Origin of the sequence: Hymenobacter mellowenesis, assembly GCF_030581005.1 — a bacterium.
GTDB lineage: Bacteria > Bacteroidota > Bacteroidia > Cytophagales > Hymenobacteraceae > Hymenobacter > Hymenobacter mellowenesis.
Genome location: NZ_JAUQSX010000002.1, coordinates 57,672 through 173,014, shown reverse-complemented (window position 1 = coordinate 173,014; position 115,343 = coordinate 57,672). Strand labels below are relative to the sequence as shown.

At 62.6% G+C, this 115,343-nt stretch carries 75 protein-coding genes and 1 tRNA gene (2 of these 76 cut by a window edge); 38 read left to right on the top strand and 38 right to left on the bottom strand.

Going from position 1 to position 115,343, the window contains the following annotated elements; all coding sequences use genetic code 11:
- Positions 1–344, bottom strand: the beginning of a protein-coding gene (locus Q5H92_RS04725; protein ID WP_305010342.1) for an enolase C-terminal domain-like protein. 664 nt of this gene lie to the left of the window's left edge; the window shows 344 of its 1,008 coding nt (coding positions 1–344); the start codon lies at positions 342–344; its stop codon lies off the left edge, out of view.
- A gap of 234 nt (positions 345–578) precedes the next feature.
- On the opposite strand from Q5H92_RS04725, the gene Q5H92_RS04720 reads away from it, so the two are divergent.
- The 4 genes from Q5H92_RS04720 (at position 579) to Q5H92_RS04705 (ending at position 5,912) form a co-directional block, all read left to right on the top strand.
- On the top strand, positions 579–1,982 hold the full coding sequence (locus Q5H92_RS04720) for a dicarboxylate/amino acid:cation symporter (RefSeq protein ID WP_305010341.1): 1,404 nt from the start codon (positions 579–581) through the stop codon (positions 1,980–1,982).
- A gap of 195 nt (positions 1,983–2,177) precedes the next feature.
- Positions 2,178–2,837 carry a hypothetical protein gene (locus tag Q5H92_RS04715; protein WP_305010340.1) on the top strand — a complete coding sequence of 220 codons (660 nt, stop codon included), beginning with the start codon at positions 2,178–2,180 and terminating at the stop codon, positions 2,835–2,837.
- 99 nt (positions 2,838–2,936) lie between these two features.
- Positions 2,937–3,470, top strand: coding sequence for a hypothetical protein (locus tag Q5H92_RS04710; RefSeq protein WP_305010339.1), 534 nt, complete (start codon positions 2,937–2,939; stop codon positions 3,468–3,470).
- 78 nt (positions 3,471–3,548) lie between these two features.
- The gene (locus tag Q5H92_RS04705) at positions 3,549–5,912 is read left to right on the top strand and encodes a GAF domain-containing protein (protein ID WP_305010338.1); all 2,364 of its coding nucleotides are present in this window, start codon (positions 3,549–3,551) and stop codon (positions 5,910–5,912) included.
- A gap of 33 nt (positions 5,913–5,945) precedes the next feature.
- Here Q5H92_RS04705 and Q5H92_RS04700 read toward each other — a convergent pair whose 3' ends face one another.
- On the bottom strand, positions 5,946–6,623 hold the full coding sequence (locus tag Q5H92_RS04700; RefSeq protein ID WP_305010337.1) for a phosphatase PAP2 family protein: 678 nt from the start codon (positions 6,621–6,623) through the stop codon (positions 5,946–5,948).
- An 82-nt stretch (positions 6,624–6,705) separates the two neighbouring features.
- Positions 6,706–6,787, bottom strand: a tRNA-Leu gene (locus tag Q5H92_RS04695).
- Between the two features lie 192 nt (positions 6,788–6,979).
- Here Q5H92_RS04695 and Q5H92_RS04690 point away from each other — a divergent pair.
- The 13 genes from Q5H92_RS04690 to Q5H92_RS04630 all read left to right on the top strand — a co-directional run bounded on the left by Q5H92_RS04690 (position 6,980) and on the right by Q5H92_RS04630 (position 22,409).
- Positions 6,980–7,687, top strand: coding sequence for a class I SAM-dependent methyltransferase (locus Q5H92_RS04690; protein WP_305010336.1), 708 nt, complete (start codon positions 6,980–6,982; stop codon positions 7,685–7,687).
- Between the two features lie 157 nt (positions 7,688–7,844).
- Positions 7,845–9,710 (top strand): M61 family metallopeptidase, encoded by a 1,866-nt coding sequence (locus Q5H92_RS04685; protein ID WP_305010335.1) that lies wholly within the window; start codon positions 7,845–7,847, stop codon positions 9,708–9,710.
- A 212-nt stretch (positions 9,711–9,922) separates the two neighbouring features.
- Positions 9,923–10,612 carry a hypothetical protein gene (locus Q5H92_RS04680; protein ID WP_305010334.1) on the top strand — a complete coding sequence of 230 codons (690 nt, stop codon included), beginning with the start codon at positions 9,923–9,925 and terminating at the stop codon, positions 10,610–10,612.
- Positions 10,613–10,633: 21 nt separating this feature from the next.
- Positions 10,634–11,632, top strand: coding sequence for a PspA/IM30 family protein (locus Q5H92_RS04675; protein ID WP_305010333.1), 999 nt, complete (start codon positions 10,634–10,636; stop codon positions 11,630–11,632).
- Positions 11,633–11,731: 99 nt separating this feature from the next.
- Entirely contained in the window at positions 11,732–13,510 is a 1,779-nt protein-coding gene (locus Q5H92_RS04670; protein WP_305010332.1) for an OmpA family protein, read from the top strand.
- Positions 13,511–13,659: 149 nt separating this feature from the next.
- Positions 13,660–14,439, top strand: a complete 780-nt coding sequence (locus Q5H92_RS04665) for an ABC transporter permease (RefSeq protein WP_305010331.1) — start codon at positions 13,660–13,662, stop codon at positions 14,437–14,439.
- Positions 14,439–15,263 (top strand): ATP-binding cassette domain-containing protein, encoded by an 825-nt coding sequence (locus Q5H92_RS04660; RefSeq protein ID WP_305010330.1) that lies wholly within the window; start codon positions 14,439–14,441, stop codon positions 15,261–15,263. Before Q5H92_RS04665 ends, Q5H92_RS04660 begins: the two co-directional genes overlap by 1 nt.
- A gap of 85 nt (positions 15,264–15,348) precedes the next feature.
- Positions 15,349–16,395 (top strand): MBL fold metallo-hydrolase, encoded by a 1,047-nt coding sequence (locus Q5H92_RS04655; RefSeq protein WP_305010329.1) that lies wholly within the window; start codon positions 15,349–15,351, stop codon positions 16,393–16,395.
- Positions 16,396–16,507: 112 nt separating this feature from the next.
- Positions 16,508–18,010: a sodium:solute symporter gene (locus Q5H92_RS04650; protein ID WP_305010328.1), complete on the top strand. Its 1,503-nt coding sequence runs from the start codon at positions 16,508–16,510 to the stop codon at positions 18,008–18,010.
- 79 nt (positions 18,011–18,089) lie between these two features.
- Positions 18,090–18,593, top strand: a complete 504-nt coding sequence (locus Q5H92_RS04645) for an energy transducer TonB (RefSeq protein ID WP_305010327.1) — start codon at positions 18,090–18,092, stop codon at positions 18,591–18,593.
- 230 nt (positions 18,594–18,823) lie between these two features.
- Positions 18,824–20,674: an ABC transporter ATP-binding protein gene (locus Q5H92_RS04640; RefSeq protein WP_305010326.1), complete on the top strand. Its 1,851-nt coding sequence runs from the start codon at positions 18,824–18,826 to the stop codon at positions 20,672–20,674.
- Between the two features lie 154 nt (positions 20,675–20,828).
- Positions 20,829–21,407 carry an ExbD/TolR family protein gene (locus Q5H92_RS04635; protein WP_305010325.1) on the top strand — a complete coding sequence of 193 codons (579 nt, stop codon included), beginning with the start codon at positions 20,829–20,831 and terminating at the stop codon, positions 21,405–21,407.
- Positions 21,408–21,518: 111 nt separating this feature from the next.
- A complete protein-coding gene (locus Q5H92_RS04630; RefSeq protein ID WP_305010324.1) occupies positions 21,519–22,409 on the top strand; it encodes a DUF2911 domain-containing protein in 891 nt (296 codons plus the stop codon).
- Between the two features lie 212 nt (positions 22,410–22,621).
- On the opposite strand, the gene Q5H92_RS04625 is transcribed toward Q5H92_RS04630, so the two are convergent.
- From Q5H92_RS04625 to Q5H92_RS04600, 6 genes are all read right to left on the bottom strand, one after another.
- Positions 22,622–24,559 carry a CocE/NonD family hydrolase gene (locus Q5H92_RS04625; RefSeq protein ID WP_305010323.1) on the bottom strand — a complete coding sequence of 646 codons (1,938 nt, stop codon included), beginning with the start codon at positions 24,557–24,559 and terminating at the stop codon, positions 22,622–22,624.
- A gap of 229 nt (positions 24,560–24,788) precedes the next feature.
- Positions 24,789–25,676, bottom strand: coding sequence for a glycerophosphodiester phosphodiesterase (locus Q5H92_RS04620; protein WP_305010322.1), 888 nt, complete (start codon positions 25,674–25,676; stop codon positions 24,789–24,791).
- A 162-nt stretch (positions 25,677–25,838) separates the two neighbouring features.
- Positions 25,839–26,483 carry a phosphatase PAP2 family protein gene (locus tag Q5H92_RS04615; protein ID WP_305010321.1) on the bottom strand — a complete coding sequence of 215 codons (645 nt, stop codon included), beginning with the start codon at positions 26,481–26,483 and terminating at the stop codon, positions 25,839–25,841.
- Positions 26,484–26,564: 81 nt separating this feature from the next.
- Entirely contained in the window at positions 26,565–27,941 is a 1,377-nt protein-coding gene (locus tag Q5H92_RS04610) for an aspartate kinase (protein ID WP_305010320.1), read from the bottom strand.
- Between the two features lie 237 nt (positions 27,942–28,178).
- Positions 28,179–30,797: a PIG-L family deacetylase gene (locus tag Q5H92_RS04605; RefSeq protein ID WP_305010319.1), complete on the bottom strand. Its 2,619-nt coding sequence runs from the start codon at positions 30,795–30,797 to the stop codon at positions 28,179–28,181.
- Between the two features lie 91 nt (positions 30,798–30,888).
- A complete protein-coding gene (locus Q5H92_RS04600; protein WP_305010318.1) occupies positions 30,889–31,680 on the bottom strand; it encodes a DUF3667 domain-containing protein in 792 nt (263 codons plus the stop codon).
- A 190-nt stretch (positions 31,681–31,870) separates the two neighbouring features.
- On the opposite strand from Q5H92_RS04600, the gene Q5H92_RS04595 reads away from it, so the two are divergent.
- Positions 31,871–33,601 carry a S8 family peptidase gene (locus tag Q5H92_RS04595; protein WP_305010317.1) on the top strand — a complete coding sequence of 577 codons (1,731 nt, stop codon included), beginning with the start codon at positions 31,871–31,873 and terminating at the stop codon, positions 33,599–33,601.
- A gap of 224 nt (positions 33,602–33,825) precedes the next feature.
- Here the strand turns inward: Q5H92_RS04595 and Q5H92_RS04590 are convergent, their stop codons facing one another.
- On the bottom strand, positions 33,826–34,635 hold the full coding sequence (locus tag Q5H92_RS04590) for an SDR family oxidoreductase (RefSeq protein WP_305010316.1): 810 nt from the start codon (positions 34,633–34,635) through the stop codon (positions 33,826–33,828).
- Positions 34,636–34,924: 289 nt separating this feature from the next.
- On the opposite strand from Q5H92_RS04590, the gene Q5H92_RS04585 reads away from it, so the two are divergent.
- From Q5H92_RS04585 to Q5H92_RS04565, 5 genes are all read left to right on the top strand, one after another.
- Complete coding sequence (locus tag Q5H92_RS04585) at positions 34,925–37,186, top strand: GEVED domain-containing protein (protein ID WP_305010315.1); 2,262 nt, start codon at positions 34,925–34,927, stop codon at positions 37,184–37,186.
- 101 nt (positions 37,187–37,287) lie between these two features.
- The gene (locus tag Q5H92_RS04580; RefSeq protein WP_305010314.1) at positions 37,288–43,839 is read left to right on the top strand and encodes a T9SS type B sorting domain-containing protein; all 6,552 of its coding nucleotides are present in this window, start codon (positions 37,288–37,290) and stop codon (positions 43,837–43,839) included.
- 187 nt (positions 43,840–44,026) lie between these two features.
- Positions 44,027–46,036, top strand: coding sequence for a WG repeat-containing protein (locus Q5H92_RS04575; RefSeq protein ID WP_305010313.1), 2,010 nt, complete (start codon positions 44,027–44,029; stop codon positions 46,034–46,036).
- A 67-nt stretch (positions 46,037–46,103) separates the two neighbouring features.
- On the top strand, positions 46,104–47,531 hold the full coding sequence (gene rlmD, locus Q5H92_RS04570) for a 23S rRNA (uracil(1939)-C(5))-methyltransferase RlmD (protein ID WP_305010312.1): 1,428 nt from the start codon (positions 46,104–46,106) through the stop codon (positions 47,529–47,531).
- A 181-nt stretch (positions 47,532–47,712) separates the two neighbouring features.
- Positions 47,713–48,087, top strand: coding sequence for a hypothetical protein (locus tag Q5H92_RS04565; protein ID WP_305010311.1), 375 nt, complete (start codon positions 47,713–47,715; stop codon positions 48,085–48,087).
- 86 nt (positions 48,088–48,173) lie between these two features.
- On the opposite strand, the gene Q5H92_RS04560 is transcribed toward Q5H92_RS04565, so the two are convergent.
- From Q5H92_RS04560 to Q5H92_RS04540, 5 genes are all read right to left on the bottom strand, one after another.
- The gene (locus Q5H92_RS04560; protein WP_305010310.1) at positions 48,174–49,211 is read right to left on the bottom strand and encodes an LLM class flavin-dependent oxidoreductase; all 1,038 of its coding nucleotides are present in this window, start codon (positions 49,209–49,211) and stop codon (positions 48,174–48,176) included.
- 243 nt (positions 49,212–49,454) lie between these two features.
- The gene (locus Q5H92_RS04555) at positions 49,455–49,910 is read right to left on the bottom strand and encodes a YybH family protein (RefSeq protein ID WP_305010309.1); all 456 of its coding nucleotides are present in this window, start codon (positions 49,908–49,910) and stop codon (positions 49,455–49,457) included.
- Positions 49,911–50,022: 112 nt separating this feature from the next.
- Positions 50,023–50,529: a YMGG-like glycine zipper-containing protein gene (locus Q5H92_RS04550; RefSeq protein ID WP_305010308.1), complete on the bottom strand. Its 507-nt coding sequence runs from the start codon at positions 50,527–50,529 to the stop codon at positions 50,023–50,025.
- A 142-nt stretch (positions 50,530–50,671) separates the two neighbouring features.
- The gene (gene thiL, locus Q5H92_RS04545) at positions 50,672–51,700 is read right to left on the bottom strand and encodes a thiamine-phosphate kinase (RefSeq protein ID WP_305010307.1); all 1,029 of its coding nucleotides are present in this window, start codon (positions 51,698–51,700) and stop codon (positions 50,672–50,674) included.
- A gap of 167 nt (positions 51,701–51,867) precedes the next feature.
- Positions 51,868–53,037, bottom strand: a complete 1,170-nt coding sequence (locus Q5H92_RS04540) for a T9SS type A sorting domain-containing protein (protein ID WP_305010306.1) — start codon at positions 53,035–53,037, stop codon at positions 51,868–51,870.
- 192 nt (positions 53,038–53,229) lie between these two features.
- On the opposite strand from Q5H92_RS04540, the gene Q5H92_RS04535 reads away from it, so the two are divergent.
- The 3 genes from Q5H92_RS04535 (at position 53,230) to Q5H92_RS04525 (ending at position 54,878) form a co-directional block, all read left to right on the top strand.
- A complete protein-coding gene (locus tag Q5H92_RS04535) occupies positions 53,230–53,811 on the top strand; it encodes a TetR/AcrR family transcriptional regulator (protein WP_305010305.1) in 582 nt (193 codons plus the stop codon).
- A 183-nt stretch (positions 53,812–53,994) separates the two neighbouring features.
- Positions 53,995–54,615: a hypothetical protein gene (locus Q5H92_RS04530; RefSeq protein WP_305010304.1), complete on the top strand. Its 621-nt coding sequence runs from the start codon at positions 53,995–53,997 to the stop codon at positions 54,613–54,615.
- Positions 54,616–54,707: 92 nt separating this feature from the next.
- Complete coding sequence (locus Q5H92_RS04525) at positions 54,708–54,878, top strand: hypothetical protein (protein WP_305010303.1); 171 nt, start codon at positions 54,708–54,710, stop codon at positions 54,876–54,878.
- Between the two features lie 142 nt (positions 54,879–55,020).
- Here the strand turns inward: Q5H92_RS04525 and Q5H92_RS04520 are convergent, their stop codons facing one another.
- Both Q5H92_RS04520 and Q5H92_RS04515 read right to left on the bottom strand, forming a co-directional pair.
- Entirely contained in the window at positions 55,021–56,760 is a 1,740-nt protein-coding gene (locus tag Q5H92_RS04520) for a M3 family oligoendopeptidase (protein ID WP_305010302.1), read from the bottom strand.
- A gap of 282 nt (positions 56,761–57,042) precedes the next feature.
- On the bottom strand, positions 57,043–58,143 hold the full coding sequence (locus Q5H92_RS04515; protein ID WP_305010301.1) for a ferredoxin--NADP reductase: 1,101 nt from the start codon (positions 58,141–58,143) through the stop codon (positions 57,043–57,045).
- Positions 58,144–58,319: 176 nt separating this feature from the next.
- Here Q5H92_RS04515 and Q5H92_RS04510 point away from each other — a divergent pair, with 176 nt between their 5' ends.
- On the top strand, positions 58,320–59,006 hold the full coding sequence (locus Q5H92_RS04510; RefSeq protein ID WP_305010300.1) for a peptidoglycan DD-metalloendopeptidase family protein: 687 nt from the start codon (positions 58,320–58,322) through the stop codon (positions 59,004–59,006).
- Positions 59,007–59,196: 190 nt separating this feature from the next.
- On the opposite strand, the gene Q5H92_RS04505 is transcribed toward Q5H92_RS04510, so the two are convergent.
- Positions 59,197–60,420, bottom strand: coding sequence for an ABC transporter permease (locus Q5H92_RS04505; RefSeq protein ID WP_305010299.1), 1,224 nt, complete (start codon positions 60,418–60,420; stop codon positions 59,197–59,199).
- 110 nt (positions 60,421–60,530) lie between these two features.
- On the opposite strand from Q5H92_RS04505, the gene Q5H92_RS04500 reads away from it, so the two are divergent.
- From Q5H92_RS04500 to Q5H92_RS04490, 3 genes are all read left to right on the top strand, one after another.
- Positions 60,531–61,754, top strand: coding sequence for an exo-beta-N-acetylmuramidase NamZ family protein (locus Q5H92_RS04500; protein ID WP_305010298.1), 1,224 nt, complete (start codon positions 60,531–60,533; stop codon positions 61,752–61,754).
- Positions 61,755–61,921: 167 nt separating this feature from the next.
- Positions 61,922–62,857 carry a methionyl-tRNA formyltransferase gene (gene fmt / locus Q5H92_RS04495; RefSeq protein WP_305010297.1) on the top strand — a complete coding sequence of 312 codons (936 nt, stop codon included), beginning with the start codon at positions 61,922–61,924 and terminating at the stop codon, positions 62,855–62,857.
- Between the two features lie 91 nt (positions 62,858–62,948).
- On the top strand, positions 62,949–63,437 hold the full coding sequence (locus tag Q5H92_RS04490; protein ID WP_305010296.1) for a dihydrofolate reductase: 489 nt from the start codon (positions 62,949–62,951) through the stop codon (positions 63,435–63,437).
- 92 nt (positions 63,438–63,529) lie between these two features.
- Here Q5H92_RS04490 and porU2 read toward each other — a convergent pair whose 3' ends face one another.
- Both porU2 and Q5H92_RS04480 read right to left on the bottom strand, forming a co-directional pair.
- Positions 63,530–68,752 carry a putative type IX secretion system sortase PorU2 gene (porU2, locus tag Q5H92_RS04485; RefSeq protein ID WP_305010295.1) on the bottom strand — a complete coding sequence of 1,741 codons (5,223 nt, stop codon included), beginning with the start codon at positions 68,750–68,752 and terminating at the stop codon, positions 63,530–63,532.
- 75 nt (positions 68,753–68,827) lie between these two features.
- Positions 68,828–69,958 carry a putative type IX sorting system protein PorV2 gene (locus Q5H92_RS04480; RefSeq protein ID WP_305010294.1) on the bottom strand — a complete coding sequence of 377 codons (1,131 nt, stop codon included), beginning with the start codon at positions 69,956–69,958 and terminating at the stop codon, positions 68,828–68,830.
- Between the two features lie 374 nt (positions 69,959–70,332).
- Between Q5H92_RS04480 and Q5H92_RS04475 the strand changes: the two genes are divergently transcribed.
- The gene (locus Q5H92_RS04475; RefSeq protein WP_305010293.1) at positions 70,333–70,680 is read left to right on the top strand and encodes a PadR family transcriptional regulator; all 348 of its coding nucleotides are present in this window, start codon (positions 70,333–70,335) and stop codon (positions 70,678–70,680) included.
- 60 nt (positions 70,681–70,740) lie between these two features.
- The gene (locus Q5H92_RS04470) at positions 70,741–73,464 is read left to right on the top strand and encodes a PspC domain-containing protein (RefSeq protein ID WP_305010292.1); all 2,724 of its coding nucleotides are present in this window, start codon (positions 70,741–70,743) and stop codon (positions 73,462–73,464) included.
- Positions 73,465–73,659: 195 nt separating this feature from the next.
- Here Q5H92_RS04470 and Q5H92_RS04465 read toward each other — a convergent pair whose 3' ends face one another.
- Complete coding sequence (locus Q5H92_RS04465) at positions 73,660–75,099, bottom strand: CCA tRNA nucleotidyltransferase (RefSeq protein ID WP_305010291.1); 1,440 nt, start codon at positions 75,097–75,099, stop codon at positions 73,660–73,662.
- A gap of 220 nt (positions 75,100–75,319) precedes the next feature.
- On the opposite strand from Q5H92_RS04465, the gene Q5H92_RS04460 reads away from it, so the two are divergent.
- On the top strand, positions 75,320–76,873 hold the full coding sequence (locus Q5H92_RS04460) for a carboxypeptidase-like regulatory domain-containing protein (RefSeq protein WP_305010290.1): 1,554 nt from the start codon (positions 75,320–75,322) through the stop codon (positions 76,871–76,873).
- Between the two features lie 5 nt (positions 76,874–76,878).
- Here the strand turns inward: Q5H92_RS04460 and Q5H92_RS04455 are convergent, their stop codons facing one another.
- Positions 76,879–77,451 (bottom strand): L-threonylcarbamoyladenylate synthase, encoded by a 573-nt coding sequence (locus Q5H92_RS04455; RefSeq protein WP_305010289.1) that lies wholly within the window; start codon positions 77,449–77,451, stop codon positions 76,879–76,881.
- A gap of 89 nt (positions 77,452–77,540) precedes the next feature.
- Positions 77,541–77,942: a methylmalonyl-CoA epimerase gene (gene mce / locus Q5H92_RS04450; protein ID WP_305010288.1), complete on the bottom strand. Its 402-nt coding sequence runs from the start codon at positions 77,940–77,942 to the stop codon at positions 77,541–77,543.
- Positions 77,943–78,162: 220 nt separating this feature from the next.
- On the opposite strand from mce, the gene Q5H92_RS04445 reads away from it, so the two are divergent.
- The 4 genes from Q5H92_RS04445 to Q5H92_RS04430 all read left to right on the top strand — a co-directional run bounded on the left by Q5H92_RS04445 (position 78,163) and on the right by Q5H92_RS04430 (position 80,846).
- A complete protein-coding gene (locus tag Q5H92_RS04445; protein WP_305010287.1) occupies positions 78,163–79,377 on the top strand; it encodes an IscS subfamily cysteine desulfurase in 1,215 nt (404 codons plus the stop codon).
- 117 nt (positions 79,378–79,494) lie between these two features.
- Positions 79,495–79,905 carry a Fe-S cluster assembly scaffold IscU gene (iscU, locus tag Q5H92_RS04440; RefSeq protein WP_190923982.1) on the top strand — a complete coding sequence of 137 codons (411 nt, stop codon included), beginning with the start codon at positions 79,495–79,497 and terminating at the stop codon, positions 79,903–79,905.
- A gap of 98 nt (positions 79,906–80,003) precedes the next feature.
- On the top strand, positions 80,004–80,396 hold the full coding sequence (locus Q5H92_RS04435) for a hypothetical protein (protein ID WP_305010286.1): 393 nt from the start codon (positions 80,004–80,006) through the stop codon (positions 80,394–80,396).
- 123 nt (positions 80,397–80,519) lie between these two features.
- Entirely contained in the window at positions 80,520–80,846 is a 327-nt protein-coding gene (locus Q5H92_RS04430) for a HesB/IscA family protein (protein WP_241934475.1), read from the top strand.
- Between the two features lie 279 nt (positions 80,847–81,125).
- Here the strand turns inward: Q5H92_RS04430 and Q5H92_RS04425 are convergent, their stop codons facing one another.
- The 5 genes from Q5H92_RS04425 to Q5H92_RS04405 all read right to left on the bottom strand — a co-directional run bounded on the left by Q5H92_RS04425 (position 81,126) and on the right by Q5H92_RS04405 (position 94,316).
- Positions 81,126–85,781 (bottom strand): choice-of-anchor D domain-containing protein, encoded by a 4,656-nt coding sequence (locus tag Q5H92_RS04425; RefSeq protein ID WP_305010285.1) that lies wholly within the window; start codon positions 85,779–85,781, stop codon positions 81,126–81,128.
- A gap of 804 nt (positions 85,782–86,585) precedes the next feature.
- Positions 86,586–90,101 (bottom strand): T9SS type A sorting domain-containing protein, encoded by a 3,516-nt coding sequence (locus Q5H92_RS04420; RefSeq protein WP_305010284.1) that lies wholly within the window; start codon positions 90,099–90,101, stop codon positions 86,586–86,588.
- A gap of 684 nt (positions 90,102–90,785) precedes the next feature.
- A complete protein-coding gene (locus tag Q5H92_RS04415; protein ID WP_305010283.1) occupies positions 90,786–92,069 on the bottom strand; it encodes a glycosyltransferase family 4 protein in 1,284 nt (427 codons plus the stop codon).
- A gap of 240 nt (positions 92,070–92,309) precedes the next feature.
- A complete protein-coding gene (locus Q5H92_RS04410; RefSeq protein WP_305010282.1) occupies positions 92,310–93,062 on the bottom strand; it encodes a LytR/AlgR family response regulator transcription factor in 753 nt (250 codons plus the stop codon).
- 129 nt (positions 93,063–93,191) lie between these two features.
- On the bottom strand, positions 93,192–94,316 hold the full coding sequence (locus Q5H92_RS04405) for a sensor histidine kinase (protein ID WP_305010281.1): 1,125 nt from the start codon (positions 94,314–94,316) through the stop codon (positions 93,192–93,194).
- Positions 94,317–94,618: 302 nt separating this feature from the next.
- Between Q5H92_RS04405 and pulA the strand changes: the two genes are divergently transcribed.
- Entirely contained in the window at positions 94,619–96,619 is a 2,001-nt protein-coding gene (gene pulA / locus Q5H92_RS04400) for a type I pullulanase (protein WP_305010280.1), read from the top strand.
- A 22-nt stretch (positions 96,620–96,641) separates the two neighbouring features.
- On the opposite strand, the gene Q5H92_RS04395 is transcribed toward pulA, so the two are convergent.
- From Q5H92_RS04395 to Q5H92_RS04350, 10 genes are all read right to left on the bottom strand, one after another.
- The gene (locus Q5H92_RS04395; RefSeq protein WP_305010279.1) at positions 96,642–98,327 is read right to left on the bottom strand and encodes a glycoside hydrolase family 43 protein; all 1,686 of its coding nucleotides are present in this window, start codon (positions 98,325–98,327) and stop codon (positions 96,642–96,644) included.
- Positions 98,328–98,364: 37 nt separating this feature from the next.
- Entirely contained in the window at positions 98,365–100,965 is a 2,601-nt protein-coding gene (locus Q5H92_RS04390; protein ID WP_305010278.1) for a glycosyl hydrolase 115 family protein, read from the bottom strand.
- A gap of 207 nt (positions 100,966–101,172) precedes the next feature.
- Positions 101,173–102,249: an endo-1,4-beta-xylanase gene (locus Q5H92_RS04385; protein WP_369811115.1), complete on the bottom strand. Its 1,077-nt coding sequence runs from the start codon at positions 102,247–102,249 to the stop codon at positions 101,173–101,175.
- A gap of 465 nt (positions 102,250–102,714) precedes the next feature.
- Positions 102,715–104,046 (bottom strand): xylose isomerase, encoded by a 1,332-nt coding sequence (gene xylA, locus Q5H92_RS04380; RefSeq protein WP_305010277.1) that lies wholly within the window; start codon positions 104,044–104,046, stop codon positions 102,715–102,717.
- Between the two features lie 104 nt (positions 104,047–104,150).
- A complete protein-coding gene (locus Q5H92_RS04375; RefSeq protein ID WP_305010276.1) occupies positions 104,151–105,647 on the bottom strand; it encodes a xylulokinase in 1,497 nt (498 codons plus the stop codon).
- 133 nt (positions 105,648–105,780) lie between these two features.
- A complete protein-coding gene (locus tag Q5H92_RS04370) occupies positions 105,781–107,961 on the bottom strand; it encodes a glycoside hydrolase family 3 N-terminal domain-containing protein (RefSeq protein WP_305010275.1) in 2,181 nt (726 codons plus the stop codon).
- A gap of 130 nt (positions 107,962–108,091) precedes the next feature.
- On the bottom strand, positions 108,092–110,035 hold the full coding sequence (locus Q5H92_RS04365; protein ID WP_369811114.1) for a sialate O-acetylesterase: 1,944 nt from the start codon (positions 110,033–110,035) through the stop codon (positions 108,092–108,094).
- A gap of 171 nt (positions 110,036–110,206) precedes the next feature.
- Positions 110,207–111,832 (bottom strand): GH35 family beta-galactosidase, encoded by a 1,626-nt coding sequence (locus tag Q5H92_RS04360; RefSeq protein WP_305010273.1) that lies wholly within the window; start codon positions 111,830–111,832, stop codon positions 110,207–110,209.
- Between the two features lie 176 nt (positions 111,833–112,008).
- Positions 112,009–113,778: a RagB/SusD family nutrient uptake outer membrane protein gene (locus tag Q5H92_RS04355; RefSeq protein ID WP_305010272.1), complete on the bottom strand. Its 1,770-nt coding sequence runs from the start codon at positions 113,776–113,778 to the stop codon at positions 112,009–112,011.
- A 145-nt stretch (positions 113,779–113,923) separates the two neighbouring features.
- On the bottom strand, positions 113,924–115,343 hold the final stretch of the coding sequence (locus Q5H92_RS04350) for a SusC/RagA family TonB-linked outer membrane protein (protein WP_305010271.1). Its footprint extends 1,658 nt past the window's final position; the window shows 1,420 of its 3,078 coding nt (coding positions 1,659–3,078); its start codon lies beyond the right edge, outside the window; its stop codon occupies positions 113,924–113,926.

Below are 115,343 nucleotides of genomic sequence, written 5' to 3'. Positions count from 1 at the left end.
CATTGCCACACCGGCTGGCCGGCCTGCGCGGCCAGCCACTGCACCAGCGCCGACTCCAGCGCGAAGCTGAGGGCGTGCGCCACGGGCCGGGCTGCCAGCAGGGCATCGAGGCCGGCCAGGGTAGCCACGTCGGAGAGGCCGTGGGCTTGCAGGGCGGCAAACTGCTGGCTCAGCAGTTCCGGGGTTTCGTTATAGCGTACGTTGGGCGCGGCTTCGCCCAGGCCGGTGTGTCCGTGGCCGGCCGCCTGCAAAAGCAGGTTGGTTTTGCTGGAAGAAGCGTTGCGCGATATTTTCCACACGAAGCGCAGGGGCAGCGAATGGGCAGTAAGGGTCCAGGTGGGCATGGAGGAGAAAGCGAGGCCGCGGAATGGGGCGCCGAAGATGCAGCGAAAACACCACAGCTACGCACCGCTCACGAAAAAGGCCACTTGCGCCGGGTTTTTAAGGGCTGTCTTTGGGTAGAAGGCCGGTTATTTCATCCCCTGGGCGCCGGGCAATTGCGGCCACAATCGTGCTGCTGGCTGGATAATGCCGTTCTTTAGGGCCTCATTCCCCCACCCTGCCCTTTTTCCAAAAGCATGGCAAAATCCCGTTTACTCCCCATTGCCCTGGTATTCCTGCTGCTGGCCGGCCTGCTTACCGCGCTCAACGCTAATCACATAGTAGCCCTGCCCGAGCCGGCGCTGCTGGCCGCGCGCTGGCTGGCGCTGCTGGCGCTGGCGGCGGCCGTGTACCCCCGCCGCTCCCTCACGCTCTGGATTGTGCTGGCCATGCTGGTCGGCATCGAGCTGGGCCACGATGCGCCCGAGGTAGCACTCAACCTTAAGGTACTGAGCGACGCTTTCTTACGGCTGGTTAAAACCATCATCGCGCCGCTGGTTTTTGGTACGCTGGTGGTTGGCATTGCCGGCCACGCCAACCTCAAGCAGGTGGGCCGCATGGGCCTGAAGGCGCTGGTGTACTTCGAAATCGTCACCACGTTCGCCCTGTTCATCGGCCTGGCAGCCATCAACCTCACCAAAGCCGGCGTGGGCATCAGCCAGGCCGGCATCAAGGAAGAAGCCATTACCGCGGCCGCGCCCCAGACGGTGGCCGAAATCATCCTGCACATCTTCCCCGAAAACATTGCCAAGTCGGTGGCCGAGGGGCAGGTGCTGCAGGTGGTTATTTTCGCTATTCTGTTCGCCATCGGCCTGGCGCTCACGCCCGAACGGCCCCGCCGCGTGATGCTGGAGTTCTGCGAGAGCCTGTCGGAGGTCATGTTCAAGTTCACCAACGTGGTGATGTACTTCGCGCCGCTGGGCGTGGGCGGCGCCATGGCTTACACGGTGGCCAAGCTCGGCTTCGGGCCGCTGCTCAACGCCTTCCAGTTGCTGCTTACGCTCTACGGCGCGCTCATTGCCTTCATTCTGCTCATTTTGCTGCCCGTGGCGCTGCTCATGCGCATTCCGCTGCGCCGCTTCGTCGCGGCCGTGGCCGAGCCCATGAGCATTGCCTTCGCCACCACTTCCAGCGAAGCGGCCCTACCCCGCGCCATGGAAGCCATGGAAAGCATCGGGGTGCCGCGCCGCATTGTGGCCTTCGTGATGCCCACGGGCTACTCCTTCAACCTCGACGGCACGACGCTCTATCTATCACTGGCTTCGGTGTTTGTGGCCCAGGCGGCGGGCGTGCCGCTGTCGTTTGGCGACCAGATGCTGCTCGTCTTCACCCTCATGCTCACCAGCAAGGGCGTGGCGGGCGTGCCGCGCGCTTCGCTCGTTATTCTGCTGGCCACACTGCCGTCGTTCAACCTGCCGCCGTGGCCGGTGTTCATCATCCTCGGCATTGATGCGCTGATGGACATGGCCCGCACCGCCGTGAACGTGCTGGGCAACTGCCTGGCCTCGGCCGTGGTGGCCCGCTGGGAAGGTGAATTTGTGGACGATTACGTGGGACCCGACCCCACAGCCGTGGCCGAACAGCCCGAATTGGCGCATTGATTTGAGTCAATCTGGCCGGCTTTTTTCGTTCCGGTCAGGGACTTTTTCGCGCCATTCGCCGAATTTTGAACACCTTGCCGACTGAAACCGTTAATTTAGCTACTACTTAAAGCGCTTAGTGCTACTTCCACCCGGCTTTATTGCACTTTTCAGCTTTCGCCTTTCCCTTTTTCCGCTTCCTGATTCATTAGTGCTATGAAATTGACTCGTCGACTCGTGCTGCTGGCCCTTGCGCCGGCCATATTAGCAGCCCCTGCTTGTGTGTCGGTAAAAAACCAGATGCGCAGCACGCCCACGGCCTCCATCGCCAAGCGTCTGCCGGCCCTGGAAATTCTGGCCGACCAGGGTCCACTCGCGATGAACGACGGTGCCCTTCCCGAAGACCCGCTGAAGTTGTTCCAGCAAGAGTGCCACATCAACCTGACGGAGCCCACCGATTCGGCCACTTTCGGCTACGCCAAGCTGGTGGTGAAAAAAGTGAAAACCCTGCGCACCGGCCGCGCCGTGCAGGGCCTGCAGGTACTCACGTTCATGATTCCGGCCGTGCTGGGCATTCCGCTCGAATGGTATAAGACCACGCTGCAGGCCGAAGTGCAGGTGAGCGACGCCGCCGGCAACCTGCTGGGCTCCTATGCCGGCACCGGCACGTCGGAAGTGAAAGTGGCCATGTACCACGGCTATTCCCAAACCACCGCCCCGCGCCTGGCCGACATCATTGCCCTGCGCGGCGCCATGGCCCAGATTCGGCCCCAGCTCGATACGGCCACGGCCCGCCTGCGGCCCCTGCTCCTGGCCGGCGGCGCCGTAGACAACCCCACCCTGCCGTCGTCGTCCGTCGTGACTGGCAGCCGCTAAGCGGCCCGGCTCGCAGCCGCCGCCTTTTAACATCAACCCGGCCTGGCCCGAGGTGTGCTCCCCGTCGGAGAGTGCCTCGGGCCTTACCTTTGAGGTGCTATGGCTCTTTCGCACTCCCTTCGTCTTTCTGCCTTTGCCCTGCTCAGCACCGCGCTCTGGGGCGGCTGCTGCGCCAATAATGAGTGCGAGGCCGAAGACCCGCTGGCCGATGCCGTGAAGCTGCGCTTCTCGTCCCGATACGCGGTGAACGACCTCGATACGCTGACCATTTTGCGCTACCCGAAGGACACTACCGGCATCGTCCGCCCCGAAACGGTGACGCTGGTGCGCGGCGCGGCGCCGGTCGGGGGCGACTCCATTCTCATCAACAACAACACCCCGTTTGCGCGCGTCGCCAACGCGAACCTGGCCAATTACCTCTACGTGGTGCAGTACCTGGCCCACCCCGGCGGCATAAACAAGGGCGTGCCTACTACGGCTTTCGTCATCAATGGCATCCGCATTCAGGGCCGCTTGGTGGCCGACGGGTGTTGCACTACCTACATTAACACCACCAAAACGGTGGCTTACGATAGCAGTGGGGTAACAAAGTCTGTCAACTTAAAGGAAAAGCCCTACCTGCTAATTCCCTAATGGCCGTGCCAGAGACTTGGCACGTATAGCTTTTGCCGCGCTGCAACGATTGGGCGAATGGCGGTGTTTCTTGTCCCTATGGCTGTCGATTCTCCTCTGTCCCTGGCCCTGGCGGTGCCCGATTCGCGCACCAACGCCGCCCCCACCTCGTTTCCGTTCCGCTCCACGCTCAGCCTGGAGCCGCTAATTGCCTACTGGAAAAAGCGGGAGGAATCGACCAACGCCGGCGTGCGGCTGTTGGCCGAAGCCATTGGCCAGCAGGTGGCGCAGGCCCCCTGGAGCCGCGGCCCCCTGGCCGATGCCTCGGTGCTGGAATGCAACTGCGACTTTGTGGAGACGCTGATGCTGGCCGTGTTTCCGCCGGCCTCGTTTGCTTCCGACATCAGCGGCGTGATTGGGCCGTTTCAGCGGTACTGCTTCTACTCCACCAAGTTGTTTGAAGAGGTGATGCTGAACAAGGACCGCATCATTAAGCAGCCGCTGAACATTGACATGGTGGCCATGGAGCGCCAGATGGGCCTGATGGCTTACCACTTGGTGCTGAACCGGGTGTACGGGGCCGAGATTCCGCCGCTGGGCACCATTGTCTTCACCGTGCCCGACTACAAAATTGGTTTGTACCGCCACTACGGCGTCGATTTCAACTCCGATTTCATCACGGTGAAAGTGGTGGGCGAGCCGCCCGTGCTCACGCCCGAGCAGCTGGAAATGCTGGTACACAACCGCCACCGACCCGAGCTGTGGCGCGAACTGCTGCCGCCCGAGCACTTCGAGCTGGAGGGCTTTAACCTGCTGCATCTGGTGGACATCACCGAGCAGGAAATTCTCTCCGAGTTGAAATACGACCTGCTGGAACGCGACGTGCTGCAAATCCCGGCCCGCTTCGAGCAGATTCAGGAGAAGCTGCGGGTGCTGTTTGCCCAGCCCTCGCTGCAGCTAGGTATTGCCGCCTATGATGAGAAAAAACGGGCCTTTGTGGATTTTGGGCACAAAATCAACCACAGCTTTCTCACCAAGCAGGTACAGAGCAACACCGCCGACGGTAGCTTCCGGCAGATATACGACCGGCTGCTGCGCGAGCGGGAGCCGCTGGTGCTGAAGGACGTGGCCACGGCCGACATTCCGGAAGACCTGCGCCAGCAGATTGTGGGCCTGGGCATTAATTCGGCCATCCTGGCCTTGCTGCCCTACGGCAACGACACGGTGGGCCTGCTGGAGCTGGGCACGCCGCAGGCCGACACGCTCGACGAATTCGACATGGACAAGGTGGCGCAGTTTGTGCCGCTGTTTGCGGTGGCGGTGAAGCGCAACGCCGAGGACTTGCAAGCCCGGGTGCAATCGGTTATCCGCGAGAAGTTTACGGCCATCCACCCCACCATGGAATGGCGGTTTATGGACGCGGCCCGCAACCTGCTCAGCAAGCTCGACGCCGGCAACCGCACGGCCGAGATGGAAGCCATTGTGTTTGAAGACGTGTACCCGCTGCACGGCTCCTGCGACATCCGCAGCAGCAGCACGGTGCGCAACGAAGCCATTCAGGGCGACCTCATTGAGCACCTCACGTTGGCCAACAAAGTCCTGAAAAAAGCCTCCGAATTTCAGGAGTTGCCAATTCTGGACGAGCTGAAGTTCTACGTCACCAAGAACCTGAAGCGCCTGCACGACGGCATGCTGACCGGCGACGAAGCCAATATTTACGACTCGCTGAAGCGTGAGGTGGAGCCGCTGTTTGAGTATTTGGCGGCGCACACGCCCGAGCTGCGCCCCATTATCACCAAATACTGGAGCAATATTGACCCCAAGCTGGGCATTCTTTACAAGCGGCGGCAGGATTTTGAGACGAGCGTGACCACGCTCAACGACGCGGTGAGCGACTACCTCGACGAGGAAGAGGAGAAGGCCCAGTTGATGTTTCCGCACTACTTCCAGCGCTACAAAACCGATGGCGTGGAGTTCAACATCTACGTGGGGAGCACGCTGGTGGAAAACAAGCCGTTTGACCTGGTTTTCCTGAAGAACCTGCGCCTGTGGCAGCTGCTGACCATGGTGGAAATCACGCGCCGCACCGCCGCGCTGAAGGAAACGCTGCCCGTACCGCTCGACACGACCCAGCTTATCCTCATTCATGGCCAGCCGCTAAGCATCCGCTTCCGCCAGGATGAGCGGCAGTTCGACGTGGACGGCGCCTACAACATCCGCTACGAAATCATCAAGAAGCGCATCGACAAAGCCACCGTGCTGGGCACCGGCGAGCGCCTCACCCAGCCCGGTGTCATTGCCCTCGTCTACGCCCAAACCCGCGAAGCCGTGGAGTATTACGAATACATCGACTATCTGCAGGACCGCGGCCTGCTGGAGCCCGGCGTGGAGGAGTTGGAGCTGGAAGAATTGCAAGGCGTGAAAGGCCTGCTAGCACTACGCGTGCGGGTGCGCATTGTGTAGAGCAGCGAGGCTCGATACGACGTTCTTACATCATTATTGCGTTAGCACTGCCTTTTCCTCTTTCCAGAACAGTTTCAAACCGGCACGAAATGCCACCAGCCAGGCCGCGCCGCCGGCAAAGCCCGCCAGCACATCGGTAGCATAATGAGCGTGCAGGCACACCCGCGTGACCCCAATTAGCCCAGCCCACAACAGCAGCGGTGCCACCCAGCGGCGCTGCCGCAGATGCCGGGCCAGCAGCCAGGCCAGGCAGCCGTAGAACGTGAGCCCCAGCATGGCGTGGCCACTCGGAAAACTCATGCCGTAAGTATGCAGCAGGGTATTGACCGGACGGGGCCGGTGGAAATACAGTTTCAGGAGTTGGTTGAGCAGCACGCTGCCGGCCATAGCCAGCATCCATTCCCAAGCCTCGCGCGGATGGCCGAAGCGGCGCATGAGGAGCGGCCCAATGATGCTGGCCGGCAGCAGAAACGGCAGGGAGGCGAAAAACGTGACGAAATTGATGGGCCCGGCTGACCAAGTATTCGCTTTCTGCCAGGCATCGACGGTGGCAAAGGCCCACGTGTCGAGGGCTTGGGAATGGTGCACGAACACCACCCGCGCCATATAAAAAAACCCAGCAAACGCGGCCATGAACAAGGCCAGGCCCAACGCAACTTCGGCCGTAATCAGGCCGGCCAGCGTGAGTAAGCGGGAAGTAAGGCGATTCATGGGCCTAAGCTCCGGGGTGTGGTGAATGAGAAGAATACGTAAAACAGAAAAAGCCAGCCCTAGGGGCTGGCTTTTCTAAACGTGCGCTCGGAGAGACTCGAACTCTCACACCTTGCGGAACTGCCGCCTGAAGACAGCGCGTCTACCAATTTCGCCACAAGCGCAGTTGGGGCTAAAAAGCCGCGCTACCAGTGAAGGAGTGCGGCCTTTTGATGGTGCAAAGATATAGCTCCATTTCACCCCGGCGCAACTTTTACTCCTTTTTTTTCGGCTGGCGGCCCGGCTGGAGGGCACCGCCGATTGTTTCTCAGTTACTTGCTGCATGATATTTTTTTCATGGCCCGGCGTTTTTTCGCATGTTTGAGCCACTTAAGTCCTACCCGGAGCCCGTCGAGGCGGAAAACCCCACCGGTTTCGACCGCGTGGCGTGGTGCTATGATGCGCTGGCGAACCTGGTATTCGGGCCGGCCCAGCGCCAGGCGCAGCAATCGGCCCTGAACGGCCTGCCGGATACGACTTGTCCCCACCTGCTCATCTTGGGCGGGGGCACGGGCTGGGTGCTGACCGAAGTGCTGCGCCGCCGGCCCCACGCCACGGTGCTTTACCTCGAAGCCTCGCCCCGGATGCTGGCCCGCGCCCAGGCCCGCCTGCAGCGCGAATGGCCGCAAGCAGCCGGCCAGGTAGAATTCCGGCACGGCACCCAGGCGGCCCTTGAACCAGTGGAGCGGTTCGACGCCCTCATCACCTTCTTCGTGCTCGATTGCATTGCCGGACCTGAGCTGCCGGCGGCCCTGGCCCGGCTACGGGAGGCGCAGCGAGCGGGCGCGCCGTGGCTGCTGGCCGATTTCCGGCCCGCGCGGCGCGGCTGGCGGCGGTGGCTGCTGGCGGCTATGTACCTGTTTTTTCGGCTGACTACCGGCCTACGGGCGCGCACCCTAGCCAATTTGCGAGCGGAATTGGGCCACCTGGGCATGCAGCCGCAGCAGTCGTCCCTTTTTTTTGGCAAGGCAATGGAGGCCGTGGTCTTTGCGGAAACTCGGGCTGGCTCTGTCTCTGATATTTAATAGTTGGCCTGCATATCTTTAAAACATAATTTTATCATTATAAATCGGGTTCAACTACGCAGAATCTTAAATTCTATTGTAAATTTTCCGCAACTTTGTACCGGTGCAGCTGGCGTGTTGCCGGACCAATACCTTGTTTCGCTATCATTTCTATCTTATGAAAAACCTCGTCCCTATTCTACTGGCGCTGCTTGCCCTGGAGTCCCTTGATGCCACTGCGCAGTCGGCGGCGACCCCGGGGCCGGCGGTGCGCTACACCATGGCTTTCCCCAACGCGGTGCACCACGAGGCCAAGGTGACGGCTACTTTTTCGGGGCTGCCCGGCGGGCCGCTGCACGTGCGCATGGCCCGCAGCTCGCCGGGCCGCTACTCGGTGCACGATTTTTCAAAAAACGTGTACTACGTGGTGGCCACCGACGGTGCCAACCACCCGCTGCCGCTGAACCGGCCCGACCCTTACGGCTGGGACGTGACGCCGGCCGCCGACGGCACCGTCATTTTCAGCTACACCCTGTACGGCGACCAGACCGACGGCACCTACGTGGGCATCGACCAGCAGCACGCCCACCTCAACCTGCCGGCCGCGCTCTGCTACGCCACCGGCCTGGAAGACCGGGCGGCCGAAATCAAATTCGACCTGCCTGCCAACTGGAAAGTGGCCACGCAGCTGCGCTCCGGCGCTGATAAAATGGCGTATTCGGCGCCGAACTTTCAGTATTTGATGGATAGCCCGGTGTCCTTGGGGGCGCAGCAGTTGCGCAGCTGGCAAGAGGGCGACCAGACCATTGAGCTGTCGGTGCTTTACCAGGGTTCAAACAGTGAAATTGACGCCTATGCCAAGAAAGTGCAGAAGGTGGTGAAGGAGGAAAAGGCGATTTTTGGCGAGCTGCCGAAGTTTGACTTCGGGCGCTACACTTTCGTGGCCGACTACCTGAGCCAGGCCACCGGCGACGGCATGGAACACCGCAACTCGACCTCCGTCACCAGCTCGCGCACCCTCAAAGACGAGGACGCTACCCGCAACCTGGGCACGGTGGCGCACGAGTTTTTCCACGCCTGGAACGTGGAGCGCCTGCGCCCGCGCGACCTGGAACCGTTTGACTTCCAGCGGGCCAACATGAGCGACGCCCTGTGGTTTGCCGAAGGCTTCACGCAGTACTACGGCCGACTGAGCCTGCGCCGGGCCAAGCTGATTGAGGACGAAGAGTTTTTCGAGGATATCAGCGGCTGGGTGAACCAGCGCCAGAACGCCCCTGGCGCCCGCTACGCCTCGGCCATCGACATGAGCCGGCAGGCCGCTTTCATCGACGGCGCCGCCAGCAGCGCGCCCACCAACGCGGTGAACACCACCCTCTCCTACTACACGCAGGGCGCCGGCCTGGCGCTGGTGCTCGACATGCAGCTGCGTCAGTTCCACCGCTCGTCGCTCGACAAGTTCATGCAGGCCATGTGGCAGGAGTTTGGCTCGAAGCAGGAAAACTACGCGCCGGCTGCGCCCTACACGGTGAAGGATTTGCAGCGCGTGCTGGGCGAGGTGAGCAAGGACACGGTGTTTGCCGGGCGCTTTTTCCGGCAATACGTGTACGGCCGCGAGACGCCCCGCTTTAGCGAAAACCTGCTGGTGGCTGGCCTGGCCGTGATTCCGACCCGCGTGCTGGGCGCCGCCCTGCCCAACCAGGTGGAGTTCGACGAGGAAGGCCGCTGCATTGTGGCCTATAACACCACCATCGGCTCGGGCCTCTACAAGGCCGGCATCGACCGCGGCGACCAGCTGCTGGTGCTCGACGGCAAGGAGCTCAAAAGCCGCGGCGACCTCGACGGCGTGCTGCACAAGCACTCACCCAGCGACGTGGTGTTTGTGAAGGTGAAAACCCGCGGCGGCGTGGAGCGCACCACCCAGCTCATTCTGGCCGAAGACCCCAATGTGGGCGTGAAGCCGGTGGAATCGGTGGAGAAAATGGTGTACTCGCCGGCTCAGAAGGCGTTGCGCGAAGCGTGGCTGGCCAGCCAGGCGTCCAATTAAGCAGTCCTGAGTTTCAAAAGGCCCTGCCGAAAAGACTAGTGCGATGGCGCTGGTCGTTCGGCAGGGCCTTTTTTACGTCGGCTATAGCGCGGCGGAGTGGCTAATATATTTACCTTTGGCTGGGCCTCGTTGCTTTTAGCACGATGCCAGCTTATATCGTTTAATTTCACCCTTTCGCTTCGTCCTGCCACGCGTTTTATTCCTTTCTTTTTATGGAAATCTTCGAGAAGCTCACCCACGCCGCCAAAGAGTTTTTTATTGAGCCCGAGGAAGGGGCGCCGGCGGCGAATACCCCGCCCACCACGCAATTCGGGACCTCGCAACAGCCAACGGCGGCAGGTTCTACGCCGGCGCCTTTTACAGCGCCGGCCGTGACGCAGGCCGAACAACGCCACCTCGACCACATTGCGGGCCTGCTGGCCGGCGATGGCAAGGATTTCGGAGCCTACATGAAGATGGTGAAGAGCATGGCCGCGGCCGGTATGTCGGGCCCGTTGCTCTACCAAACGGCTTTCAACGCCTTCTCGGCGGTGAATGGCAGCACGGTGCCGGCGCTGCTGGCGTCGGCGTCGCAGTTTGAGCAGGCCCTGGCCACCGACCGCGACAAAGTGCTGAGCCGGCACCGCGAGAAAATGGGCGAGGTGACCGTGCCCGGTGCAGCGCCCAGCGCGGTAGTGCAGCTCACGGCCCAGGAAAAGAAGCTGGCCGCCGACCTCGCCGAACTCACCCGTCAGCTCCAGGCCAAGCAGCAACAGCTCCTTCAGACCCAGCAGCAGTTGGCCGAGGAGCGCCAGAAAACCCAGGCCGCCCTGGCCAGCTACGAACTGGCGAATTCCGCCGCGCTGTCGGAACTGCAAGCGCACCACAAGGCTGCGGAAGCCTTTTTGAACACTGCCAAGTAACAGAAACCTTTACCCTGTTTGATGAATACACCTTTACTGGGTCCGCCATCGCCATCCGACGGCCTTCCCTCCTGGCAAAAGCCTGAAAAAGTGGCCGCCTGGGTTTTTGTGGCCGTGTTGGCCGGCATGGGCGTGTACTATTGGGGCCAGATTCTGCCCTACTTGGTTGATATCGTTTTCGATACGGTGAAGCTGGGCATTGGCCTGGGGGTACTGTTCGTGCTGTTTTTGTTGGCGACGAATAAGCGCATTCAGGCCGGGCTGTGGTATCTGGGGCAGCGCATTTTTCGGACGGCCGCGGGCTTGTTTGTGAACACTGACCCCATCGGCATCATGGAGGACTACATCTCGAACACCGAGAAAGAAGCCCGCAATATGGAGGAGGAAGTGGGCCACATCGAAGGCGCCAGCCAGCTGGTGAAGCGCAAGATGGACGCCAACCGCACCCAGATGCAGGAATACCTGGCCTTGGCCGATTCGGCCGCCCGCCAGGGCGAGAAGGACATGGCCGGAAGCTACGCCAGCCGCGCCGCCCAGCTCGAAGACTACAACAAGCGCCTGCAGCCCATGGCTACCACCACGGCCAACGTGAGCGTGGTCATGCGCCAGATTCTGAAAGCTGCCCTGCGCCAGATTGACGGCTCCAAGTTTAAGGTCAACCTGCTCAAAGATGAGTACGAACTCGTCAAGCGCACCAGCTCGGGCATGCGGGCCGCGATGAACATTTTGCGCGGCGACCCGGACAAGAAGTACTTCTTCGACCTGGCCACCGACCGCGTAGCCCAGGACATGGCCCAGCAGCTGGGCCAGATTAAGCAGGCCATGCGCTACTCGCAGGAGTTCGTCAAGGAGATGGACATCCAGAACGGCGTCATGTCCGAAAAGGGCCAGGCCCTGCTCAGCAAGTACCAGAACGGCGACTTCAACGCCATTATGGATAACGAGGCTCCGGTGCGCCTCAGCAGCGCGGCGGCCACTACCAAAGCCTCTGACGACGCCTACGGCAAACTCCTTGACTAAGGGAATACGACAATGGGCTAAATGAACCCTCTCAGCCCCAGCTCACTTACTCACTTCTTACATTGCCCACGTTCAGCACATTTTCCACCTTTTTTCTAAATGACCACACGCGGTAAAGTTCTCATTGCCATTATCATCCTGGTAGGGCTGTATTTTGGCATCAACAAGCTCACCTCCAGCAACCTGCTTTTTAAGAAAGCGGCCACCGAGTCGGTGTTGCTCAACTCCATTGAGCTGCCCACGGCCACCGGCGGCAACGGCGTGAACACCGTGGTGCCGCTGGCCCCGCTGCCCGGCACCGCGCCCGCCGAAAAGGGCACGCCCGTAGTGTGGGAGGTGATGGCCTGGAACAGCCAGATGGCCGGCATGCTGGCCAACGGCGGCCCGCGCTCCACCACCGGCTCGGCCATGGCTGCCAACGGTTTGGATTTGCAGATTGTGCGCCAGGACGACGTATCGAAAATGCAGGCTGACCTGGTGAAAAACGCGGCGGACTTGCAGAGCAACCCCGCCACCCCGGGCCTGATTGTGAGCATCATGGGCGACGGCCTGCCCGGCTTCTCGGCCGTGCAAACGGAGCTGAAAAAGGCCGGCACCCAACTGCAAATCATTCCCTACTCGGTGGGCAAAAGCTTCGGTGAGGACAAGCTAATGGGCCCGAAAGAGTGGCTTGACAACCCCAAGCTGGCGCTGGGCAAAACCATTGCCTGCTACCTGCGCGACGGCGACCAGAACATCGCCCTGAAGTGGTGCGCCGACAACGGCCTGAAAGTGAACCCCGACGAAACCACCTACGACCCGCAGGCCGTTAACTTCATGTCGTCGAGTGACTTCTTGGTGGCCGCCGAGAAATACATCCTCGGCAAGCCCGAAAGCCGCGACAAGATTGTGGACGGCAAAAACACCGGCGTGAAAGTGGACGTGGTGGCCGACGCCGTGGCCACCTGGACGCCCGGCGACGTGAACATCGCCAAGCAAAAAGGCGGCTTAGTGAGCATTGTGAGCACCAAGGAGTACTCCAACCAGATGCCCAACATCATGGTGACCACCAAGCGCTGGTACGATGCCCACCAGAAAGAGGTGGAAGGCATTATGCTGGCCCATGCTGTGGCCGGCGACCAGGTGAAATCGCACCCCGAGGCCCTGAGCCGCGCCGCCGACATTTCGGCCGATGTGTATGGCGACAAGGACAAGAACGGTGCCTACTGGCTGAAATACTACAAAGGCGTGAGCGAGGCCGACCGCAACGGCGACGTGGTGGAGCTGGGCGGCAGCAAGGTGTTCAACTTCGCCGACAACCTCAACCTGTTTGGCCTGAACGAAGGCGGCACCAACATCTACGCCTCGGTGTACAAGGCCTTTGGCGACGTGCAGAGCAAGCTCTACCCCAAAGAGCTGCCCAGCTACGTGCCGCTGAACGACATGCTCGACCTGACGCTGCTGCGCAACATTCAGGAGCGCTACAAGGGTAAGACCGTGGCTCCGGCCGAAACCCAGAAGTTTGCCGCCGGCGATGAAATCCGCCGCAACGTGAGCAAGAGAGCCTGGAACATCGAGTTCAACAGCGGCCAGAGCACCTTCACCCCCGCCGCTGAGCGTGAGCTGAACCAGTTGTTTGATGACCTGGTGGTGGCCGGCAGCCTGAAAGTGGCCGTGCACGGCCACACCGACAATTCCGGCGACCCCAGCCGCAACCAGCAGCTCAGCGAGGACCGCGCCATGGCCGTGCGCCAGTGGCTGGAGCGCAAAAGCAGCAGCGCCTTCCCCGAAGGACGCATTCAGGTGTATGCCCACGGCGCCACCGAGCCCCTGGTGAGCAACAGCACGCCCGCAGGCAAAGCCAAGAACCGCCGGGTTGAAATTGTGCTGGGCAACTAAGCGCTATTTTCTTCTTCCAGAACGTCATGCTGAGCGGAGTCGAAGCATCTCTACCGCAGTAGTAAATCGAATTGCTACTGCGGTAGAGATGCTTCGACTCCGCTCAGCATGACGTTCTTGCTTTTCAATTTCCTCCTTTCCAATCCGCTATGTTAAAAGACTTATTCGTGCCCAATGCCAAGCCGCGGCCGGGCGTATTCCTCACCATGGTGGCCTGCCAGGTGGCTTTTCTGCTGCTGCTGTGGCTATTTTATCCGCTGCAGCTGTTTCCCACGCTGGGGGAAGTGGTGGCTTCTTTCAAAGATTTGGTGACCACGCAGGGCCTGATTCAGGAGCTGTGGGCCAGCCTGACCACCGCGTTGGGCGCCCTGGGCATTGCCACGGTGCTGGCGCTGCTCATCTCCTACCTCACGGCGCTGCCCTTTTTCCGGCCCATCGCCTACGCGGCCTCCAAAATGCGCTACCTCACCCTCACCGGCCTGACCTTTTTCATGGCCCTGATGGTGAGCTCGGGCCACCAGGTCAAGCTTTCGGTGCTCATCTTCGGGGCTACCGTGTACTTGGTCACGGGCATGACGAGCGTGATTCTCACGACCACCCAGGAGGAGATGGACCACGCCCGCACCTTGGGCATGAGCGAATGGCGCAGTTTCTACGAAGTGGTGGTGCTGGGCAAGCTCGACGAAATGCTCGAGGTCGTGCGCCAGAACTTCGCCATCATCTGGACCATGATTACGCTGGTCGAAACCCTCTACCAGTCCGAGGGCGGCATCGGCCTGTTGCTCTACAAGCAGAACCGCTATTTGCATCTGGCGGGGGTAGTGGCCATTCAGCTAATTATTCTGGCCACGGGCGCACTCCAGGATTACGTGTTTGAATTCCTGCGCCGCACTTTCTTTCCTTACTCCGAACTCAGAGCGGCCAAATAATGACAGATTTTTCTTACAAAGAGCCTATTCTGACACTGCGGGACATTTCCATGCAGTTCGGGGGCGAAGTCATCCTGCGCGACATCAGCCTGGATGTGCTCAACGTGGTGCGGCCGGGCCTGAGCCAGGGGCAAGTGGTGGGTTTTTACGGGCGCTCGGGCATCGGTAAATCGGTGCTGTGCCGCATTATTGCCGGGCTGCTGCCCCCCACCACCGGCACCGTGCTGGTGGCCGACCCGCCGCGCCCGGTGTGCCCCGGCGACGTGGGTTTCGTGCAGCAGCGCTACCCGTTGTTCGACCACCGCACCCTGCTCGACAACCTGCTGGTGGCGGCGGGCCGCAAGCACGCCCCGGCCGAAGCCAAGGCCCGCGCCGAGGACTTCCTCACCCGCTTCGACCTGGCTCCGCACCGGCGCAAGTACCCGGCCCAGCTCTCCGGCGGACAACGGCAGCGGGCGGCCATTGCCCAGCAGCTGCTCTGCTCCGAGCACCTCATCATCCTGGACGAGCCTTTTTCCGGCCTCGACATTGCCATGATTGACGAGGTAAAGAAAATCATCCTCGAAGTCACGACCCTGGATGAGTTGAACACCGTCGTCATCGTTTCGCACGATTTGGCCACCACCACGGCCCTCTCGGACACCCTGTGGCTGCTGGGCCCCGAGCGCGACGCCGCCGGGCAGTGCCTGGCGGGGGCCACCATCAGCAAGCAGCACCAGTACAACCTGGCCCAGATGGGCCTGGCCTGGCAGCCCGGCATTCAGGCCCGGCCGGAATTTGTGCAGCTCATTGAGCACCTGAAAGACGAAATTCGCAAAACATAGAGCTGCGTTGGCAATTAAAACAGCACGTCATGTCTCATCAAGCCCGACATGACGTGCTTTTACATTCCAAAGTAGCCAATCTGATATGCCCCCACGCATTTCCTACCTCCGCAACGAAGCGTTGCCCACCGTGCGGCCCGGCTACCCCGGCAACAAGCTATTCGGCAACGAATTTGCCAACGGCGAGGACCTGTTCGAGCCCAGCTTCGGGACGGTGCTGAAGTGGCAGCTGGCCACCAACCCGCAAAAGGCCGAAAAAAAAGCCGACACCTGGGCGCCCACCGTAGTGGACTGCACGGCCTTTCTAAAAAGCACCGATGACGGGCTGGTGTGGCTGGGGCATTCCACGTTTTTACTCCGCATCGAAGCCACTACCTTTCTCTTCGACCCAGTGTTGTTTTCATCATTGGGGCTGAGACGACGCCACCCGCTGCCCTGCCGTCCCGAGAACTTGACGGACATTGACTTCCTGCTTCTCAGCCACGGCCACCGCGACCACCTCGACGAGCAATCCGTGAAGCTGCTCGCGCAACAGAACCGCGCTATGCATGTATTAGCCCCACTCCGCATGGAGCCGTTGCTTCGTAAAATGGCTCCGTTCTACAGTGTACAGGAGGCAGGCTGGTGGCAGCAGTATCAGATTGATTGGAAAGGGCTGGGCTGGTCGGAACCCAACGACCCTCCTGTAGACGTTTATTTCCTCCCGGCCGCCCACTGGCACCGCCGCGGCCTAACTGATTTGAACCAAGTGCTGTGGGGCAGTTTTCTGATTCGCGCCCGCCAAGCCGACAAACTCATCTACTTCGCTGGCGACACGGCCTACGCCGACCATTTCGAGGCCATCGAAGCCCGCTTCGGCCCCATCGATATTGCTCTGATGCCCATCGGGGCCTACAAACCGGCTTACATGATGGCCAAAAGCCACGTCAACCCCCACGAAGCCGCTAAAGCCGCCAACGTGCTGCGCGCTGGCCACGTGGTGCCCATGCACTACGGCACCTTCGCCTTGGCCGACGAGCCCGCCTCCGAGCCCCTACGCCAGCTCACCGACGTAGCGGCCGGGGGCATGCTGCGCGGCGAGCTGCACGCCCCCGCCGTGGGCGAGGTGCTGCGCTGGCCGGAGTGGGAGTAGCGGTGAGGCGGTGAAATGGGGAGTGATGCAAAGCCCCCGGCAAAGCGGTACTTTTGCCCATTGGTAACGTGGCGATGACACTCACCATCTCACCATTTCACCACCTCACCTCATGTCGCCAACTTTAGTATTGAGCCTGGTTGCGGGCTATTTCGCCGTTCTAATCATCATTGCGGTGCTCACCTCGCGCGGGGCTACCAGCGAAAGCTTTTTCGTGGCCAACCGCAACGCGCCGTGGTACATGGTGGCGTTTGCCATGATTGGCACTTCGCTGTCGGGCGTTACGTTCATCTCGGTGCCAGGCAACGTGTACGGCAAAAGCTGGAGCTATCTGGCTGTGGCCCTTGGCTTTGTGGCGGGCTATGTGGTGATTGGCACGGTACTGATGCCGCTCTACTACCGGCTGCGGCTGGTGAGCATCTATTCGTATCTGGACCAGCGCTTTGGCTACTGGAGCTACAAGACGGGCGCGCTGTTTTTCCTGATTTCGCGCTCTTTGGGCTCGGCCCTGCGGCTGTACCTGGTAGCGGGCGTGCTACAGTTAGCAGTGTTCGATGCCATGGGCGTGCCGTTTGCCGTGACGGTGGTGGTCAGCATCCTGTTCATCTACCTCTACACTTTTAAGGGTGGGCTGAAAACCATTCTCTGGACCGACACTTTCCAAACGCTGGCCATGCTGAGCTGCGTGGCGCTGAGCATTTACTTCATGGCCGATGCGCTGAACTACTCCTTCAAGCAACTGGTGCAGTCGGTGCGCGAAAGCCCGATGTCGCAAATCTATTTCTCGGATGTACGCGACGATAAATTCTTCTGGAAGCAGTTCGCCTCGGGCATGTTCATCACCATCGTGATGACGGGCCTCGACCAGGACCTGATGCAGAAAAACCTGAGCTGCCGCAGCCTCGGCGAGGCCCAGAAGAACCTGTTCTGGTTCACACCCGTCATTGTGAGCGTCAATGTGCTATTCCTCACGCTGGGCGTGCTCATGTACCAGTACGCCGCCGCCCGCGGCATTAAGCTCACCGAGCTGCCGCAGCTGCTGAACCTGAAAGGCACGCTCGATACCGACAAGGTATTCCCCTTCCTGGCCACCACGCAGTTCTCGCTCACGGCCGGCATCATCTTCATTCTGGGCATCATCGCCGTCACCTACGCCTCGGCCGACTCGGCGCTGACTTCGCTCACCACCTCGTTCTGCGTTGATTTTCTCGACATTCAGAAGTACCCCGAGGCTCGGCAGACGCGCCTGCGCCAGCTCACGCACCTGGGCTGGTCGGTGGTGCTCATCGTCATCATCCTCATCTTCCGCGCCCTCAACGAGCAAAGCCTCATTGATGCCGTGTACAAGGCCGCCGGCTTCACTTACGGGCCGTTGCTGGGCCTGTTCGCCTTCGGCATCCTCACCCGGCGGCAGCTGCGCGACCGGTTGGTGCTGCCCACCTGCACGGCGGCCGTGCTGCTCACGCTGCTCATCGTGACGCACTCCGTGGAGTGGCTGAACGGTTACAAATTCGGCTTCGAAATCCTATTGCTCAACGGCGCGCTTGTCTATCTGGGCCTGCTGGCCATCTCGCGCCCAGCGGCCGTGAACCCCCTTCCGCAAACCGCGGTTTAAGCCAGTACGCAGAATTAAAGCAGCGAGTAGTAAGCGCTTCTTTGCATCTGACTACTTGCTACCAACTACTTCGTATTTCATGAATAAGACTATCCTTTCCGGACTGCTGGTGCTGGCCTCGGCTGCGGCTGCGCTGGCCCAAACGGCCCCCGCCGCCCCGCAACAGCCCATTATCCTCAAGGCCGATAACATGCAGGTGCAGGCCCACCCAGCCGCCAATCGCCCCGACCGCGCCCCGGTGTACCCGGGCGGGGAGCAGGCCCTGGGCCTGTTTTTTCTGGATAACATAAAATATCCCGAGGCCGCGCGCGTCAAACAGCTTAGCGGAATCGTGCTGGTAACGGCCACGGTGAATGCGGACGGCACGGTGAGCAACCCGGTGGTGGCGAAGTCGCTCTCGCCGGAGTGCGACGCCGAGGCCCTGCGCGTGGTGCCGCTGCTCACGGGCTGGCAACCGGCCATGCGGCGCGGGCGGCCGCTACCCGTGCTCATCCAGCTGCCGGTACCGTTTGGCGGTGCGGGCAACATGAAGATTGAAATGAATAACCGGCCCTCGCCCGCGTCGGGCCGGCGCGTGAAGTAGTGGGGCGGAGCGTGGTCAGTATTAGGAGCGTGGTCAGTATTAATAGCCCGTCATGCAGAGCGCAGCGAAGCATCTCGCTTGTGTTAGTAATTAGTTGAAGCACGCGAGATGCTTCGCTGCGCTCTGCATGACGGGCTGCCGGGCGATGCTCTCATTCCAGCCCTTCACCCGCGCCTCATGCCCGGCGGCGGAAATTGCCGCGTTATAATTAGTTGATTAGATAAGACCCGATGGCCCGTAGTGGACTCAATACCAGCGGCAACGACGCAACCGCCGACCTGCCCAAACCCAAAGTAAACAGAGAGTCGTTGCGGCGCGGCCTGCGGATTTTCCGCTACGTGCTGCCCTACCGCAGCAAATTCATTATCGGCATGGTGCTGCTGGTGCTCAGCAGCATCAGCACCATGTCGTTTCCGTGGATTGCGGGCAAGCTCGTGAACGCGGCCACCGACAAGCCGCTGGTGCTGCCCGGCGGGCTGGTGCTCGACATCAACCGCATTGCGCTGATGCTGTTCCTGGTGACGGTGTTGCAGGGCCTGTTTTCGTTCGGGCGCATCTGGTTTTTCACGCAGGTGAGCGAGTTTTCGGTGCGCGACATTCGGCAGGCGCTCTACGCCAAGTTTGTGCAGTTGCCCATTCCGTTTTTTGAAAAAAACCGCGTGGGCGCCATCACCTCGCGCATTACCAGCGACGTGGGCCAGATTCAGGACTCGTTTTCGCTCACCCTGGCCGAGCTGTTCCGGCAGGTGTTCACGCTCGTCGTCGGCATTGCCCTGATTATGTTCGTGTCGTGGCGGCTGTCGGCGTTTATGCTGCTCACCTTCCCGCCCATTGTGCTGGCGGCGGGCCTGTTTGGGCGCAAAATCCGCAACCTGTCGAAGACCGTGCAGCAGGAGTTGGCCCACACCAACACCATTGTGGAGGAAACCCTGCAAGCCATCAATTCGGTGAAGGCTTTCACCAATGAGCGGTTTGAAACCGCCCGCTACAACGCCTCGCTGGGCAAGGTGGTGCGAGCCGCCCTACAGAGCAATTTGTACCGCGGCGGCTTTGTGTCGTTTGTCATCATCGGCCTGTTTGGCGGCATCATCCTGGTGCTGTGGCGCGGCGCCACGCTGGTGCATGCCCCGCTGAGCGACCCCAACCACCTCGATATTGGCGATTTGGTAACGTTTATCATCCTCACCGCCTACATCGGGGCCTCGGTGGCGGGCCTGGGCGAGCTCTACGGCAAGGTGCAAACCACGCTGGGGGCCTCCGAGCGCATCCTCGAAATTCTGGACGAAGCCCCCGAGCCCACGCACATCGAGCCGGCCGTGGGGCTCACCCCGGCCCGCATTCAGGGCGATATCCGGTACGAGCACGTGGCCTTCCGCTACCCCACCCGGCCCGACGTGCCGGTGCTCAAGGACATTAATTTCCACATTTCGGCGGGCGAGAAAATTGCCCTCGTGGGCCCCAGTGGCGCCGGCAAAAGCACCATTGCGGGCCTGCTGATGCAGTTTTATCCGCTCAGCGGCGGCCGAATTATCGTGGACGGGCACGATGTGGACGCCTATGACCTGACGGCCCTGCGCCGCCACATCGGCATTGTGCCGCAGGAAACGCTGCTCTTCGGCGGCACCATCCGCGAGAACATTGCCTACGGCAAGCCCGGCGCCTCCGACGCCGAAATCATCGAAGCCGCCCAGCGCGCCAACGCTTGGCAGTTCATCCAGGCCTTCCCGGAGGCGCTCGATACGGTGGTGGGTGACCGGGGCATCAAGCTCTCGGGCGGGCAGCGCCAGCGCGTGGCCATCGCCCGCGCCATCCTGAAAAACCCCGCCATCCTGATTCTAGACGAAGCCACGTCTTCGCTCGATAGCGAAAGCGAAAAGCTAGTGCAAGGCGCCCTTGATGAGTTGATGCAGCACCGCACCAGCCTCATTATCGCGCACCGCCTTTCGACCATTCGCAAGGTTGATAAAATCCTGGTAATTGACGGCGGTCGCATCGTGGAAGCCGGGTCGCACGAGGAGCTGAGCGAGCGCGAAGGGGGGCTGTACGCGAATTTGCTGCGACTGCAGTTTGAATTGACGTAGGAGTTGGTTTTGAATACTTGACATGGCCCTTGCTTCGTTGAAATCAACGAAGCAAGGGCCATAATTATTTAAGCCAATGAGAAGGACAAGGATAAGCATTCAATCTAATAGAACCCGATGCATTACATTGCCAGATTTGATGCCATTTGTAAGTGTGCTCCTGCTGGTAAGCTTTATGTTCCTGCCTACTGGACGTTTTGAAAGTCCCAGTCATGGTGTAGTTAAAGACGCCCAATTGCCATTTAATAACGCAGTCTGCTGGCGCGATGGGACGGGCTCTAATCCAGTCATCAGCATTGACCATACGAATAATTTCTCTTTCGGAATTCAAGAGTTTGAACCTGGTAAACCAACGGCGGGCGCAATACGCGCTGCTGTTACCCAAAGAGTTTGTGCGAACCACGGCATTCAACTCAATAACCAGCAAAAAGCTCAAGCGAATAAGTTGGCTTGGCTTTCCGTTAATGCAGAAGCGCTTCCTGCATTACTCTGCCTAGGTTCACAGCAACAGCCTGAACCAACTCAATCAAGAAAATTGAATCTGCTTAGCGACAAGCAGTTGCAAGAATATGTTGCAGCAGCGAAAATCGAAACAGATTTGATTCTAAAAAGGCATATGTCCGTTTACATAAGAATAGATGCCAATGCCGGAGCAGGTAGAGTTATGCACCTGATAGACATCCTTCAAGACATTGGAATCAACCGTTTTGAGCTGATGGCTCAGGGAAGATAAATACTGCCCATTTCCTCATAATCCGAACCAGTAAAGCATTCAACCCGCGCCCCAAGCGCGGGTTTCGTATTTTTAGCCCCTCAACAAATCCCCCTCACTCTCTCCTTACTGATGAGCAAGCACTTCGCAAGTTTCTCCGTTGCCGTGGTAGCGGCTACTCTGCTGGCCGCGCCGGCCGCGCACGCCCAAATCCGCACGCCCGCCGCCAGTCCCCAAAGCACCATTACGCAGCGCGTGGGCCTGACGGATGTAACCATTGTGTACTCGCGGCCCAGCGCCAAGGGCCGCAGCATTTTCGGCAGCGACAACTCGCTGGTGCCCAATGGCAAGCGCTGGCGCACCGGCGCCAACGCCACCACCAGCATCAAATTTTCCGATGACGTGACCATCGAAGGCAAGAAGATTCCGGCCGGCGAATACGGCATCTACACCGTGCCGCGCCCCGGCGAGTGGACCGTGGTGCTGAATAAAAGCCTCAAGCAAGGCGCTGATGTGGACGGTTTCAAGGACGACCAGGACGTGGCCCGCTTCACCATCAAGCCCTACAAGGTGAGCAACAAGGTGGAAACCTTCACCATCGCCTTCACCGATCTGACGCCCGCCACGGCCAACGTGGACATGCAGTGGGAAAACACCGGCGCCAAATTCAAAATCACCGCCGATGTGGAAAGCAAGGTAATGGCCCAGATTGACGAGAAAGTCATCAAAGCCGCCACCCCCGCCCCGGCTGACCTGGCCGCCGCCGCCGTGTACTACTACGACAACAACAAGGACCTGAAGCAGGCCGTGACCTGGATGGAAAAGGCCAACGCCGCCGAGCCCACCAAGTACTGGAATCTGAACACGGAAGCAAAAATCCGCCTGAAAATGAAGGACTACGCCGGCGCCACCAAAGCCGCTGAAGCCTCGAAGAAAGCCGCCTTGGCCGCCACGCCGCCGAACGGTGAGTACGTGAAAATGAACGAGGAACTGATGGCGCAAGCCAAGAAGATGGGCAAGTAATTCAGCCCGAACGGCACGCCTGGGGAAACCTCACCCCCAGCCCCTATCCAAAAGAGAGGGGAGCCTGACGAATTTTATGAAAAAGCCCCGATTCCTGACGGAATCGGGGCTTTCTTTTTGGGATGTAGTCTGGCGTCCACCCCGCCGTGGCTCCCCTCTCCGCGGGAGAGGGGCTGGGGGTGAGGTTTCCCCGGGCGCGCCGCCAGTATTTGCTACGGCAACACCTTCACCGCCAGCTGCGAGGCATTGGCTGCCGAGTGATACAGCCGGTGCGTGGCGGCCTGGAAATCGGCCTCGTCAGCTTTGTAGATGTTATCCACATACTTCTGCGGGTTCCTATCTACCAGCGGGAACCAGGTGCTTTGCACCTGCACCATGAGGCGGTGGCCGGGCTGGAAGGTGTGCATGAGGTCCTGCACAGTGAAGGGCACGGCGGTGATTTGGCCGGGCGTGAAGGGCTCCGGTTTGGAGAAGCTGTTGCGGAAACGGGCGCGCATGACCTCGGAGCGCACCATTTGCTGGTAGCCGCCGAGGTGCACGCTGGGGTTGACGCGTGGGTTGTCGGGGGTATTGTCGGGGTACACGTCGATGATTTTCACCACCCAGTCGGCATCGGTGCCGGTGGTGGCCACTTGTAACAGCGCCTCGATGGGGCCGGCCAGGGTGAGCGGGGCGGTGAGGACGTCGGTTTGGTAGGTGAGCACGTCGGGGCGGCGGCTGGCGAAGCGCTGGTCGTCGGTCATGTACTCGCGGGTCATGCCCGTGGTGGTGGCTTCGGAGAAGGGCACGGGGTGAGCCGGGTCGCTTACAAACTGGTCGAATTCGGTGCCGCTGGTGGGCTTTTCGAAGCTGATTTTGCCGTTGGGCTGGAAATAAAGCATCTTATCCTGCGCGGCTTTGGGCGGCCAGGCGTCGAAGGTGCGCCACTGGTTGGTGCCGCTCTCAAACACGGTGGCTTCGGGCAGGTTGGCGGGCTTGCCGTCTTTCAGGTAGGCCTTGAAAAACGGGGCTTCGATGTCTTTCTGGTAATAGAGCGAGGGCGCCGCGCCGTAGGCCACGTTGCCCACGATTTCGCCCGGGCCGCGCGCCCAGCCGCCGTGCACCCAGGGGCCCATCACGAGGCTGTTGCGCAGGCCGGGATTCTGTTTTTCAATGGCGCTGTAGATGTGCAGAGCGCCGAATAAGTCCTCGGCGTCGTTGAAGCCGCCCACGGTGAGCACGGCCGTGCCAGGCTGCAGGTTTTTGAGGTGGGGGCGCAGGTCGCGGGCCTGCCAGAACTCGTCGTAGTTGGGGTGCTCTACCAGGTCGTTCCAGAAGCCCACCTGGCCCTTGTAGTAGCGGGCATCGGCGTTTTTCAGCGGGCCCATCTTCATAAAGAAATCGTAGCCGTCGGGCGTACCATGCTTGAAGGCGGGGTTGCCGGTGGGTGTGGGCTGCGGCCGGGGCAGGCCGAACGAGGCCAGGAAATTGAAGGCGTGGGGCAGGAAAAACGCACCGTTGTGGTGGAAATCGTCCCAAAACCAGTCGGCGATGGGCGCCTGGGGCGAGGCGGCTTTCAGGGCCGGGTGGCGGGCCAGCAGGCCGGTGGCGGTGTAGTAGCCGGGGTAGCTGATGCCCCACTGGCCCACGCGGCCGTTGTTTTTGGGGGCCTGCTTGTTCTTGAGCAGCCACTCGATGGTGTCGAAGGTGTCGGTGCCTTCGTCCACGTCGGTTTTGCTCTTATGCACCTCCTTTTCGGGGCGCACGTCGATGAAGGTGCCCTCGCTCATGTAGCGCCCGCGCACGTCCTGGTACACGAAAATGTAGCCCTCGTGCATCATCTCGGTGCTGGGGCCGAGGTTCAGCTTCATCCGGGCCGACTTATAGGGCCCGATTGCGTAGGGCGTGCGGTTCAGCATGATGGGGTAGCGCACCTTGTCGGCGTCATTGGGCGCGTACACGATGGTATAGAGCTTCACCCCATCACGCATCGGAACCTGAAACTCCGACTTTTTATAATGCTCCTTGATGTAGGAAGTATCGGCTATGATGGTGGCGTAGCGGGCCTTATCAACATCGGACCACACCGGGTACGGAGCTCCTACCTGCTGGGCCTGGGCGTGGGTTGCCGCGGCGCCAAGCACCACCGCAAACAGTAAAAGGGATTTCATGCTGCGTAAGATTTGAGTGGGAGAGTGGCGGTAAAGGTAGAAGTTCAAATTAATGCTTTGCAGCCGGACGGCCTGCTCTGGCTAAAAGGCCGTCATGCAGAGCGCAGCGAAGCATCTTTACTGCGTAAGTAAATCCTGTCGATTGAATTACTCACGCGGTAGAGATGCTTCGGCTGCGCTCAGCATGACGTTCTCTTTTTGTCCTACCTCCCACTCTATTCCCCCTTTCCTACTTCGGCCCCCGGCCCTGCATGATGAGCAGGCGCTTCACGTTATCGACCTCAATCTCATCGGGCTGAGTGGCGAGCACGCGGCGCAGGTCCTTGGGCGAGCGGCCGCCGAAGACGACTACCGTGAGGCCGGCGGCGTGTGCCTGCGCGCTTTGCTCGGGCGTCACGCGGTCGGCGTCGAGCACCACAGTATGGACTTTCTGCGTTTTGGCTACCTGCAGGCCGGTGGCGAACTCATCAGAGGCGATTTCGAGACCGATGCGCACGCCGGGCATGGCGGCGCGGGCCAGCCCGATGGTAGGGCCTTCCTGGGTGATGAAGAGGACGTTGGCGGGCGGCACGTGGTAGCGGGCCAGGCAGCGGGCAATCTGACGGACGAGCAGCGGGGTGCGGTCGTGCTGGTGGCCGGCGGGCAGGCACTGGTCGTCCTCGTGCAGGTCGAGGTGGATGTAGGGGAAACTGGGGCGGCGGTTGAGGCGGGCCAGCAGCGTGTCGAAGCTGATGGGGCGCTCCTTCTGGATGAGGTCGTAGGGGAAGCCGCCGCGGTAGCGGGCCTGCGTGATTTCGGCCGCCGTGCGCTGGCTGATGCAGCCCAAGGCGGTACTGCCGTCCTCCATTTTCTGGTCGTGGTAGAGCATCACCACGCTGTCGCGGCTCATTTGGAGGTCGATTTCGACGCCATCAGCCCCGCGCAGCAGGGCGCGCCGGATGCCGCGCCAGCTGCTCGGCGGCCGGTAATTGAAGGGGCTGATGGGGGTATAAAAGCCGGAGCCGGCGTGGCCCAGCACCACCAGTTTGGGATTGGCCACGGGCTTGGTGGCGGTGCAGCCGGCCAGGGCCAGCAGCATTATCAGCGCCAGCGAAGTGGCGAAGGGTAATTTTCTCATGCAAAAGCGAAAGCCTGGCGCGGGCCGGTTGGGGGCTGAACGGTATTGGGTAATTGGGGTTGTAGAGACGCGCCACTTCGCGTCTTCGGAACCGCACCGTTCGGGAAAAGCGGGCGCGTCCGAACAGTATCGTTCAACGGCAAGACGCGAAGTGGCGCGTCTTTACCCCCCCCTGATACCGCGCGGCTTATCCAGCAAGCTAAACAGGAAGGTGTAGGCCACCACCAGCCAAGCCGAAAACCACACGTCGGACGGATAGTGCGCGCCCATGACCAGCCGCCCCAGCATGATGATGCCGGGCAGCACCAGCAGCGGCACGCGCCAGCGCGGGAACGCCAGCGCCAGCGGCCAGAACAGGCTGAAATAAATAGCGGTATGCGTCGAAGGGAACGAGTCGTTGTGCGGGCCGACGGCCCAGAGCCCGGTGCCCGGGTATCCGCCACTGAATAGCACCTCCGGCCGCAGCCGATGCACGGTGCCCTTCAGCACGTTGGAGGTGCCCTGGCTGGCAATGTGGGTGAGCAGCACGATGAGCGCCAGCGTGCCCCAGCGGCGCTTCAGCACCCAGCGTCCCAGCACAAAAAGCCCCAAAAGTCCCATCCACAGCACTGGCAGACCCAATACATGGGTGTACATCGACGCCTCGTAAGCATTATCAGCCGCGGCGGTGTAGGCCGAAAAGAACGGCTCGGCCCAGCCGGTGTGGCGATGAATGAACAGGGTAATCGGCTGGTCGAGGAATAGGATGAGTAGCGCGCAGGCGGGCAGCGTGAGGGCCGTGAACAGGAGAAACTGGCGAAGCGTCATGGAGCGAATGTAGCGTGGACTCTGCGAGTCCGCGCAGGCATGGAACATTGGGTGCGCGGACTCGCAGAGTCCACGCTACGGCTAGCCCAGCTCCTGGTTCAGGGCCACGATGGCCGTTTGGTAGTCTTCGCGGCCCACGATGAACTGGATGTTCACCTTGCGCAAGGCGAAGCCCGCGCTGCGGATGTTGATGCCGGCATCGGCCAGGGCCTTGGCGGCGCGGGCCAGCAGGCCGGGCTCGTCGATGTTGGAGCCAATGAGGCAGACCAGGGCGGCGGTTTGCACGGTCACGTTCTCGTACTTGGCTTCGAGGGCGGCCATGAGCTGGGGCTTGAGGTCCTTCTCCCAAATGAGCAGCGTGATGCTGTTGGCGCTGGTGGCCTTGAAGATGTAGCTCACCCCGAGGTCGAAAAACACCTGCATCAGGTGCAGGTCGAACCCGGCGGCACCCACCATCAGCGGGTCGTGAATGTCGATGATGGTGACTTTGTCGGTGCCGGTGATGACTTCGATGTGCTTCTCCTTCGACACAAAATCGCGGGTGATGAGCGTACCGGGGTGGTCGGGCTCGAAGGTGTTTTTGATGCGCAGGTTGATGGCGTTTATCTCCAGCGGCTTCGAGGCCTTGGGGTGAATGGCCTCCATGCCCACGTCGGCCAGCTGGTCGGCCACGTCGTAGTTGGTGAAGCCGATGGGCCGCACCTGGTCCACGCCCACCAGGTTGGGGTCGGCCGAGCTGAGGTGGTATTCCTTGTGAATGATGGCCTCCTGCGGGTGCACGGCCACGGCAATCTTGCTGAACGTGACTTCGGAATAACCGCGGTCGAACTCGCGCATGATGCCCTCTGTGCCCTTGGTGTAGCCGGTGGCGATGCAGATGGTTTTCAGGAAATCGATGTCGGCAAAAGCCTGACGGATGCGCTCATCAATGGTCAGGGCCTGGGCTTCATCGAAGCCACTGAGGTCAACCAGCGTAGCGTGCAATCCTTTGCTTTGCAGAATATTAACCGAGTTGAAGGCCGAGTGCGCCTCCCCTATCGAAGCCAGGATTTCGCGGGCCGCCTGCAGGATATTGGCGCTGTTGACGTAGCCCGAGGCCAGCACGTTCACGAGGCTGTCGAGGTAGGTCTGGGCCTGGTCGATGCGGTGCTGAATGAAGGTATCGGCCACGGCCAGGTTCAATCCCAGCGGCTCGTAGTCCTTGTTCAGCTCCTTCAGCTTCTCCGCCACCAGCTGCAGCGCCGAGCGAAACTCCTGGTGCTGAGTGATGCGGTGGTAGACGCCGGGCTCGCCGGTTTTCTTGTTTTCGAGCAGCCAGTTGGTGACGTTGGCGTAGGCCGATACCACGAATACGCGGTTGTAGAGGGCCGCGCCTTCGCGCTTGTGGAAGATGATGTTGTCGAGGACGTCGGCGAAGGCGGTCATCGAGGTGCCGCCGATTTTTTCAACTGTGAGCACGGGTATGTAAAAAGGCCCGCAGGCCTGAAAAGGTAATCAGAAAACAAAAGAACGTCATGCCGAGCGCAGCCGAGGCATCTGGCGCGCGGCAGTTCCTCAAACGATTGGGGTAACTACCGCACGCCAGATGCCCCAGCTGCGCCCGGCAAGACGAGAAATGTAGCGTGGACTCTGCGAGTCCGCGCATCGGCGAACGTCCTGCAGTGCGCGGACTCGCAGAGTCCACGCTACAATCCATTACTGCGCCGGTTCCTTCCCGTAGGAAATCATGTTCGTGATAATGCGGTACGCGCCCGGCACGCCCGCCGGCAACTCACGAAACAGCGACAGGCCGGTGTATATGTAGTGGCCCTTGCCGTAGTCCGTGACCAAGATGGCGCTTTCCTTGGGCGTTTCGCCGGGGTCGCTGCTCGAAATAACGGTCTGGTATTTCGGGTCCCATTTCGAGGGGTAATAGAGGCCCTGCTCCTGCACCCAGCCTTTGAAATCGTCGGCGGTGATTTTGTTGGGGGCGGCCAGCAGCTGGTGCTTCGTGAGCGTCACGGGGGCGTCTTCCACGGTCACGCGGTCAGAGGAGAGCGTCATTGGGTAGGGGCCGATTTCGGGCAGCACGGTGCCGCGGTTCACCACGTATTGCACCACCACGTTGCCGCCCTGCTCGATGTATTTGAGGATTTCGGGCTGCTTGGTTTTCAGGGCATCGACGGTGTTGTAGGCGCGGATGCCCACGACCAGGGCGTCGAATTCCTTGAGGCGGGCGACGCTGAGGTCTTTGGGTTCGAGCAGGGTCACGTTGTAGCCGATTTGGCGCAGGGCGTCGGGCACTTCGTCGCCGGCGCCCATGAGGTAGGCCACGTTCTGGCCGCGCCGCTTCAGGTCGAGCTTCACCAGCGGGGCCACGGCTTCGGGGAAGAGGAACTGCGTGGGGATGTGCGGGTACTCAATTTTCTGGATGCCGCGGGCGTAGGCCTGGCCGGCCACGGTGGCGGTGGCGCGCAGCTCGGCGCGGCCGGGCGCGGCGCCGGCCAGGGGCTGCACCTGGAAGTTCACGGTTAGCTCCTCGTCTTTGGCGGCGAGGGCGAAGTCGGCGGTGGCGGGCGCGCACTTCCAGCCGGCGGGCAGGGCCAGGGCCAGGCGGCCGCTCACCCCGGCGCGCCCGGCCCGCAGCGTGACGGGCACGGTCTTGGGCTGGGCATCGGCGAAGACGTAGGAACGGGCGGGCGGCAGGTTCACCAGCACGGGCGGCACCACGGCCAGCGGCTGGTATAATTCGCCCAGCACGGGGTCGGTGTGCTTGTATTGGACGGGGACGGTGTAATCAATTGTCCCCTGCATTTCCTTCTCGCGTTTCTTGGCATCAGAAACGGTGTACCGATACCTGAAAGTGTAATGAGCAGTTAGCGCTGATTCATTCTCTGGTTTTCCTCGCAATAATTGTTCATCAACGCGATACATTCCTACTGTCTGTTTCTCTCGCAACCAGTAAGGCGCGGTTGAAGCTAAAGTGGTTGGAGCTGTGAAATTGAGTTTACTTCGGCCTGAACCAGTGTATTGGCTTCCTTTCAGTAAAGGAGGATAGTTGACCGTATCGCCACTGCTAGGAGTTAAATAGACTCGCTGTGGAAAAACATTCGATGAAGGCAATTGAAAGGCTTCAGTCGAAATTTCAACTTTCTCTCCCGGCGCTACAGAAGCGACAGAAGTGGTAGCTTCTAAGTGGAGGCCCAAACATGCGCGTAGTAACTCATCGGTCTGGTCAAATTTGCTTCTAAGCCAGAAATGCGTGTTTGTCACCATGTCAATTTCTCGCTGAAAAGAAGCTTCAGTTGGCTTCTCTTGGCTTTGGAATGACTTGTAAGTTTCTTTCATACATTCCTCAATCCCCTCCCGCACCTTCAGTAGCCCCGCCACGCTGGCGCTGGGGTTGCTCGGGTCATACTTGCGAATCACCTCCTCGATGAGCTTGCCCACGGCCGCGCCGCCGGGCACCCGGTTCCAGGTCTGGTCCACGCCTTCGAACAGGTCTTTGGTGGCTTTGTCGCCTTTCACGGGCTGGAAATACTCCAGCGCCTCGCCCCGCTGGGCGGCCGAGCCGAAGCCCTGGCTGCGGTGGTTGGAGCGGCTGCGGGCTGCGATTTCGCCGTAGCTCTGGCCTAGCAGGGGGTTGTAGCCGCCGGCATCGAGGCGGAGGTAGCCGTCCATGTTTTCGCCGGGCTTCACGAAGAAGCTGCCGGTGTTCCAGAGCAGGCGCTTGGGCTGCCAGGCTTGCACGTACTGGAGTTGTTCGGGGAAGCGCTTGGGGTCGCCGGCGGCGTCGAAGGCTTCGGCGGCGAGGATGGCGCTGGCCTGGTGATGGCCGTGGCCGGCGCGGGCATCGGGCGGGAAGCGGGTGATGAGCACGTCGGGCCGGCGCTGGCGGATGACCCACACCATGTCGGCGAGCACCTGCTCCTTGTCCCAGATGCGAAAGGTTTCGTCAGAGGTTTTGGAGAAGCCGAAGTCGTTGGCGCGGGTGAAGAACTGCCGGCCGCCGTCGAGGCGCCGGGCCGCGAGCAGCTCCTGCGTGCGAATCACGCCGAGGCCTTCGCGCAGTTCGGGGCCGATGAGGTTCTGGCCGCCGTCGCCGCGGGTGCAGCTCAGGTAGCTGGTTTCGAGCAGGCGCTCGTTGGCCATATAGGCGATGAGGCGGGTGTTTTCGTCGTCGGGGTGGGCGGCGAGGTACATCACCGAGCCGAGGACGTTGAGCTTCTTGAGGCCCAGCAGGATTTCGGAGGAGGTGTAGGTTTTGGGCGTTTGGGCCAGGGCCGTGAGGGGCAGCAGCAGCGCCGCCAGCAGCGGGCGTAAGGAACGAATCATGCGCAGGAAACCAGAATGAGGCCGTGAAGTTACCGGATGGCGCGGCTGCCCAGTCGGACCGCCTAAGGCGGCCCGACCGATTGGTCGCTCCTCACCCCTGATACACGTACAGGTTGAAGGCGGCGTAGTTGAGGGCGTAGTTGAGCAAGCCGGCGCCCAAGCCCACCAGCACCGCCCGGCCCAGCGCGCCCGGCCAGCCCAGCCCCAGCCCTTGCCGCCCGATGAGGGCCAGGTAGGTGATGATGATAAGCGCCTGCAGAATGGCCGTGCTCAGGCCGGCCTGCCGCACGTGCAGCAGCACGGCGGCGGGCAGCGCTACCAGCAAAATCAACTGAAACGCGCAGCCCATCACCACCTGCACCAGCACCGACTCGGCGTAGTTGAGGCCCCGGCTGCGGTACGCGGCCCAGGTCAGCAGGGCCTGCACCGGCAGCAGCGCCAGCCAATACACATTGAAAAATGCCCCAATGGCGTGGAAATAGTGCTCGACGCGCTGCACCTGCACGGCGCTGATGTGCTTGGTGCGTTCCATGTAGGCGGCCACGCCCTCGCCCACGCCATCGTAATAATGCAGCTTCACGCCGAGCAGGGTGGCAAAACCCACCACCAGCAGCAGGAACTGAAAGGGGTTGAAGTGGCGCTTGCGGCGGCCGGCCAGGTAGTCGGCCACCAGCCGGCCGGGCCGGAATAACACCTGCGGAACAAAGGCAAAAATCCCTTTGTCGGCGTGCGTGAAGACGTGCAACACCTCGTGCAGCACGTGGGCCGTGCTTAGGCGGTGGGCCGGCGCCTGCCCGCACTGCGGGCAGAAGCAGCCGGGCGGCGGCAGGGCGTGGCCGCAGTTCAGGCACGCAGTATCGGGGGCAGCGGGGGCGTCGGACATGGGCACAAATAAACGTGCTGCGCGCAGCCGGGCGCAACATCGGCCGCACCAGGCACGTCTTTAGGCCCAACGTAGCGCGTAGCAGCGCGAACTTTGTCGTTCGCGTACCAGCACGATGCCCAAACAGTTCTAACGGTGCGGAAACGCGAACCACCAGCACTACGACCGCAGCCTTCTCCTTATTAAGAATATGACTACAACCTTCCCTCGCGTTTCGCTGCCTCTGCTGCTGGCCGTCACGCTGTTTTCTTCCTGCGCCCGCCGGCCCCAGGCTTCTTCGCCGGCCGTATCGGCGGCGGTGAGTGCGCCCGTGGTGGCCCCCGCCGTGGCCAATGCCATTCCGCCCGAAACGCCAGCCCCGGCCAAACCCGCCCCCATCGGCGACCAGAGCGCCGCCCAGTGGTACCTCCAAGACCCCGAGCAGGACAAAGTACCCGGCGTGGGCGCCACCCGCACCTATAATGAGCTGCTGAAGTCGCTGCGGCCGACGCCCATCGTGGTAGCCGTTATCGACTCGGGCATCGACACGGCCCACGTCGATTTGAAGCCGATTTTGTGGACCAATGCCAAGGAAATTCCCGGCAACGGCATCGACGACGACAAAAATGGCTACATCGACGACGTACACGGCTGGAACTTCCTCGGCGGCCCCGACGGCCGCAACGTGAACGCCGAAACGCTAGAGATGACGCGCATTGTAGCGGCCGGCCGGACGCGCTTCAAGGGCAAAACCGCCGCTACGGTGAAGCCCACCGAAAAGGCCGATTACGCCCTCTACCAGAAAGCCGAAAAAGCCTACAAAGCGCGCCTAGCCGAAGAAACCCAGCGCAACCAGGACGTGGAAAGCATGGCCGGCCCCCTCACCCAGATGGTGGCGGCCATGAAGCAGGCCCTCGGCACCGAGAAGCTCGACACCACCGCCCTCAAAAACGCCAACACCGACGACCCCAACCTCAAGCGCGCCGCCGCCGGCATGCTGGACATGATGCGCCAGACCGGCGCCGCCGACGCCGACGCCCTGATAACCCAGCTCAACGAAGGCGCGAAGCAGGAGCGCAGCCTGCTCGACAATTCGCTCAATCTGAAGTTCAACCCGCGCGCCGACATCGTGAAGGACAACCCCGACGACCTCACCCAGCGCTACTATGGCAACAACGACCTCCACGGCCCCGACCCCATGCACGGCACCCACGTGTCGGGCATCATCGCGGCCGTGCGCGACAATAACCTGGGCGTGCAGGGCCTGGCCCCCGCCCCGGTCCGCATCATGATGGTGCGCGCCGTGCCCGACGGCGACGAGCGCGACAAGGACATCGCCAATGCCATCCGCTACGCCGTCGACAACGGCGCCAGCATCATTAACATGAGCTTCGGCAAGGAATTTTCGCCCCAGCGCCCGGCTGTGGAAGCCGCCTTCAAGTACGCCGCCGCCAAAAACGTGCTGCTGGTGCATGCCGCCGGCAACGAAAACAATAACCTCGACGTGACCGATAACTATCCGGCCTCGTTCTACATCAACAAAGGCGTGGTGCCCAACCTGCTCACCGTGGGCGCTTCCGGCCCGAAGGACAACGCCAACCTGCCCGCCGATTTCTCGAACTACAGCAAGAAGGCCGTCGATGTGTTCGCGCCCGGCGTGGGCATTTTCAGCACCCTGCCCGGCAGCACGTTTGGCAATGAAAGCGGCACCAGCATGGCCTCGCCCGTCACGGCCGGCGTGGCGGCAGTACTCAAGTCCTACTTCCCCAAGCTCACGGCCACCGATTTGAAGCGCATCATCATGCAGTCGGCCCAGGTGCACCACACCAAAGTGCAGGTGCCCGGCACCGAGAAGGAAGTTGATTTCTCCACCCTCTCCGTCACCGGCGGCGTGGTGGATATGTACGAGGCGGTGAAGCTGGCGCAGAAGGCGTCGCTGTAGTTGTCCGGGCGGGGCGCCTCACCCCCCGGCCCCCCTCTCCTTGGGGAGAGGGGGAGCCAGGCGACAGTTTAGATGATAAATCAAAAAAGCCTCCCGCACAATGCGGGAGGCTTTTTTGATTTATCAAGTCATTTGCCAATGGAGCCAGATGCGCGGCCGTAGCTCCTCCTCTCCCCAAGGAGAGGGGGTCGGGGGGTGAGGCGCCCGTCAGAACGAGTCGCCTTCTACCCCACGTCCACGCCCTTCTCCTCCTTCCGGAAATGATTCAGCACGAGCTTGTCGCTCAGGCCGGGCAGCCATTTGTTGAGGAAAACCACCAGCTTGCCCTGGCCCGTGAGCACCAGTGTGCGCTTGCGCTGCTGCACGGCCCGCAGGATTTCGTCGGCCACAGCTTCGCTGCTCATCATGGCGCCCTCGTCGCGCGGGCTCTCGCCCTGCGCCGAGCCGTCGGCGGCCAAGGCCGTATTGCGGATGTTGGAGGAGGTGAAGCCCGGCGCGGCCGTGAGCACGTTCACGCCCTGGTCGAGCAATTCGGTGCGCAGGGCTTCGAGAAAGCCGTTCATGGCAAACTTGGACGCTGAGTACCCTGTGCGGCCTGGCAAACCGCGGTAGCCTGCAATGCTGCTGATGCCCACCACTGTGCCCTTGCTTTTGAGCAGGTGTGGCAGGGCAAACTTGGTGCTGAAAACGGTGCCGAAGAAGTTGGTTTGCATGAGCTTCTTAATCACATCCAGTTCCGCGTCCTGAAAGCGGGCGCGCATGCTGATGCCGGCGTTGTTGAGCAGCACGTCGAGGCCACCGAAGCGGGCCACGGTTTCCTGCACGGCGCGCTCGGCGGCGGCTTCGTCGCCCACGTCGGCCCGCACCGTGAGGTGGGCAATGCCGGCGGCGGCCAGGGCCTGAGCGGTTTCAGCGAGTTTTTTTTCGTCGCGGCCCGTGATGGCCACCTGGTAGCCGGCCCGGCCAAAGGCCAGCGCGCAGGCCCGGCCAATGCCCGAAGTGCCGCCGGTGATGAGTACAGTAGGAGTAGGCATGGGGTGAAAAGAAGAGGGCTGGCGAAAGCCGTAAAAAGCGAAACAGGCAGGTTGCGCCCAAATTTACGGCCAGATGGTGCGATTTTTGCCCGGTGCTTTTTAAACCCTGCCTGCTGGCGGCAGTCAGGCAAGGAACCGGCGCCCGCCGGGAGGATAAAAAGGAGCTTTGGCCGAACCCGTTTGGGACATGGGCGAATAAAAACCGAAAATGGCCGATTCCGGCCTTGAGGTCGGCATTTTCTCCTTACATTTATCCATTGAATTCTATTGTTTTCCCACAAAATACCGTATGCTTCCACTCCTACGTTCTTGGTCCCGCATTGCTTCCGGCGTAGCGGCCGTTCTGTTAACGCTGGGCGTCTCGTCGGCCGCTGAGGCCCAGACCTGTCCCGTCACGGCGGCCTGCACCCCGGGCTCGGCCAGCATCGCCAACCCATCCATCTACGGCATGGCGATTCTGAACGTGACGGTGGGCACCACCGTGCTGGCCAACCGCACGGCGTACACGGCCGGCTACCACGACTACAGTTGCACGCAGAACGCGGCGCTGGTGGTGGGCCAGAGCTACCCCATCAGTGTGCGCACCACCTCGCCCGCCCAAAACGTGCGCGTGTGGATAGACTACAACAACGACGGCGCCTTCACCGGCAACAACGAGCTGGTGTTCAGCTCCGACAACGCCACCACGCATTCGGGCACTTTCGTGGTGCCGGCCACGGCCACGCTCACCTCGCGCCTGCGCATGCGCGTGGCCGCCGACTACGCCAACAGCCCGCTTCCGACCTCGTGCTCCACGCCGGTGTACTCGCAGGACGAGGACTACAGCGTGACGCTCTCGGCCAACACCAGCCCGCCGGTGGCCGCCTTCACCACCAGCGCCACCACCACCTGCACCGGCTGCATCCAGTTCACCGACGCCAGCCAGAACGTGCCCACGGCTTGGCTCTGGACGTTTGGCGACGGCACCACCAGCACCATTCAGAACCCCAACCACTGCTACACCACGGCCGGCACCTACGCCGTGACTTTGCGGGTGACCAACGCGGCCGGCAACAATACCACGGCTACCACCAGCATCACCTACAACACCCAGGTGCCCGTGGCGGCCTCCTGCACGCCCACTACGATTAACTACTTCGGCAACTACGGCATCACCCGCTTCCGGCTGGGCACCATCGACAACACTTCGGCCGATGGCAGCGCGGGCTACCAGGACTTCACCTGCACGCAGCGCGCCGAGCTGATGGTGGGTTTGAGCACCCAGATGATTATCACCACGGGCGGCACCAACGCGCACGACATCCGCGTGTACCTCGACGGCAACAACGACGGCTCGCTGACCAGCGGTGAGCAGATTTACGTGGCCCTGAACACGGTGAGCCCCACCACCACCATCACCCTGCCCGGCACCATCACCCTGAACCAGCCCCTGCGCCTGCGCGTGATTGCCGATGCCGTGGGCAACAGCACCGGTCCCTGCGCCAGCCAGGCCAGCGGCCAAGCCGAAGATTACACCATCATCGCGCGCCCCAACACGGCCCCGCCGCTGGTGAGCTTCACGAGCAACTACGTGGCCGGCAACTGCATCAACCCCGTGCAGTTCACCGACGGCACCCAGAACGCGCCCACTTCGTGGCTGTGGAATTTCGGTGATGGCACCACCAGCACCGCCCAGAACCCTTCGCACCAGTACACCGCGGCCGGCACCTACACCGTGAGCCTGACGGCCACCAACTCGAACGGCTCGGCCACCACCACGCGCCTCAACTACCTCACCATTCAGCTGCCGTGCTTCACCTACTGCGCCGCCAACGGCACCGGGGGCACGGGGCCCGGCGGTGTCCAGCAGCCCAGCCCCTTCAGCATCCAGACGGTGCTGGTGAGCAACGCGCAGCCGGGATATAACAACACGACGGGCAACTCCACGGGCGGCTACGGCAACTATACCACCACGCCCATTGCCATGGGCGCCAGCCGCACGGTCAACATCACGGTGACGACCAACCTGGCGGCGGCTCACCGCACGTCGATATGGGTAGACCAGAACCAGAACGGGATATTCGACAACGGCGAACTGCTGGTGAACGGCCTGACGACGGCCGGCCCCTCGTCGGCGACCTACACCACCTCCTTCGCGGTGACGAGCCCCACCGCTGGCCTCAGCGCCCGGATGCGAGTGATAGTGGTGGCCAATAACAACCAGCCCACCGCCTGCACCGTGAACCTGCTGAACGCCGAGGTGGAAGACTACCAGCTGGTGTTTGGCCCCTTGGCGGCTCGCGAGGCGCAAGCCCTGCCCAGCCTCAGCGTTTACCCCACCCCCACCCCCGACGGCCGGGTACACCTGCACCTGCCCGATGCCAGCGCCACCGGTGCCTACGCCGCCACTGTGCAAAACCTGCTGGGCGCCACCCTGCTCACCACCAGCCTGCGCCTCGGCCCCGCCGCCGATGCCGAGCTGGACCTGAGCCGCCTCGCCCCCGGCGTGTACATGTTGCAGCTGCGCAACGCCAAAGGCGAAACCGCCGTGCGCCGCGTGGTGCGCGAGTAGCCTGCTGCCGGTCGGCTTTTCCCATTTATCTGCTTCAACTAATCCGGCGGCCTGCGGGCCGCCGGGTTTTCGTTCCGCATTCCCTCCCTTTACCTTTTTATATGTTTAAAACCTTACCACGGCGTTTTTTTGGGTCGATTATGCTGCTGGCGCTGCTTGTGCTGGGCATGGCCCCGGCGCGCGCTACCCACTTGCTGGGCGGCGAAATGAGCTACCGCTACCTCGACGCCAACGGCACCACGGCGGCCCCGTTTCGCTACGAAATCACGGTCACCATCTACAGCAACGGCCTCTACACCAATGCCAACCCCAACGGCATTGCCCCGCCGCCCACCACCGCCCCGGTCACGGTTTATAACCGCACCACGGGCGCCGTGCTGCAGAACCTCAACATTCCGCGGGTGTTGCCCACACCCACCAACACGAACCTGCCGCCGCCCATCTCGCCGCCCGTGCCCACGGGCTGCGCCGTGCAGGGCCCCAGCCAGCCGTTCTACCTGTGCAAGTACACCCAGGTGGTGAGCTTGCCGGTATCGTTTGATGGCTACTACGCCGTGTACTCGGTAGGCGCGCGCAACGCCGGTATTACCAACCTGGCAAACTCGGGCAGCCAGAACCTCACCCTGTACGTGAGCATGGCCCCGCCGCTCATCTCCAACCGCTCGCCCGTTTTCTCGGACACGGCCGTGGCCATTGTTTGCCAGAACGATACCACCATCTCGCTCAACAACGCGGTGGATGCCGATGGCGACCGGCTGGCGTACTCTTTTGGCACGCCCTACAACGCGCTGACCAGTGTAGTCACTTCGCCGCCCACTTTTTCTACCACTCCGTACTTCAACAGCAGCTACAGCGCGGCCACTCCCTTCGGCACCGGCGCGGGCAATTTTGCGTTGCTCAACGCCAGCACCGGCGTGGCCAAATACGGCGCCACCACCAACGGCCTCTACGTGGTGGCGGTGGATGTGCAGGAATACCGCAACATCAACGGGCGCGAAGTGCTGATTGGCACTACCCGACGCGACTTGCAGCTGGTGGTTTCGACCTGTCCGGCCACGCCGCCGCCCGTGTTGCCCACCACCATTAATACGCCCCGCAACTACACCATCGAGGAAGGGCAGTCGCTGAGCATTCCGATTACGGCCACGCAGTCCAGCACCCCGGGGCACCCCCTGGTGCTCACGGCCAACAGCGTGTTGCTGGACGGCAGTGGTCCGTTCAATACCACCTTCAATAACAGCACGGGCACGGTGCAGGCCACCACGGGCACGGGCACGGCCACGGCCACCGGCACCGGCACGGTATCGGGCACCTTCGTGTACAACTCGGCCTGCGGCCAGGCCCGCGCCACGCCCTACGACATTGCCATCACGGTGCGCGACAACGGCTGCGGCGGCAAGCTGGCCTCCGACGTGTTCCGCATCACGGTAACCCGCGCGGCGGGCCCCAACGCCATCAACGGCCCGGCCACGGTGTGCGACCCGGCCGTGGTGCGCACCTACACCGCCGCCGGCCCCACGCCCACTTCCTACAGCTGGACCGTGCGGAACGGTACCATCAGCAGCGGCCAGGGCACCAATACGGTGAACGTGACCTGGAACAGCGCCAATACCACCGGTACGCTGGTGCTGCGCGGTATTTCCTCGCGCGGCTGCCCCACCGACTCGGTGGTGAAAAACGTGGACATTCGCCCGCTGCCCGCCCTGACGGTGGCGGCGGCGTCGCCCACCATTTGCCTGGGCGGCAGCACCACGCTCACCGTGACGGGCCAGGCGGGCCTGACCTACGTGTGGAGCGGCGGCGGCCTCAACTCGACCAGCACCACCGTGACCGTGAACCCCACGACCACCACCACCTACACCATCACGGGCACCGACGGCACCTGCACCATCTCGAACACCGTGACGGTGACCGTGACGCCTCCGCCCACCGCCGATGCCGGCGCCGACCGCAGCGTGTGCCCCGGCGTGGCCTCTACACCGCTCGGCGGCACGCCCATTGCGGGCGCAACCTATTCCTGGAGCCCGGCCACTGGCCTAAGCAGCACCACCGTGGCCAATCCCACCGTGACGCTGCCCAACACGACCAATGCTCCTATCGTCACGACCTACACGCTCACCGTATCTATCGGCAACAACTGCTCAAGCGTGGGCACGGTGCGCGTGACGGTGAACCCCGCCGCCACAGCCAATGCCGGCCCGGCCCTGAGCACCTGCTCGGGCGTGGCATCGGCGCCTATCGGCACAGCGGCCCTCACCGGCTATACCTACAGCTGGAGCCCCGCCACTGGCCTGAGCAGCGCCACTGCGGCCCAGCCGACAGTGACTTTGCCCAATACTACGGGCGCCCCCATCACCCAGACGTACACCGTAACGGCTACTACGGCCAACGGCTGCTCGGCTACTTCTACGGTGGTGGTGACCATCAACCCGGCCGCCGTGGCCACGCCCGGTCCGGCCATCAGCTTCTGCTCGGGCACGACCTCGGCCCCGCTGGGCGGTACGGCTACGCCGGTAGCCGGCACTACCTATAGCTGGAGCCCGACCACCGGCCTGAGCAACCCCAACATCCTGAACCCGGCGGTGACCGGCACCAACACCACCGGCTCGCCAATTAACACCGCTTACACCCTGACCGCCACCACGGCCAACGGCTGCTCGGCCACCGCCACGGTGGTGGTGACCATCAACCCGGCCGCCGTAGCGGATGCGGGCCAGGCGAAATCGACCTGCTCGAACGTGCCCGTGGCTATTGGCAACGGCACAGCCGTGGCCGGCACTACGTACGCCTGGACGCCCACCACGGGCCTAAGCAGCGCCTCGGTGCTCAACCCCACCGTGACCCTGCCCAACCTGACCAGCGCCAACATCACCCAGACTTACACGCTGACCGCTACCACCGCCAACGGTTGCGTGGCTACCAGCACGGTGGTCGTGACGGTGTTCCCGGCCGCAGTGGCAGCGCCCGGCCCGGCGGTGGCCTTCTGCTCGGGCGCCAGCGCTACGCTGGGCAGCGGCACGGCCGTAGCCGGCACCACTTACGCCTGGAGCCCGGCCACGGGCCTGAGCAGCGCTTCGGTGCTGAACCCGACCATTACGCTGACCAACACCACCGGCGCGCCCATCACTACCACTTATACCCTAACGGCAACGACGGCCAATGGCTGCTCGGCTACGGGCACAGTGGCCGTGACCGTGAATCAAGCCGCGGTGGCGGATGCGGGCCTGGCGAAATCAACCTGCTCGAACGTGCCCGTGGCCATTGGCAACGGCACGGCCGTGGCCGGTACCACCTACGCCTGGAGCCCCACCGCAGGCCTAAGCAGCACTTCGGTGCTGAACCCGACGGTGACCTTGCCCAACACTACCAGCGCTAACATCACCCAGACGTACACGCTGACTGCTACCACGACCCAAGGCTGCTCAGCCACCAGCACGGTGGTTGTTACTATATTCCCGGCTGCAGTTGCGGCGGCAGGTCCGGCAGTAGCCTTCTGCTCGGGCGCCAGCGCTACGCTGGGCAGCGGCACGGCCGTAGCCGGCACCACCTACGCCTGGAGCCCGGCCACGGGCCTGAGCAGCGCCTCGGTATTGAACCCGACCATTACGCTGACCAACACCACCGGCGCGCCCATCACCACCACCTACACCCTGACAGCTACCACCGCCAACGGCTGCACCGCCACCAGCACCGTGGCCGTGACTGTGAACCAGGCCGCCGTGGCGCAAGCCGGTACGGCTAAAACGACCTGCTCGAATGTGCCGACGACCATTGGCACGGGCACGGCTGTAGCCGGCACCACTTATGCCTGGACGCCCACCACGGGCCTGAGCAGTGCCTCGGTACTGACCCCGACCGTGACGCTGGCGAACACCACCGGCGCGCCCATCACCACGACTTACACCCTGACGGCCACCACGGCCCAGGGCTGCACCGCCACCAGCACGGTGGCCGTAACCGTGAACCCCGCCGCCGTAGCGCAGGCTGGTCTGGATAAGACGACCTGCTCGAACGTGCCGACGACCATCGGCACGGGCACGGCTGTAGCCGGCACCACCTATGCCTGGACGCCCGCCACGGGCCTGAGCAGCGCCTCGGTACTGACCCCGACCGTGACGCTGGCGAACACCACCGGCGCCAACATCACCCAGCAGTATATTCTGCTGGCGACGACAGCCAACGGCTGCTTCCAACGCGATACGGTGGTAGTAACCGTCAATCCCGCCGCCGTGGCGGTGGCCGGCGCCAACCAGACCACCTGCTCGAACACCGCCGTCACGCTGGGTGCGGCCCCGCTCACCGGCACTACCTATAGCTGGAGCCCGGCCACCGGCCTGAGTAGCGCCACCGTGGCCAACCCCACCTTCACGCTGGCCAACACGACCAACGCACCCATCGTCACGACCTTCACCCTGACCGCCACCACCGCCAACGGCTGCGTAGCCACCAGCACCGTGACCGTGACCGTGAACCCGGCCTCCATCTCTAACGCCGGCCCGGCCGTGGCCGTGTGCGATGGCAAGCGCGTGACGCTGGGTGCGGCCCCGCTCACCGGCTATACCTATAGCTGGAGCCCGGCCACCGACCTGAGCAGCGCCACCGTGGCCCAGCCCGTTCTCCTGGGTGTGAACACCGGCACTGCCCCCATCACCCGCACCTACACCCTGACGGCCACCACTGCCAGCGGCTGCGTGAGCACTGCCACGGTGGTGGTAACCATCAACCCACGCCCGGCGCCGGAGCCCATCGTAGGCCCAGCTTCGGTGTGCCCCACCGTCACGGGTATTGCCTACTCGGTGCCCACCCCGGCCGGCACGGCCTATACCTGGCTGGTGAACGGCGGCACCATTGCCTCCGGTCAGGGCACGCCCGCCATCACCGTGAACTGGGGCGTGGCCCAGACGGGCGGCTTCGTGAAGGTATTCCGCCTGAACGCTCAGGGCTGCTCTTCGGACACCACCACCCTGCCCATCATCATCAACCAGCGCCTGCAGACGGTGCGCCCCACCGGCCCCGGCGACGTGGTAGCCGTGGCGCCCGTGCCCCGCTCGGTGTGCCAGGCCGATGGCCCCTATACCTATACCAGCGGCTCGTTTGCCAACGGTTCGAGCTACTCCTGGCTGATTATCGGCGGCACGCAGGTGAGCACCTTCCAGAACACGGTGAGCGTGAACTGGGCGCCGGTTACCGTGCCCACCATTGGCAAGATTGTGGTGACGGAAACCAGCAACCCCACCGGCGGCGTCTGCCGCGGCGTGTCGGATACGCTGCGTGTGCTCATCAACCCCTCGCCGCTCACCACGCTGGCCATCACGGCGCCGGCGCGGGTGTGCCAGAGCAGCGGCCCGGTGATGTTTGCCCTGCCGGGCGGCTTCACGGGTTCGACCTACACCTTCCGCCTGAGCGGCACCGTGCTGGCCGGCACCGGCAACAGCCGCACGCTGGCTACCCTGCCCGCTCCCGGCGCCTACACCCTCACGGTGCAGGAAACGACGTCGGCCGGCTGCACGGGCCCGCTTTACACCACGCCGTTCACGGTGAACCCCATGCCGGCAACGCCCACCATCTCGGGCTCGGGCTTTGTGTGTAACGTGGCCACGCCCCAGCAGTACGCCATTGCCAACCCCACGGCTGGCGCCAGCTATCAGTGGACCATTGTGGGCGGCACCATCACCTCGACGCCGCTCACGGCCAGCACCGTTACAGTGCGCTTCAACGCCACCGGCCCGTACTCGGTGAGCGCCCAGGAAGTGAGCGCCAGCCCGGCCTCTTGCCCCAGCGTCGCGGCTACCCGCACCATCCTGTTCGATGCGCCGAATGTGGCCCTCACGCTGGGCTCGGTTGACATTGCTAGCAACAGCCGCATCATCCTGACCCTGAACGCCCCAAACAGCACCAACACCCCCAACCAAGTGCAAATCATGCGCCGCGTGGCGGGCAGTGGGGCCTTCGTTGCGGTAGGCCAGACGCCGGTTGCCTCGACCACCTACACCGATGCCAATAACGTGGACGCCAACGCCAACTCCTACGAGTACCGCCTCGACCTGACCAACGGTTGCGGCACACTGGTATCGAGCCAGGTGGTGCAGACGGTACGCCTCGTGACGACGCCGCTACCCGGCGCCGGTGGCCGCGACCAGGGCAACGTGTCGCTGACCTGGAACGCCTACGTGGGCTTCACGGTGAAGGAATACCGCATCTACCGCCGCGTCGATGGCGGTACTTCGACCCTGCTCAAGGCCGTACCGGCCGGCACGCTCACCACCATCGTATCGAACACCGACGCCAACAATTTGGCTTCGGGCGTGGGCTTCAAGCAGAACTTCCGCGTGGTGGCCGTGAGCACCGACGCCACAGAGCGCCTGTCGAACTCAAACGAAACGGCGGTTGACTTTGCCAACGACACGAAGGTGTACAACATCATCACGCCCAACCGCGATGGCCTGAACGATGTGCTGGTGATTGACAACATTGCCCTTTACCCCGGCAACACCTTCACCATCTTCAACCGCTGGGGCCGCGAGGTGTATACCACCACCAACTACCAGAACAACTGGGGTGGCGACGACAGCATTGCCCCCGGCCAGTACTTCTACCTGCTGAAACTGCCCAACGGCACCAGCATCAAGAACTGGTTCGAGGTGGTGAAGTAGACCACGCTGCCGTAATGCTAAAAAGGCCTCCCATGAATTGGGAGGCCTTTTTTTATACATGCAATAAGTGGAAGTATGGTGCAGTTGTAAAGCGGCAATCCAAGCGCTGGAAACCAATTATTGACCAGCGCCATCGGCAAGCTTTTTCACTTAACCGGCCATGATGATACCGCGTTTTTTCTGCCGAATGGTTGTTTTCTGCTGCCTCATTATCGGGGGTTGCGCGCCGCAATCCAGGGTAGTAAAGGAGGCGCCAAAACTGCTCACGCAGTTCCGGGAAAATGGCCGCTGGGGCTACCTCGATTCGACTGGCGTGGTGGCCTTGCAGCCGCGCTACTGGGGCAGCGGCCCGTTTGCCGAGGGGCTGGCCGCCGTGCGCGAAGGCGGCCTTTATGGCTACATCGACCAGCAGGGCCGCTACGCCCTGCCGCCGACTTATGAGTTTGCCACCGAATTTCGGGCCGGTCGGGCCATCGTGTGGCCCCACGACCAACCCCAACTGATTGACCGCACCGGCCGCGCCCTCACCACGGCCGGCACCTATCCGAGCCTGGAATGGGTGCTCGATGAACACGACCAACCCGTCGAGCTGATTGTCTCCAGCATTTTCAACGGCCAGGGCGTGCTCGACCTCAACGGGCGCCTGCTCATCGATACCGTGTACCACGACGTGCGCTACCTGGGCGCCAACCGGTTCCGGCTGGAGCGCGCCGCCCGGCTGCGCACCCGCAACAACCCGGACAGTCCGGCCGATACCACGACCACATTAGAATGGGGCGAAGCCAGCTTGGGGGTGGCCGACCGGCACGGCCACTTAGTGGTGCCTTTTGGGCGCTACGACGATATCAACGGCTATGCCGATGGCCGTGCGCTGGCCAGCCTGCCCGCCACCCGTCCCGATGAAGACTACTCCGATTCGCAGCTGCTCGATACGCTGGGCCACGTGCTGGCCACCATCCCAGGGCGGCATTACTTTCTCGGCGACAAGCTTTATCAGGACAACGTGGTGGTCATCAGCCGGCGGCCGGCGGGCCCGTTCGACATCAACTCCGACGATTTCCCCGCCGTGCTCGACCGCCAGGGCCGCCAGCTCTTCGCCGATTCTACATTAGAATCGCTCAGCCCCTACCACCACGGCCGGGCCTGGGCCGAAGCCAAAGCCGGTGGCTGGTACCTGGTCGACAAAGCCGGCCGACGCCTCCATCCAAAGCCCCTGGGCCAGCCCATCGGCCCCAACTTTGGCAACTTTGTAGCGCCCTATTTCAACCACGGCGTTGAAGCCGTTCGCCTCGATTCAACTCAGGTACTGCTTGTCGATTCAACCGGCCGGGCTACGGGCCCGGCCCGCCGCCTGCCCTTTGCTTACGATGACGTGCTGCGGGTCGGCAACCTGTTGTTTTTCAGCAAATCCACCGTCCAGCCCGGCAACCACTACGATACCCGCCACGGCTACTGGGACCTGACCACCGACCTGCTGGTGCCGCCCCGCTTCAACCGGGTGGCCGATACTTATTACCGGGGGTTGCTGCCGGTCGTCATCAACGGCCGCGATGCCTACCTCAACCGCGCCGGCCACCTGCTTTGGCAAGCGCCCCGGCCCCAGGCTGCCGGCGTGGTCCGCAACAGCGACATTATGAACCGGGCCACCTACGGCGTGTCGTCGCCCGACCTGCGGCAGTTTCGACGGGCGGGCGGCTGGGCAGTTTCGGGTAATATGCCCCGGCGCTTGCCCGGGGCCCCAGCCACCGCCGGCCAGTTGCGCGTGCGCGTGGCAACGGATGTGGTCGACACGCTTTTTAGGCGGCAATTTGCCGGGCACCGCCTCACCATCAGCAACGCCACGCCCGATACCATTCTATTCGATGGCCAGGACAGCATGATTGACCTCGTGCTACAGGCCCGCGACCTGACCGGCACCTGGCGCGACATTGAATATATGCCCCGCAGCTTCTGCGGCAACAGCTACCACACCCTGTTTCTGGCGCCGGGCCAGTACTGGCAAGTGGCCGTGCCGGCCTACGCGGGCAGCCAGCCCACGCAGCTCCGCGCCCGGCTCACGCCCCGCCGCTGGCCCCGCAGCGGGAAACCCCGCGTGTGGTACAGCAACGAGTTTGCGGGCCGCGTGAACCCGGCGCAGTTCTGGCGCCGCCCCGGCTACGCGTTTTCCAATGATATTATGAACCCCTACCTCGATTAGAAGCGCCCGCAGTGGGCGGCAGGCCCCGGCGGCCCGCGTACCTTTGCGGACTTATCGCCCGCTCGTTATGTCCCGCAAAATCCAGAAAGCCTCTAAAAACTTACCCGCCGATGCCCTCCACAACATCCTGATTCAGGACATGGTGGCCGAAGGCAAATGCCTGGTCCGCCTCGATAACCTCGTCATCTTCGTATCGCAGGTGGCCCCCGGCGACGTGGTGGACCTGCGCATCACCCGCGCCAAAAAGAACTTTCTGGAAGCCGTTCCTACGCATTTCCACACGTATTCGGAGCTGCGCACCACGCCGTTTTGCCAGCACTTTGGCGTGTGCGGCGGCTGCAAGTGGCAGCACCTGGGCTACGACTCGCAACTGCGCTTCAAGCAGCAGCAGGTCGTCGACCAACTCACGCGCATTGGCAAGGTGGAATTGCCCGAAATTCCGTTCATCCTCTCCTCGCCCCAGCGCACCTACTACCGCAACAAGCTCGAATACACCTTCTCGGACAACGGCTGGCTGACCCAGGAGCAAATCGACGACGACACCCAGACCTTCGACCGCAACGTGCTGGGCTTCCACACCCCCGCCCGCTTCGATAAGATTATCGACGTGCAGCACTGCCACCTCCAGGCCGAGCCCAGCAACGAAATCCGCCTCTTCGTGCGCGACTACGGCCGCGAGCACGGCCTGCAGTTTGGCAACATGGTGCGCCAAACCGGCAACCTGCGCAACCTCATCATCCGCACCGCCCAGAGCACTGGCGAAATCATGGTGATTCTGCAGTGCTACCGGCCCCACCCCAGCATCGAGCACCTGCTCGACGCCTTGCTGGTCAAGTTCCCCGGCATCACCTCCCTCAACTACGTTCTCAACGACAAGGGCAACGAAACCTTCCATGACCTCGACGTGGTGAACTACCACGGCAAGCCCTACATCGAGGAAGAGATGGAAGGCCTACGCTTCCGCATCGGCCCTAAGTCCTTCTACCAAACCAACTCCGAAGGCGCTCACCAGCTATACAAAGTAGCCCGCGACTTCGCCGACCTCAAAGGCGATGAACTCGTGTATGACCTCTACACCGGGGCCGGCACCATCGCCAGCTTCGTGGCCCACCAGGCCCGCAAAGTCATCGGCGTCGAGTACGTGGAGCAGGCCGTAGCCGACGCCCACGTCAACGCCGAAATCAACAACATCACCAACACCGAGTTCTACGCCGGCGACATGAAGGACATCCTCACCGCCGACTTCACCGCCCACCACGGCCGCCCCGACGTCCTCATCACCGACCCGCCCCGCGCCGGCATGCACCCCGACGTGGTGGCCCGCCTCCTGGAGCTGCGCGCCCCCCGCATCGTCTACATCAGCTGCAACCCCGCCACCCAGGCCCGCGACCTGGAGCTGCTCGATGCCGCGTATAAAGTCACCCGCGTGCAGCCGGTGGATATGTTCCCGCACACGCACCACGTGGAGAATGTGGTGGCGCTGGAGTTGAAGTAACGTCTGTCATGCAACCTAAAACTTTTTTTAAGTTTTGCTGGATAGTAGCAACACTGTTGCTCAGCGCATACATCTACACAATAGACAAGCATACAGGCGCGGGATTCGCAGTATTTGTGATTTTGCTTTCTGCTGGCCTATACTCAATTGTGACTGTATTTATTCGATTTAAGAAATAGTTATGGACTACTTCAACGACCCCGAACTCAACGGCAAATACCTCGGCACCATCACCAAGGATTTCGTGAAGGTATGCGACACGCTTGCCGAAGCCTCTTCCCAGATTCGCAAGGGCGACTTCAGCCAATACCCCATTTTCGTCTTTGCCAAGCAGGAAGTGCCCCTTGGTGGCCTCCTCGTTAACGCCGATGAGCTGAACCTGGAGTGGCACGTCTTCGCCAGCTACCTCGAGCTCTTCGTGCAACAAGGCATCATCGACGAAGGCGGCATTGAAGCCTTCAAAGCCACCTACAAGGACGCCGACGAGTTCTGCTGCCTCTTCGTGCTCGATGAGGAATTCACGAATTTTGTGTTCGTGCCCTACCCGGAGGATTAGGATAGGAGTTTCAGAAATAAAAAGAACGTCATGCTTCGCTTCGCTCAGCATGACGTTTTGGGTTTTGCTGCCGCGTCCCGGCCACCTTACCCCACCAGCTCCGCCTGGGGCTGCGGAATCCCCCGCAGCGCCTCCGCCAGCAGCTGATAGGAATACACCCGCGCCTCATGGCTGAAAACATTGGTCACGGCCATGATTTCATTCACCTGCGTCTCGTCCACAAATTCCTGCATTTTCTGCTGAATGGTGGCCTTGCTGCCAACAAAGGAGAAAGCCAGCATCTGCTCCACGGCGTACTGCTGGGCCGGTTCCCACAGCCCGGCCATCGACTCGACGGGCGGCTGTAGCGGCGCCGGCCGGCCCTTGATAACGCCCAGCATGAACTGCTTGAGCGACGTGGCCAGGTACTGTGCCTGGGCATCGGTGTCGGCGGCCACCACGTTCACGCAGGCAATGACATAGGGCGCAGCCAGCGCAGCCGACGGCCGGAAGTTCTGCCGGTAAATCTCCAGGGCCGGAAACAGTTGCCCCGGCGCGAAGTGGCTGGCAAACGCATACGGCAAGCCCAGCGCCGCCGCCAGATACGCACTGTCGGTGCTGGAGCCTAGCACGTAAATCGGCACTTCCAGCCCTTCGCCCGGAATGGCGCGCACCGTGGCCGTGCTATTCGCCGCCGAGAAATACGCCTGAAGCTGCTGAATATCGCGCGGAAAATCCTGCGCGCCGCCAAAGCGGCTGCCCTGGATGGCCTGGGCCGTCACCTGGTCTGAGCCCGGCGCGCGGCCCAGCCCCAAATCAATCCGACCGGGATAAAGCGAGGCTAGCGTGCCCATTTGTTCAGCCACCACCAGCGGCGCGTGGTTGGGCAGCATAATGCCGCCCGAGCCCACCCGCAGCGTACTGGTGCCGCCCGCAATGTAGCCAATGAGCACCACCGGGGCCGAGCTGGCCACGCTCACCATGTTGTGGTGCTCGGAAAGCCAGAAGCGGGTGTAGCCCAGCTTCTCCACCTGCTGGGCCAGGTCGAGGCTATGGCGAAAGGTATCGGCCGCCGTGGTACCGGCATTAATGGGGGCCAAATCCAGCACAGAATAGGCCAGCGGAGCAAACGAATCGGTTGTCATAAACGAAGAGTTGAGGGAAAGCCGCCAAGCAGGCCGGCGCGTTGCCGGGTGTGGCAAAGCGGCCGCGGTCGGGGCGGACAGGTATAACTTCTCCGGCTGCCAATTGATTTCTTTGCCCCTTCCGGCCCAGACAAACAAAGCCCCAACGAACACCCCCGACGCTGGTGAAGGTCTTGGAGCACTCGTTGGGGCTACAGGTTGCTACTGACACAGCAGTGGCGAACTCACACTCGTCCTTCCGGCTTAATTACGGCGTTGCACCGGCAAATCTTCCAACTGCGCGTAGCTCAGCTTCCAGGTGTTATCCGCAGCTTTCTTCCAGAGGAAAATGTAGTTGCCCTCGCCAAATCCGGCAGGCTCGCCAGGCGCGGCCGGGGCCACGTCGACGGAGAAGGTGCCGGCTTCGTAGGCCGTGTTGGCGTCCACGTTGCTGCTGCTCACGCTGGTTTTTAGGTTGCTGATGGTGGGCAGCGTGGCGCTCACCCACTTCTGGCTCACTTCGTCTTTGCCCTTCCAGTGGGCATTGCCCTGCACGAAAGCCACGTCGTCGGCCATCATGCCGGTGATTTTGCCGGAGTCGCGGCTGTTCCAGGCGCTGATAAAGTCCTGGTCGAGGGTTTGAACGTTGACGGCATCGCCGGCTTTCGAGCAGGAACTCAGCGCGACGGCCACAAACAAGCTGCAAAGGAGGGATTTCATAAATCCAGGGTGTTGGTTGAAAAGAAAGGTGGTGGGCAGCATCACCCACGGGCTAAAAGGAACAAACCCCAGGCGCAGGCGCCCGGGGTTTGTCGTTAACTCGATTTCGGGCTTACCAGCTTTTCCGACGAACTTCTTCCGTCGAATACGGCTTCGAAGCGTCGCCGTAGTGCGGGTTAGCGAGGTAGGTATTCGACACGCCCGGCTGGGCCATAGCGCCCGGCATGGCCGCCGTCGAAGCCGTGAGGCTGTTCACGGGCACGGCCGTGGGCTGGGTGCTCGTCGTCACCGTGGTCTGGCGGTTGCGGGCCAGGGCCAGCTCGCGGCGGTAGGCGGCTTCGCGGGCTGCTACGGCGCGTTGCTGGGCAGCGGCGCGTTGCTTCTTCTTGTTGTCGATGTGTTTGCCCACCCCGTAGCCGATGGCACCACCGGCCACGCCGCCCACCACGCCGCCCACGGCCCGGTTGCGCTTGTTGATGAGGGCACCGGCGGCGGCACCGCCCAGGCCGCCAATCACGGCGCCTTTAGCCTGCGGGCTCCACTGGGCCTTGGCCGGAGCCGAGCCGAATACGGTGCTGATAAGGATAATCAGGGTCAGAAAATACGGAAGCTTTTTCATGGCTTTACAAGGCTAAAATGGAAGAGAAATACGCCCGAATAAAGTGAGAAAGACAATTAGCGTGCCATTCCCGGCCCGGGCCATTCTGCGTCCCCTAACGGACGGGCTTACCACAAGGTTGGAATTCTATATAGAAAACGGCCTAGAAGCTTGTCCAGCCCTGGGCTTTCAGCGGCACCGGCTGGCCGGCTTTGGTAATCAGATTGGTCCCTTCCTCCTTGCCCGTGAGGTGGCCGAGGATGGTAATGTCGGGGTGGTTTTTGATTTTCTCGTGGTCCGTGACGGGAACCGTGAACAGCAGCTCGTAGTCCTCGCCGCCGTTGAGGGCGCAGGTGATGGGGTCGAGATTGAACTCGGCCGCGGCCTCCAGCGTGGGGTTGGCCAGGGGCAGGAATTCGCTGAACACCCGCGCGCCCGTGCCGCTGGCCGCGCACAGGTGCAGTACCTCGGAGGCCAGCCCGTCCGACACGTCAATCATGCTCGTGGGGTGCACGCCCAGCTCCCGCAACTCGTGCACGATGTCGAGCCGGGCCTCGGGACGGAGCTGGCGCTGCACCACGTACTCGTAGTTGGCCAGCTCGGGCTGGGTTTCGGGGTCGGCCATAAAGGCCTGCTTCTCGCGTTCCAGCACCTGCAGGCCCAAAAAAGCGCCGCCCAGGTCGCCGCTCACGCACAGCAAATCGGTGGGTTTGCCGCCGCTGCGCCGCACGGCCTTGCCAGTGGGCGCCTCGCCCAGCACCGTGATGGCCAGGGTGAGGCCGCCGCGGCTGGCCGTAGTGTCACCGCCTACCAAATCCACGTTATAAGCCTCGCAGGCCAGGCGCAGGCCGGCGTACAGCTCCTCTACGGCTTCCACCGTGAAGCGCGGTCCCACCGAGAGGGCCACCACCAGCTGCGTGGGCAGCGCATTCATGGCCGCCACGTCCGACACGTTTACGGCCACGGCCTTGTAGCCCAAATGCCGCAAGGGGCAGAACGAGAGGTCGAAATGAATGCCTTCAACCAGTAAGTCGGTGGTCATCACCAGCTCGGTACCGGCCGTGGGCCGGATGATGGCCGCGTCGTCGCCAATACCCAGCACCGAGCCGGGCTGACGCAATGTGAGGCCGGCCTGCAGACGGTTGATGAGGGCAAATTCGCCGATGGCGTTGAGGGGCGTGAGTTCGGACATGGTTTTAGTTATCAATTGCTCGTTGTCAGTTGTCCGCGTTGAGTCGTGTAATCGGCTAAAGAACCTGACAACTAACAACGGGCAACTGACAACCAAAACACAAAAGTACGCCCACAAAAAAAGGAGAGAATTGCTTCTCTCCTTTTTCAGCTCGAAACCGGGGCGGGTTATTGCACCACCAGCTCTTTGTAAATTTTGGTCTGGCCGTCGGCGCTCCAAATCTGCACGAAGTACAGGCCGGGCTTCAGGCTCGAAACGTCAAGCGTGAGCTTTTCCTGGCCGGCTCCTTTGGCCTGGGCGCCGATGCGCTGGCCGAGGTTGTTCATCACCGTGATGCTGCCCACTTTGGCATCCTTAATCTCGACCGTGGCGGTGCCGTGGGCCGGGTTGGGGTATATGCTGATGTTGGCGTTGAATTTCTCCAGCGTGCCCGAAATCGTGGTCTGGTACGTACCGTAGGGGCCGGCGTAATCGTTGTGCTGGCCCAGTTGGTCGTAGAGCTGGCCACCGGGGTTGGCAACGCCCCCGGGCGGCTGCGAGTAGCTGTAAGTCACCCACTCATCGGCAATGTTGTAGCCGCTCGAATAATTGTAAGAGGTGGAAGGAGGCGTGACGGTGTAAACCGTAGGAACGGTACTCTGTACCCCCCTCGATACCGAAGCCCGGCGCGTCAGCGACTGGTTTTCCGATACCACGTTCGGAATATAGGTAGTGCCCGGGTAAGGAGAGTCGAGCGGGTTGGTACCGCGCCAGTTGCCCGAAGAGGTGGTAGCGGCACCGGTGAAGTCCTGCGGCAGCTGGCCTATCACGCCGATGAGGTCGACGATAATTCCGTTGCCCACGCCGGCCGTGCCGCTGGGGTAGCGCACTAGGGCCATGGCGTCGTTGCCGTTGAAATAAACCGTGCCGCCGCCGATGATAACCGTGGGGCCCGACACGGGCGCGTGGCCCACGCTGAACTGGTTGGCCGCGTTGCGAATCACGGGCAGCGTGGCCTCGCCGCTGGCCAGCACGAAGGTGGTGCGCGTGTTCATCGTGTTGGGCTGGTTCGTGTTGGCCGTGCCAAAGCCCTTCACCAAACGCTCTTCTTCGGTGGGCGTGGCGCTGCCGTTGGCGTAGCGGCGCACCGAGTATGCGTTGAGGCTAACGGTGCTGGTGGTGGGGTTGTAAATCTCAATGGCCCGCTCGCTGCCCGTGGAGGTGGTGGCACCACCGTAACTAACACCGTTCTGGTGAGCGCCTTCGTCGTATTCAGAGAAAAAAAGCTCGGTGCCCTGGGCATGAGCGGCTCCCGACAGCAACAGGGCCGCCGACAACACTAAGTAATGCTTGTTCATAATAAAAGTGGGTTAAAAAGGACAGTGCAACGGCAAAGATACGGCTTAGCTTCAGGATAGTTGATGAAGCCCGCCGGATTTAACCTTGCCATAAACTTCGGCCCGGCCCGTTGGGGCGCGGTGGGGGCACCGGCCCGGTCGCGCAGCCGTTTGCTAACGGGCGTTAGCCGGCTTATCTTTACCCTTCCGCCTATGTCGACCACCGCCCCCCTCCGCCCCCGCAAAGCCCAGATTGACCGCACCGCCACGGCCTTGTTCCGGGCCCGGGGCTTTGCCGCCACCAGCATGCGCGAGCTGGCCACGGCGCTGGGACTGGAGGCCGGCAGCCTCTATTCGCACATCAAATCGAAGGAGGAAATCCTGCACCGCGTGTGCTTCGGGCTGGCCGACAGCTTCTTCGCCGGCTTTGCGGCGGCCACGCAGGAGGCCGCGCCCGTGGCCGCGCAGCTGCGCCAGGCCATTGTGGCCCACGTGCGGGTGCTGACGCACGACAGCGCGGCCTCGGCCGTTTTCCTGCACGAGTGGCGGCACCTGAGCGAGCCGGCCCGCAGCGAGTTTCTGGCCCTGCGCGACCGGTACGAGGGCGCCTTCCGGGCGCTGATTGCGCGGGGCGTGGCCGCTGGCGAGCTGCACACCCCCGACCCGGCCTTTGCCGCCCTCACCCTGCTGGCCAGCCTCAATTGGCTGCCCAACTGGTACCGGCCCGAGGGCAAGCTCAGCCCCGACGAAATAGCCCACCGCCTGGCCGAGCAGCTCCTGAGCGGCCTGGTGTAGGCGGCCAGCGCGCCCAATCGTCTGGCGTAGCGGTGCCCGACCCGTACAATAGCCGGGGGCACTTGCCGTTGAACTTGCCGTTGAAGGGCATTCGTGGTTTACCCAACTTTTTTTTGAGGGCCGGCCGGCACCGGCAACGTAGTTTTGTTCGTTTCCGCGCTTGGCCCATCTTCTTTACTATTCATGGCAAAAACCCTCCTCTCGCCCATCAAATCGTTGGTTGTAGCCCTGCTGCTGCTCGCGGCCTGCGCTGCTTCGTGCAAGCGCGACGGTTCCAAAAACGCCTCCCTCAACCCCGCCTCGGCGGCGGCAGTGAAGGCCCAATTCGATATTCTCCAGGATTCGGTGAATGTGAAATGGCGCAACATGACCGAGAGCGACGACCAGAAGATTGGCGTGACGCGCCTGCTGTTGCGCGAATTGAAAACCCAGCCCGGCGCCAATGCGGCCCAGCTCCAGGCCCTCGACCGGGCCAACACCCGCCTCAAAATCCGTCGCTACAACCAGCAGACGATGGCCAGCTCCGACCTGATTGACCAGTACGACACCGCCCAGGATTCGCTGCTGCAGGCCGTATACCCGGTGGCCGCCCCCAACGGCCAGGCCCCCTCCGAAAACGCCCGCAACTTCGTGGAAGGCATTCAACAGCTCGACGCGGGCGTGGTGGCTTTCCGGGTGCAATACGACAACGCCGTGCACCAGTACAACGACTACCTCAAGCTGCACCAAACGGAACTGCAGTCGCTGGGCGGCAAATACGCTACGCTCAAGCCGCTGCCCTATTTTACGATTGGCGCGCAGTAGGCCGGCCCGAATTGTTAGCTGGGTGGTGCCCGAACAACGCAACCATTGCGTATATTTCAGCCACTTAACACTCACCTTTTAACATATTCGCCATGCATTTCACGTCTACGCTCGGCCGGCGCCTGCTGCCGGCTTTGTTGCTCACCAGCCTCACCCTCGCTTCCTGCGGCAGCAAAGACTGCGACCCGTGCCCGAAGCATAAAAGAGAGTGCGACAAAAACACCACTACCACGTCGACCACCAAGCCCGGCGGCGCTTCGTAAGCGAGTGGATTATTGATAAAAAAGGCGGCCGGCAATTATGCCGGCCGCCTTTTTTGCGTTCATTCAAAGCTTGACGGTCATGCTTCAGCTACGCTCAGCATGACTTGCTTTTTATGCCACGCCATGCTGAGTGCAAACCGCTTTACAGCGCCTCCATTTCCTCGCGCACGAAGTCGGCCAGGGTGCGCAGGTACTCGGTGCTGAAGTCGAAGCGGATGCCGGCGGCGGCGTAAATCTGGCCGATGGGCGCGGTGTAGCCCAGGGCCAGGGCCCGCTTGTAAGCGGCCAGGCCTTCGGCCGGATTCTTCCGGAAATTGCGCCACACGGCAATGGCGCCGAGTTGGGCCATAGCGTATTCGATGTAGTAGAAGGGCACTTCGTAGAGGTGCAACTGCTTCTGCCAGAGGTAGGGCTTGAAGGTTTCGAGGCCGGTCCAGTCCACGGTGCGCTGGTTGAACTCGTCGAACGTCTGCACCCAGCGGGCGTGGCGCTCGGCTTCAGTGTGGGTGGGATGCTCGTATACCCAGTGCTGAAACTTGTCGATGGTGGCCACCCAGGGGAAGGTTTCGAGTACGCTTTCGAGGTGGGTTTTCTTGGCCCGGCGCAGGTCGTCGGCGTCGGGGAAGAAGACGTGCCACTGGTCCATGCTCATCAATTCCATGCTCATCGAGGCCAGCTCGGCCACTTCGGACGGCGGGTGCTTGTCGGCGCCCAGCGGCAGGCCGCGGGTGAGGAAGCTGTGCACGGCATGGCCGCCTTCGTGCAACATGGTCACCACGTCGCGCAGCGAGCTGGTGGCGTTCATGAAGATGAAGGGCACGCCGGTTTCGTCCAGCGGGTAGTTGTAGCCGCCAGGGGCTTTGCCTTTCCGGCTTTCCAAGTCGAGGTGGCCCATCTGGCGCATGGTGCGCAGGCAGTCGCCGAGGTAGCTGTCGAGGTTCTGGAAGACGGTAATGGTTTTTTCCAGCAGTTCCTCGCCGGTGCCGAAGGGGCGCAACGGCGGCTGGCCGCTGGGGTCCACGTCGAGGTCCCAGGGGCGCAGGGCGGGCAGGTTCAGGTCCTGGCGGCGCTCCAGGTCGAAGTTGTCAATCAGCGGCACCACCGTTTCGCGAATGGCGGCGTGAAAATTAAAGCAGTCCTGCGGGGTGTAGTCGAACCGGCCCAGGGCGGCAAACATGTAGTCGCGGAAGTTGGCAAATCCGGCGTTCAGGGCCACCTGATTGCGCAGGCCGATGAGTTCCGTGAACAAGGCATCGAGCGGCTGGGCATCTTGCAGGCGGCGGGCCTGAATGGCGCGCCAAGCCGTTTCGCGCACGGTGCGGTCGGGGTTTTTGAGGCGGTCGGCGGCCTGGGGCAGGGTCAGCTCCTGGCCGTCGAGGGTCACGTTCATGGCGCCCACGGTGGCCGCGTACTGCTGCTGCTTGGTGCTGATGTCGGTTTTCAGCGGAATGTTTTCGGGCCGGTAAATTTCCGAGGCGCGGCGCACCGAGCGCAGAAACACGCCGTAGCGCCGCTCATCCAGCCCGGCGAGGTGTTCCGAGGCCAGCATTTTTTCATTGAGGGCGTGGTCGTAGGGAGCCACCAGCGGCTCCACTTCGTTCACGAAGTACTGAAACGCCTCAGCCCGGGCGGGGTCCTGGGTGTCACAGGTCATGCGGATGTAGCGCCAGGCGAGGTCTTCGCTCAGCACGGATTCCAGCTCGGAGCGGTCGAGGAGCCAGCGCTCCAGCTCGGCGGCGGTGTGTACCGGCCGGTCCTGCAATTCCTGGAAAAACGGCTCGATAGCCGCCCAATCGGTCACCAGAAAATCTTCGGGCAAGTAGTGCCGCGGGGGCCGGCTGGTATCGGTGGCCGACTCGGCGGTGGGTTCAGCAAGTAGCATCGGGGATATTTTTTAGTAGAATGAGGTGCGACGGTGGCGCGGGCTCGCAACCTACGATTTACGGGACAAACTCTGGGCCGGACGGATTCTTGAGTTGGAAATTATGCGTTTGTTAGAACGTCATCCAGCTGGTAAGTGAGAACGTCCTGCAGCGCGCAGCGAAGCATCTTGCCCGCGCAACGCAATCCAAACGGAAGGAATTACTTCTGCGGTAAAGATGCTTCGCTGCGCGCTGCAGGACACCTTTTCTGCGTGACGTTCTTGCAGGCGCTTAAATTCCTTCTAGCCAATCTCAATTACCACATCGTCGGTCATGGGGTGGCCTACGCAGGTCAGGATGTAGCCTTGTTTCAGCTCGGAGTCCGAGAGGCCTTCGCGCTCGTCCAAATGCACCTTGCCGCTGAGGCACTTACCGCGGCAGGCGGTGCATACGCCGGCCTGGCACGAATACGGGAGGTCGATTTCCTGGTCGAGGGCGGTGTCGAGGATGGTCTGGCCGGCGGGCACTTCGATGATGTACTCGCTGCCTTCGTATTGCAGCGTGACGCGGCGCGTGGTTTTGGTATTGTCGGCGGGGTTGGTCGAGACGTCGCCATGGCCGTTGGGCTGGGCGGCCATCAGCTCGGCATTGTCGGCGCTGGCGGCGAAGCTTTCGCGGCGCACGCGGGCCTCGGGCACGTTCAGCAGGGCTAGAGCGGCCTGGGATTCGGTCATCAGGCCTTCGGGGCCGCAGAGGAAATACTCGGCCTGCTCGGCCGGAAACTGGTGGCGCTGCTCCAGAATGCGCAGCAGCATGGTCCGGTTCAGGCGGCCGGTGTGGCGGTGCGGGCCGCCGGGCTGCAGGGGCTGGCTGTACACGTGCTCCACCTGCAGGTGGCCGTTAGAGCGAGCTTCGAGCTCAGCCAGCTGCTTTTGAAAAATCACCGATTCCTCGTTGCGGTTGCCATAAATGAGCAGCACGTAGCTCTGGGGCTCGGCCTGCACCACGGCTTTGAGCATGGACATGAGCGGCGTGATGCCCGAGCCCGCCCCGATGAGCACCAACGACCGCGCCGCTTTGGGGCTGGGGCTAAGCGTGAAGTTGCCGAGCGGCTCCATCACCTCCAGCTGCTGGCCTACGCGCACGGTATCAAGCAGGTAGTTGCTCACCAGGCCGCCCGGCACGCGCTTCACCGTCACGGACAGGCGGGGGGCTTCCTGCGGCGTGCTGCTGAGCGAGTAGGCGCGGCGCTCTTTTTTGCCGCCTGGGCCGCAGGGCAGAATCAGGGTCAGAAACTGGCCCGGGCGGCTGGCAATGGGCTGGCGGTCGGGCCGCTCCAGGTGAATGGTGACGGAATCGGAAGTCTCTTGGGTGAGGGCAACTACGGTGAGGGTTTGATACATGCGGGAAGCAACTGAGTAAGAAAGGGCCGGCCGGAAAAGGTGGGTGGCGGAGGTTTCTGGCGCGGCCACGGATAGTACGAAAAAGCAGCCGCCGGGGGGCAACCCGGCCGCGGCTTATTCTGCAAAGGTAACTTGCGGCCTTGGCTGCCCCCTCACCCACTCATCACACGTTTCCCTTGCTCGCCTCCCTCCTCCTGCACCATCAATCCGACTTCGGCCCCGCTCTGCCCGTCGACCTCAACGGCCCCAACGTGGCCCGCCTCGACTTCTCGGCCCACAACCCGCGCCTGGCCACCGCCGACCTGCGCGACACCGCCGCTTTCGAGCAGCTGGTAGACACCGAACTGGCGCTCCAAAACGCCAGCATCGGCATCGGCGGCTACCTCGAAAACCGCGTTATTTACCGCCGCAGTCCGCATTTCGGGCCCGGCGCCACCGAAGAGCCCCGCTCCCTGCATCTGGGCGTGGACGTGTGGCTGCCGGCCGGCACGCCGGTGCTGGCGCCGCTGCCTGCCACCGTCCACAGCTTGGCCGACAACGACAATTTCGGCGACTACGGCCCCACCGTCGTCCTGCAGCACGAGCTGGAAGGCACCGTTTTCTACAGCCTCTACGGCCACCTTGGCCGCGCCGAGTGGCGGGCGCTCAGCGTGGGCCAGCCGCTGGAAAAAGGCGAGGCCTTTGCCACCGTCGGCCCCTTCCCTGAGAATGGCGACTGGCCGCCCCACCTACACTTCCAGCTCATGGCCGATATGCAGGGCTGCGTGGGCGACTTTCCCGGCGTGGCCCGGCCCAGCGAGCGGGAAAAGTGGTCCGCCCTGTGCCCCGACCCGAATCTGGTGTTGCAGTGCTGGTATATCTAGACCACGGATTCGCTCGGATTTTTCGGATGCCCCGGACTTTGTGGCCGGCGCAGTCTTCAAACAATCAATCCAATTCAAATTCAACAAAAAAGGCCGCTCGTTTGAGTGGCCTTTTTGCTTGTTGTCGATGAGTTGGTTTTGTGCCGGCCACATAATCCGGGGCATCCGAAAAATCCGAGTGAATCTGTGGTCAGTCGAACTTGATGGCCACCACCGGCTTAATCCGCGAAATCAAATACGTGGGAATGAGCACGGCCAGCAGCGAGGCGACGAAGGTGGCCACGTTGAGAATAATCAACATGCGCGGGTCCCAGGAAATCGGCACGCGGTCCATGTAATAGTTCTCGGGGTCGAGCGGAATGACGTGAAAGTAGTACTGGATGGCACAAAAGCCCACGGCTATGGCGTTGCCGATGAGCATGCCCCGCACCGTGAGCGAGAGCCCGCGGAAGAAAAACATGCGCCGAATCTGGTTATCCGTCGCGCCCAGCGCTTTGAGAATGCCAATCATGTTCGTGCGCTCCAGAATCATGATGAATATCGTGGCCACCATGTTGAACGTGGCCACGAAAATGATGAGCAACAGGAAGATGATGACGTTGCGGTTCAGCAGCTGCAGCCAATCGAAAAGCTGGGCGTATTGGTCCGTGATTTTATCTATTTTTAGGTCGTAGGGCAGGCGTTCCAGCAGCTTTACTTCGGTTCGGTCCAGGGCATTGAAGTCCTTGAGCACCACCTCCATGCCGCCCACCAGCGAGTCGGGCCAGACCGGGGAGTTCAGCTCCCGAATCTGACGGATGTCGCCCATCACGTACACCTCGTCAAACTCGTCGAGGCCCGTGGAGTAGATGCCGCTGACGCGAAACTGCCGGATGCGGGGCGGGTTCTGGATGAAATAAAACAGGGCTTTGTCGCCCACGGCCAGCCGCAGCTTGTCGGCTACTTTGCGCGAGAGCAGCACGTCCTCGCCCGCCGTGGTGTCGGGGAAGCCGATGAACTTGCCGGCCACTAAGTTCTGGCGCATGGGCGAGGGGCCATCGGTTTCGGCAATGCCTTTCAGCACCACGCCCAGCACCTCGTCCTTGGTTTTGATGATGGCCGTTTTCACGGCGTAGGGTTGCGTCGATTTCACTTCCGGGAACTGGTGCAGGTCCTGCACCAGCCGCGGCCCCGAAATGGGAGCTACTTCGAGCGAGTTGTTGGTGTCGTAGCGCGAAATCTGCAGGTGCGCCCCGAACGAGAATATCTTGTTTTGAATCTCGTTGCGAAATCCTTGCAGGATGGCAAACGACACCACCATCACCGCCAACCCCATGGCAATGCTGATGATGGCTATTTTTGTGACCGACGAGGTGAAGGAGCCGGAATCGGCTCCCCCGTCAATCTTGTGCGAAATGTAGCGGGCGACATTCATTATTTGACCGTAAAGCTACGTTTTGAACGGGTACCGGCCACGCTTCCGCTTCGCATTACGTGAGCGGGCCCTTTTACGCTTCTTTTTTCCCGCCCTTTTTCCGTCTTTTTATGGTTGGCATTCCCGCAAAAGTTGTTCTGTCGTTGCTGCTGGCGGTGCCGGCCTGCGCCACCACGCCGTCTTCGCCAGGCGCGCCGGCCGCGCCCGTGCAGCCGCCCGCGCCCGCCAAAACAGGCGTCGTTGTCGGAGCCGAGCAGTTGGAAAAGTATTTGCCGCAACTCAAAAACAAGCGCGTGGGCCTGGTTGTGAACCAAACCTCGCGCGTGGGCACTGCCTATCTGGTGGATACGCTGAAGGCGCGCGGCGTGAACATCACGGCCATTTTCGCGCCCGAGCACGGCTTCCGCGGCGAAGAGGCCGACGGCGCCACCATCAAGGACGGGCGCGATGCCCGCAGCGGCGCCCCGGTGCGCTCCGTGTATGGTAAGACCAAGAAGCCCACCCCGGAAATGCTGGCCGATGTCGACGTGCTAGTGTTTGATATTCAAGACGTGGGTGCGCGCTTCTACACCTTCATCAGCACGCTGCACTACGTGATGGAAGCCGCCGCCGAGCTAAAAAAACCCGTCATCGTGCTCGACCGCCCCAACCCCAACGGCGACCTCGTGGACGGCCCCATGCTGGAGCCCGCGCACAAATCCTTCGTCGGCCTCGACCCGCTGCCCATTGCCCACGGCCTCACCGTGGGCGAGCTGGCTCAAATGATAAATGGCGAGAAATGGCTGGCCGGCGGCCTGCGCTGTCAGCTCACGGTGGTGCCCGTGGCCGCCGGCTACACCCACGCCACCGCCTACCACCTGCCCGTGCGCCCCTCCCCCAACCTGCCCACCGACCACGCCGTGGCCCTCTACCCCAGCGTTTGCCTCTTCGAGGGCACCAACGTGAGCGTGGGCCGCGGCACGGCCACCCCCTTTGAGGTGATTGGCAGCCCCGCCCAGCCGGCTTCGCGGCCGTATTCCTTCACGCCCACCCCCAACGCAGGCTCGCCCACTCCACCCATGAAAGGCCAGCTCTGCTACGGCCTGAATCTGGCCGGCGCCGCCACCCGCGACGGCAACGGCTTGGTGTTGAAATACCTGCTCGACTTTTACCAGCAAAGCACCGATAAGCCGCATTTCTTCGGGAAATATTTCGAGGAACTTTCCGGCACCACAGCCTTACGCGACCAGATTATTGCCGGCAAGTCGGAAGCGGAAATCCGGGCCTCCTGGCAGCCGGGGCTGACGAAGTTCCGGGCGCAGCGGAAGAAATATTTGCTGTACCCGGAGCGGTAATGGGCTTTGTGCCGAAGCCGAGCAGGAAGTAAAAATGGTCATGCTGAGCGCAGCCGAAGCATCTCTACTGCTTAACTAATCCTGTCGATTGGATTGGATTGCATTGCGCGGTAGAGATGCTTCGGCTGCGCTCAACATGACGTTCTCAAAAAACATTTGAATCCCCAATGCTGAACCTCATTTTCATGGGCACGCCCGATTTTGCCGTGCCCACCCTCGAAAGCCTGCTGGCCTGGCCCGGCGGCCGGGTGGTGGCCGTCGTCACGGCGCCCGACCGGCCCGCCGGGCGCGGCCGCCAGCTCCAGGCCTCGGCCGTGAAGGTGGCGGCGGAGGCCCACGGCCTGCCCGTGCTCCAGCCCACCAATCTGAAATCGCCGGAATTTCAGGCCGAACTGAAAAGCTACGCCGCCGATTTGCAGGTGGTGGTGGCCTTCCGCATGCTGCCCGAGGCTGTGTGGAACATGCCGCGGCTGGGCTCCATCAACATCCACGCCTCGCTGCTGCCCCAGTACCGCGGCGCGGCGCCCATCAACTGGGCCCTGATGCACGGCGACCAGGAAACCGGCGTCACGTCTTTCTTCCTGCGCCACGAAATCGACACCGGCGACCTCATTCTGCAGGAGCAGGTGCCCATTGCGCCCGACGACGATTTCGGCAGCCTCTACGACAAGCTCAAAACCGTGGGCGCCGCCTTGGCTCGCCGTTCGGTAGAGGCCATTGCGGCCGGCACCGCGCCCAGCACCCCGCAGGAGCAACGCCCCGATTTGCGCCCCGCCCCCAAGCTGCAAAAGGAAACCGGCCGCCTCGATTTCGGTCGCCCGGCCGCCGAGCTGGTGAACTGGGTGCGCGGCCTCTCGCCCATTCCTACGGCCTTCGCGGCGCTGCCCGATGGCCGGCTCCTGAAAATATTCCGCGCCCAGGCCCTCCCGGCCGACGCAGCGAACCAACCCCTTGCTACGCCCGGCACCTGGGCCTCCGATGACCGCCACTACTTGCGCGTAGCCGCCGCCGATGCTTGGCTGGATTTGCTGGACGTGCAGCTCGAAGGCAAAAAGCGGATGCCCGTGGCCGAGCTACTGCGCGGCTTCAAGCTGCCGGCTTAGTATTTCCCATAGTCTACAATGAACGTCATGCCGAGCGCAGCCGAAGCATGACGTTCTGTTGATTTCTCATTCCTCTTTCAAAGAAAAACCAATGGTTTCATTCGTAGTGGCCGTGGCCGAAAACGGCGTGATTGGCGCAAAGGGCGAGCTGCCGTGGGGCCGCTTGCCCGCCGATTTGCAGCATTTCAAGCGTCTCACCGTGGGGCACCCCGTGGTGATGGGCCGCCGCACCTTCGACAGCCTCGGCCGGGCGCTGCCCAAGCGGCCCAATATCGTGGTGACGCGCCAGGCCGGCTGGGCCGCGCCCGGCTGCGAAACGGCCGCCTCCGTCCTCGCGGCCCTGGACCGGGCCCGGGAGTTGGATGAAGAAGTCTGCGTCATCGGCGGCGGCGAAATCTACAAAGAAGCCCTGCCCGCCGCCGACGTTATTTACCTCACCGAGGTGCACCACCGCTTCGAGGGCGACGCTTTTTTCCCCGCCCTCTCCCCCACCGAATGGCGCGAGGAATCCCGCGAACGCCACGAGACCGATGAGCAGCACGCCTACGCCTTCAGCTTCGTGACTTTGCGGCGGCGGTAGCGGTGAAAGGACAAATGCGTAAATGAGTAAGGGGGACGTTCAATGGCATTTGCCGTCGAACGTCCCCCTTACTCATTTACGCATTTGCCCTTTTACCGCATGAGCACCAGCTTGCCCCAGTCGTTTTTGAAGGCTTTGTCGCCGGCCGTGGTGCGGTGGCTGAACTGGCCGTTGGGGTCATCGAGGGCTACGCGGTAGAGGTAGGTGCCGTTGGCGAGGCGGTCGCCGTAGGTATCGGTGCCGTCCCAGGCGTATTCCGAGATGTTGTTGCCGATGTGCAGCGGGCCCAGCTCGCTCATAAAAATCTCGCGCACCACCCGCCCCGTGAGGCTCATAATCTGGATTTTCATGTTGTTGGGCAGTTGGTCGCCGGTCAGCGTGAACACGAAGCGGGTTTTGCCTACCACCGGATTGGGGTACGGATACACGTTGGAAATCTGCGAGGCATTCACCACTTCAAACTTCACCTGGAAATCCTGCGAGCCGGCCGAGGCGTTGCTGGGGTCGCGGCCCTGCACGCGGAGGGTGTACACGCCATCGGCCAGCGGGGCAGCCTTACCGGGCTCGAAGGTGAGCTTCGCCACGCTGCCGTTGGTGGCATCGACCGAGAAATCCACGTTGTTACCGTTCAGGTTGACCTGCGTGGGCAGGCCCACCTGGCCGGGGCTCAGCAGCGACACCGTGAACACCGACCGGTCGGTGATGTGCCGCAGCTTGTCCTCGTCGTTCAGCTGAATGTGAATGACCGGACGCGACGACACCAGCTCGCCGTTGAGGATATGGCGGCCGTCGATGGCCACGTCCAGCGTGGGCGGCACGTTGTTGTCAATCACTGTGAAGGCCGACAGGTTCAGCTCGTTGTTGAACAGGTTCACCTCCGGCTGGGCGCGTGGCGTGGGGTTCACCGTCACCTTCGCCGTGAAGGTGCCGAAGCGGCTAATCATCGGGAAGCGCACCGGAATGGTGATGGTCGAGTCGCCCTTGAGCTGGCGCGGCGCCGTCACGTACACGGGTGGCAAGGTGGTGCCGTTGACGGTGTTGCTCACCTCCACTTTGGCGCGCAGCGGTGTGTTGAAATCGAAAGGACTGACATTTTCAAACACCACCGGGAAACTCAGTTCACCCGGGTTGTACGCCTGCGCGACGAGCGTAGCCGGGCTATAAACGGTGCTGGGTGTGGCCAGGTCGCGGCGCACCACACCTTCCGGCACACCCTGGTAGGTTACAAACCACTCCTTGAGCTGCGGGGCCACGCGGTTCAGCGTGTCCTGCATGGTCATTTCGAGCTGCATGTACGGGTATTGGGACGCCAAGAACCGGCTCAGCGAATAGCCGCCCCGGCGCGGCGAGCCGGCGGGAACGTTAGCCACCAGCACAGTGCTGCGGTTCAGCGAATCGATGCCAATCAGCTTGAGCGTGTAGCTGCCGGTGGCGCCGGCGTCGCGCTGCACCCAGTGGTAGAGATTTTCCCAACTCCGGGCCGGGCCAATGCGCACCGACGTGACGGTGCCGCGCGACGAGGGCGTGCGCACCGTATCGGTCAGACTGATGGTCTGATTGTAGCGGGGCGCGGCGCCGGCCGCCGTGCTCGGCCCTGCTTCGCGGATAAGGCGTCCTCCGCTGGCACGCTTCTGCGCGAGCAGGGCAAACGGGTCGCCGTTTTGCAGTTGGTTCACCAGTTGCGAGCCCAGCAAGGTGTTGAAGGCCGAGCGCACTGCTGTGAGACTGGTCCACCGCAGGCGGTTCATGCTCACCACAGCTACGTAGGCCCCATCGGGCACAGCAGCCAGGAAGCTGGCCAGCTGGGTTTGGCGGGTGGTGCTGTTGTTTACGGTATTGGTGGTGTCCGCGGCATTCGCCGGAGTGGCAAAAGTGTAGAACAGTTGCGCTCCTTGGCCACAAGTGGCAGGCGCCGGCAGGCCAGCAATGGGGCGGAACGTGCGCTGGTCGTACACGGCAATCAGCAGGTTGGCGGTGTTGATGGCGCAGTTGGCCGCGTAGGGCGGGTTGAGCGGGTCGGTGAAGATGCCCAGGCCTGGGGCGGTGGCACCCGTAGCCGTGGCAAACGTGGCCAACGCTCCGGGTGCCAGGCCGCCGCCGCGTGTGCTCAGCACCAAGGGGTGGTTGACGGTGCTGAAGTCCCAGCGGCCCGAGGGCGCCACTTCCACGCCCTGGCGCTGGTCGCGCCGGAACTGGGCGTAGTGGCTCTGCGACCACCCGCCCGCCGTGCGGCCCTGAATGATGCGGAACGAGCTGACCACCCAGTTGGGGTCTTCGTCGCCGGCCGGCGTCTGGAAGCGCACGCGCCAGTACCACACCACACTGTCGCGCCCAGCCACCGAGGGCAGCGTGGGCCGCCAGCTCGGCGTGAGCGTGGCCGTGATTACGCCCGAAGTTTGCTTGATGGCCGCGCCGCTGTTGAAAGAAGCACTGGTATCGGCTTCAAACTCGTAGCCGCGCGAGGCGCCCAGCGGGTCGTTGGTCTGGGCCACCAGGCGGGGCCGGTTGTTGCCCACAATGGCAAACTCCACCGGGTTGAGCGGGGTGAGGCCGCCGCGCAGGAAGGTGTAGGTAATCTGGGCAGTGTTGTTGTTTTCGTTGGCCTCGGCCACTTTGTTGGCGTAGTCAATTTCGACCTGGAAAGTATTCACCCCGAACACGTTGACGCCGGTCGGGTTAGCCAGCCGGAAATCGTAGGTGGCGCTGCCCTGCGGGCCCTGCGCAAACGTCTTGGTCGTCACCGACCGGTAGGTGCCTACCGTCCGGGTCACCCGAATTTCGACCGAGTCCGTCGTGACCTTAAGGGGGTTGCTTACCCCAATCATCAGCGAGAAATCGGTCGACGCCGCCGTGACCGTGGTGGCCGGTGCCACCGGCCGGATTGAAAGCGTCGAGGTGCTCACCTGCAAATCCGGGAGCGGCGGCGCGTACAGGGCTACGGCCGGGTCGCCGTGCCACACGGTGCTCAACATCTGCTCAACCGAAATGAGGTCGTTGGGGTTGAACAAGCCGCCCGCGTTTTGCAGGCGGCGCACGGTTTCGTTGTACACCGTCGGAATCGACTTGCCGTACCAGCTGGGGTCGTTGAGGAGTAGCTGCAACATCTGGTCTTTGGCCACATCCAGGTAGGCGTCGTACCCTTCCCCGCTGGCGCCCATGCACCCGATGGCTCCTTTATTGGCGCTAAAAAGCCAGCTTTCGAAATACGTTGGGCTGTTGCCGGTGAACAGGTTGGCCGAGGCGCAGCCATCGATAAATATCACCGGGTATCTGCCGGGGTTGTTGTAGTTCGGGTTCGAATCCGGAGTGCCAAAGTCCAAGCTGAACGCCGTCGGCGAGCCGTGCCCGAAGTAGCTAATCAGCCCCAGACCCGTCGAGAGATAGGGCGAAATGTCGGCCGGTACCAGCAACGAATTGCCCGTTGGGTTCACAATAGTGCGCTCAATGGTTGCCACCACTTTCCCGCCAAACAAGGGCCGCTCCACATACCGCTTATAATTGTCGAGGTACGAGCGGAACTGCGTGAACTCGCTCGGCCCCGTGCCACCGGCCAGGTGCAGCACGTTTTTGCGCCAGGGTTGGTCGCCCGACAGGTCATACTCGCGCAGCTTGTTCAGGTATATCATCACCTGGGCCGGGGTAGTCACCGTGAGGCGGCCCGTGCTGAGCTGGGCCACAAAGTTGTTGTTGACGTAGTCGGCCGTCAACATATTGTCCGATACCGACCGGGAAGAGGTTGGCACCAAATCCAACCCTCGTTCGCCCAGGCCCCGGTTCAGGCCGGCCGTGCCGGAAATAAAACGCCCCCCGCCCGCGCTGGGCTGCAAGCCTTTGCCCAACAGCAAGAGGTAGCGGGGCCGGCCCGCGGTGTTGGCGGCGGCCATCCAACGCGCAAAGTGGCGCATGGCCAGCCACGACCGGTCGCCGTAGGTGAATTGGTCGTAGAGTTGGTGGGCCGTCACCATCAGGGTGTCGTAGCGCGGCACGCCGGGCATGCCGGGGTTGGCGCGGTACGAGGCATAGGCCAGGGCCGCGTTCTGGGTGCCCGGCGCCGGCTTCATCAGCTGCGGATGGGTGATAATGATGAAGTTGGGCTGAGCCGGGTTGATGACGCGGAAATTGATTCGCCGCGCCGGCAGCGGCGGCCGGGCAGCCGCACTTTCCTCGGCCAGCAGCAGCTTATGGGTGGCGCTGGCGTTGGCGTCGGGAAACACGAAGCGCCGCCGCGTGCCGGTGGTGGTGCTCAACACGCGCTGCACATTGTAAAGGTCCTGCACATCAAAGCCCACCGTGGTGGCCGGAATGGAATCCGTTTCAAACTCGTAGGTGGCCGGGCCGGCCAGCGTTGAATCGTTTTGAAACAGCACGCTGTGGCGGTTGCGGAACCACCGGTTGGCCTGCGGCACAATGTAGCGCGCATAGCACATGTAGTAGTTGTCGCCGGCCACGGCCGAAGCATCCAGCCGATGCGCCACCGTCAGGCCGTTGTTGAAAACGTCGGAGCGTTGCAAAGGAAAGGTTTGGCGGTAGCGGCCGCGGCCTGTCCACCGCATCACGCCCAGCGTGCGGTAGGTGCCCGCCGCCGACTTGACCCTGATTTCGGCCGCGTGGCTGCCAGCATCGGGTGCGAACAGGGCAATTTCCACCGTTGGGGTGGGGCCGGTGGGGGCCACGGCCTGCACCAGCGAATCGGTTCGCTCGTCCGTGGTGCCGCCACCGAAGAAGCCCTCGCCCGACTCCACCCAAGGCAAGTAGTTCAGCAAAACCGGAGGCGTTTCAATGAAGTAGTATGTTCTCAGGTTCAGCTGGTTGTGCAGGCGGTGCGGGTGCACCGTGCCGCCGGCTGCGGTGGGCTGGGCCATGTGCCGGGCCGTGGTACCGGCGCGCCAGGTAATGAAGTAGCTGGCCGTGTCGGTGTAAAAGCTGTAGTACATGTGGGGCTGGTCCGAGGGTTGCTTGTAGAGCTCCCCATCGAGGCGTCCATCGTTGTGGATGGCATAAAACTCCAGAAACGACGTGGCATCCAGCGTGTTCTGGTTGCCGCCCACGTAAGAGGCAATCTCGCGGCCACGCCGCCAGATTTGCAACTGGCTGGGCGCCACACCCGAAATACCGGCCTGCGTCAGGTACTGGTAATCGAGCTTGTAGAGGCCGTCTTTGACGATTTTGACCTTGTAATAGGTCTGGCCGGGCACAATCCACTCGTTGCCCACCGGGCCCGACTGTGCCCAAGCCGGGGCCACGCCCAGCCCCAGAAACAGGACCATCAGCCCTAAAGCCAACTGCCGCAACGACTGCAAGTAGTTTTTAAGCATAACAATAACTAAATGGTAGAGAATCAATTTACTTCCTGGCACGCAGATTTGATGCGTTGGTAGCCGTCGGGTCCTTTACTTGAAGCCGTAGCCCAGCGACACAATCAGCGAGTTGGTTTGCGAAGTGCTGCCCAGCTTCTCCACAGCCAGGCGCGAGAGCGCCAAATCGACGCGCAGGCCGCTGATGGCCACGCCGGCGCCCAGGCTGTACTGGCCTTTCCAGTTGCTGTCGTAGTTGCCGTTGGCGTTTTTGGTGAAGCTCTGGATTTTCTGGTAGTTGCCCACGCCGCCGCGCAGAAACACCAGATTTTTATAGCCCAGCTCCAGGCCCACGCGCGGGTCCACGCTCACGGCCTTGCTCGACACCAGGGTGTTGCGCTGCCCGTCGGTAGTGGCTTCAAAATCGGCGGCCAGCAGGGCCGAGAACTGCTTGGGCAGCTCTACGCGGCGCCCCACGCCCAGCACGAAGCGCGGCAGCGTGATTTCGGCGCTGTTGGTGGGCACGGCGTCCACGCCGTTGGCGGCGGTGTTGTTGATGCCTTTCTGGTACTCGTCGGCGTTGATGGTCCACTGCGTGAAGGTGGTGGTGATGTCGCGCGCCATCAGGCCCAGGTTCCAGCCTTTGTGGTTGTACTGCAGGCCCGCGTCGATGCCGAAGCCGTAGCCGTGGGCGAAGCTGCCGATGTTGCGGTAGATAATTTTGGCGTTAGCGCCCACGCTAAGGCCCTCCACTTTCTCGATTTTGCGGGCGTAGGAGAGCAGCAGCGCATAATCGGCCACCGAGAAGTAGGTGATTTTGTCGTAATGCACGCCACCATACTCGTCGAGCAGGGCGCGGGTGTCGGCAATGTTATCCACGCCCAGGCGCATCAGGCTCACGCCAATGGCGCTTTTGCTGTCGAGCGGCGTGGAGAAGGCGGCGTAGTCGTTCTTCACCACCCCCGAAAATAGCTCGGAGTGCATCAGCACGCCGTCGTATTTGCGGGTTTGGTTGGCCAGGCCGGCGGGGTTCCAGTAGCCGGCGGTGGCGTCGTCGGCCAGGCTTACCTGCACCTTGCCCATGCCCAGGGCGCGGGCCCCCACGCCAAGGTTGAGAAATTCGTTGCTGTATTTGGGCGTTTTGGTTTGCGCGGCGGCGGGCAGCGCCAGCGCAACCGTGGCACCGATGACCAGCAGCCCGCGGGCGGCAGAGGAGAATTGGGACATAAAAGAAGGTAAATGGAGGTTTCGCGCCGTCGCAACGCAAGTTACTCCAAGTTAGTGCGTCTGGCCTGCGAATTTCGGGCCAATAACTCATTCGTGCCGGGCCAGCCAACCTACGACGAATCGAAGCCGGCGGCCTGACCAATTCTTCTGCCCCATCTAATCATCGGTAGGCGGGCTTTAGCCGGCAATCTGGCCTCGTCAGGCCGCGGCAACCATTAGGACATCAACATTTAACAAAAATTTTATTCCTGATAATCAACAGGTAGTAAAATTTTAGGTTGATAAGTAGTGAATTATTTATCCAGTACCTTGCGTTACAAAGTACCTACCATACATTTGTACTGTTCGTCACCCACTAGTCAACCAACCCGCCCATGAAACTCGAGAACACCCAGGTTCAGATGCGCAAGGGAATCCTTGAGTTCTGCATCCTGGAAATCATCGCCCGCGGCGAAGCCTACGCCTCCGACATGCTGGAGGAGCTGACTTCGGCCCGCATGATAGTGGTGGAGGGCACGCTCTACCCGCTGCTGACCCGCCTCAAGAATGCTGCCCTCCTGGACTATGTCTGGAAGGAAAGCACCAGCGGCCCGCCCCGCAAATACTACACCCTCACCGATGACGGGCGGAAATTCCTGGAGGAGTTGCGCGACACTTGGGAGGAAATGGCCACCTCGGTGGGCATCATCCGCCACAGCCGGCCGCCGGGCGACAGTCGTTAATCTGCCTCTTTTTCTGCTTCACTCACCAGCATTCAATCGGCCCGTTCGGCCTTCTTTCACATGAAAAAGAACATCAGTATCAACCTGCAAGGCATCATCTTCCACATCGAGGAAGACGGTTTTGAAGTCCTGGGCCGCTACTTGGCCGAGGTGAAAGCCCACTTTGCCAACTACCGCGGCCATGAGGACATCGTGGCCGACATCGAGGGCCGCATTGCCGAGCTGTTCGCGGCCCGCCTCTCGCCCCTGCAGCAGGTCATCAGCCTCGACGACGTGAACGCCATGATGGCCAAAATGGGCCGCGTGAGCGACTTCGCCCCCGACGCCGACGAAGACGACGAAGTGGCCGAAACCGCGGAAGCCTCGGCCACTGGCGGCACCTTCGGCCCCAACGGTCCTTTCGGGCCCCAGGGCACGTTCGGCAAAGAGGGTCCTTTCGGCCCCAAAGGCGCCTTTGGAGAGGGCTTCAATAAAGCCCCCGGCGAGGCCACGGCCGAAACCGGCGAGCCCAAGCGCCTGTACCGCGACATGGCCAACCGCAAGGTGGCGGGCGTAGCCGCCGGCATCGCCCAGTACTTCGCTGTGAACCCACTCTGGATTCGCCTGGCGCTGGTGTTCGGCACCATCTCGCTGCCGGCAGTCAACATCTGGTCGCGCCACAATGCGCGGGTCGATTTCGGCGGCTGGGTGGTGCTGGGCTACATCATCCTCTGGATTTTGCTGCCCAAGCGCTACGACGCCCCCGCCCACCCCGAGGCCCTGCTGAACACGGGCCCGCTGGCCGGCCGCCGCTTGTTTCGCGACACCGGCGCGGGCAAAGTGGCCGGCGTGGGCGCCGGCCTGGCCGCCTACTTCAACATCGACGTGACGCTGGTGCGGGTGCTCTTGCTGGCCGGCCTGTTTGCCGGAGGCTTCACCTTCCTGCTCTACATTATATTATGGATAGTATTGCCCGAGGCCAAGACGGTCTCGGACAAGCTCCGTATGCGCGGCGACGACATCACGCTGGAAAAATTTGACAGCAGCGCCCGCAGCAACGCCTTCGCCGACGGCCCCATGACCACCAACCGCCCCGTGGGCGCCTTCGTGGAGGACGCCGCCCGGGGCCTGCGCCCGGCCGTGAACTTCGTGGGCTCGGCCATTCGCATCGCGGCGGGCGTCATCCTCACCACCGGCGGCTTTGCGCTGTTGCTCATGCTGGCCATCATGCTGGGCGCGGGCATTGGCCTGATTCCCAACTCCGAAAACATTGTGGCCGGCGACGTGCCCGCCCACGTGCTGCTGAATGGCATTCCGGCCTGGGGGCTGCTGGCGGGCTTTCTGACGGCGGGCATCCCGGCCCTGTGGATGCTGCTGGGCGGGCTCAACCTGCTGTTTAAGCGCACATTGGTGCCCCGCACCGTGGGCCTGTCCCTGCTGGGGCTGTGGCTGCTGAGCATCGTGGGCCTCACCATGACCATTGCCCGCCAGAGCCGGCAGTACCAGTACGATGCCGAAGTGGAGCAGCTGGAGCGCTACCCCAAGCTCACCGCCCCGGTGGTGATGCTGGACTCGCGCCACGTGGACCGCGAGTGGGACCAGCACGTGAATGTGAACCTCGCCGCCACCGACAGCGGCAATGTGGTGGAAGTGCTGCGCACCATGGGCGCCAAAGGCCCCAACGAAGCCACCGCCCGCCGCACCGCCCTCACCACCATCGACTACACGGTGCGGCCCAGTGGCGACTCCTCGCTGGTGTTTGATGACCATTTCTCCTTCCTGCCCGGCGCCTCGTTCCGCAAGCAGGAGCTGGCCCTCACCATCCGCCTGCCCCGCGACCGCACCTTCCGCATCAGCCGCGACTTTGCCTACGACATCCTCGACGAAGACGACTTTGCCCGGAATGAGCGCCCCGAAGACCCCGAGCAGCACCGCTACCGCCTGCGCGGCAACAAGTTGGAGTGCATTGGCTGCAGCGACGAAGAACTGGGCATCGACCTGCAAAAGGAAGACTCCGACACCAACATCACCATCGACGCCGATGACAACAGCGACAACGAGGGCGACAACCGCGACGAAGACGACAGCAACGGCAAAAGCGGCCTCACCCTTAACTACGGCGGCGCCCCTTCCTTTGACACCGACCTGAACAGCTACCGCGGCGGCCGCCGCAGCTTCGACGAAACCGGCTTCAACCGGGTGAGCGTGGTGGGCGGCTACCGCGTGGTGGTGCGCCACAGCGACGCCTTTAAGATTGAGGCCGCCGGCAATGAGGGCGTGCTCAGCGACATCCGCCTGGAGCGCGACGGCGACGAGCTGCAAATCAAGTCCCGCAACAACACCTCGCTCTTCGGCCGCAAGTGGAACAACGACGACAAGAAAGTCCTCATTGTCATCGACATGCCCAACATCGAAAGCCTGGAGCTGGCCGGCTCGGTGCAGGCCGACCTCGGCGGCTTCGAGCGCCAGGAAGAGCTGCGCATTGAGCAGGCCGGCGCCAGCCACCTGCGCCTCAACGGCGACTACGGCACCCTGAAGATGGAGCAGGCCGGCGCCTGCCGCACCACCGCCACCGGCCGCGCCGACGTGCTGGACCTCGACGCCGCCGGCGCCTGCGAGCTGGCCGGCGCCAACCTGCAAACCCGCACCGCCACCGTATCGGTAGCCGGCGTGTGCAAGGCCCGCGTCAATGTGACCGAGCGCATCAAGGGCGAAGCCGTGGGCGCCAGCGAAATCGCCTACAGCGGCAGCCCCAAAAGCGTCGACCTGGATTCGACCGGCCCGTCGAGCGTGAAACGGCTGTAAAAAGTCAGACGAGTACCCCGAAGCTCCGCCTCGGCCCGGGCGAACGATTTGGACGCGAGTCGAAGCAGAGCTTCAGGGTACAGTTTCCGCCAACCCAAACCACTTCAAGCCAAAATTTTCTGGGTTAATAAATTAATCCCAGGCAACGCTCTCCCCGTAAACCGCATCTATCCCCCCGAAACCAAGAAGTCAGGCCTAGTTTGGTGAGTGAACGACGCCTCCTTCCGGAGCCAGCCCTTTGGCCGCCCCCTGCTGCAACAGGAAGGCCATGGCTGGCTCCATTTCGTTTGTAATGATGCCATCCAGAATGGCTTCCATCACGGCCTCCTTCAGCTCGCCCACCTGGCGCGAGGGCTTCAGCCCAAAGGTTTCCATGATGATTTCGCCGGTGATGACCGGGCGGAAGCTGCGAAGGTGGTCCTTTTCTTCAACCTCCTTCAGCTTTTCCTCTACCTGGGTGAAATTGCGCAGGTACCGCTCCTTTTTCGTGTGGTCCTTGCTGGTGATGTCGGCCCGGCACAGCAGCATCAGCCGGTCGATGTCCTCGCCGGCCTCGAAGAGCAGGCGGCGCACGGCCGAATCGGTCACGGTTTCCTTCACCAGCGCGATGGGGCGCAGGTGCAGCCGCACCAGCTTCTGCACCATGCGCATCTCCTCGCCCAGCGGCAGTTTCAGGTCGGTGAAGATGCCGGGCACCCAGCGCGCGCCCTTGTCCTCGTGCCCGTGGAAGGTCCAGCCCACGTTGGGGAAGTAGCGCTTGGTGGCGGGCTTGGCGATGTCGTGCAGAATGGCGGCCCAGCGCAGCCACAGGTCGCCACCGGCATTGGCCACGTTATCGAGCACCTGCAGGGTATGGTAGAAGTTGTCCTTGTGGGCGTGGTTGCCCACTTTTTCAACGCCGTGCAGCAGCGCCATCTTCGGAAAGATGAGCTGTAGCAGCCCGGTCTGAAACAGCAGCTTGAATCCGTAGCTCGGCGTGGGCGACTCAATAATCTTGTTCAGCTCGACCGTAATCCGCTCCTGAGACACAATCTTTATCCGGTCCTTGTTCCGAATGATGGCGTCGAACGTATCGGGCTCAATATCAAAGTTGAGCTGCGAGGCAAAGCGCACGGCGCGCATCATGCGCAGCGGGTCGTCGGAGAACGTCACATCGGGCCCCAGCGGCGTGCGGATGGTTTTGCTGGCCAAATCATTCATGCCCTCGTAGCGGTCCACCAGCTCACCAAAGTTCTCGGGGTTCAGGCTGAGGCCGAGGGCGTTGATGGTGAAGTCGCGGCGGGCCAAATCCTCTTCCAGTGTGCCGGCTTCCACTTCGGGCTTGCGGCTTTCGGCGCGGTAGCTTTCCTTGCGGGCGCCCACAAACTCAATGTCGCCGGCCTCCTTGGTGGGCAGCATGGCCGTGCCGAAGTTCTTGAACACCTGCACCCGGCCCCGGCCTTTCAGCTTCTGGCCCACGGCCTGCGCCAGCGCAATGCCGTCGCCCACGGTCACAACGTCAATGTCCTTGCTCTCCCGGCCTAGGGCCAAGTCCCGCACGTAGCCGCCGATGACGTAGGCGGGCTGGTTCAATTCAGCCGCCGCTTCGGCGATGGTGCGGAAAATGGGCAGCTCGGGCAGTTGGGGCGTGTTCATGGCCGCAAAGGTCGTAAAAGAAACAACTACCGGGCACTGCCCCACGAGGGCACCGCGCCCGCCGAAGCGGCGCAGACCGGCCTGAGCCAGGCCGCGCTTCGGCTGCGGTTTTCACCGCTCCATCCATTTGGTTCGCGGTTTCGGGTGCGGCCGTTTGGGCAAGAAGGCTAACGGGCCGAAGTTTACCTTCACAACGACGCCCGTTCCAAGCTTCTCCCCTATGCTCCTCTCCTTTCTCTTTTCGCTGCCGAGCACGGCCCCGGCCGTTCGCGGCACCTTGGGTATTCACATTGCGGCGGGCACGTTGGCCCTGCTGGTTGGCCTCATTCCCATGCTGGGCCGCAAGGGCGGGCCGGTGCACGTCCGGGCCGGGCGCATCTACACCTATAGTATGGTAGTGGTGGCCGCCACGGCGGTGCTGCTATGCCTGCTGCAGCCGCTCACGCTGGGCCGCCTGTTCCTGACCGGGGTGGCCATTCTCAGCTTCTACCTCAGCTTCAGCGGCTGGCGGGCGGCCCGCCGCCACAGCAGCACGCTGCTGCCGGCCGATGTGGCGCTGGCGGTAGCGGCCACGCTGGTGGGACTGGGCATGGTGGTGGCCGGCATCTGGCTGCAGGCGGTGCTATTCGCTTTTTTCGGGGGCCTGATTTGCGTGTTTGCGGGCCTGGATGCCTGGCACGGGCTGCGCCCGGCCGTGGCCGCCCCCATGCCGTGGCTGTTCCGACATTTCATCCGCATGGGCGGCTCCTACATTTCGGCCACCACGGCGTTTGTGGTCGTGAACCTGGGGCGCTGGCTGCCGGCCGGGGCGCCATCCTGGGCCGGACTGGTGGGCTGGATTGCCCCGAGCATCATCGGCGGCCTGCTCATCCGGGCCACCGTGCGGCGCTACAAAGCCAAAGCCCGAACGGCGCGGGGCGGCGCCGCGGCCGCCGCAGTGGCCGCGCTGTTCCTGCTGAGCCTGCCGGCGGCCGCACAGTCCGCTGCCAGCCGCCAGCTCAGCGGCCAGTTTACCGACGAAGCCGGCCAGGCCCTGCCCTATGCCACCGTGGGCGTAGTGGGCAAGGGCGTGGGCACCGTGGCCGATGCACAGGGCCGGTTCCAGCTGGCCCTGCCCGCCACCGTGGCCGCTGCCGACACCGTGCGCTTTGCCCTGCTCGGCTACGCCAGCCGGGCCTCGGCCGTGGCAGCCCTGCCCGCCGGGCCCCTGGCCGTGGCGCTTCGCCCGGCCGCCGTGGCCCTGGCCGCCGTCACCGTCCAAGCCCGCGGCCTCGATACCGTTCGCATTGGCAACCCGCACTACCGCACGCGCCTGCAAACCAATTTCGCCCTTGGCACGCAGCCGGGCCTGAACGTGGGCTCCGAGATTGGACGCGTGTTTCAGCTGCCCCGGCGCGGCGCCTGGCTCAGGCAATTTGAGTTCATCCTGAGCGCCAACGACTTTGACACCGTGCAGTTTCGCATCAACATTTACCAGCTACGGCACGGCGTGCCCGGTCCGGCGCTGTTGCGCCAGCCCATCTACCGGCAGGTAGTGGGGAAAGGAGCCCGGCGGGTGCGCATCGATTTGCAGGCCGAACCCTTGTTTGCCGAAGATGCCGTGGCGGTGGCCGTGGAATGGGTCAGCCACTCGCGGCAGGGCCAGCGGCTGGCGCTGCCCCTGCTCATGCCCGCCTTCGCCACGCATCTCTACCGCTACGGCGCGGCCAATTCCTGGAAGCGCTTTGCCTCCATGAGCACCGCCATGGAGCTGGAAGTACTGGCCGTCCGCTGAGGCGGCTACTCGCGCACCACTTCCAGCTTGCCGCCAGCGCCCAGCCGCACCACGCGGGAGGGCGCCGTGCGCGTGGCATCGTCCTGCCGCCAGTTCGCCACGTGGTCGGCCCCGCGCACGATGGCTGCATCCACCTCGGAGTACACCGCCGGCGTGGGCTCGCCGGCTTTGTTGGCCGAAGTTGAAACCAGGCCGTGGCCCAGCCGCCGCACCACCTTGTGGCAGAACTCGTCCTTGGTCACGCGCAGGCCCACGGTGCCGTCCGGGGCCACCAGCTCGGGCGCTATGGCCTTGCTGGCGGGCAGGATGTAAGTGGTCGGCCGCGTATCGGCGGCAATCATGGCTTCTAGCTCGGCCGGCACGTCGGCGGCGTAGCGCTGCAGCATGGCCCAGTCAGCCACCAGCACGATGCTGGGCTTGCCGGCCTCGCGGCCCTTTAGCTTATAGAGCTTCTGCACGGCCGGAGGCGCTTCGGCGTCGCAGCCCAGGCCCCACACGGTATCGGTGGGGTAAAGAATGACTTGCTGGAGCAAAAGGGCATCGACAGCGGCATCTACTTCTTGTTGAAAACGGTTCATGGCGAAAATTGTAGCGTGGACTCTGCGAGTCCGCGCATGGCAGAAAATGAATGGTTGCGCAAGCGATGCGCGGACTCGCAGAGTCCGCGCTACAAGCTCTGGCAAAGTTCTACCAATACGCCGGCCGCGCTCTTGGGATGCACGAAGCACACTAGCTTGTTATCGGCCCCGTGCTTGGGTTCTTCATTCAAGAGAACAAACCCCTCCCCTTTCAGCCGCGCCATCTCGGCCCAGATGTCGTCGACCTCAAACGCGACGTGGTGGATACCTTCGGGCTTCTTGCTCAGGAATTTCGTGATGGCGCTATCCGGCGAAGTGCCGGCCAGCAGCTCAATCTTCGAGCCGCCCACCTGAAAGAAAACGGTATCGACGGCCTCGCTGGCCACGTGCTCCTTCTTATAAGGGGCCGCGCCCAGTAGCGTGGTGTAGAGGGCCGTAGCGGCTTCGAGGTCGTGCACGGCCAGGCCGAGGTGTTCGAGGTTGGTGAGCATGAGCGGAATTGAGAATTGAAAAAGGCAGCCTGCGGACCACTGACGCGGAAAATGCGCGGTTTCGCCGAGCATTTCGGCCCGGCGCCGAAAGTCGGCGCATTTCCTTATTTAGATTGTATCTACTTTTGTGGGACCAAAGAAAACTGATTGGCCCCGAACCGTGTTCTAGGCAGGTATCGGCTTCTTGCTGGTTTCCCATTTGTCACTACTGCTGCGCTCCATGCTCAAGCTCCCTATTTACCTCGATAACAACGCCACCACGCCGCTCGACCCGCGCGTGCTGGAGGCCATGATGCCTTACCTGACCGATGTGTTCGGCAACGCGGCTTCCCGCAACCACCCCTTCGGCTGGGCCGCCGAGGAAGGCGTGGACTACTCGCGTGAGCAAATCGCCAAGCTCATCAACTGCGACGCCAAGGAAATCATCTTCACCTCGGGCGCTACCGAGTCCGATAACCTGGGCATCAAGGGCGTGTTCGAGATGTACAGCCAGAAAGGCAACCACGTCATCACTGCCACCACCGAGCACAAAGCCGTGCTCGATACCTGCAAGCACATCGAGAAGCTCGGCGGCAAGGTAACCTACCTGCCCGTCGATGAAAAAGGCCTCATCAGCCTCGCCGACCTCGAAGCCGCCATGACGCCCCAGACCATTCTGGTGACCATCATGTACGGCAACAACGAAACGGGCACCATCCAGCCCATCCGCGAAATCGCCCGCATTGCCCACGCCCACGGCGCCCTGTTCATGACGGACGGCACCCAGGCCGTTGGTAAAATCCCCGTTGACGTCATCGCCGATGGCATCGACATCATGGCCTTCACGGCCCACAAAATGTACGGCCCGAAAGGCGTGGGCGCCCTCTACGTGCGCCGCAAGAACCCGCGCGTGAAAGTGACCGCCCAAATGGACGGCGGCGGCCACGAGCGCGGCATGCGCTCGGGCACCCTCAACGTGCCCGGCATCGTGGGCCTGGGTAAGGCCTGTGAGCTGGCCCGCCTCGAGATGGAAGCCGACACCGCTCGCTTGAGCGCCATGCGCGACCGCCTCGAAAAGGAGCTCACCACGCTGGAAGAAAGCTACATCAACGGCTCGGTGGAACACCGCCTGCCGCACGTAACGAACATCAGCTTCAAGTACGTAGAAGGCGAAGGCCTGATGATGGGCGTGAAGGACCTGGCCGTATCATCGGGCTCGGCCTGTACCTCGGCCTCGCTGGAGCCCAGCTACGTGCTCAAGGCCCTGGGTCTGAGCGACGACCTGGCCCACAGCAGCCTGCGCTTCGGTCTGAGCCGTTTCACCACCGACGAGCAAATCGACTACGCCATCGGCCACGTAAAAGAAGCCGTGACCAAGCTCCGCGAAATGTCGCCCCTGTGGGAGATGTTCAAGGAAGGCGTCGACTTGAGCAAAATCGAGTGGGCGGAACACTAGGAATTAATTATGAATTAGAAATTATGAATTATGAATTGCGGCTTAGGGCGCGTTCTGATTCTGGGTTTCAATTCATAATTCATAATTGTTAATTCATAATTTTAAGCAAAGCGCCAAATGGCTTACTCCGATAAGGTAATCGACCACTACAGCAACCCCCGCAACGTGGGCACGCTGGACAAAAGCAAGAAAAACGTAGGCACCGGCCTCGTGGGCGCCCCTGAGTGCGGCGACGTGATGCGCCTGCAAATTGAGGTGGACGAAGCCACCAACACCATCACCGACGCCAAATTCAAGACGTTCGGCTGCGGCTCGGCCATTGCCTCGTCGTCGCTCGCGACGGAGTGGCTGAAAGGCAAAACCGTGGACGAGGCCCTGGCCATCGACAACATGGAGATTGTGGAGGAGCTGGCCCTGCCGCCCGTGAAAATCCACTGCTCGGTGCTGGCTGAGGATGCCATCAAATCGGCCATCTCGGACTACCGCGTGAAAAACGGCCTGCCCGCGCTGGAGCTGTCGCACCACTAATCAAAGGGCGAATTGTTGAATGGCTGAATGGGTGAATGACCTCTGGTTATTTGCTCCATTCAGCCATTTACTTATTTACCCATTCACTCATTGATTCAATGGACGAATTTGACATTGCCCGGCTGGAGCGCGAGATTCGGCAGTACCTGGGTTTGGAGCCCGCGCAGTTGCAGTTTGAGTTTCGGGAGCTGGAAGGCCAGACGCGGCTGGACCTGATTACGGTGAACCCGCGCCACCAGCAGAGCTTCCTGTTTCGCTACGAAACCGGGCGTGATAAGGTGGAATGCCTGGAGAAAATGCTGGCGTACGTGAAGCGGTTCCGCGATACGGAAAGCTCCTACACGGTGCAGTGGAGTGCCCGCGACGACCGGGAACTGCACACCTCCTATTTCCGGGCGCACAATGTGTACGAGGCGCTGGATAAGCTCTATTTTGGGCGCGACCTGAACACCATTACGGTATTTAGCCTGGTGCTGAATCCGAGCTCGTAGGGGCCGGAATGAAATAGTTGGGGGGCTGGCGAACAAAGAATTTGGCCGCCTTGTTTATAATATGTCTAAATTGCGGGTCCATTCGGCTTGCTTCTAAGCCCGAGTGTCCCCGCTCCTACTGCCATGATTACCGTTTCGGATAAAGCCAAAGAAAAAGTATCGCGCCTGATGAGCGACGCGCACTTGGATGAAACCTACCGCCTGCGCGCCTCGGTGGCCGGCGGTGGCTGCTCGGGCCTGAGCTATAAGCTGGACTTCGACAACGAAGTGCGGCCCATGGACCAGGAATTTGAGGACAAGGGTGTGCGCGTGGTGGTGGATATGAAAAGCTTCCTCTACTTGGCTGGCACCGAGCTGGACTTCTCCGATGGCCTCAACGGCAAGGGCTTCCAGTTCAACAATCCCAACGCCTCGCGCGAGTGCGGCTGCGGCGAAAGCTTCTCGGTCTAAACCACGAATTGGCTATACCGAACTTCGTTTCGCTCCGATTTTTCGGATTACACAAATTTTGCAGCTGGCCACTTATGCCAGGTTGCGTAGCAGAAAGGCCACCCATTCGGGTGGCCTTTTGTTTTAGAATAACAGAAGAGGGATACACTAGCCAAAGATTTCCTACTGATTCAGCAGTAGCAAGAGCATTAAAAAAGGCCACCCGAATGGGTGGCCTTTTTTGTTTGCAATACGCCCACAAAATCCGTGGAATCCGAAAAATCCGAGCGCATCCGTGGTCTATTGCTTCTCAAACTTCTGCACGCTCCGGCCAGCCGACGTCTGCAGTTCGATGAAATACAGGCCGACGGGCAGTGCTTCCACGTTTACCTGGGCCGTGCCGGCTTCGGTGGTGCCTTGCAACAAGGCCTGGCCCAACTGGTTGAGCACGCGGTAGGGCGTGGCTGCATCGGTGATGAAGCTCAGGCTGCTGCGGGTCGGGTTGGGGTAGAGCAGCACTTTGGTGGTTTCGCCGGTGCCGGTGAGGGACACCACCGGCGAGAAGGCCACCGTGCCGTCGTGGTCGACCTGGCGCAGGCGGTAGTAGAGCGCGGCGGCGGGGGCCGTTTGGTCGAGCATGGCGTAGGCGGTGGCTTTGCTGCTGTTGCCTTGCGCCTTGGTGGTAGCCACGGTCACGAAGTCCTGGGCGTTGAGGCTGCGCTGCACTTCAAACCGGTCGGCGTTCTTTTCGGTGGCGGTGGTCCACTGCACGGCCACGGCCTTGCCGCTCTGGCGCTGGGCGCCGAAGCTGCTCAGCTGCACGGGAAGGGGGTTGACGGCCTGAAGGACGTTGACGTTGGAAATGTCGTCGGTCCCACCGAAGGTGAAGTCGGAGAAACCACTGAAGCTGCCCGACGTGAGGGTGCCCGCAGAAGCTGCGCCGCCCGCGCCGTTGTCGGGACCGGTGCTGGCGTTGGTAGTGGCTCGGCCAATGTTGACCCAACCGCCGCTGGTACCTCCGTCGCGCTTGGCAATGACCAGCGAAGTATTGCTGGGGTTGTTGATGTAATCGTCGGGGCCGAACGTCAGCGTGATGTTGCCGGTGAAGCCCGACGATGCATTGGAGGTATTCACCGTATAGAAGCGCTTGGTCGAGACGCGCGTGAGGTCCGGCAGAGCTCCACCTGTTGCGAGGTTACGGCCGGTATTGCCCTCGGTCTGGAAAGCGGTGTAGGTGGCCGCGCCAGTTTGCGCAGTGGCAGTGAGGGTGAGCGGACGGTAGAAGGTACCACTGCCGATGGGAAACACCGTGGAGCGGGCGCCGGAGGCGGTAGCACGCGCCAGCGGGCCATTCACGAAGCTGGTGGCGCTACCGCCGGTGATGGAGGCACCTTGGTAAAGAGTGAGCAGGTTGGCAGAAGTGGTTGCCACGTTGCCGCTGGTCAGGACCAAGTTGTTTTCAACCTGGGCGGCGCCAATGACAGATACTACGTCGTTGTTGTTCACCGTCAGGCTATAGTAGTTGCCAGCGCCCAACGAAGCGACCGGACCGATAAACACCGGCTTGCCAACGGCGCTGCCCCAACCAGTGGCAACACGGATGCCGTCGATATCGAAAACGGGGGTGGTAGCATCTTGGCGCAGGGCAACGGCGTTGAGGCTGCCAGCGGCGATGCTGTTGCTTTCGCTCAGCGGCCCAATGGTGGGCGTGGGCTCTATAAACGGAGCAGCGGCGCTGAGCACGAACAAGCTGGCTTGGTCGGTCCCCCCGGGGTTGGTTATGTACTTCACCACCACCAAGTAGTTTTGGCCGGCGGTGTAGGAGAACGGCGTGTAGGCGGTAGCCACCGTCGTGTTGGTATTGTTGGCCGATACACTCAGGCCGAAAGCAAACCGGCCGTTCGACGACCCGTTGCCATCCGACTTAGTGAAGACGGCCCCGCGGAATACAGGAGCAGTGGCGCTGGGCTGGGTATTATCCAAGAAGTGCAGGAAATAGCCGTCAAAATCGATACCAACCTTAACCACGGCGGAGAGGTAGAGCGTGGTGCTGCCCGCTGGCGTAGTAAAGGAACGGTTAATGTCTTCCTCGCCCAATGAGGTGGCGTGGTTGCTGCCCGTGCCAGCCGTGCCCACCGGGTAGTCGGCGAAGGTGAGGTTGCCAGGGTCGACCGAAATGGGGCTCGTCCCGCTGCTGTGTACGGTCCAGCCGTTGTTTTTGAGCAGGGCGTTAGCGGGGTAGTTAATGTCGTCTTCCAGCAGCAACGTGCCAGCTTGGTTGGCCGGCACCGGCGGCACGGCCGTGGTGAAGGCGGCGGTGCCGGGTGCGCTGGTCAGGTAATTTTCGGCCCCGGCCACGTTGAGGTCGTTGTAGGCGTAGGACTCCACCGTGTAGGCGGTGGTGCTGGCCAAACCGGTCACGGTGAAAGGGCCGGCGCTGGCGTCGGCCAGCACCACAAAGTTGCTGGGACCGGCGAGGGCGCCGCTGCCGTAGGTCTGGCTAGCAGTGTATGTGGTGCCATCGGTGGGTGCTATAGCGGCGGCGGCGGTGGGCCGCACCACTACCAAACGCTTGGCACCAGCGCCACCGCTTAGGGTCACCTCCACGGAAGTGGTCGTGATGGCAGCCACGCTCACAGTAGGCTGGGGGGCGGCAGGCTCGGTGGCCAGGGCCTTCCCGGTAAGGCTGATGATGTAAGTGCCCTCGTTGGAATCGTTGTTGAAAATGGTAAGCGTCGCGGTTTGGGTGCCGGCCGAAGTGGGGGCAAACCGTACCACCAGTGGCGCGGTAGAATTGGTGCCCACAGAGGTGGGCAGCGGCGAGGTCTGGATGCTGAAGGCGCCACCCGCGTTGTTGGTCAGGGTAATGTTGGAGATGTTGAGTGCGGCGGTTCCAGTGTTGGCTATGGTGAAGGTGGCGTCGGTGGACGTGTTGACCACCATATTACCAAAGGCGAAGCTGCCGCCTGAAGCAATGGAAGCGCCTTGAATCACATCGATTTCGGGGGAAGGAACCGCTGCGGTTACATAGCCCGACAGCGTCACGTTGTCCTGCCTCCAGGTGCTGGTGGAGCCACTGGCATTGTATCCATAAATGCGGAACGTGACCCCGGTCGCATTCTGAATGGAGTTGAAGGTCGCGCCGAGCGTAACGGTTTGCGTGGTGAGGGTAGCGCTGGTGTTGCCGGTCGCTACCGCCGAGGCGTAGTTGTCCAAGCTAGACCGCACTTCGTAGGCAGTTGGGCCGCTGGCAGAAGAGCGGAGTTCATCGAATTCCAGCGTGGTTAGCGCCGCCTGATATCCGGGGTTGGGCGTGAAGGTGAAGGCAACGTATTTAGTGGGGTCAATGCTGGCGGAGGAAGGCCAGTTGCTGGCATTGAACACGCCCGACGTGTTGTTGCCGGTCACGCCGCTGCGCGTAAAATCGCTGCCCGCCACGTTAGCAGCCTTGGTGGTGGGGGTCACATCGGGAGGGCTGCCCGGGAAGTTATAAACGAGCAGGGCCACCGGCGGGCCCAGCGTCGTAGTGAAGCTCACCGTGCCCAACGGCGTGAGGAGGTAGTTCTCGAAGCCCGTGGCGCTGCCCACGTTATAGGCATACACCTCGGCTACGTAGGCCGTGGTGCTGCTGAGGCCGGTGACGGTGGCCGTGGTGGCGGTGCCGGCGAGCACGACGTAGTTGCCGGCCCCCGTGATGCTGGTGGTGCCGGTGTTGCCGAAGGCCAGGTTAGCAGAGTACGTGGTGCGGTCGGTGGGGCCCACGGCCGGGGTGCTGGCGGCGCGCACCACCAGCAGGCGGCGGGTGCCGTCGCCGCCGCTCACCGTGAGGGTAACCGTGCTGGTGCCGGGCGTACCGGCCGTCACCGTGGGGGCGGCCGTGGGTTCGGCCACCACCGTGCCGCTCACCGTGCGGTCGCGGGCGGTAGCGCCGGTGCTGCGGATTTGCAGGTTGGTGCCCAGGCTGGCGGTGGGCAGGGCGCCCGTGAGGCGCAACAGCACCGTCGTGGTCGACACCGAGCCGGCCCCGCCCAGGGTCTGAGCCGTGGTGAAGTAGTTGCTGCCGTTGTCGAGGGATACTTCGTAGCCCGCGGGCGGCGTGATGACGATGCCCGCGGTGAGGTTGACCGCGCTTACGGTGATGGACTGCGCGGCCGAAACCACACCGGCCAGCGTGTTGAAAGCGGAGAAGGAGCCCGTGGCCGTAATGTTCGGCGTGGGAGCGGCGGGCGTGGCCGAGGCCGTGGCCCCGTTGCTGTACCCGGCGCCATTCGTCACGAAAGCTTTAAAATTGTAGAGCGTGCCGTTGGTCAGGTTGGTGACGGTGGCGCTGGTGCCGGTGCCGTCGTACACCACAAACTGGCCGCCGCCCAGGTCCGTGCCGCTGCCAAAGGCGGCATTGGCCGTGAAGGTGCCGCTGGGCGTCGCCGTGATGGTGCCTGTGCTGGCCACCACCACCGTGCGGCCGTAGCAGGTGGTGGGGTTGGTCCAAGCCAGGGCGGCTTGGGCGTTGCCGGCCGTGGCCGCGAAGCCGGTAACGTTGTTGGTGGCGTAGTTTACCACCGTCAGGTCGGAAACGTTGTCGCCGCCCGTGGTGGCGGGGCTGCTGGCATCTACTCGAATGCGGTAGGTGCTGCCCGAAGCTACGCTGCTGGGGATGGTGGCGTTGAGGCTGAGCGCCGAGCCGCTGGCTGTGCTCGCCAGCGTGCCAATGGCGGTGGTGCCGAGGTAGGCTGTGTATACGTTGCCCGTGGTGAAGGTGCCGGATGGCGTGAAGCCGACGGCGAATGTTTGCGAGCCGGAATTGCCCACGCAAAAGGTCGAGCCGGCGATGGTGGGCGCGGAAATGCTGTTGGCGGCAGCGGCAGCAGTGCCTTCGACAAGGATGTTGTCAATATTCGAGTTACCTGTATTTGCAACAGTGTTGGAGCCGCCAGTCACACGAATGTTTGAGGTCATGACCCACCGCAAGTACACCAACGTAGTCGCCGATTGATTCTCAACCGCTGCGGGTAGGGATACTTGGTTTAGAACGCCGCCGGTATAGTTGTTTTCAACAACGATTGATGTTGCGCCTGCAACGTCTGTCCACGCCGAGCTAGTGCCTCCAACTTGGTATTGAAGCTTGAAATCACGCGGCCCAGTGTTGGAGCTACGCTGTTCTGACGACACTTTAATCGCAGTGAAACCAGTAGTATAAAGACTGACTTGCCAATACTTTATTGAGCCGGCCGTTGCTCCGTTTTGCCAGTTCGCGGCGCTCGCTGTGCCAGAAGCGCCACCGCCAACCCCTGGTGCATCAGCTCCACCTTCCGTAGTAATTACACGGGTAGTATTCGCAGAAGAAGCCGCATTAGCCGTTGTGCTATTGCTGGTACTAAAATCCCATTTGACAATAGTTGTCTGCCCCCACCCTACCAGTGGTAGCATTAGCATCATCAGCAGTGCCAGGGCGCGGCTGAATGAAGAGGGAAAAACTGTACGGGTTGGGTGCATAAGTAACGGGTATTAAGAGGGTTGAAAAATCGTCTTTTGATGGGCGCACTGTCAGTAAAGTTAGCCCGGCCGGGTAGCATTTACCCCATACCGAAGATTACGAAACCGTTACATTCGGCGGCAGTGCAACCCGGCAGGCCGCCTGCACGCCGTCAGGAAAGTAGCGTCGGGGCATAATCCTGTTTAGAATGAAGAAAAAATGAAGCGCACAAAAAAGCCCCCGCGGTGGCGGGGGCTTTTTTTAGGTTAGCGCGGCAACGGCCGGGCTTAATCGTTCTTCACGAAACGGCGTGTTTGCGGGCCGGCCGCGCCGCGCAGTTCCAGGAAGTAAGTGCCCGCCGCCAGCTGATGCACATCTATGGTCGGGTCGGCGGTGGCAGCGTCGCCGTGGGCCACCACCTGGCCCAGCGTGTTGAGGACGCGGTAGGTGCGGCCGGCGGCCGTGGGCAGCGCGGCCGTGAGGCGTTCGGTAGTCGGGTTCGGGTACACGGTCCACTCGGCCGGGGCATCGGTGCCGGCCACCGTCAGCACCTGCGAGTAAGCCACGGTGCCGTCCAGGTCCACCTGGCGCAGGCGGTAGTAGAGCAGGTGGGCGGGGGCTTTGGCGTCGAGGGCCGTGTATTCGTGCAGCTGCGTGCTGTTGCCCTGGCCCGGCAGGCTGAGCACGGCGCCAAAGGTGCGGCCGTCGAGGCTGCGCTCCACTTCGAAGCGGGCGCTGTTGCGCTCGGTGGCCGTGGCCCAGGCCAGGGCCACCCCACCGCCCTGGCGCGTGGCCGCGAAGCGGGTCAGCTCCACGGGCAGCGGGTTGGTGTTGGGGGGCGTGGCGATGTCGGTGGCCAGGGTGAAATCGCCCAGCGGGCCGGGCGTGAACGAGGCCGACGTGATGTCGGAGCCCGTGCCGCTGCCACCAATGTCCTTCCACTTGGTATTGTCGGCGGGGTCGGTCATGGCCACGCGCAGGAAGCTCACGTTGGCCGGCGTCACCAGGTCGTTGGCCGCAACGTAGCTCAGGCGAATGGTGGCGCTGCCCAGCGTGCTGCTGCCGCCGGCTTCCTGCACCACGTTGTAGTAGCGAATCTGCGACACGCGGACCAGTGTGGCCGGCAGGGTGCGCACCGGCGAGGGCGCTTCGTACTGGTGGGCCGTGTAGCTGGTGGTGCCAATAACCTGGTCGGTCACGGTGAGGGTAAGGGGCCGGTACTGCCCGGTCACGCCCAGTGGGAACGTGAGCGACACGGTTTGCGTCATGTTGTTGGTCACCGAGGCCAGCGTGAGCGTGTTCGAGTAGCTGTTGGAGCTGCCGCCCACCAGGCTGCCGCCCGGCAATACCTGGAGCTTGGCCGTGCCCTGCACAAAGATGCGCCCGCTCGTCAGGGTCAGGTTATTCACGGAAAGGTTGGTGAGCAGTTGGGCCGTGGGAATGGTGCCCGTGCGGTTCAGGCTCAGGCCCAGCAGCTCGTCCTGCCCGGCCACAAAGGCCAGGGGCCCAATGGCGCCGCTGCCCGTGAAGTTGAGCACCGACGTGGGCGTGCCCGCAAACCGGGCCACGGCGGGGTCCACCACCGTCAGCACCCCCGTGATGGTGAGGCCCACGCCAGCGCCCAGGCCCAGCACCCCACTGGTGAGGGTGGTGGCCCCCACCAGCAGCGGGTTGTCGGTGAGGGTGAGCGTGCCGCTGGGACGGTTCAGGTTGAGCTGGCTCAACAGGCCGCCGGTGGGCGAGAAGGCCACCGGGCCTACCGGGCCATCGGTGCCGGCCACGGTCAGGCGCGAGGCCGATGTGCCGCTCAGGAAACCACCCGAGCTGGCCACGGTGCCGTCCAGCAGCAGCAGGTTGGCGCCCAGGCTCAGGGTGCCGTTGGCAAGGGCCAGGGCCCCTTCCACGGTCAGGTTGAGGCTCAGGGGCAGCACGGCCCCGGCGCGGTTCAGGGTAAAGTTGCGCAGGACGCCCGTGGTCGTGCCCGACGAGCCGATGGTGAAACTGCTCAGGGCGCCGGCGCCCCCAATCGTCAGGTCGGCATCGGCCGCGCCGCGCAGGGTGCCGGTGCCCGCCACGGGGCCGTTCACGGTCAGCAGATTGCCCGACCCAATGGTGAGCGTGCTGGTGCTGCTCACGGTGAGGGTGCCGTTCACCGTCAGGCTGGCGGGCAGGACCAGGGTGTTGTTGCTGCCGGCCGCGTCGAGGGTGAAGTTGGTGAGTTGGGTGCTGCCGGCCGTCAGGCGCAGCGTACCCAGGGCCGTGGTGCTGTTTTTGCTGAATATCAGGTTGGAGCTTGGGCTTAAGGCCAGGGCACCATTGCCGCTCATGGTGGCCCGGCCACCTGCGGCAAAGCTCAGCGTGTTGTTGCCCACGGTCAGTACAGTATTGGTTCCCAGCGAGTAGCCGCCTGCCGCCGTGATGGCGTTGCCCAGCTCCAGGTTACTGGTGCCGTTGGCGAGGCTCACGCCGGCCTGGTTGGCTGGCAAAGTCAACCGGAACAGCTTGATGAGGGTACCGGCCCCGTCGAGCACCTGCGCCGTGGTGGTATTGGTGGCGCTAAGCTGGATGAGGTTGTCGGCGGCAGGGCCAAAAGTGACCGTGCCCGCCAGCGTGAAGTTGCCGCCTAAGCTCAGGATGGAAGCCGAGCTGGCCGCGCCGCCGAAGGCGCCGTCGACGTTGTCAACCAGCACATTGCCGCGCACCACGGTGGTGCCCGTGCTCAGCAGCTTGGTGGCGTTGCGCAGGGTCAGGTTGCCGTAGCCCGGGGCTGCCAAGATGGGCACCGTGAAGGAAGTAGTTTGGGCATACTCCACAGTGCTGGCTGCATCCAGCGTGCCGAAGGTCACGGTCGAGGGCGTCGTCGCGTTTTGCTGCACCAGGGTGGCGTTGCTGCTCAGGTCCAGAGTGCCGCTGAAATTGAACGCGGCGGGCACAACGAAGGACGCGCCGGACTGCACCAGCACCTTCGCGTTGGTTCCGGTTACTGACCAAGCCCCGTCAATCGTGCGGTTGGTGCCGACCACGACAAAAGTCAGGAAGTTGGTCGAGAAATTGGCCGGCGCGGGGCCCGTCCCGTCCGGCGTCGAGCTGTAGGTATTGGGGTCGTTGAGAAAGCCCCCGGGGACTTTGGTACTGTAGTACACGATGGGCACGAGCACCTCCGCCGGCGCCGACGAGTTTTGTGGGCCCGGGGCACTGCGCGTCACGAAGTCCAGGTTGTTGTTGTCGCTGTCGAAGCCATTGCCCTGGTCGGCGTCCACGTTGCCGGCCGCCATGTCGGCACTGGTCGAGCTTTCGCGGGCCTTGCGCTCGATGCTGGTGGTGTTGCTGGGTGCGGGGGCCCGGCCGACGCCTTCGTAGGTCGCCGCCGAGGTGCCATAGCCCACAAAATCGACAACGCCCGCCGTGTTGGCCGCCACCCCCGCGCCGAGCGCCGTGGTGTTGCTTACCAAGGCCAGCCGGCCGGCCGTGGCCGATAGATTTTGCGTGCCGGTGACGTCGGGTGCGGTCAAACCCGCCCCCACCCCACCCGACGAGCCGAGCTGAATGAGAAAAAAGCCATGGGCCGGAACACTGAAGTTGCCCTGCGCTACCACAGTGTAAGCACTAGTCCCGGTCGCAGAGTTGTATTGCAGCGAGTGATTAGTCAGGGTAATAGCTGCATTGGTCGGGTTGTACAGCTCCACGAAATCGTTGGTGTAGGGCGCGCCTGGCGTGCCGCCGCCGCCAAATACTTCGCTGATTACTACCGAAGTACTCTGGGCATGGCTCAGTAAAGACGCCAGCAGCGGCAGCAAGAGCAAAATTACTTTTCGAAGAGCACGAGGTAAGCTGGCGGGTGCAGTAAAAAGATGTTTCATAGGGTTTTACGATAGTAGAAGCAGTGTTTATTCGACAAACTGTCAAAATAGTAAGGGCAAAATTACCATGGTTTTATCGGCAAACGCGAGTCAACTAACTTTATTATGGATTAATTAATATTAAAAAAGTTCAGTTATTCAGCGCGCGTTCAATTTTCGTGCCATAACTGTTATCTGGCTTCTATCGTAGCGGCTGGCTTTGCTTTCATCGGCCCGGAGACGTTTGCTATCCCGGTTTGGGACGGAAACTCCCGCTTTGCCCGGACCGGGTGCGCCCCTGCGAGGTTGCCTGCGGACGTGCTTTTGAAGAAAATTTATAAAACAGCGAAGGCCCGCCTGCAGTGCAGGCGGGCCTTCGGGGCACGTGGTGCCTGCCATTCGGTACCGGTGGCTGGTTCTGGCCGCTGCTGCCAGCAGCGGCAAACTGCTGGGTGGGTGGCCACGGCCAGAAAGCACTTCCGGGTAAGAATGGCAGGTCTTAAAATCGTATTGATGGCCGCTGAAACAACCGCCGATAGCAGGCTTCGCGTTCCCAACAGCTGAACAATAACCAAAAGTACGGCCGCTGCGCAAACCTCAACCGTAGTATCGGCCAACCACCCAATTCCATCGATAAATCCCCAACATTCAGCGCTGGCCAACCAGCGGCAGTATCTGGGCCGCAAATACCGCGTTGATGGCCATGGCCCGCCGGGCGCGGCCAGCCGCCGGTACCAGCAGGGTTGGCGCCGGGCACAGGCCCCGAATCACGTCTTCAGTGAGGGCGCATTGGCGGTGGTGGGAGTAGCGCCAGCGCTCCAGCTGGGCGCGCTCCACGCGCAGGCGGGTGGCGGCGGGGTCGTGGAGGGTGCGGCGCACGGAGCGGGCGCAGGCGGCCACGTCGCGGTACAGGTAGAGCAGGCCGGTGTGGCCGTGCTGCACCAGCTCCACGGTGCCACCGGTGGCAGCAGCCACCACGGGCACACCAGCAGCCATGGCTTCGAGGGTCACCATGCCGTAGGTTTCGTTTTCGGAAGCCAGCACAAACACGTCGATGGCCTGGTAGAACACGGCCGGGTTGGCCCGGAAGCCCCGGAAATGCACCTGCTGCTCTAAGCCAAGCTCTTGCACGAGGGCCTGCAGGTGGCGCAGGTAGTCGTCGCCCTCGTTGCGGGTCGGTTCACCCATGATGACCAGACTGGCCTCCTGCCCGAGCTGCTGGCGCAGGTGGTGCAGCGCCTGAATAACGAAGTCCTGGCCCTTGCCCGCATCAAAGCGGCCCAGGATGCCCAGCAAAGGGCCCTCCAGGGGCAGACCCAGCTCCTGCCGGGCCTCGGCGCGCGTGCGGGTGGGCGGGGCAAATTGCTCTAGTGGCAAGCCCAGCGGCACGGTATGCAGCTTGGCAGTGTCGAAGTGGGTGTGGCGGGCCACCTCGCGGGCCAGGCCAGGCAGCGGCGTCAACCAGGCATCGATGAGCCGAAAGCGGAGCGTGTGGACCGGGCTGCGCTTGGGCCGCCCCAGCTGCATGTGCTGCTGATAGATGAGGCGCAGGTGCCCGCCCATCAGGGTTTTGACCAGCGTGGCCAGGGCCAGGTCCTTGTTTTGCGTCACCACCAGCACGTCGATGTGCAGGCGTTCGAGCTGCTGCTTCAGCTCCCAGGCGGCCAGCGGCATGGCCAGGCCCCGGCGCACCCGCAGGGTTTCGAGGGGCACAAACCACTCCTCGGCCCAATAAGCCAGCGGCGTGGCGGGCGGCGCGAAAAACGTGACGCGCCAGCCGCGCTCCTGCATCCAGCCGGCAAATTTCAGGCTGTTCAGTTCCAGGCCGCCCAGGCTCCCGGAGAGGCAAAGCACGGCCAATTGGGGCTGAATTTCCGGGACATGGAAGTCCCGTTCGGGAATATTATTCCCGGTAGTGTAGTAAGGTTTCATGGCTCAGAAAGACAGGGAGGGTGTGGGGGCAGCGAGGTAGAAAGCGGGAAGAGCGAGGGGTGCTGGGTGATGGGCCAGCAGGGAGCAGGTAGCAAAAGAGAACTATCATGTCGAGCGCAGCCGAGACATCTCGCGTGCCGCCACTAATTCTGACGATTGAGTTGCGTTGCGCACGCGAGATGTCTCGGCTACGCTCGACATGACGTTCTATACAATTACCTTTTTTGATTATAATGCCGCCTAGGTCCAGCGGCTGAGAAACTGCAGAAAGGTGTCTTTGTACTGGTCGCCGACGGGGATGGTAATGGCACCAATCTGAACGGTGAGGCGGCGCACGGCCTCAATCTTGTCGAGCGCCACGATGAACGAGCGGTGAATGCGCATGAAGCGCCGGGTGGGCAGCTTTTCCTCCATCGCCTTGAGGCTCATGAGGCTGAGCAAGGCGCGGGGCGTGCTTTTAAGGTGCACTTTCACGTAGTCCTTCAGCCCTTCCACGTAGAGAATGTCGCTCAGCGCGACGCGCACCAGCTGGTATTCGGCCTTCAGAAACAGGTACTCGTCCTCCTCGGGGCCGGTGGCGGCGGGGGCGGTGGCGTGCTGGGAGGTGAGCTCGGCGTAGGCGCGGGCCTTGCCGGCAGCCCGCAGAAACTCCTCGTAGTTGAAGGGCTTGACGAGGTAGTCGAGGGCATCGACGCGGTAGCCTTCGAGCGCGTACTGGCTGAAGGCGGTGGTGAAGATGACGCGCGGGCCGGTGGGCCCCAGCACGCGGGCCAGCTCCAGGCCGTTGAGCTCCTGCATCTGGATATCCAAGAATGCCAAATCGACGGCGCCGGGGTGCTCGTGCAGGTACTTGAGGGCCTCCACGGCACTGCCAAACTTGCCCACCAGCTCCAGAAACGGCGTTTTTTGAATGAAGGAGACCACCAGGCCCAGGGCCAGGGGCTCGTCATCGACGGCAATGGTGCGGAGGGGCGGCAGGGCGGGTGTACTCATGTGTTGGGATAATAAGATATCTGTCATCCTGAGCATGCGAAGGACCTTTTCACGTTCGCTCAGTTTGATATTACTGCAAATCGTTCATCGGTGAAAAGGTCCTTCGCACGCTCAGGATGACCGCCTTATTTATGAATACTGCAAAGCCGGCGTTGGCAACCCCACGCTGGCCTCCGCTCCTACTTGCAACGTGAGGTAGACCACGAACTCGTTGGCCGGCGTGTGGTCGTCGACTACCAGGTGAAAGCGGCCGGGGTACAGCAAATCGAGGCGGCGGCGGGTGTTGGCCAGGCCGATGCCGTTGGAGCCGGCCAGGTCGGTGGAGGGCAGCGAGAGGCGGCTGTTGCGCACTTCCAGCTCCACCAAATCGGCGCGGGGCTGGCGGATAGCCACGAAAATGCGGCTGGCCTCGGTGGCCGCCACACCGTGCTTGAAGGCGTTTTCGAGGAAGGGCAGCAGCAACATGGGCGCCACGGGCACGTCGTGCATGGGCTCGGGCCGCTCGAAGGTCACCGTCACCCGGTCGTCGAGCCGCAGCTGCATGAGGGTGATGTAGTCCTGCACGAAGGCGATTTCCTGGCTGAGCAGGGTCATGCCGCCGGCCGTGTCGTAGAGCACGTAGCGCATCATGCGCGAGAGGCGGTGAATGGCCGTGCGCGCCTGCTCGCCGTCGAGCAGCGTAAGGGCGTAGATGTTGTTGAGGGTGTTGAAGAAGAAGTGCGGGTTAATCTGGGCTTTGAGCATCGACAGTTCGGAGCTCACGCGCTGCTGCTCCAGCGTCTGGCGCAGCTGGGCATCTTTCTGCCACTTCTGCACCACCGTGATGCAGGTGCTGATGCCCAGCACGAACATGGTGGTGAGCAGGCCCATGGTGTCGATGTGCAGGCCGTTGCGCTGGAAGGCGCGGGGCCGCCCGGCCGCCGCCTGAAAAGCTTTGTCCATGAGCACCGGCAGGTTCAGAACCGACTCCAGCACCTTGCTGAAGCCCAGAATGGCCACCGTAGTGCCGAATAGCGCCAGAATGAACCACCCCGTGCGGCCCGGGAACAGCAGGCGCGGCACCAGCACCTTGCCCGTGAAGTAGAACGTGGCCACCCACACGCAGAACATCAACCCCTGCTTCAGCCAGAACTGCGGCGGCATGGTGAGCCGTCCGGTGAGCGGCTGAAACAACAAAAACGTGAGTCCGAACAAGCCCCACACCAGCACATGAATGAGCGGGGTGAGGTAGCGCCGAGGCGTGAGAACAGCCATAAACAAGGAAGAAAGCCTAACAAACATACCAGCCCCTTTTCCCAAAACCCGGCCAAACCGACCGTAACCGGAATTGTATCGACGGCGGGGAGCGTTTCATCGGCCGGGAAGGAGGCAGATAGCACTTGGCAGGGTAGAAACGAAACGCCTGTCATCCTGAGCGCAGCGAAGGACCTTCTCACGTTTGCGGTTGTTGGATTACTGCAATCTGGTCAGGTGTGATAAGGTCCTTCGCTGCGCTCAGGATGACAGGCGCTTCAATCCCGTTCGCAATGACCGGCGAACTACCGAACTTTGCGCCCATGATTCGCTCTTTTCTGCTTCTCGTGCTGCTTTCTACCACCCACCTCCCGGCCCCCGCAGCCCCGCCCCTGCCCGACTTCGGCAGCTACCCCATCTACCGCGGCCCCGACCTGGGCCTGACCTGGCGCGGCCCCCAAGCCACCCTGCGCGTGTGGGCCCCCACCGCCGAAGCGCTGCACCTGCGCCTCTATGCCGCCGGCATTGGGGGCCAGCCCACCGCCGACTACGCCATGGCCAAGGCCCAGGACGGCACCTGGACCTACACCCTGCCCGCCGGCACCACCGGCTTCTACACCGTGCAAGCCACCATTGCCGGGGCCAAAATGGCCGAAGTAGTCGACCCGTATGCCCATGCCGTGGGCCTCAACGGCCGACGCGGCGCGGTGCTCAACCCCAGCGCCGTGAGCCCGCCCGGCTGGGCCGACGACCTGCGCCCCGCCCTCAAACAGCCCACCGACGTCGTTATCGGCGAAGTGCACGTGCGCGACCTGAGCATGCACCCGCAGTCGGGCATCACGCGCAAGGGCAAGTACCTGGGCGTGGCGCAGTTGGGCACGCGCGGGCCGGAAGGCGTGACCACGGGACTGGAGCATCTAGTAGAGCTGGGCCTAACCCACGTGCACCTGCTGCCCACCAACGACTTCGCCAGCATCGACGAGGCCGCGCCGGCCCGCGCCAACCGCTACAACTGGGGCTACGACCCGCTCAACTATTCCGTACCCGAAGGCTCATACGCCACCAACGCCGCCGACCCGGCAGCCCGCATCAGCGAGTTTAAGCAAATGGTGGAAAACCTGCACGGCCAGGGCCTGCGCGTGGTGCTCGACGTGGTGTACAACCACACGGCCGACGCCGCCCGCAGCAATTTTGAGCAGCTGGTGCCCGGCTACTACTACCGCCACAACGCCGATGGCACCCTGAGCAACGCCACCGCCTGCGGCAACGAAGTGGCCTCGGAGCGGCCCATGGTGCGCAAGCTCATCGTGGAATCGGTGGCGTACTGGGCCCGCGAGTACCACGCCGATGGCTTCCGCTTCGACCTCATGGGCGTGCTCGACCTCGAAACCATGCGCGCCGTGCGGGTGGCGCTCGACCAGCAGGACCACAGCATCCTGATGTACGGCGAGGGCTGGACCGCCGGCCCCTCGCCCCTGCCCGACGCCCAGCGCGCCCTCAAGGCCAATATGGGCAAAATAGACCGCATTGCCGCCTTCGGCGATGAGTTGCGCGACGGCGTGAAGGGCCACTATGCCCGCCAGACCGAGCCCGGCTTCGCCAGCGGCCAGCCCGGGCTGGAGGAGAGCGTGAAGTTCGGCATCGTGGGCGCTACCCAGCACCCCCAGCTGGATTACAGCAAGGTCAATTATTCAAAAGCCCCCTGGGCCAGCTCGCCCGCGCAGGCCATTAACTACGTGGCCTGCCACGACGATATGGTGCTCTGGGACAAGCTGGCTGTGTCGACGCCCAACGCCTCGGAAGCCCAGCGGCTGAAGATGGATTTGCTCAGCAACACCATCGTGTTCACCTCGCAGGGCATTCCGTTTTTGCCGGTCGGCGACGAGTTTCTGCGCACCAAGGGCCGCTCCCACAACTCCTACAATCTGCCCGACAGCGTGAACCAGCTCGACTGGGCCCGCAAGGCCAAGTACCGGCCAGTGTACGAGTTCTACCGCCAGCTCATTGCCCTGCGCCGCGCGCACCCGGCCTTCCGGCTGCCCACCGCCGCGCTGGTGCAGCAGCACCTCGAATTCGTGCCGAATACCCACCCCGGCATCATCGTCTACCAACTGAAAAACAACGCCGGCGGCGACACCTGGCAAAACATCGTGGTGATTTTCAACGGCAACACCTCGGCCGACAGCGTGGCCCTGCCGCGCGGCACCTACAAAGTGGTGCTGCGCGGCGACCAAATCAATCCCGAAGGCCTCGAAGTGCTGGAGGTGATGAGTGGCGTGCAGGTGCCCGGCAGCTCGGCCCTCATCCTCGTCCGCATCGAATAGCGCGTGGGCCGTTCAGGCCCGGCTACTTCCGGTATACGGGGTCGTTGCCGCTATACTTCAGCCACTTGAAGGCGGCGGAATTGGTGGTGGGCTGGCCCGACGAAGTGGCGTACATCGCCACCACGCAGCCGATGAAGCCGCCCGCCGTCTGCGTGCTCAAAAACCGGGCATCCACTTTGTCCTTGAGCGTCGTCCAGGCATTGCCATTCTCCGAAAACCCGAAGCCGTAGGTGTCGCCCGCGGCCTCAACGCGCAGCTGCACTTTGGCCGTGGCCGATTTTAGCGGGGCCTGGGCCAGCAGTTCCGGCTTGTCGGGTTCGTCGGTGCTTTTGAACAGGGAGAGGACGGGCTTGCCCCCGGCCATTGATTTGGCGAGGAAATAGAAATGCTTCTCGTCCTGAAACACCACCAGGCCCGCTTGCTCATTGGCGGCTTTTGGGACGAATAGCAGCTCGGTTTCGGTGGTGCAAAACTGGTGCTGCTGGCGCTTGCCCACGAAGGTCGGGTTACTGAGCCCGGCGCAGGTTTCCGGCTTCAGCTTCAGCGTGAGGCCGTGGGCCTTGCTCAGCGCGAAGCTGGTGCTGTCCACGGTGCGCAGAAACAGCAGCGCGGGGTCGAGCTGCCGCGCAAAGGTGAGGGTGTAAGCAAAATTGCCGCTCTGGGGCAAAGCGCCTTTCAGCTTCACCTCGGGAAACGCCGCCTTGTACCGGTACTGCACGCCGTTGGGGCCGGGGTTCATCACGGGCCACCCGTCTTTCCAGCTCACCGGCACGATGAACGTTTCGCGGCCGGTGTTGTAATGGTTGCCTTCGTAGGGCCGCACCGCCAGGAAAACGGCGTAGGTCTGCCCGTCGGGGCCCTGCACAAACTGCGCGTGTCCGGCCGAGGTGATGGGGTTGGGGCGCCCCGGCGGCAATTCGCGCTGCGAGAGAATGGGGTTGTGCTCGTAAGGCACAAACGGCCCCCAGGGCGACTTACCCCGGAACACCACCTCCGTGTGGTTCACCGAAGTGCCGCCCTCGGCCGCGTAGAGGTAGTACCAGCCGTTGGCCTGCATCAGGTGCGGCCCCTCAATCCAGACCGGCTTTTTGCTGATGTCCACCCCGCCGTTTACCACAATTTTGGCCTCGCCCACGGTTTGCAGCTTCACCGGGTCCAGCTCCATCACCTTGATGGTGCGGTGGCCCGCATACAGCGGCTTGTTCTCGGGCGGGTCGCTGTTGTACACCACGTAGGCCCTGTCGCCCTCAAAAAACAGCGAGGGGTCGATGCCCTTGACTTCGGGCAGAAAAGTGGGGTTGCTCCACGGCCCGGCGGGGTTTTTGGCCGTCACCACGAAGTTGCCCCGGTGGTCAATCAGCGTGCAGGTGACGTAAAAGGTGCCGTTGTGGTACTCGATGGCCGGCGCAAACAGGCCCCGGGTCATACGGTCGCCCAGGAAGTTCATCTGCGACGGCCGGCTGATGACGTTGCCCACTTGCTCCCAGTGTTGAAGGTCGCGGCTGTGCATCACCGGAATGCCGGGAAAATAGGAAAACGTGGAGTTGACCAGGTAATAATCCTCCCCGACCCGCACAATGCTGGGGTCCGGATAGAAGCCCGCCAGAATGGGGTTAACCAAGTCAATCGATTGGGCAGAAAGCACCGAAAAGCGGAACAGCGCGGCCGTCACGACGGTGAGCAATACGAGGATGCGCGTGGTATTCATGGTTGTTGGTAATGCTGCCTTAAAAGAGGTGGCCGCGCTACTGGGCTCCCGCGTTGCCCCTGCCGCCAGCCGTTTCGGGCGGGCCGAGGTAGCTGGCTGGCAACGCACCGCGGTCCATCACCAGCTTTTCGAGCACCACGCCGGGGTCGACGCGCCAGAACTTGAGCACGTGCGGGCCGGCGCCTACGGTATGCTGCGAGGCTTTGATGATAATGTTGTCGGCCACGGCCTGCTCCCACGGCTTATTGCCATTATCGGGTTTCAGGCCGGTGTGCAGGTTGATGATTTGCGGCGCTTCGTCATCGAAGGAAACCGCGTAGCGCAGGCCGGTGGTGTTGGTAAAATCGAGCGTGGGCGCCAGGTAGGCGCGCACCGTTACCGGCCCGGCCTGCGCCAGCGTGACGCGGTACTCCAGGTGCGGCGACGCGCCGCCGGGCGCGGCCTGCGCCGCCGCCGTGACCGGAAACGTGGTGACCGCGCCCAGCGTGCGGCCCAAATCCGGCAGCACCTGCCAGCTAATACCGCTAGCCGACACCGCCTTCGTGTAGTGCTCGGCTTCGATACTCACGTAACCGTTGCTCTCCTGAAAGCCCACGCCCTCCGGGCCTGCCGGTTTTGCGGCAGCGCTGGTTGCAGCCGCGGCTGGAGCAGCGGCCGGCGAGGTGCCCGGGGCTGCCAGGGTTTGCACCTCGGGCATCTTGTTGGCCTCGGGCTGCTGCCAATAGGTGTAGCCGATGTGCGTCTGGTCCATCATGTGGTTCCACTTGCCGCCGGCCAGGGCGTGGTAGCGGCGCGTGATTTCGGCGTCTTTCGCGTAGAGCGCCCGGGCTTTTTCGGCCAGCTCGTTGGTGTTGGCCTGGTTGTTTTTGGCGGCTTCGCGGTTCCGCGCCACGGTGTAGTAGAGCTCGTTGAGGTTGGCGCAAGCCTGCACGGGGTGCAGCACCAGTTCGTAGTAGGCGTCGCGGCTAGCGGCCGGCATTTGCTGGTTAATGGCTTCGGCGCGAGTCAGCAGTTGGTTGTAGTCGGCCACAATGGTGGCCCACTCGCCGGTGGGCAGGCTGTAGGTGTCGGGGCTCAGCAGCTCGGGCTTGCGGCGGGCATTGTACTTAGCGTATTTGGCCAGGATGTCGGCAATGTCGGCAGCGTGCGCGGGGCCAAACTGCTGGGCCGCCCAGCTTTGCGTGTAGGCCGCCACGCCGGTGGCCGGAATGGCTTCGGGCTTCCAGGCGTAGTCGAGGAAGAAGCTGATGGGCAGCTCCATGGGCTTGAGGTCGCCCACGTTCACAATCCAGATTTGATTGGCGCCGTAAGCGTGCGCCAGGTGCATCTGTTCCCAGATGCGCGGCAGCGGATTTGTATTCAGCCACTTGTAATTGCGCGGGCCGCCCACATAGTCGAAGTGGTAGTAGATGCCGTAGCCGCCGGCGCGCGGCTTCTCGCCCACTTTGGGCAGCTTGCGGATATTGCCCCAGTTGTCGTCGCACAGCAGCAGGGTCACGTCGTCGGGCACGCGCATGCCCTTGTCGTAGTAGTCCTGCACTTCCTTGTAGAGGGCCCAGAGCTGGGGCGTTTTCTCCGCCGGCTTGTGGGTTTCCTCGGCGAGGATTTTCCGCTGGTCGGCCACTATTTTTTCGAGCAGGGCAATGTTGCTGCCCTCGCTCATGGGTTCGTCGCCGTCGCCGCGCATGCCCACGGTCACGATGCTTTCGTGGCGGCCCATGTTGCGGATTCCCTGGCGCCAGAAGCGGCGCAGGGTGGTGTCGTTGGTCTGGTAGTTCCAGGGGCCGTGGCCGTAGCGCTTCCATTCCTGCTGGGCGCGCAGCATGGGCTCGTGGTGCGAGGTGCCCATTACGATGCCGTACTCGTCGGCCAGAACCGGGCTGAGCTTGTCGTTATCATTGAAAGCATTGCCCCACATGGCAGGCCACAGGTAATTCCCTTTCAGCCGCAAAATCAGCTCGAATACATGCGCGTACATCTTCGAGTTGATGCCACCAAACTTCTCCTTCGCCCAGCCGCTCAGCGCGGGCGCCTCGTCGTTCAGAAAGATGCCGCGGTATTTCACAGCCGGCTCGCCCAGCGTGTGCCGCGCGGCCGGAATCAGCAGCTTGGTTTGCGGCTGCACCGGCACGTCGGCCCACCAGTACCAGGGCGACACGCCAATCTGCTGCGAGAGGTCGTAGATGCCGTAAATCGTGCCGCGCTTGTCGCTCCCGGCAATGACGAGGGCGCGCGCCACGCCGGGCATAGGCTGCTCCACCACCTGCCGCACGAAGGTTTCCCAGCGGCCCGCCACGCCGGCCACGTTCAGCTTGCCGGCTTTCACCAAGCCGTCAATCAACGGGCTTTTGCCAAGGGTGCCGATGAGGACGACTGCTGTGCCTAACGGTTTTTCGGTGCTGAAAACCGGCTCTGCTTTGGTCACGCGCCGCACGTCGGCCTGCAGGTCTTTGGCGGCGCGCAGCACGCCCGGCCAATCGGCGGCACTGGCGTAGATGGGCGCAGTGCGGCCGCTGGCGGCGAGGGGGAAGCTGGCCGTGGTTTTGGTGGCGGGCTGGGTTTGGGCCTGCACGAGGGGGCTGCTTAGCAGCAGAAGTAGCAGCAGAAGCCACTGTGGGAACTGGTGGGTGGATTTCATGGGGTCGTGCAGGCGTTCACCTCACCCCCCGGCCCCCTCTCCCGCGGAGAGGGGGAGCCACGGCGGCGCGGGGGTAGCGTGGACTTTGCAAGTCCGCGTATTGGGGGTTGATTTTATGCAAGCAATGCGCGGACTCGCAGAGTCCACGCTACAAATCGTCAGGCTCCCCCTCTCCACGGGAGAGGGGGCCGGGGGGTGAGGTGAACGTCAGAACTTCACCACCTCATAGAAAGCCTTCTTCGGCTTCTGATTCTGGTCGAAGAGCAGCGGGTAGTTCTTGCGGCCGGGCACAGGGTAGGTATCCAGCCAGGTGTATTTATCGGAAATATTCCAGAAGGTGACACCGGTCAGTACGTTCTTATAATCGCGGAACACCTTGAAAAACATCTTGTACTGCGCAGCCTGCTTCTGCTCCAGCTCGGGCGTGAAGGCGTCCGATTCGTCGGGGCAGCGGGCGCGGCGCTCCTTCTCCCAGGGATAAATCGACACGTCAAGCTCGGTAATCTGAATCTTCAACCCCAGCGCCTTGTACTCGTCGAGGGCGGCACGCAGCTCCGGCTCGGTGGGTTCCTGTAGCGACCAGTGGCCCTGCAGACCCACGGCATCGATGGGCACTTTGGCAGCTTTCAGTTTCTTGAGCAACTTGATTATCCGGTCGCGTTTTTCGGGCCGCTCGGTGTTGTAGTCGTTGTAGAACAGCACGGCGCTAGGGTCGGCCGCGTGGGCGTACTCGAAGGCCTTGGCGATGAAATCCTCGCCGCAGATTTTATACCACTCCGAGTCGCGCAAAAACTCCTGCGGGTTGTCGGAAATGGCTTCGTTCACCACGTCCCAGGCGTAGATTTTGCCCTTGTAGCGCTTCACCACCGTGTCGATGTGGTCGTGCAGCCGTTGGAGCAGCACGTCTTTGCTCACGGTGCTGCCGTCGGCATTTTTGAACAGCCACCGGGGCGTTTGCTCATGCCAGAGCAGGTTGTGGCCCCGTACGCGCAGGTGGTGGTCCTGGGCAAACTGCACGATTTCGTCGGCGTCCTTCCAGAAGTAACGGTTTTCCTCCGGGTGAATCGGGCCCATTTTCATGGCATTCTCCGGCGTGATGCTGTTGAACTGCTGCTTAATCAGCTCGCCCTCGGCCCCTTTCAGGCCCTGCGGCGACACCGCCACCCCCACCGGAAAATATGCCTTGTAGTAGTCCTTCAGGCCCTTTTCGGCTGGCGGGCGTTGGCTGCCAGCCAGGGTCAGGCCGCCCAGCAGCAAGGGCATCAGCAGAAGCTTAGGTTTCATAGTTCAGCAAAAAAGGTTGGATAAGGCGGTAGCCATGCGCCCCAGTTTAAGAGGCACCTGACATCCTCAGCATCAGTCAATTATTCATTCGGGCAAAGCCCCGGTAAGCAGGTGGAGAGGCGCTCCGGCCGCCGGGCCCACCAGGCCCCGACTACTTACTTCCGGCCGGCTCACCAACGAGCCGGAAGCTCTGCCGAAGCGCCTCCGTAAAACGGCCGTTTGTTGCAGCAAACGGCCGTTTCCACCGCCTTAAATCTTTAAAACATCCCCGGCCAGCCGCCTCACTGTTCCCACCATTTAGCGGCCGGCCGGTTCTGTTTTTAGGTTACTCAGGCGTGGCGCCTCACCCCCGGCCCCTCTCCCAAAGGAGAGGGGAGCCTGACGATTCTCAATCTGAGCATTTCCGGTGCCCCCTCTCCTTTGGGAGAGGGGTTCAGGGGGTGAGGCGCCACGTCAGGCTACACGTTAAATATACTGATTAATAATGCTTTCCAGCCACTCCTGCTTGCCGCTGCGAGGCGCGGGCTCGCCCGATTTGTGGGCAATGGTGCGCAGGTCTTCCAGCGTGAGCTGGCCGGCGGCAAAGGCCTTGCCCTCGCCCGAATCGAAGGAGGCGTAGCGCTCGGTGCGGAACTTGCGGTAGGGCGACTTCTCCAGAATGTCGTTGGCGATGACGAGGGAGCGGGCGAAGGTGTCCATACCCGCGATGTGGGCGATGAAAATGTCCTCCAGGTCGGTCGAGTTGCGGCGGGTTTTGGCGTCGAAGTTTATGCCGCCGTGCTTGAAGCCGCCGTGCTCCAGGATGATGAGCATGCTCTCGGTCAGCTCGTTGAGGTTGTTCGGGAACTGGTCGGTGTCCCAGCCGTTCTGGTAGTCGCCGCGGTTGGCGTCCATGCTGCCCAGCATATTGGCGTCGGCCGCCACCTGCAGTTCGTGCTGGAAGGTGTGGCCGGCCAGGGTGGCGTGGTTCACTTCCAGGTTCAGCATGAAGTCGTTTTCCAGGCCGTGCTCCTTCAGGAAGCCGATGACGGTGGCGGCGTCGAAGTCGTACTGGTGCTTGGTGGGCTCGGCCGGCTTGGGCTCGATGAAGAACTTGCCGGTGAAGCCCTGCTGGCGGGCGTAGTCGCGGGCCATGGTCAGGAAACGGCCCATGTGGGCTTGCTCGCGCTTCATGTCGGTGTTCAGCAGGGTCATGTAGCCCTCGCGGCCGCCCCAGAACACGTAGTTTTCACCGCCCAGCGCGATGGTTGCGTCGATGGCGTTTTTCACCTGCGTGGCGGCGTGGGCCACCACCTGGAAGTCGGGGTTGGTGCTGGCGCCGTTCATGTAGCGCGGGTTCGAAAACACGTTGGCCGTGCCCCAGAGCAGCTTCACGCCGCTTTCCTGCTGGTGCTGCTTCACATAGTCTACCACGGTGGCGAGGTTACGCTCGTATTCGGCCAGCGACGCGCCTTCGTCCACTAAATCAATGTCGTGGAAGCAGTAGTAGGGCGTGCCGAGCTTGGTGAAGAACTCGAACGCGGCATCGGCCTTGTCCTTGGCGCGGCCCACGATTTCGTGGTGCGAGTCCCAGGCAAACTGCTTGGTGCCGGGGCCGAACGGGTCGCCGCCGGTGCCGGTGAAGGTGTGCCAGTACGACACGGCGAAGCGCAGATGCTCCTTCATGGTCTTGCCGGCCACCACACGGTTTTCGTCGTACCACTTAAAGGCGAGCGGGTTGTCCGACTCGCGGCCTTCAAAACGAATGGGTTCGATGCCCGTGAAGAATTCGGTTCTGGAAAGGGTGTTGCTAGACATGAGCTAGGGAAATTGGTTGGGGATATTTAGTTGTTAGTTGCTGGTTGTCAGTTGTCAGTTGCTGGTTATTAGTTGTCGATTATAGTAGGTCCATCCACTGACAACTAGCAACTGACAACCGACAACTCTCTAGGCAATGCATCTTGCCAGCGGCCGTAAGCCGCTTGGTATTGTTCGCGCAGCGCATCGGTCGGCTCTACAGTGAGGATGCGTTCGAGGCCGCCGAAGGCTTCGGCCGGGCTGGCGTATACGCCGGCGCCGATGCCCGCGCCGCGCGCCGCGCCCTGGGCCGCGTCGGTGTTGTAGAGCTCCAGCGTCACGTTGCCGCTGTTGACGAAGGCCTCGCGGAACACCGGGCTCAGGAACATGTTGGCGTTGCCGGCGCGCACCTGGCGCACCTGCACGCCGCTGGCCCGCATGATGTCCATGCCGTAGTTGAGCGCAAACACGATGCCTTCCTGCGCCGCCCGCAGCAAGTGCTTTTGGTGGTGAATGTTGAAGTTGAGGCCGCGCAATTCGGCGTCGGCCGGGCGGTTTTCGAGGATGCGCTCCACGCCGTTGCCGAAGGGCAGAAACACGAGGCCCTCCGCTCCTACCGGCGCCTGGGCGGCCAGTTGGTTCATCTGGTCGTAGGGCATTTCGCCCACGATTTTGCGCAGCCAGCTGTTCAGAATGCCGGTGCCGTTGAGGCACATCAGCACGCCGTTGCGGGGCCGGGCGAGCGTGCTGTTCACGTGCACAAAGGAGTTCACGCGGGAGCGGGGGTCGGGCGTGTTGGTTTCGTTGATGCCGTAGACCACGCCGCTGGTGCCGCCCGTGGCCGCCACCTCACCGGGGTTCAATACATTCAGGGAGAAGGCGTTGTTGGGCTGGTCGCCGGCCCGGTAGCTGATGGGCGTGCCGGCCGTGAGGCCCAGCTCCTGCGCGGCCTCGGCCGTCAGGTGGCCCTGCACCGCGAAGGTGTCTACCACCTCGGGCAGCAAGTCAGCGCTGATGCCGTAGTAGTCCAGCAGCTCCTGGGCAATGGCCTGCCGCTTGAAATTCCAGAACACGCCTTCCGACAAGCCAGAAACGGTGGTTTGCAGTTGGCCGCTCAGCTTGAATGCGATGTAGTCGCCGGGCAGCTGAATCTTGTGAATTTGCGCGTAAATCTCGGGCTCATTCTCGCGCACCCATTTCAGCTTGGAGGCGGTGAAATTACCCGGTGAGTTCAGGAAATTTTCCAGGCAATATTCTTCGCCCATTTCCGCAAAAGCCTGGTTGCCATACTCCACAGCCCGGCTGTCGCACCAGATGATGGCCGGGCGCAGCACCTTGCCGGCCTTGTCAATCAGCACCAGCCCGTGCATCTGGTAGGTGATGCCGATGCCGGCCACCAGGGAGGTATCGAAGCCGTATTCGGCTTTCAATTCGGCGGTGGCGTTCACGCACTCCTGCCACCAGCGCTCGGGGCGCTGCTCGGCCCAGTTGGGTTGGGCCACGGTGATTTCCATCTCCTTTTTGGGAGAGGTGGCGGCAGCCACGCACCGGCCGGTATCAATGTCCAGCAGGGAGGCTTTTATCGAAGAGCTACCGATGTCGTAGCCGAGGAGGTATTTCATGGATTAATGAAGCTCAAAAAGAACGTCATGCAGAGCGCAGCGAAGCATCTTGCGTGCGCAACGCAATCAAACCGTCAGGGTTAGTGGTGGCACGCGAGATGCTTCGCTGCGCTCTGCATGACGTGTTGCTGTTTCATTTAATGGTAAGAACGGCTTTAGCGGCCGGGCTGGCGCCCAGGGCAACGCTGCGGGCGCTGGGCAGCGCGCCGCCTACCCACACCGTGACCGGCCCGGCCGCTGCCACCGACTGCCCCTGGGCATTTACCAGCGCCAGCTGTTCCGGCGAGAGCGTGAAAGTAACGGTGGTGCTGGCTCCCGGGGCCAATTTCACGCGCTGAAAGCCTTTCAGGGCGTACAGCGGCGTCTGGGTGCCCTTGGCCGCAGCGTGTGTCACGTAGAGCTGCACCACTTCCTCGCCTTCCACTTTGCCGCTGTTGGTGACGGTAGCGGTTACGTTGACAGGCTTGTTTTTGGCCACTTTGAGGGTGGCTAGTTTCAGGCTGGGGTAGGTGAATTTGGCGTAGCTGAGGCCGTAGCCGAAAGGATACATGGGCTCGGCGGCGAGGTAGCGGTAGGTGCGGCCGGCCATGTGGTAGTCCTCGTAGGCGGGCAGCTGGTCGAGCGATTTGGGGAAGGTGATGGGCAGCTTGCCCGAGGGCGACACCTTGCCAAACACCACGTCGGCCACGGCGTTGCCGCCTTCCTCGCCGGGGTACCAGGCCAGCACCACGGCATCGCAGAGCTCGTGCACTTCGGCCAGGTTCATCGGACTTCCACCCGTAATGATGGCCACAATGGGCTTGTCGTTTTTCTCGCGCAGCTTTTTCAGGAAGTCAATCTGGTTTTTGGGCAGGTTGTAGTCGAGCCGGTCGCCGAACGTGGGCGAGGCAATGGATTCGCCCTCCTCCCCTTCCAGCAGCCCGGTGATGCCCAGCACCACAAAGGTGGCATCGGAGGCGCGGGAGCTGCTGCTCACCCAGTCGATGCCGTTGGCGTTGGGCCGGTCCAGCAGGGCGCCCTGGCGGTACTGCACCTGGCTGCCGGGCTGCACGCCGCCCACAATGCCTTCGAGGAAGGTTTTCATCTCCGGGTTCACGCCGTAGTAGTTGCCCAGCAGGGCGTCGAGGTTGGTGGCGTTGGGGCCGCACACGAAGTATTTCGGCAGGTCGTTGCGCAGGGGCAGCACGCCGTTGTTCTTCAGCAACACGATGGACTTCTGGGCCGCTTCCCGGGCTAAGGCGCGGTGCGCGGCGCTATTGATGACTTCCGGCCCGAGCTTGTCGTAGGGGCTGCTGCCCTGGGGGTCGAGCAGGCCGAGCTTGAACTTGGTGCGCAGCAAGACGGCCAGCGAGCTATCCATTTTGGCCTCGGTGGTGAGGCCAAGCTTCACGGCCTCGGGCAAGGCGGGGTACACGCTGCCGCAATTCAGGTTGACGCCGCGCTCCAGGGCCAGGGCGGCGGCTTCGGCGGGCGTTTTCACCACCTTGTGGCCCTGGTAGAAATCGACCAGTGCCCAGCAGTCACTCACCACGTGGCCTTTGAAAGCCCATTGTTTGCGCAGCACGTCCTGCAGCAGGTATTGGTTGCCGCAGCAGGGCTCGCCGCTGGTGCGGTTGTAAGCGCACATCACGGCCTCCACCTTGGCATTCACCAGCTGATGAAACGCCGGCAGGTAGGTTTCCCACAAATCCTGGGGCGTGGGCTCGGCGTTGAACTCGTGGCGAAGCTTTTCGGGGCCGCTGTGCACGGCGTAGTGCTTGGCGCAGGCGGCGGTTTTGAGATGGCGCGGGTCGTTGCCCTGCAGGCCCTGCACGAAGGCCACGCCCAGGCGGCCGGTGAGGGTGGGGTCTTCGCCGTAGGTTTCCTGGCCGCGGCCCCAGCGCGGGTCGCGGAAGATGTTGATGTTGGGCGTCCAGAACGTGAGGCCGCTGTATTGCATGCGGTAGCCCTTGGCCACGGCCACGTTGAAGGAGGCGCGGGCTTCGTCCGATATGGCGGTGGCCACGCGCCGGGCCAGGTCGTCGTCGAACGTGGCACCCAGCCCGATGGCCTGCGGGAACACCGTGGCCGCCCCGGCGCGGCCCACGCCGTGCAGGGCTTCGTTCCACCAGTTATAGGCGGGGATGTTCAGCCGCTCGATGGCTTTGCTGTTGTACATCATCTGGTCGGCCTTTTCCTCAATGGTCAGCTTCGAGATGAGGTCGTTGACGCGGGCGTTGAGGGGCTGGGCGGGGTCGCGAAAGATGGGGATGGTTTGGGCGTGGGCGGTTTGGGTAAGCAGAATTAGGGCGAGGAGCCAGGCATAGGGCCTCATCCCCTGCTCCGCTGCTAAGAAGAGGGAAGCCGAGCGAGTTGTAGCGTGGACTCTGCGAGTCCGCGCCGGTGCACACGGCTTCACGATACGCGGACTCGCAGAGTCCACGCTACAACCCACACTGGAACGATTAAAAACCCTGGAGAAGCGCATCAGCAGCAGTCGTAAAAGGGGAAGCCGGCAGGCCTTCCTTGTTGTAGAGATTGGCACCTTCGGGATTATCGGCCCAGGCGTAGCGCACCACGGTGGGGCGGGCCACCTGGTCATTCCACACCACCACCTTATTGCCTTCAATCCGGGCCTGGGCCCACACGAATTTCTTGTCCGGACCGGCGATGGCAAAGCCCTTCAACTCACCCTCACCCTTCGCCACCAAGCCGCCGCCGATACTGCTGAAGCTCAGCGTCGCCTTGTTGCCGGCCGTTTGCATGGCCTGGTAGAGCGGGCCGGACGAGACCAGCTTGCTGTCGCCGTAGGCCACTTTTTGCGCGGCCAGAGCCAGGCGGTGGCCGGGCGTTTGCTTGTCGAGCGGGTGAATGTCGTTCCACTCGCCGGCGTCAATCAGCACGGCCATGCCGGTGTGCGGCAGGGCCAGCCCGCGCCGCTGCACGTCGCGCACCTCAGCCCAGCCGCTTTCTGAGGGCTCCTTGCGTACGGCCATGAAGTTGGGTAGCTGGGCGTAGAGGAACGGCAGGTTAGGCTGCTTGAACTGCTGGCGCCAGTCGAGTATCATACCATTAAACAGCGCCTGATAGTCGCCCGTCCGGCCCGCGTTCGACTCGCCCTGGTACCAGAGCACGCCTTTGATAGCATAGGGCAGCACCGGCGCAATCATGCCATTAAACAAGCCACCGGGCTGGTACTGAAACGTGGTGCTGCCCGGCGTGGGCGGCACCGTCGCACCCAACTGGTACTGCCAAGGGCCGCGCAGGTCCAGCGTCTGGCCGCCGGCGGTGAGTTCGTATTTTTTGTCCTTCGTGAAGCCGCCGCGCCCGCCGTTGCTGATGAGGCGCACCGTGATGACGTTCCGGCCCGGCTTCAATACGTCAGCCCCGAAATCGTACTTGCGGGGCGGGTACTGGTAGCCCGTGGTGCCCACCAGCTTGCCGTTGATGTAAGTCGAGTCGGCATCGACCAGCGTGCCCAGCTCTAGGCGGGCGGGCTTGCTCGTCATACCAGCCGGCACTTCCACTTCCTTACGAAACCACACCACGCCATTCACCAAGCCCAGCTCGCCATCGGCCCAGTAGCCGGGCACCAACATGGTTTTCCAGCCCGTAGCGGCGTAGGTAGGCGCGTACCAGGGCGTCTGGCCCGGGGCCTCGCCCTGGTCAGCCTGGTGCAGCTGGCGGTACCAGCTGCCGATGGCAGCCTGCTCCTTCTGCTTGATGCCGGCCACAGCGGCGCTGTCGCGGTAGGGCGCCGCCTGCTGCTCGTATTTCGGAAACTGCTTCAGCGCGTCGGCGCTCAGCCAGGCTTCGGCTGGCGAGCCGCCGACGGCGTCCTTTATGATGCCCACCGGCACCTGGTATTTGGCGTTGATTTCCCGGGCAAAGAAGTAGGCCACGCCCGAGAACTTCAGCACGGTTTGCGGGTCGGCCGCAATCCAGCTGCCGCCGGTCACGTCGGCCCTGGGCTTGGTGAAGGCGTAGCTCATGGGCACTTCGTATTGCCGGATGCGCGGGTTGGCAGCCTGGGCAATGACGTCGGGGTACTTGTCGCGCAGCCGGCTCATGGGCGTTTCCATGTTCGACTGGCCCGAGCACAGCCACACGTCGCCCACCAGAATATCCTTCACCGTGAGCTGGTTGCTGGCCTTGATGCTCATCTCAAACGGCCCGCCCGGCTTCAGGTGCGGCAGCTGCACGCGCCACTGGCCGTCGGGGCCGGTGGTGGCGCGGTAAGTTTTGCCCAGGAAGCTCACCGCCACAGCCTCGCCGGGCTGGGCCCAACCCCAGATGCGCACGTCGGCATCGCGCTGCAGCACCATGCCGTTGCTCACCAGGCGCGGCAGGCGCACCTGGGCTCTGGCCGGGGCCAGCGTCAGCAGACCGGCGGACAAGGCCAGCGGCACAGCGGCTGATTGAAGCAGATGGGAAAGTGAGCGTCGCATCAGAAAGGAAGCAGGGGAAGTAGTCAGAACGTCATGCCGAGCGTAGCCGGGGCATCTCGCTCGTTTCAGTAAATCAATTGGTTCAACGAAGCACGCGAGATGCCTCGGCTGCGCTCGGCATGACGTTGATAATTAGTAAGTGTAAAGTTTGACGTGCTGGATGCTGTACTCGTCGCCGGGCACGCGCACGTGGCGGCCCTGGTGGTCCTGGTCGCCGTTCATGCGGCGGCCGGGCACCCACTTTCCACCTTCAAAAACGCCTTCGTCCACGCTCAGGTAGCCGGCGCGCTTGCCCGCGGCCGTGGGCTCGGCGGTGAGGACCAGGCCGGTGCCCACCACGTAGAACTCGTCGGGCGCCACGGCCACCACCAGGCCGCCGCCGGGCGTCCAATCGGGCTTTTTCGCGCCCAGCGACCAGCCCAGCGTGTACTCGTGCCGGGCCGTGAAGCGGTAGTCGCCCAGGGTGAAGACGCTGGCCGCCGAGTCCTTTTGCAGCAGGAAACCCTGTACCTGGCCTTTCGGCTGATGCCGGCCCAGCAGTGGGCTCATTTGCTGCAGCAGCTCGTAGGCTTTGCCGATGGGCGCGCCTTTCAGCGTGTCGCTGCCCTCGATGGCAAAGGGCGAAAAAGCCAGGCAGTTGTAGTGCCCGAAGGCGTAAAACGCCTTCGCCGCCACGCCGTCCTCAAAACGGATTTCGGGGATGAACAGCGGGTTGCCGCCGCGGGTATAGAGGTCGCACCAGTGCTTGAAGTCCGGGTTGTAGAAGTCGGGGGCCAGGATGTCGATGGCCGGCGACGCGGCCAGCCACACGTCCATGACGTGCGGCAGCGGCCCGGCGCTGGGGTAGCGGCCCGGCAGCCAGCCCGGCCGGTTGAGGGCGGCGTTGACGTACATGGGCAGCGGGTAGGCGGCTTTGCCGGCGGCGGCGATGGCGTTGGTGTAGGCGGCAAAGTGCCAGGCCATAAAAATCTCGTCGGTGGCCAGGCCCTTGCCGAAAACGTCTTCCCAGGTGCCCTTGGTTTTGGCACCCTGGCGCTGCCAGATGGCCGCAAACTCGGGCTTCAGGGACTTTTTTTCGCGCTGCAAATACGTGAGCAGCGGGGCCGGCACGGGCTGCTTGAACGCCGCGTTGGCGCGGGCGTCGTAGCTGCGGGCGGTGGGCAGCATGCCGATTTCATTCTCGACCTGCACCGTGACGACGGTGTGCTGCTGCCCATCGGCGGCCCGCAGGTGCTGCAGGAGCTGCACGAAGGCTTTTTTATCGGCCTCCAGGTTGCGGGGCTCGAAGGGCGTCATGATTTCCTGCGGCACGCCCTTGTCGTCTTCCACGCGGGGGAAGCGTTTAAGGTCTGTTTTGACCCAGGCCGGGGCGTAGCACGACATGCTGTTTTTCCAGCTGCCGAACCAGAGCAGCACCAGTTTCATCTGGTGCCGGCGGGCGTCGCGCAGCAGGTCGTCCACCAACGTAAAATCAAACTTGCCTTCCTGCGGCTCCATCAGCTCCCAATACACCGGCGCAATCACCGTGTTCAGGTGCAGCGCCTTGAGTTTCGGCCACACGGGCTGCATGTACGCCGTGCTGGAGGCGGCGGAATTACCCAGCTCGCCGCCCAGCACGAAGTAGGGCTTGCCATCGACCAATAATTGGGTGCTCGGGCCGGTTTTCACCAGCCGCGGCAGGCTGCCATCCACGGGCTGCGCCCGGGCCCCAAAGGCCAGCACCAGCAGCAGAAAAAGCAGGATAAGTTTGGGTTGCAAAGAAGGATGGGGTTGGTAAGGCGTGGGAGAAATAAATTAAGAACGTCATGCTGAGCGTAGTCGAAGCATCTGGCTTGCCACCACTCTCCAGAATCGTTTTCACGATTGAGTTACTCCCACACGCGAGATGCTTCGGCTACGCTCAGCATGACGTTCTTTTAATGTGCTATCAAATTCTAATAGCCAGGGTTTTGGGTGATTTTGCCGCTGGTGCGGTCAATCTCCGTCTGCGGAATGGGCCGCAGCACGTGGTAGTCGCGGATATTGGTCGCGGCATTCGAGCCGTAGTTGCCGCCGGCCGTGAAGCCGGTGCCGGATGCGCGGGTCACCAGCGCGGGCGAGTAGGCCGTGTTGCGCACGCGCACCAGCAGCTGGTTGGTGCGCTTCAGGTCGTACCAGCGGGTGAACTCGCCGCACAGCTCGCGGGCGCGCTCGTCCAGAATGAAGTTGAGGTTGACCTGGGCGCTGGTAATTTCCATCTGCGTGGCGCGGCCCGTGGCGGCGGCCCGGCGGCGCACCACGTTGATGTAGTCGCGGGCCTGGTTCACGTTACCCAGGTAGAAATAGGCTTCGGCGGCCACCAGGTAGGTTTCGGCCAGGCGGTACACGATGTTGGGGCGGGTCGAGAAACCGTTCACCGAGGTGCGGGCCCGCGAGTCGAACTTGTTCATCGTGGGGAAGTACTCCGTGGTGTACTGGTTGGGCTGCACCACCACGTAGGAACCACCCGGGCGGGCGTTAATCTGGGCCAGGCGGCCGGCCGAGAGCTGGCGGCCGGGGTACCAGGCGGCGGTGTCGCCCACCACGGCCGTGGTGCGGCCGGCGTTGGCGCCGGGCGAGTTCACGCGGTACACCGTCGTGAACCACTTATTGTAGCGGGTGTCGGTGGTGCGCAGGCTGGCGCCCGACTCCAGCGGGTTGCCGCTGGCATCGTTCAGGATGTAGGCGTTTTCGAGGAAGTACGTGGGCACGTGGCGGGCGAAGGGACGGCCGTTGTTCACATCGCGGGCCATGTTGGGCATCTTGTCGTAGCGGCTGCGGTACTGGAAGCCCAGCACGTTCTCGCCGCCGAAGGTGAAGCCGTCGATGCGGTTGAAGGTGGCGTCGCCGCTGAACTGCGCGTTCATGATGACTTCCTTGCCGTTCTCGTTGCCTTCTTCAAAGATTTTGGCCGGGTCGGTTTCCAGGGCCAGGCCGTAGCGGGTCTGGTTGTCGATGAGCTCCTTGGCGAACTGCGCGGCCAGCGTGTAGTCGGCGGTAGCGCCCGCTGGGATAGCCGTGGCGCGGGTCAGGTACACTTTCGAGAGCAGGTGCAGGGCCGTGGCGCGCGTCACGCGGCCGGGCTGGGCCGGCTTATCGGCAATAGTCGCCAGCGACTCATTCAGGTCCTTGATAATCTGGGTGTATACATCGGCCATGGGCGCCCGCACAATGTCCTTGGTGGGCGAATCCACGAAGTTGAGCATGAGGGGCACATCGCCGAAGTCCTGCACCAGTACGAAGTAGTACTGGGCCCGCAGCAGCTTGGCTTCGGCCAGCAGCTGCGTGAGGCGGGCCGGGGCCATGCCCGTGGCGGCCGGGCCGTACTTCAGCACGCCGTTGGCGTTGTTAATCTGCTGGTAGCACACGGTCCAGATGAAGGAGTGCGAGCCGTCGTTGATGGGCGTCAGGGCCGTGTTGTCGTAGTCGCTCAGGCCGCTGCTGGCCGAGATGCCGGTCGTCCAGAGGTCGGTGCCGGCCTCGGTGGTGAAGGTGCCCGAGTCGTTGCCGTAAATCTGGCGCAGGCCCGAATACACGCCGGTCACGCCGGCCTCCACGCCCTGCGGCGTTTGCAGGAAAGCCGGCGTGAGCACCGACTGCGGAGTTTCGTCCAGGAAGTCTTTGTTGCAGCTCGTGGCCGACAGCAGCACGGCCGTGCTCAGCGTAGCTATTACTATTTTTTTCATATCAAAAGAGCGCCAGGCGCTGGAAAGTTGAAGGGGTGGGAATTGGTTGTCAGTTGTTGGTTGCCAGTTGTCTGTTTTGGTTATCCATCGAAGTCAAGAAACTGACTAGCAACCGACAACCAACAACTGACAACTGACAACTACCTTAAAAGCCCAGGTTGACGCCCACGATGAAGGAGCGCGTGACGGGGTAGTTGCTGCCGCCCTGGAAGCCGATGTTGGCCGCGGCCGTGCCGTTGGTGGTGTCGAAGCGCGACGAGTACGACAGGGCATCGGGGTCGATGGCTTTGTTGCGCTGGAAGTACTTGTCGGCCGCCCAGATGTAGGGGTTCTGCACCTGCACGTAGATGCGGGCCGAGCTCATGAAGGCCGACTTGGCCCAGGCCGCCGGAATGGTGTAGCCCAGGTCGATGCTGCGCACCTTGATGAACGTGCCGCTGTGGTAGCCCAGCGTCGAGCCGTAGGTGGGCCACTCGTTGGGGCGGGTGCTCTGGTCGGGCTGCGGGTACTCGTTGGTGGGGTTAGTGGGCGTCCAGTAGTCGAAGTTCAGCTGGTTGCGGCGGCCGGTGTTGGTGGCGTAGTAGCTGGGGCCGAAGGAGTACGGGTCGACCACGGTAGCGCCCACGCGGGTCAGGGCCACAATGGCCATGTCGAAACCCTTGAAGCGGAAGCGGTTGGTGAGGCCGGCCTCAAACTTGGGCTGGCGCGAGCCCACCACCACCCGGTCGTTGGCGTCGATTTTGTTGTCATTATTCACGTCTTCCACCTTAATCTGGCCGGGCTTCGAGCCGTACTTCTTGGCCACGTCGGCCTCCGAGGTTTGCCAGATGCCCAGCTTGCGGTAGTCGTAAATCACGTACAGCGGCTGGCCGATAAAGCGCTGGTTGCCAATGTCGTCGCGCACGGTGCCGTCGGCGTTGTACAGGTTCAGGTCGAGCACCCGCTCGCGGTTCACGGTGAAGTTCCAGTCGGTGCTCCACTCGAAGCCGCCGGGGTTGGCCGAGCGCACGTTGGCCGTGGTGAGCGAAATCTCCACGCCGCGGTTTTGGGTCTGGCCCGCGTTGCGCACAAAGGAGCCATAGCCGCTGGCCGTGGGCAGGGCGTCGGGCAGCAGCAGGTCGCTGGTGCGCTGCTGGTAGACTTCCACGCTGCCGGTCAGGCGGTTGTCGAAGAAGCCAAAGTCCAGGCCCGCGTTGGCGGTGGTGGTGTATTCCCAGCCCAGGTTGGGGTTCGGGATGTTGCCCGGCACCACGCCCACGGCGCCCGTGCTGCCGTAGTTGTAGGCGCCCTGGCCGATGCCAGTGAGCAGCAGGCCCTGGGTTTGGTAGGGGTTGATGGCGGTGCTGCCCACGCGGCCCAGGCTGGCCCGCAGCTTCAACACGCTCAACCAAGGCGCCCCCTTCAGGAAGTTCTCGTTGGCGATGTTCCAGGCCACGGCGGCCGAGGGAAACTGCTTGTACTTATTGCCCGGCGCCAGGCGCGACGACCCGTCGATGCGCGTGGTGAGCGTGAGCGAGTAGCGGTTATCGAACGAGTAGTTGATGCGGGCCATGTACGACTCCAGC

Excerpts from the sequence above, each read along its gene's own strand:
- Q5H92_RS04715 (WP_305010340.1), top strand. The coding sequence starts at position 2,178 with ATGAAATTGACTCGTCGACTCGTGCTGCTGGCCCTTGCGCCGGCCATA.
- Q5H92_RS04540 (WP_305010306.1), bottom strand. The coding sequence starts at position 53,037 with ATGAACAAGCATTACTTAGTGTTGTCGGCGGCCCTGTTGCTGTCGGGA.
- mce (WP_305010288.1), bottom strand. The coding sequence starts at position 77,942 with ATGCTCACCAACCTCGAACACCTCGGCCTGGCCGTGCACGACCTCGAA.
- Q5H92_RS04660 (WP_305010330.1), top strand. The coding sequence starts at position 14,439 with ATGACAGATTTTTCTTACAAAGAGCCTATTCTGACACTGCGGGACATT.
- Q5H92_RS04630 (WP_305010324.1), top strand. The coding sequence starts at position 21,519 with ATGAGCAAGCACTTCGCAAGTTTCTCCGTTGCCGTGGTAGCGGCTACT.
- Q5H92_RS04405 (WP_305010281.1), bottom strand. The coding sequence starts at position 94,316 with ATGGCTGTTCTCACGCCTCGGCGCTACCTCACCCCGCTCATTCATGTG.
- iscU (WP_190923982.1), top strand. The coding sequence starts at position 79,495 with ATGGCTTACTCCGATAAGGTAATCGACCACTACAGCAACCCCCGCAAC.
- rlmD (WP_305010312.1), top strand. The coding sequence starts at position 46,104 with ATGTCCCGCAAAATCCAGAAAGCCTCTAAAAACTTACCCGCCGATGCC.
- Q5H92_RS04585 (WP_305010315.1), top strand. The coding sequence starts at position 34,925 with ATGCTTCCACTCCTACGTTCTTGGTCCCGCATTGCTTCCGGCGTAGCG.
- Q5H92_RS04655 (WP_305010329.1), top strand. The coding sequence starts at position 15,349 with ATGCCCCCACGCATTTCCTACCTCCGCAACGAAGCGTTGCCCACCGTG.
- Q5H92_RS04465 (WP_305010291.1), bottom strand. The coding sequence starts at position 75,099 with ATGAACACGCCCCAACTGCCCGAGCTGCCCATTTTCCGCACCATCGCC.
- Q5H92_RS04640 (WP_305010326.1), top strand. The coding sequence starts at position 18,824 with ATGGCCCGTAGTGGACTCAATACCAGCGGCAACGACGCAACCGCCGAC.
- Q5H92_RS04515 (WP_305010301.1), bottom strand. The coding sequence starts at position 58,143 with ATGTATCAAACCCTCACCGTAGTTGCCCTCACCCAAGAGACTTCCGAT.
- Q5H92_RS04670 (WP_305010332.1), top strand. The coding sequence starts at position 11,732 with ATGACCACACGCGGTAAAGTTCTCATTGCCATTATCATCCTGGTAGGG.
- Q5H92_RS04415 (WP_305010283.1), bottom strand. The coding sequence starts at position 92,069 with ATGAAACCTTACTACACTACCGGGAATAATATTCCCGAACGGGACTTC.
- Q5H92_RS04490 (WP_305010296.1), top strand. The coding sequence starts at position 62,949 with ATGGTTTCATTCGTAGTGGCCGTGGCCGAAAACGGCGTGATTGGCGCA.
- Q5H92_RS04390 (WP_305010278.1), bottom strand. The coding sequence starts at position 100,965 with ATGAAATCCACCCACCAGTTCCCACAGTGGCTTCTGCTGCTACTTCTG.
- Q5H92_RS04530 (WP_305010304.1), top strand. The coding sequence starts at position 53,995 with ATGGCAAAAACCCTCCTCTCGCCCATCAAATCGTTGGTTGTAGCCCTG.
- Q5H92_RS04590 (WP_305010316.1), bottom strand. The coding sequence starts at position 34,635 with ATGCCTACTCCTACTGTACTCATCACCGGCGGCACTTCGGGCATTGGC.
- Q5H92_RS04600 (WP_305010318.1), bottom strand. The coding sequence starts at position 31,680 with ATGTCCGACGCCCCCGCTGCCCCCGATACTGCGTGCCTGAACTGCGGC.
- Q5H92_RS04615 (WP_305010321.1), bottom strand. The coding sequence starts at position 26,483 with ATGACGCTTCGCCAGTTTCTCCTGTTCACGGCCCTCACGCTGCCCGCC.
- Q5H92_RS04355 (WP_305010272.1), bottom strand. The coding sequence starts at position 113,778 with ATGAAAAAAATAGTAATAGCTACGCTGAGCACGGCCGTGCTGCTGTCG.
- Q5H92_RS04505 (WP_305010299.1), bottom strand. The coding sequence starts at position 60,420 with ATGAATGTCGCCCGCTACATTTCGCACAAGATTGACGGGGGAGCCGAT.
- Q5H92_RS04425 (WP_305010285.1), bottom strand. The coding sequence starts at position 85,781 with ATGACCTCAAACATTCGTGTGACTGGCGGCTCCAACACTGTTGCAAAT.
- Q5H92_RS04535 (WP_305010305.1), top strand. The coding sequence starts at position 53,230 with ATGTCGACCACCGCCCCCCTCCGCCCCCGCAAAGCCCAGATTGACCGC.
- Q5H92_RS04430 (WP_241934475.1), top strand. The coding sequence starts at position 80,520 with ATGATTACCGTTTCGGATAAAGCCAAAGAAAAAGTATCGCGCCTGATG.
- Q5H92_RS04575 (WP_305010313.1), top strand. The coding sequence starts at position 44,027 with ATGGTTGTTTTCTGCTGCCTCATTATCGGGGGTTGCGCGCCGCAATCC.
- Q5H92_RS04675 (WP_305010333.1), top strand. The coding sequence starts at position 10,634 with ATGAATACACCTTTACTGGGTCCGCCATCGCCATCCGACGGCCTTCCC.
- Q5H92_RS04595 (WP_305010317.1), top strand. The coding sequence starts at position 31,871 with ATGACTACAACCTTCCCTCGCGTTTCGCTGCCTCTGCTGCTGGCCGTC.
- Q5H92_RS04705 (WP_305010338.1), top strand. The coding sequence starts at position 3,549 with ATGGCTGTCGATTCTCCTCTGTCCCTGGCCCTGGCGGTGCCCGATTCG.
- Q5H92_RS04445 (WP_305010287.1), top strand. The coding sequence starts at position 78,163 with ATGCTCAAGCTCCCTATTTACCTCGATAACAACGCCACCACGCCGCTC.
- Q5H92_RS04410 (WP_305010282.1), bottom strand. The coding sequence starts at position 93,062 with ATGAGTACACCCGCCCTGCCGCCCCTCCGCACCATTGCCGTCGATGAC.
- Q5H92_RS04560 (WP_305010310.1), bottom strand. The coding sequence starts at position 49,211 with ATGACAACCGATTCGTTTGCTCCGCTGGCCTATTCTGTGCTGGATTTG.
- Q5H92_RS04375 (WP_305010276.1), bottom strand. The coding sequence starts at position 105,647 with ATGAAATACCTCCTCGGCTACGACATCGGTAGCTCTTCGATAAAAGCC.
- fmt (WP_305010297.1), top strand. The coding sequence starts at position 61,922 with ATGCTGAACCTCATTTTCATGGGCACGCCCGATTTTGCCGTGCCCACC.
- Q5H92_RS04520 (WP_305010302.1), bottom strand. The coding sequence starts at position 56,760 with ATGCTACTTGCTGAACCCACCGCCGAGTCGGCCACCGATACCAGCCGG.
- Q5H92_RS04555 (WP_305010309.1), bottom strand. The coding sequence starts at position 49,910 with ATGAAATCCCTCCTTTGCAGCTTGTTTGTGGCCGTCGCGCTGAGTTCC.
- Q5H92_RS04690 (WP_305010336.1), top strand. The coding sequence starts at position 6,980 with ATGTTTGAGCCACTTAAGTCCTACCCGGAGCCCGTCGAGGCGGAAAAC.
- Q5H92_RS04645 (WP_305010327.1), top strand. The coding sequence starts at position 18,090 with ATGAATAAGACTATCCTTTCCGGACTGCTGGTGCTGGCCTCGGCTGCG.
- Q5H92_RS04710 (WP_305010339.1), top strand. The coding sequence starts at position 2,937 with ATGGCTCTTTCGCACTCCCTTCGTCTTTCTGCCTTTGCCCTGCTCAGC.
- Q5H92_RS04460 (WP_305010290.1), top strand. The coding sequence starts at position 75,320 with ATGCTCCTCTCCTTTCTCTTTTCGCTGCCGAGCACGGCCCCGGCCGTT.
- Q5H92_RS04480 (WP_305010294.1), bottom strand. The coding sequence starts at position 69,958 with ATGTCCCAATTCTCCTCTGCCGCCCGCGGGCTGCTGGTCATCGGTGCC.
- Q5H92_RS04665 (WP_305010331.1), top strand. The coding sequence starts at position 13,660 with ATGTTAAAAGACTTATTCGTGCCCAATGCCAAGCCGCGGCCGGGCGTA.
- Q5H92_RS04685 (WP_305010335.1), top strand. The coding sequence starts at position 7,845 with ATGAAAAACCTCGTCCCTATTCTACTGGCGCTGCTTGCCCTGGAGTCC.
- Q5H92_RS04395 (WP_305010279.1), bottom strand. The coding sequence starts at position 98,327 with ATGAATACCACGCGCATCCTCGTATTGCTCACCGTCGTGACGGCCGCG.
- Q5H92_RS04680 (WP_305010334.1), top strand. The coding sequence starts at position 9,923 with ATGGAAATCTTCGAGAAGCTCACCCACGCCGCCAAAGAGTTTTTTATT.
- Q5H92_RS04455 (WP_305010289.1), bottom strand. The coding sequence starts at position 77,451 with ATGAACCGTTTTCAACAAGAAGTAGATGCCGCTGTCGATGCCCTTTTG.
- Q5H92_RS04700 (WP_305010337.1), bottom strand. The coding sequence starts at position 6,623 with ATGAATCGCCTTACTTCCCGCTTACTCACGCTGGCCGGCCTGATTACG.
- Q5H92_RS04565 (WP_305010311.1), top strand. The coding sequence starts at position 47,713 with ATGGACTACTTCAACGACCCCGAACTCAACGGCAAATACCTCGGCACC.
- Q5H92_RS04580 (WP_305010314.1), top strand. The coding sequence starts at position 37,288 with ATGTTTAAAACCTTACCACGGCGTTTTTTTGGGTCGATTATGCTGCTG.
- Q5H92_RS04550 (WP_305010308.1), bottom strand. The coding sequence starts at position 50,529 with ATGAAAAAGCTTCCGTATTTTCTGACCCTGATTATCCTTATCAGCACC.
- Q5H92_RS04605 (WP_305010319.1), bottom strand. The coding sequence starts at position 30,797 with ATGATTCGTTCCTTACGCCCGCTGCTGGCGGCGCTGCTGCTGCCCCTC.
- porU2 (WP_305010295.1), bottom strand. The coding sequence starts at position 68,752 with ATGCTTAAAAACTACTTGCAGTCGTTGCGGCAGTTGGCTTTAGGGCTG.
- Q5H92_RS04625 (WP_305010323.1), bottom strand. The coding sequence starts at position 24,559 with ATGAAATCCCTTTTACTGTTTGCGGTGGTGCTTGGCGCCGCGGCAACC.
- Q5H92_RS04620 (WP_305010322.1), bottom strand. The coding sequence starts at position 25,676 with ATGAGAAAATTACCCTTCGCCACTTCGCTGGCGCTGATAATGCTGCTG.
- Q5H92_RS04475 (WP_305010293.1), top strand. The coding sequence starts at position 70,333 with ATGAAACTCGAGAACACCCAGGTTCAGATGCGCAAGGGAATCCTTGAG.
- pulA (WP_305010280.1), top strand. The coding sequence starts at position 94,619 with ATGATTCGCTCTTTTCTGCTTCTCGTGCTGCTTTCTACCACCCACCTC.
- Q5H92_RS04385 (WP_369811115.1), bottom strand. The coding sequence starts at position 102,249 with ATGAAACCTAAGCTTCTGCTGATGCCCTTGCTGCTGGGCGGCCTGACC.
- Q5H92_RS04370 (WP_305010275.1), bottom strand. The coding sequence starts at position 107,961 with ATGAGGCCCTATGCCTGGCTCCTCGCCCTAATTCTGCTTACCCAAACC.
- xylA (WP_305010277.1), bottom strand. The coding sequence starts at position 104,046 with ATGTCTAGCAACACCCTTTCCAGAACCGAATTCTTCACGGGCATCGAA.
- Q5H92_RS04435 (WP_305010286.1), top strand. The coding sequence starts at position 80,004 with ATGGACGAATTTGACATTGCCCGGCTGGAGCGCGAGATTCGGCAGTAC.
- Q5H92_RS04525 (WP_305010303.1), top strand. The coding sequence starts at position 54,708 with ATGCATTTCACGTCTACGCTCGGCCGGCGCCTGCTGCCGGCTTTGTTG.
- Q5H92_RS04720 (WP_305010341.1), top strand. The coding sequence starts at position 579 with ATGGCAAAATCCCGTTTACTCCCCATTGCCCTGGTATTCCTGCTGCTG.
- Q5H92_RS04470 (WP_305010292.1), top strand. The coding sequence starts at position 70,741 with ATGAAAAAGAACATCAGTATCAACCTGCAAGGCATCATCTTCCACATC.
- Q5H92_RS04500 (WP_305010298.1), top strand. The coding sequence starts at position 60,531 with ATGGTTGGCATTCCCGCAAAAGTTGTTCTGTCGTTGCTGCTGGCGGTG.
- Q5H92_RS04650 (WP_305010328.1), top strand. The coding sequence starts at position 16,508 with ATGTCGCCAACTTTAGTATTGAGCCTGGTTGCGGGCTATTTCGCCGTT.
- thiL (WP_305010307.1), bottom strand. The coding sequence starts at position 51,700 with ATGTCCGAACTCACGCCCCTCAACGCCATCGGCGAATTTGCCCTCATC.